Origin of the sequence: Nostoc sp. C117, assembly GCF_043099735.1 — a bacterium.
Classification (GTDB): domain Bacteria; phylum Cyanobacteriota; class Cyanobacteriia; order Cyanobacteriales; family Nostocaceae; genus Nostoc.
Genome location: NZ_CP170991.1, coordinates 1,132,912 through 1,248,254 on the forward strand (window position 1 = coordinate 1,132,912; position 115,343 = coordinate 1,248,254).

Genomic DNA, 115,343 nt, shown 5'->3' on the forward strand with positions numbered 1-115,343 from the left:
CCCAAGCGGGTCATGTCTAAGTAAATACAGCTATCGCCTTCTTGTCTCAGTCGATAACTCGTGCGCTGTAGTAAAGATGACTTACCCATTTGGCGACAGTTTAAGACGTAACAAAAATCACCTGCTTTCAAGCTGGCATAAAGTTTTTCGTCTGCTTGACGCGCAACATATGTGGGATCGTCGCCGTGGAGACTGCCCCCTACCTGGTATCTCATATCAAAGTGTGACTAGAAAACAAAGAGATTAACACAATGATTAGTAATTGATAGATAATTTGTTAAAAGTAAACATGCTCAATCTTACAGCATAATTTAATGATATTTCCTCACATTTCAGAAGCCAATCATGGCTTTTTTTTAGCATCTCTAAAGCTAAAATGCTTATTGATAACCGCTTTAATTCTAGACAAATGAGCAAATCTTCCATTGCTATATAACTTGGAACTTTATCACTGCGTTAACTAGATAATCTACTGATTTTTTGCTTAAATGTCTTAACTGTCTGTTATTTCTTTAAATCAAATTCTTAACTGTCTTAACTGTCCTTGCATTGTCATAAAAATTATGAAATGCTAAGAAGCATTAAGGAAACTCCAATTAATAAATTATCCTGCTTGAAGTTGTTGACTGTGGTCACTGAATCTCGACTCACTTCGACGCCGCTCAGTGCAAGTCGCTCGATTTGAGCGTTGGTCATTGATCGTAGCCGAAATCAGCCGAAGTGTTGACTCTGAATAGTGGGATATTTTTTATATTTCCAGCCACTCGCATCAAACTCAAGGATTTGTAAACTCTCGATTATTTATAAGGATGTAGTCCATAGCCCAAGAGTTTATTTTAAAAGTCCTCTTGTTCGTAGCAAAATGTTTCAGATGCCCTTAAAAATGGGTAATAAGCTGTTACGCATTTAATTTGTTTTATACCAATTTAACGTAAAGTTGCACATATCTTGATCCCCCTAAATCCCCCTTAAAAAGGGGGACTTTAATAGATGTTTTTCTGGTTCCCCCCTTCTTAAGGGGGGCTAGGGGGGATCGAATTATATGCAGCTTCATAAAAAATTGGTATTACCTGATGATTGTTAACCATTAACTCTCAACAGTCAACAGTCAACGACCATCAAGAGTGTTTATATACTTTAGACGCGCATCAGCTTATCATTCTGTAATTAAGGGGATTTGTAATTTTGTTAAACAATTGTTGATAGTTGTTTTTGAAAATAAACGCGGTAGAGTTCACAAGTTGGTAAAATGCGATCGCCTTCAAAGCGAATCAATCCCAAACCATCAAGTTTATAAGTCTCAATCGGATCGACAGAAGTACTTCCCTGTGGCGTCACTAGTTGAGCATAAGTCTTTGCTAGATTGGGTTTTTCTTGGAGTTGCACCCAGAGTCGCCATAAATGATGGCGGTAAATCCCACCATTGGCGATCGCTTCCTCTATCATTTCTTCTAAAGTTATTTTTCGGCAAGCAATATGATAGAGCGAAATCCGAATTAGTGCCGGATGACCTCCGACAAATGACATTAGCTGGCTGGATTCTTTCTTGCTATTCCACTTTAATCCGTGTCGTCTCGCTAAGTCTTCTATTTGTTGTTGGGTAAATTCGCTCAAACGGATAGGTAGTCCAATGTTAAACGGAGAGCGGTTGATATCGAGGGTGGCATACTCTTCTGTTGAGTAAACCACTACTAGCTTCAACTTCTGCCAATGGGGATTTTGTTGCGCTTCCTCACACCATGAACGCAATAATGCAAAAAATTCTTGAGCAATATGAGGATATTCAAAAAAGCGGTCAACTTCATTCAATACTAAAACGACTGGACTTTGACTTTGCTTGAGCAAATAGCTTTGGAAATAAAAGGTACAACTCAACTTACAGCCAATTTCTTCATCCCATATTTCATTCAATTTGGGGTTTATACCTAATTCTTTAGCAACATGCCAGCAAAAACTACGCAACAACTTATTTAAGTTAGTCAAAGAATCAGAATCTATTTGGTCGCAATTCAAATTCACTGTATGATACCCTTGCATCTGTGCAAAGGCTAGCAACCTCAGCACCAAAGAACTTTTACCCATCTGCCTGGGTGCTTTAATCCGAATTACGCAACCTGGTTGAGTTACCTCCCGGTAAACTACTTCCTCAATTGGGTGACGCTCGACATAAAGGAAAGAATCGAGAGGTACGGGGCCATCTGGGTACGGAAAAATACTTTCAAATTGCTCAGGCTGTTCGTTAATAAAAAATTTCGTAGGTAAAGATTGATATGCTAATACTCTTTGTCTATGTAAATTTAATGGCAATGATTGCGAAGTTTGAATCTTATCTGGTTCGTTTAAAGCGGTGTAATCTTCTGCGTGTAAGGTTAGGTTAAAAGCACTAAAGCAAAGTTTTAAGGTTTTTTGGTCTACACTTGTATCCAACGATAATAATCGGCTCAGTGTTTTAGTAGAGATGTTCATGCGATCGCCTAGCTTGTCTAGAGTAAAACGCTGACTGTTATTCTCCGCTATCTCCATAGCTAAAATCGCTGCCTGCAAACGCTTTAAACCGACAGAACTCAGCACAACTCCCCGACTTCGGGTGGTTTTTTGTGGTTTCATGTCGCTAGTTATCAACCTGTTTTGTTTATTAACTTTTATAACTATCTCTCAATTCTTACATTTTTTCAACCAGCTATTTAACTGTTACTTACCTGGTTTAAGCTTTATTTTACTTTTGAATAAGTGGGTATAGTTAAACGTAAAGTGGCTTTAGGTCTTGGAGTTAATGCTGAAGAGCTTTACCGACAATCACTAACTTCAGTTTATTTATACCTGCTGAGTTTTGTATTTTCTATTACATTTGCTTTGCTGTGCATAGCGTATATTGAAGCACAGCTAAATTAGCAGATACTGAATAGTCCAAGACGAAAGTTTATTGGCTCGTTGAAAAACTCAAGAACACCCCAAGGTGTAAAACACAGATGATTCCCCATCGACCTTAGTGGCTGTGATATTATGGGAAACTGCTGCATACATTTTGAAAAACAAAAAATTCCATCATGGCTCTGACGCAACTGCGAAAACAAGAAATTATTTCCAACTACCAAGTTCACGAAACCGATACTGGTTCGTCTGAGGTTCAAGTTGCGATGCTAACTGAGCGCATCAACCGCCTCAGCGAACATCTTCAAGCAAATAAAAAAGATCATTCGTCTCGGCGGGGACTATTGAAGCTAATTGGACACCGTAAGCGTCTTCTAGCCTATATCCAAAGCGAAAGCCGGGAAAAGTATCTAGCTTTAATAGCTCGTCTCGGTATTCGCGGATAGGAGCGATCGCTTATGTCTGCTGAAGAATCTGAACGCAATAGCTTGCCCTTTGAGCCAAACAAGAAACGCCAAAAACCCCCAAAGAATCAAACGAAATCGGTAGCCAAAGCACAGAAATCTGTCAACCAGTCTGATAAACAGCGGTCTTACACTAAGGAAGAGATGGCAATTCCCAAAGTAGTCAGCCAGCGGATGGTTCGACGGGTGGCTGGGTTCTGTGGCATACCAACAGCTTTGGGCATTTTGACGCTGATTGTCAGCTATTTGCTTGCCATCTACTCCGACATCAAATTACCTCCCATTGCTGTGTTATTGGTAAACATGGGATTATTTGGTTTGGGCGTCTTAGGGATAACTTATGGCGTTCTCTCTGCCTCTTGGGATGAAGAAAAAGGTGGAAGTCTGCTGGGTGTAGGTGAATTCAGCACCAATTGGGGAAGAATGGTTGGAGCTTGGCGCGAAACTCGGCAAAAAAACTCATAATCAACAGCGCTCAGGTCTCAGATGACTGCGATATTGGGTAAATTTTAGAGTAAATGTTGAAGTTAAAATTATACAACTTCAACATTGCTAGTTAAATTATATGATTATTTTTATACCCAATATTCAGCTATTTAGTAGTAAAATTCCTGAGCGTTGTATTTTGTACATTTCATTTATTTTATGTAAATAAATTTAGTCTTTCAGTATTCGTAATTAAGTAAATCAGCAAAAATAAAGTTACACGCCTTTACAGAAAAGTTTACTCAATTAATTAGGAACTTTCAGATGATTATAGTAATGAAAAGTGGTTCTCCAGAGGCGGAAATAAACCGCATTGATGAAGAACTAACTAGCTGGGGGCTAACTCCGGAAAAAATTGTTGGTCAACACAAAGTAGTTATTGGTCTAGTAGGTGAAACCGCCAGCTTAGATCCATTACAAATTCAAGAACTTAGTTCCTGGATTGAGCAGGTTTTACGGGTAGAGCAGCCTTACAAACGAGCTAGCCGACAATATCGCCACGGTGAGGCTTCGGAAGTGGTGGTTAACATACCCAATGGAACAGTAGTATTTGGCGAACACCAGCCTTTAGTAGTGGTTGCTGGTCCCTGCTCTGTAGAAAATGAAGAAATGATTATAGAAACGGCGCGGCGTGTCAAAGCCGCAGGAGCCAAGTTTTTGCGCGGAGGTGCATATAAACCCCGGACTTCACCTTACGCCTTCCAAGGACACGGTGAGAGTGCTTTGGAATTATTGGCAAAGGCGCGGGAAGTGAGCGGACTAGGTATTATTACAGAAGTAATGGATGCCGTTGACCTGGATAAAATTGCTGAAATTGCAGATGTAATCCAGGTGGGAGCAAGGAATATGCAGAATTTCTCTTTGCTGAAAAAAGTTGGAGCGCAATCAAAACCAGTTCTTTTAAAGCGGGGAATGGCGGCTACCATTGAAGACTGGTTGATGGCAGCCGAGTATATTTTGGCAGCTGGCAATCCCAATGTTATTTTGTGCGAACGGGGGATACGTACCTTTGACCGCCAGTATACACGAAATACCCTCGATTTATCAGTAGTGCCAGTTTTGCGAAAGTTGACTCACCTACCAATTGCGATCGATCCCAGCCACGGCGTAGGTTGGTCTGAGTTTGTCCCTGCAATGGCAATGGCAGCGATCGCAGCTGGCACAGATTCCCTCATGATAGAAGTTCACCCCAACCCTGCCAAAGCTTTATCTGATGGACCCCAATCTCTCACACCAGACCGTTTTGATAAATTGATGCAAGAATTAGCAGTAATTGGTAAGGCAGTGGGACGCTGGCAGCAACCAGCAGTGGCTCTGGTTTAAAATTTTAAAACATCCTCTAAGCTCGACTTTATCCAATTACGCGGCATAAACGGCAATGTCCCGCAAACGTTCAAACAAAGGGCGAGGTACTTTTACCATCTCAAAGGATTCATGGGACATTGAAAAAGTGCTAGACCACAAAAATCGCCGCACTAAAGCCAGTGCATCTGAGAATTTAGAAAGAGCTTTAGCGTAAACTAACTTGTCAATAATTTAGTTAAGATTGTTGCTTATTTTCAAGGATAAATTTACTTATTCATGACTGAATAGTTAGCTAATTTATCCTTATACCAATTCACAATTCGTAATTCGCAATTCGCAATTAAAAAACTTAGATGCAGCAAAGCTTTCACGCCTTACATCTGTATCAGATTTTTCGTGAAATGGTATTAACCCTCTTTTGTTACTCTGAGAAAAGAAAAATAAGAGCCAAATTTTCAACTGTAGATATAACGGGCATTTGAGCGTTTATTTTCTCACACAATGCCTGAAATCAAGGTTTTTGGTAAAAGTCTTATGCTGTAAGCATTCAAGATTATTCTCTCCCGAAAGTGATAAAAGAGGGATTAAATAAGAGTTCTTTTATTAGAGATAAGTTAATTTATACGATTGCAAAAGAATCGATTTATTTTGTTTATAATTTTGTCAACTTTTGCACTTATATAGATGACTTTGAAATCCTTAGGAGCTAACATGAACCACATACTCAAAAATAAACGCGCCCTCATTACTGGAGGCAGTCGCGGCATTGGGGCAGCGATCGTCAAACGTTTAGCAAGTGTTGGTGCTGATGTCGCTTTTACATATACCAGTTCACCCGATCGCGCTAACGAAATTGTGCAGGCAGCGCAAGCATTAGGTGTCCAGGCTCTTGCCATCCAAGCCGACAGTTCCGATGCCAGCGCGGTGGTTGCGGCTGTTGAAGACACTGTGAACAAATTGGGTGGCATTGATATTCTCGTCAACAATGCAGGCGTGCTGGCGATCGGCCCAATCGACGATTTCACGCTAGCGGACTTCGATCGAACCTTTGCCATTAACGTGCGTGCCGTGTTTGTGGCGACGCAAGCCGCAGTCAAGCACATGAAAGAGGGCGGACGCATCATCAACATCGGCAGCACCAACGCCGAACGGATGCCATTTGCTGGTGGCGGCGTATATGCCATGAGTAAATCAGCTCTGCAAGGGCTTGTGCAAGGGCTGTCGCGTGACCTTGGCCCACGCGGGATTACGATCAACAACGTGCAGCCGGGGCCGATCGCTACAGATATGAATCCTTCGGAGGGGGAGTTTGCCGAGATGCTCAAAAAGCAGATAGCGGTAGCCCGCTACGGCACGGTTGACGAGGTTGCAGGGCTGGTTGCTTATCTGGCCGGCCCCGAGTCTAGTTACATCACCGGCGCAAACCTGATGATTGACGGAGGGTTCAGCGCCTAATTTCCCTAGTAGTCTGCCAACCCAAAATTGCTAGGTTTGGACTGGGAAAAGGGGAAAGGGGGAAGGAATTAAAACCTTTTCCCTTTTCCCCTTACCCTTTACCCCACCAAGTTTCCTTGGCGAACTACATTACCCGAAGTCCGAATGCCAGCAGATGCAGGAGATTAGCGATGCCTACGGCGGGCTACGCCTACGCAGTCGGGAATTTTCATAGTACCACTGTACTGCTTTGAAGCAAGCCTAGCGTTTCCAAGAGTTGGCGGGAGCAAAAGTTTTCAGTCTACTGACTGACAGCTCATGATACTATCCTTATAAGTTTTTCTAATCTAATATCCAATCTATATGTGGTGGATGAGACACATGAAAAAAGCGTGGGGTAAAAAGTTTTTTCTATTTCTTGTTCTGCCTGTATTCTATTTTGGTTGGTTTTTAACTTATTTAGCTAACTATTACGAACACTTTAGAGCGATACCTGAAAACCTCTATGCCAATTCAACTAGCCATTATGGCTGCATCTACAATTTCCTTTTCTGCAATGAAGGTTATCACCAAGAACATGACTTGTGTCCTAATGTTCATTGGAGCCAAAGACCTCAACTCTATGAGAATTTACGCCAACAGCTAGATAGCGTTGTGAGAGTGATATTGAAATTTCCACCTCGTCTAGGCTTTATACATCATAGAAGAAAGATTGAAACTTCAGTCAGACAAACTGTGCAGTATTAGCACCCCCGCACGAATAAGTTGGTCAGGCTGATATTTATCAATTCATTCACAATTTTTCATGGAGACGGAACGCACTCTTAAGAGCGCGTGCTAAGTCTGACCAACTTATTTTTGCAAGGGCCTCTTAATAACTCAGCTTTTCAAATCAGGTGTCTTGAAATTATGGCATGGATAAATATTTTAATCGCTGGTCTTTTAGAGACAATATGGGCAGTCACTTTAAAATGGAGCAATGGCTTTACAAACTTGCTACCGACCGTAGCAACGATTGTTGTCACACTTCTAAGTTTTTTCTTTTTGTCACAGGCACTCAAAACAATTCCAATAGGAACTACCTATGCAGTTCTAGCTGGCATTGGAGCTATTGGTACTGTGATTGCAGATATTGTCCTGTTTGGTGAAACCTACGGGATAGTTCGCTCTGTTTGCATTGGTCTGATTGTTATTGGTGTTATTGGTTTAAGGATAGTGTAACGATGCTCTTAGTAAAAACACAGATTGGACTTAGTGAAGTATATGGCATTGGACTGTTTGCTGCCCAATTCATTGCTAAAGGGGATTTAGCAGATGCTGTACTGATGAATTATCTATGCCATTTGACCGTATTTCTTTAGAGATGATTTATCGTGGTTTATACCATTTCAGCGTTGCTTATGACAAAAATAACGCGGATGACCCAATTAAATACTTTGCTGCCCCAGAGAATCAAAACTTAGGCGTGGTTAAATATCTGCGAAAGCCAGTCTCCAAGCTTGATCTATCGCCTTTTCCCGCACCCTCTTGACAAGTGTGCAATTACCTTAACCTCTCACGAATGCTCTATAAATCAGGAATCGACTCAATTTATCTCATTTCTTTTGCTCTGATGTCAAGTGTATTTTTTATTTGCTTTTGGATACTTATCTTTGTTCTTTTGTCAAGTTGCTATTATAAATTAGATGAGCTTACCCTGTATGCAATAGGTCTGATTAAGGTTTACTGATTCTTAAACAAAGTACATCTATATAATTAACCTTTGCCATATTAAAGTAACGATCAAGTTATCAAATAAGTGTCAATGCAGTTTTTCAAGTTTATTGTTTAGGATGTATCAAAATGGCCGTAGAAAACAAAAAGCAGTATAAAGAGTTACGTAGTCTGAGTGGACTACATGGTTTGCACGGACTACACGGTTTGCACGGACTACACGGACTACAGACTCTAAAGGATGTGAATAGCGTTTCTGCACAGCAGCAAATGAAAGGATTACATGGATTGCATGGATTGCATGGGCTGTATGGCGTTCAAACGCTTGTCAAGCAGTAATACAAATAGACTGTCGAACTGCAAGTATGTTTGTTCCATATAGCAGACTAGCGAAGTAATACTTGAGAAACAGGCTTAGTAGCAAGTCAGGTAGATGGAGTATAAGAGTTATTTTGCTTCTAAACCTGTGGTTTTGAATGCGATCTAATACCTTGGCTGTGAACAGTAGCAACTGTATTTCTATTAGACTCAGAATGTCTCAGTTGATAAAAAGAGCAGTTCAGAAATTTAGGAATGTCAGAAGTTGTGCCTAAATTTCTGAACTTATTTAGATTTGATTTGTTTTTTGGATTGCGACAGTCTTATTGAAAGTAAAGTTGTGGACAATCTGACCACAGTTCCACAGAGATAATATTTTGCTTTTTTCAAGTTTAAGCAAACACAGCCTGAAATAATCTATGTTTACCCTAGATTTGCCGCGATTGAAACAACAGCTTGACGAAGCTAATGCTAAACGTGTTCTCTTTTTGCTGCCAGAAGGAGTCCTGGATCGATATGTTGATATCGAGAATTTCTTCAAATCTTGTGACATTGAGACTTTCATTCTGGGAGATGAGCATTGGGGAGGATGTGATATCCCAATCGAGGCTTTTGAAGATTTGAGTATCGATACAATTGTTAGCTTTGGTCATACAGAATACTTCCGCAAAGATCGAGAGCGGATTTTGTTCTTTCCCATGAACTTTGTGCATCGACTGACTGAAGCCAGTATGGGAAATCTGTTAGATCCGCTCGTCAATGGCAGATTTGAAAAGATGAGCATTGCTTGGTCTACAGAGTTTCAAGACTATGCACAGCCAATTTTGCAGTTTCTGGAGTCTAAAGTAAATGTCTCTGTGCCTCAATCGGATTATTTGGTGACAGCAGGACAAGTACTAGGATGTCATTACAGTAAGCTAACCCGCCAAGAGCAAGATGTAGACTGTTTCCTGGTTGTTTCTGATGCATTCCATTCTTCAGGGTTACTCTATGAGACAGTGAAACCTGTTTTCTGGTTCGATCCATACAATGCCCGATTGATAGATATCTCACCTTGGCGTGAACCTCTGATAGAAAAGCGGCGAAACTTAATGGAAACGGCAATGCGGAGTAGACGATTTGGCATTGTGATTGAAAAACGATATGGACAGCAGCGGGTTAATCTCGCCAGAAAGTTGAGGAGTTTACTGCTTGAGCAGGGCTATGAAGTTTCCTTGCTATATATGTCGGATGTCACTCCAGCAAAGCTACAGCGATATAGACCGTTCATTGATATTTTTGTGAATACCGCCTGTCCTCGGATCGAAAGTTTTGAAGAGTCTGGGGTTTATGTACTCAACTCTGAAGAAACACAAATTATCTGTGGAAAAGTTGCTTTTGATGAGGTTTATCCAGGGGCTAGAGGTGAACTAAACCACTTTAAGCTCAGGGTTTCTCCGCAGAGTGGAAATGTAGAATGTGGTTCGGTAGTGTAAGTTTGCAATTCGTTTAAAGTTGCTGGAGTGATGAGACCCACCTGGATTGAGGTTAATTTGGGCATTATTTCTCATAATGTGCAGCAGATTCGTCGTCGTGTTGGTGCTAACGTCAAATTAATGGCGGTGGTTAAAGCAAATGCCTATGGCTATGGTTTGTTACCGGTTAGTTTATACTTGGCGAATCAAGTTGATTATTTTGGAGTAGCACTAGTTGAGGAAGCGATCGCACTTCGCCAAGCTGGCATTCAAACTCCAATTCTCTCGTTCAACTGCTACATTGACCAATATATCGAAGCCGCTCAACATGATGTTGAAGTGGCTGTATCTACGGTAGAAGCTGTTGCTGCAATTGAGACAGCCTGTCGCTTCATAGATACAGGCTTGAAAGTGCATATTGAAGTGGATACAGGGATGGGAATGACAGGCATTGAGCCAGAACAAGTCCTATATTGTGTTGAATTGCTTCAACAAATCCCTCAATGCAAGGTAGTAGGCCTGTATTCGCAGTTGGCGTTAAGTGAATATGCCGAACCGGACGATAAGCAGCTCTCAAAGCAGGCAGATTGCTTCAAAACCCTAGCAGACTCTCTGTCTTCGATACCCCTTAAACACCTTTTGGCATCTCCTGGTGTAGCGTTGTGTCCCGAACTGCACTATAGCATGGTTCGATGTGGCTGCATTCTATTCAATGGTGCAAGTCAAGGGGGTAGTTGGGATCTGCATGATTCAATGACACTTAAATCACAGGTGACCATGCTTCGGCAGCACTTGCGTGATGCTTCACTAGGATACAAACCTCATACTCATCAGGCCATGCGAGTGGCTATTGTGCCAATCGGCTATGGTGATGGATACAACCGTGAAGTCTCTAGTAGTGGTGAAGTACTGATTCGAGGCAAACGCTATCCGATTGTAGGTGATATCTGTATGGATAAGCTGGCGGTAGAGATTGAGGACGATCCGATCGCAGTTGGGGATGAAGTTGTGTTGTTAGGATGTCAGGGACAAGAGGCTATTACATTACGGCAAATTGCTGAATCAACTTGCAACAATGAAGCGATCGCCACGATTGGATTTACTGATAGAATTCCCAGAATCTACTCTTGTTCCGTCTAGAAAGTTTTCAAAAGAGATTGACGCTTCAAAATTTTCCTTAATTGTGCAACTAAATCAGCAGCAAGTCTAGCCTCATCGTTATCCTGTACTTAGAGACCTTCAAGAAATAAATTTTACATTTTAATATTTAGAAAGAACTGGTAGAGATAATTATTGAGCAGAGCAAGGTAATACGTAAGTTACAGAAAATCATCTTAGAACTAAGTAGAACGAGGTGAAAAAACCAAACTCTGTAAAGATAAGTAAATATGTATAATGTTTCTACCAAGGTAATAGATTTATATTACCTTGACAGCTAGTGCAGGGCACAATCAGATGACATCCCAAAGAATCTATCAAGCTGCTCCGAAAAAGACCCAAACCCCGATAACACCCCAGTTTACATCAAGACCCTTTGCACCGATTACCAGACAGACAACACCAACTCCTCATCAGCAACCAGAACAGATCCAGGGGTTAGTTCAAAGAAATACCAACTTGTTAGAAATCCCTGGTTTAATGACACAGCCAGAAAAACGACAATCACTAAACAAACTAATCCAAACAAAGCCGACAATTGGACAACCAGGTGATAAGTACGAACCAGAAGGACAAACAACTGTACCGCAAATAGAAATCACAGAACCAGAAGGACAAACAACTGTACCGCAAATAGAAACCACATCACAGGAGCCGGATAACAAATTAACACGAAACAAAGTTCTCATAAATCAGAGGGAAGCTATCAAACTTTTGGAAAGCAAGCGCCAGCTGCTCGGAAGTGCGGCAGACGAAATTAAGCGAAGTATTTGGATGCCGGAAGGAATTAACCAAGGGCAATTTAACTTTTGTGGATCCAACGCTTTTTTGATGGCAATTGCTCTCAATGACCCTGTGAGCTATATGAATTACATTATTGACTTATATACAGCAAAGGCAAATTATGAAGCAGCTAGCTCATCTGGAAACGCGGTAGCTAATCAAACCGCGAAGTTAGGCAATATGTCAGTTGATGTTGACCAAGAGGTAGTAAGCACTGACGCAAGCGAGTTTGCAGATATTGATTCGAGCATGATTTCGCAAACAGATTGGATGTCTATGGGGTCGATTCATACCAAACAAACAGCCGATGCACCCGATTATTCCGGTGATAGTGAGGTAATGAAATTGATCGAAACCATGCAAATGAGAGGGATTCCGGCAGCATTAGCTTTGCAACCCACAAGCGATACAATGCAAAAAGCTACTATAGCCAGCAAAAAGTGGATTCGTCAAAAAGGTCAAACCGTTCAATCACTTGCCAAAACCCCCTTTCAAAGCATGTTAAAAGATATTCGCACAGTTGTTGAATGTAGTATGCCGTCTGAAATTATGGCGTGGTTTACCAACTATGGTGCAAGCAACATTGTGCAAAAAGCAGACCCTTTCAACCCTAGCAAAAGCCAAAACGACATTCAACAAGCTAATAGTTTTTTAAATGCTAGTCAAGGCAAAATGGTTATGCTCAATATCAATTCAGAAACGATTACGGGGAACCATTCTTCCATAACAGGCTTTAATCCTAGCGCATCACATTGGGTTTTGATGGAAACTCCGTTGGTAAAAAATACGGAAGTTACGCCTAATGTTTGGGAAGGAAAAGTCTATAGCTGGGGTAAGATCATGGATATAAAGATTGATGATGACAAAATTAGCAATTCTTTCTTTGGTTTTATTGCGGCTACAATAATTGGCAACTGATGAATACTTCCCCAAGGAGTTCTAATTCTCAAATCTGCTCCCCATTCTTGTTGAAGAGTTACTAGCCTTTTCAAACACCAATCAATTTCACAATACTTCGCCAATTTACGAGGGTTCAACGCCCGTAAAAATGCGATGAATACGTCCATACATCCGTGCATAAGTCAGCCAGACCTGAATCCTTACGATATGTTCTTCTCTTTCCAATAACTAAGTATGCAATGGTTCACACAACTATGAACGATGCTAAGTCATGGTATGACAATTCGGAAGTGAATGAATTCTTTCTAAATGCTTGTGGGGATGAGTTTAATCACATTGGCATCTACGAAGATCCAAACAATATTCAAACGGGTGGGCTGAGAGCCACACAGGAACTCTTATCTGGCATTGAGTTTAAAGTACCAGGAAGTTCAACGAGCAAACGAGTGCTTGACATTGGTTCAGGATATGGAGGAACAGCCCGCTACTTGGCCGATCTATTTGGCTGCTCTGTTGATTGTGTCAACATCAGTACACTGCAAAACAAAGTTAATCAACGCAAAAATGACGAACAGAAACTGAACCACCTGATCCAGATTTTTGAAGCAGATTTTGCTCAATTGCCCTTCGCTGATGCAACTTACGATGTTGTGATTGCACAAGACTGCCTACTAGATGCAGTCAGTAAAGAGCGAGTCTTTCGAGAGGTGCATCGGGTTCTCAAGCCTCAAGGATTATTTGTGATGAGCGATCTGACACGACGCGACGAATCAGAAGTGGTGCGTGCTGCCATCTTACAGAGGAAATGGGGTCTGGGAGAAATTGTCTCAACTCAGTCTTATTTGAGTTTAGGCTATACAGTAGGGTTTCAACTCATACGGTACAATGATTTTTCTGAAAACCTAGCGATCGGGTATGCAGATGACGTGGACGCTTGGGCAGATGCTTCTCGCCAAATGAAAACATTAAGCCAAGAACGCCGCCAGTTTGAGCAGCAAGTTTTCCAGAGTTGGTGTGATGCTGGAAAAGCTGGATACCTCTGTCTCAGCTATTTTCGGTTTAAAAAGATCGGGTAAGGAATGGTATTTCGACGCCTTTTGGAGAGTACTTGAATCATGTGTGGCATTTACTTGCGAATTGAGAGGCAGCAAGGTGACTATTCTCGACAGCAAAAATCTTTCGAGGAATTTTCTGCAATGCGACATCGTGGCCCCGATAGCAGCATATTTTGTGTCAAGGAATTGCAACTCGGACACGAGAGTTATGAGGTTCACTATGGCTTTCATCGTTTAGCAATCAACGATCGCTCTGACGCTGCCAATCAGCCATTCACCTATGAGGACGGTTCATTCGCAATGTGCAATGGCGAAATCTACAACTTTGCTCAACTGCAAGAAAAACAGCTTGCCTCTTATCCGTTTCGTTCTCGCTCGGATTGTGAAGTTCTGTTCCCCCTCTATGAGCAATATGGGGTGCAAATGGTAGATTACTTAGACGGCGTTTTTGCACTGGTGCTATATTCTGCCCAAGAAAAGTGCTTCTACATTGCTCGTGACTCTCTTGGAGAAAAACCGCTTTATATCGGAATTTCCGAGGATAGTTTAGTCATTGCCTCTGAGCTAAAAGCTGCCATCCACAACAAAGTTCAGCAGTTCCCACCCGGTACTTATGGTGTGATTCGCGGTCTTGGCTCGGTTAACTGCACTCAATTTTTTGAATATCCAACACTAGGTTCGCAACCGATTTCATTCACGGCCTCTGTGGAAGCACTGCAAGAAAAATTAGTCGATGCAGTCGCAAAACGCCTAATGAGTGACGTACCTGTTGGTGTTCTCCTATCTGGCGGAATTGATTCGAGCGGTGTAGCTGCAATTGCAGCTCAACTCTACCCAGGACAACTTAAAACCTTCAGCATTGGCGTTGCAGACTCAACCGATTTGCAGTATGCCAGACGGGTGGCAGATTACCTCGGCACTGAACATCATGAAGTCCAGGTTAGCATCCAAGATACTTTACAAGAAGCTGACGCGATTATTCGCGTGATTGAAACCTTTAATCCGGTTTTAGTGCCAAATCATATTCTGCTCTACTTCTTGGCAAAATATATTCGAGAGAAAACCGATGTGCGAGTTCTGCTAGATGGCATCGGACCTGACGAGGCTTTAGGTGGCTACCGATTCTTTGCAGAGGCTCCATCGGAGGCCGCATACGATGAAGAGATCCAGCACCAAGTAGAAGATTTATATAAGACAGAATTGTTAGGTGAACGGACGTTTGCTGCATTTGGACTAGAAACGCGATCGCCTTATTTGGACAAAGCTCTGCTAAGATTTCTGCTGGCGTTGCCCACGGAATATCGTATGTCTCGCTCTGCTTACACCAATTATGAAGTTAAGGAGAAGCTCTTGCTTCGCAAAGCACTTACAGGACGATTGCCGATCGAAATACTAGAGCGCGGCAAAGTTCCAATGCCGGAAGGAGTAGGGAAAGTTTATTTGGATACTTTTGAACAGGCAATTTGCGATCGGGTACAGGAGCAGGCATTTAAGCAAGAGCAGCAACAGTTTCCCTTACTGCATCGCACCGAGTATTACTATAAGCAAATTTTTTACAATCATTTCCCTTGGGCAACGCAGGTGGTTTGCGGAATTCAGCATACGCCTTGGCGATCTTATCAACCTAACGCTGTCGTTTATGAAAACACATAGATAGTCTCACTAATTTTAGGCTTTAAGTCCTGTGCTTTTGTTTATCTATTATTTTAGGGGCAGCAAATACTCCAAAGAGTGAAGTAAATCGTAGGGCTCTCGCTCTCTAATCGTGCTGAAACTACGATCTTGATGGATCAAGATAACAGGTGGTTTACCGCGCGTGAAGTTAAATGCCTCGGAGTAATTGTAGGCACCAATGCTGTGAAAGACAACTATATCGTCAACTTCTGGAAGTTTTCTGATTGAGCAATGACTCATCAAATCGTAGGACATACACAATGAACCAAAAAACTCGATCGGCTGGCTGAATTCTTCTCTTGAGCCGTCAGAGCTTGCTGCTGAAGTGATACTTACTGGATAAGCCACATAGTAAGTTGAAGGAACCAGGTTCAGACCACCATCTAGAATAATTACGGTTCGTTGCTGTTGCTGCTTGATGTTGATCGCCTTGGTGGCAAAGAGCATACTGTCAGTTACCAGGGCGCGACCTGGCTCCAAGATTAAGAGTGTTTCTGCCGGAAAGAGTTGTTCTACTGCTGTGCAGATGGCTCTAGCCAATTCTTCGATTTCAGGGACATACCAATCCTCTGCTGCGACTTCGAGGGGGCGATTATTTTTGACTGCAAAGCCGCCACCAATGTCAACATACCGCAAGATTCGTTGTTGGGGATCGAAATGACGTTGAATCAAGGTGTGCAGTTCTTTAAGTGCTGTGATGTAGCTATTTGGATCGCAAATACTTGTGTCGAGGTGAAAATGAAATCCCTCCAACTCAAGATACTGACTCGCTAAGACATGGGCGATCGCTGCATCTGCTGCTCCATTATCCACATCAAAGCCAAACTTGTAGCCAAATTCACGAATATGCCCAGTTGAAATACGTAATCCAATTTTTGCTTGAATTCCATAAGACTGTGCAATATCCGCCACTTGTAAGAGTTCATGCCAGTTATCAACATTGAGAATGACGTTTTCCGCGATCGCTAATGTCAGTTCATCTTTTGTTTTACCGGGACCATTAAAGACAATTTGCGAATAAGGCATCCCCAATTTATGGGCAGTGTGCAGTTCATCACCTGTAACTACTTCAGCCCAGGCTCCTTCTTGGTGAATAATTTGACAAACTGCTAGCAAAGGATTGGTTTTGTAGGAGTAAGCAATCTGGACATTTTGACGGTAGGTATGAAATGCATTGATAAAGCGGCGAACAGTTGTCCGCAAAATTTTTTCGTCTACCAGATAGAGGGGAGTGGCGTAGGTTGAAACGGCCGCTGAGATGTAATCCATATTCTTCGTGAGATGGTAGTTACTAGCCCTGGCAACTAGAAGTCGCGGCTACACAGACAAAACCCACCTCCGTGGGTTAAAACTCTTGATTTTGTATTAGTCCAGGTCGGTGGACAACGCTAGTGTAGTAGCGAATTCTATTCGCCCAATACTTTTTAAACATCTTCTTAGAGAACCATGTCTATGTTGTGGCTGGGGCGACTTCAGTTAGCGATCGATAAACTAACTTTTGAAAATATTGAATCAACCATTCCCGATCTAATAGTAAACGTCCATGAGACATTGCTCCAGACTGTAAGCCAGCTTGAACAGATTCCAGAAGCTTAACATCTTCCTGCCCAACTCGATTATCAAAATCAATAAACCTCTCAATAAAGGTTTCATCTGCATCTCCATCAAAAAAATATTCACAAAATGTATGGGTTTGTTGGGGGGTAACTGGATTAAAAGTGTAAACAGTCAGGTTGCCTTGCCCAGGCATCACTGTAAAAGTACAGTTTGGCCAAAGCAGAACAAATAGACTCTCTTTAACATCTCCATCAGTACAATAGGGACTAGCGTTACTTTGCATTCTTGAATGAAGTTGACGCATAGGCACTTTGCCGATCAAGGCATTGCCAACTGCACTTAGAGCATAGGCATCTGGATCTAAAATTTTTAGAAGGCTGGGGTGATTAAAAGTGCAGTGATAGCATTCCAAATAGTTTTCAGCAATGACTTTCCAGTTTACTGACATTTCAGATACAAATTTTTGTTGCGATCGCAGTTTTTCTATGTTCACACCAGACGATAACAACAGTTCTGGTAATATTCCCAAATGAGTTGCCAGTGGTTCAGCCTCTGAGTCCAAGTTGACAAAAATGAATGAACCCCAAGTATCTACTTTGACGGGTAACAAACCCAAGCTTGTGAGATCGAGTTCGGGGTTAAGGTCATAGCCTGGTACAACTTGCAGCACGCCATCTAGATCGTATCTCCAAGCATGATAAGGACACTGAAACATTCTCGTATTGCCAGCACCGAAAGCAACTTCACAGGCACGATGGCGACAAATATTTATAAAAGCCCGTAATTCATTGGCAGCATTTTGCACAATAAGGATAGGCACATCTCCACAGCGGTGAGTCAGATAATCTCCAGGCTGAGTAAGGCTCTGAATATTTCCAGCATATTGCCATGTACGTTGGAAGATGGCTGTTTGCTCTTGTTTCAAAAGAGTAGGTTCGCTATACCATACAGATGGTAAAGTCCATCCTTGTGTAAGTCGATCGCTCCAATCGTCTAAACTGTTTGAATTTGTATTACTAGAGTTACCAATTTTCATAATAGACGCGTCCGCAATTAATTAAACGAAGATTGTTAAGAATATTCTTCCAGACCTTTCCATCATCTCACCAGGGGTATGAAGCAAAAAAGCCTCAAAGCGATTGCCTAAATCTTTGTCAATAAGTACGACTTAATGCGATTAATCTGAGCTTTCTTGAGAATAGGATTTTACCCTTATAGATCGGGGTGTGAGTATCAACGCGGCTCAATACCGAAATTTCCCCCACTGTGATTGCAAGGCTTAGTTTGATATTTATCGGTCTTAAAAGTTATCAGTACAACTAGCTACATTGTTATAATCGTGCTGTTGTCTACCGGAGAGCGGCGAAGGCACTTTTTATAGGGTAATTGCACAGTTTTTAACTAGTCTTCATGCTATTATTAGCCGAAAACCAAAATTGGCGTAGACATTGTTATATATTATATAGATTAGCTATCTGAATATGTAAAATTAGGAAATAATGTTAAACGCCTTACAGCCCTTCTCAAAAAAAGAGGCGCTGTTCACATTCGGGTATCCTCCGGCAGATGTTGGCGCAGCAATTGCTGGTATTAAATAGAAGTTTTCCTTCACTAATCTATACTTTGATTAACGTGTAATTCAAATCCTTATGAGTTGCGAACATTTAGACAATATGAAAAAATCTCTTATACTTAGTATCAATATCCAAGCTCCTAACTTTAGTTATGGGGAAAGAAATTGCGAATTGAGAATGGGAAAAAGCGAATTGGAGATGACTTGTCGCCCAAAACCAGTATCATCTGAAATTTGATGCGAAGAATTATTATTGGGGTTATGGGGAGAGGAGAAAATGCGACAGCAAATGATTTACAAAATGCTTATATATTAGGTCAATTTATTGCCAAACAAGGATGGGTTCTACTCACTGGTGGTAGAAATGTAGGGGTAATGGATGCAGTAAGTAAAGGTGCAAAATCTGCTGATGGTTTAACTATTGGTATTCTTCCAGGTGAAAATCAGGATGGTATGTCCTCTTGGGTTGATATTGCTATTTTCACAGACATGGGTAATTCTAGAAACAATATTAACGTTCTCACCAGTGATGTGGTAATTGCTTGCGGAATGGGTGCAGGAACCGCTTCAGAAATTGCTCTAGCTTTGAAAGCAAATAAGCAAGTAATTTTGTTGAATAATGATGAAGAAAGTAAACTTTTCTTTAAAAAACTGTCGCCAGAAAATGTTTATATTGTGGAGAGTGTGGAGCAGGCGATCGCTACTGCCAAAACAATTTTATACTAATTGAGAATTAGTGAATCAGTAAAGTCTTCTCAAATTGGGAGGCTCTCGAATTGATTGGGTTTAAATTCCCATTTGTTGCGTTAGCTTCCCAAAATTTAAATTATATTCCGGATCAGACTGCTCCAAGGGAGTGTATGTATAAAAAAGAGAACTACATTCCCAGATGATTAACCAAATTACCGCTTTAGAATCCTGTTGGCATATTTCTCCTGAGTGGGGTCAGACCATGCCTCCAGTAGCAGTAAGAATGTTAGAAAAAGTTTTGTTGCCAATCCCAGACTTGTCAGGCTACTGCTGTGGTGTTTTGTGGGAAAAACAGGAATGGATTTATGCAATTGTTTGCCAGAATGAAACTCTCTACTTAGCTGAACAAGAATTTCATAGAACAAATCTACTAGAAAAGTCCACTGTTTTTACTCCAGCTTTTAAATTGGGGGATATAGTTGAGGTTGATTTTGGTGAACAGCCTACACGCCGTATTATTCAAGGAATTTTTAGCCTCAAAGATAATTGGCTTTATGGGGTAGAGTGGCGCTCTCCAATTTTAGAAGAAGCGTTTTCCCAAAGTAGAACAATATGGCTTGCTGATGTTGATTTAGTAAATGTTGGTGTATGACTATTGTAAAAAAAACCAATAGGTACAACAAGGGTAAACGTTGAGCTTTCACACGAAAACCATAGCCAAGAGCTAGCAGGGTTGTAAATTACTTTAAATGATGATGCCTTGGAGCTAAAAGTTGTGCAACCATCTCTGCACGAGACGAAACTTCAAGCTTACGAAACATTCGCTTTAAGGCTTGCTTTACAGAATTTTCAGTAATCCAAAGTTGATGACCAATTTCTGCGTTAGTTTTCCCTAAAGCAACCAATTCTGCAATCTGCAACTCACGAGACGTTAAGCGATCAGTTTTAAAAGCTTGGTGCTGCGACTTTCCTTGGTAAATTTCTTGTGAATCAACTGTTGTAGCCCAAACAGATAAGTGCAGGCAAATGGCGCTCAAATCGGTTAGATTTTGTGTATCAAAGGCAGGCATTGATTTTTCACGAGTACAACCCACTACGCCAACTAATTGATTGCGATTAATGATTGGCCCCGCCATCACATGCCAATGATCGGGGCGGGGACAGATAATTTTCCAAGCCTTTGGTGATGTCACTAATGCTTCATGGACAGGTGCATGGCGCTCCACCAGATAACGTGCTATGGGATTGTGTTCAATGGATAATGCAATTCTCAGAATTTTTTGAAGATTGCTATCGGCTAAGGGCAGTTGCTCAAAGAAAAAAATTCTCCATCGTTTGGCGGCAAAATACTCACCAATTCCTGGCACGACTTGTGATCGCAGATCATGCTCACTACGGGCTTGATTGATTGCTTCAAAAAGAAGCTTTAACGGACTTGTCATAAGTGAAATTGACTCAAGTGTACCCGTTCGAGGTCTAGAAGCATTGCAGTACTAAGCCTATATTACCTTTAATCTCAACAACACTTTGACATGAGTTTCAAGAAAGGAAATTGCTCATACGCCTTTGTATGAGGCAGTTGATCGCACATCCATAATCAGAATAAGCAAATTTAAGAGGTACAAATGCCACAAGAAGCAATTTTCAGTCCTTTCTTTGCAACAGTTTTTCTGACACTCATAGTTTGGGTGTATATGTACATCCGCCGTATCAGTTTCTTTACTGATATAAAGATCCGTCCAGAGGATCTTGCTGTACCCGGCGCACTAGCGCAGATATCACCACCAAATGTATCCAATCCATCAGATAACTTCAAGAACCTATTCGAGATTCCGGTACTTTTCTATGCACTCGTACTATATCTATTCATCACGAAACAGGTAGATACAATATATGTGAACGCTGCGTGGGTCTTTGTTGTGTTTCGTCTATTGCATAGTACTGTCCATTGCACATTCAATCTGATCATGCTTCGGTTCTACCTCTACCTATTTGCCACGCTTGCGCTGTGGTTCATTGCCATCCGCGCAGCCCTTATCCACTTTGGTAGGTAGATACTTAAAACAGAGTCAACGCTCGTCTGAAGAAAAACTAATTTTAATTTGAGAAATTAGTCGCTATCTAGTGGTATCTAGCAGTTCCTCTAAGTACTAAAGTCTGATATGACTGTAATTGTCCAAATAATGGAGTACGAATAAATACTGATGTTTTCAGAACGCGAAGGGCGTAATCCGAAAACCAATGAGCCAATGACAATTCCAGCAACTAGAGTGCCTGCGTTTTCTGCTAGAAAACAGTTTAAAGAAAAAGTAGCACCATAGATGAATTGCTTTACCACTAGCAATTCAATCACTGCAAAGCTGTAGCAATTGCTGTTCTCAAGGCAGGATATGGCAATGTTAGGGGCAATGTGAGTGTGGAATTGCGGATGTTGCAGATGGCGTAGACGCGCAAGCGGCAAGTCGAGTGACATCGCTTACGATTACTGCTTAGTGCTACGATTGCTGAGTCCAAATTTACTTACATATACAAAAAAAGTTGTTTGAGCTATTAGAATTCCAAGCGCTGTACCGGAGAATGCTGCCTGAGCTTGAAAAATTGCAAGCTGATCAAGGTTTCGGGGTTCAGGCCCGAATTCTAGATGGAATTGCCACCTTGCTGCTTGTGGATTGGTAAGAAAACTCAGAAATAGACTTAGAATATAGCCAAGAACCGTAAATAATAAAGCTGTAGGGATAGTCAGCTTTAAGTTTTGAAAGAGTAACGAGCGCATGGAGAAAATTGTTTAACTTTAAAGTTTTTACAACTATTCTGATAGTTACACAATTATGAATTAATTACGAATTACAAATTAGTAATTATTAGATAGTGCCTGGATTTTCGCCTGGGAAGCAGTTGCGGAAAAAGTAGCGCCATAGATGCATTGCTTTACTACTAGCAATTCAATCACTGCAAAGCTGTAGTGTTCCCTGTTCTCAAGACAGGATATGGCAATGTTAGGGGAAATGTTAGTGTTGAATTGCAGATGTTACACAAGTGCGATCGCTTACTATTGCGTCCACAGCATAAAATAGCAGCCCCAAGTTAACTAACAGTTTGGGTGATTAATCTAACGTTACTGATTTTATTAGCTACTTTTAATTAGTTGTCTGGGCATCATCAGTATATAGTGATTATTACTACAGATGGGGATTTAGCTTAGGCGTTCAATTCGCGCTACTTGATAGAAGTTCTTGAGTTCAACTCCCACCACTTGGGGAGCAACGCGATTTTCTCAAGTCGGACAAAAATGAGTGACGATGCTCCACCCCAAGACTAGGCGATGCGGATTGATTAAATATATCCCTCAGTGCGATATGCATCTGGGGGATATTTTCAACTTCCATCTCTACAATTATTGTCCTCCGAAAATCGGTGTCTCTCAATAAAAACCCTAAGTAAATTAAGAAGTTGCTGGCGATCGCACTGTGAGATTGCGACCCTCCCGATATAGTAATAATCTCTCCGTTACGGTATTCATGGCGTTTGGGGTTTGTTTCTTCCATAGCCCGATACTCGTCTAACGTGAGGCGAGTTGTTATTACATCACAGGGACTGGTTTGAGCAAAGACCACAATCAACCTCTTAAATAATTAGCTCTAAAATTATTATCTGCAACAAGAGAAAGAATTGCTAATGGACGGTGGAATGCCGCAGCCTCAAAGTGGGGTTATGATGTATGCAATCGCCTCGTTGCTGATGTGTTTTACGGCAATAGGGAATGGCACTAAGAAAAGCCCAAAGGATTGTGCCACCTAGTTCCCAGCCTCCAGGCTAGGAATGTATTCAAAAGAGGCTTTGCCTCTGGTAAAGCTACTGGAGGCGGAGTCTCCCAGAATGGTTTCCCAGCCTCTAGGCTGGGAACCAGTCAGGTCAAGGGCTATATCTTTTCTTAGTGCCATTCGCTACATTACTCAAGTAACCATACGATCGCCTTATTCTTAAGGAAACATTTGAATACGCGATCAAAAGATACACCTTGCTAAAAGAGCTTTTAAAACATGTCTGCTAGAAAGTCAAACGATTCCGGCAGAATTCGCCGTTGTCACATTTCTTTACAGGCTGTTCTAATTGGTTCCGTTGCTCTACAAATTTTAGTGGTAACAGGACTAACAGAGTATTTTTCGCTGTTTGCAGAGCAAATTCATACTCATACTAAAGCCACACTCTGGCTTTGCTTAGTAGCACTGCTTTTGTCAGCAGGCTTGGGGTTTTTAACTGCGCGTTGGCTGGCTGTGTCAATTCACCGCCTGAGCCAAGCTGTAGAAGCTCTAGCAGAAGGCAATCTGGACTATCGCATCGAGCAGCAACACAGCATCAAAGAAATAAATGCCTTGGCTGAGTCTTTTAACCAAATGGCACAGCAACTTCAAGCATCCTTTGCCAACTTATGCCAAAGTGAAGAAAAGTTTCGGCAACTGGCAGACAACATTCAAGAAGTCTTCTGGCTCGCAGATGTAGAAATAGAGCAAATGTTCTTTGTCAGCCCTGGTTATGAACAGATTTGGGGAAGAAGTTGCGAGAGTTTGTATGAGAATCCCCAATCGTTTATTGATGCCATTCATCCGAGCGATCGCCAGCGTGTAATTAATCACCTGCAAAGTCATACCAGCACACCATTTGAAATTGAGTATCGGATTATTCGGCCTGATGGCACAATGCGTTGGGTTTGCGATCGCGGATTTCCTGTTTTTGACGCAACCGGAAGAGTAATTCGTCGAGCTGGTGTATCTCAAGATATCACAGAAAGTAAACTGGCAAAAACGCGATTTCGTCATTTGGCAGCGAATGTGCCAGGAGTGATTTACCGTTATGTGCTTCATCCCGATGGCTCGGATGAGGTATTCTACATGAGTCCAGGGAGTCGAAGTCTTTGGGAAATTGAGGCGGCAGCAATTGAGCAGGATATTTCCTTAATTTGGAATTTGGTGCATCCAGATGACGCAGCAGCCATGCGAGCCTCGATTGTGGCATCTGCCCAGAGTTTACAACCTTGGCTGTGGGAATGGCGAATTATTACCCCCTCTGGTTTGCTGAAATGGTTGCAAGGTGCGGCTCACCCAGAACTGCAAGTTAATAAAGATGTGATTTGGGATGGCTTGCTACTGGATATCAGCGATCGCAAAAACGCTGAGAGTGTCTTGCAACAACAGGCACAACAAGCGCAAGCCCTAAATCGAGTCGTCCAAAGTATTCGTAACTCTCTGGATTTATCTACCATTTTTTCCACCACAATGGCTGAAGTGGCTCAGCTTTTGAGTATTCATCGCACTACAATTGTCCAGTATTTTCCTGATAACTCATGTTGGCGTGTGGTTGCCTATCATCGCATAGATGAATCACTGCCTGATATTAGGACTCATGTAAAAATAACTCGAACAATTAGGCAGAAATTTTAGGTTTGATAATATAGTTCCATTCACCATGAAAAGAGTTTCGCTCAATGGCAATGGTATCAAGTTCTTGATCTGTGACTTTAATTCCGCGTCATTAAGATGTCATGGGCTCCCATGAAATCTACCTTTGGAAAACTTCTCGGCGCGACGAGTATGTACTTTGTAACTGGAAAACCAGCGCACGTTTGTAATCTCCAATGGTCGCTGCACCAATTGCTTGACCTTGTTTTCGACTTCATCGTAGGTTACTTCGCGATCGCCTTTTTGTATGCCCAGTTGAGCAAATTCATACATAGCAAGATTTTTGCACTTTCCTGTCCGTCGAATTCACGTTAATTAATATGCGCTTTCTATAAGAGAAGCAGAAAAGAGTTCATTTTCTAGCCAAACTATTCCTTATGGTATTAATATCAGTGGTATATTTTCACCTCTAATATTCTTGGCTACTCCAGCATACTATTAGGAGTTTAAAACAAGCGATTAATTACCCTTATCTTGTATCTTTGAAAGTAGTCCTTAGCAATGAAGAAAACTTTATTTCATCTTACCTTTCCTGTGACAGACCTTGCACTGGCAAAAACATCCTATGTTGATTGTTTAGGTTGTATTCCAGGTCGAGAAAACCGTCAACTTTTAATTCTTAATCTCCACGGACATCAATTTGTTGCTTTCTTGACTAAAGGTTTAAACATTATCGTCATCCAGAAGTAATCTTTGGGTATTATGATTATACGAAAATAGAAGAACTGGTTTGACAAGGGTTAAAATAATTCGTAATTTGTAATCAAGTTCCTACGCCCCAAATATAATTCGTGATGAAAGTAGTAGGAAATTTATTTACAACTAATTCAAAATTACCAATTTTACAATTTGGTATGGTGTTTCTCCGAAAATAACAAATTACAAATTAGCTAAATATCCAATCGCATCAGCTAACTAATTCCAAATGTTAGGAAATAATGACTTGCAAGACCGATGGATTTCTCGCTATTTCAGATTAGCGATCGCCAATATGCTCGTAGACCTCTTGCAAAAGTGCTTTTTGCAAGAGGTGGGAAAAGGGAAAAGGTTAAAGGGGAAGGTGGGGTCCCAAGAAGGGGATAAGGGGCGGGGGAAAATACAAAACCTTTCCCCCTTTTCCCGACTTCTGCAAGAAGTCTAGTACCTTGAGCTACCCTGAGTTAGAGTCACGGAAGCAAAGATGGTGGAATACCGCAGTTTCTGAGTAAGGGTATGATGTACGTAATCGGCTGGTTGCTAAATTATCGTTTAAATCACAGTCGCTACTGCTACGAAGAGAGCAATTGCAGACGTAATTGATAATTGATTCAAAAAGTATGCTTATCGTGTTGGATCGTCGCTGACTTGAACAATCAGCTTGCCGAAGTTTTTCCCTTGTAGTAAGCCGATGAAGGCGTGTGGGGCGTTTTCCAGTTTCTGTACAACATCTTCCTTGTACTTGAGCTTACCTTCTTGCAACCACCCAGAAACATCTTTAACAAACTCTGCCTGCCGATGTTGGTAATCACCCACAAGAAATCCTTTGATTAACGCTCGTTTAACCAACAGCGGCATTAAATTAGGACCAGGAGGAGAATTTTCGGCATTATACTGGGAGACTAAACCAACCAATGGGATTCTTGCTCCTTGATTAATGTGCTGCAACACCGCTTCTAAAATAGGGCCAGCTGTATTGTCAAAGTAAACATCCACCCCGTTCGGACAAGCGGCTTCTAGGGCTGAACTCAGTTCTTGAGTTTTATGGTTAATACAGGCATCAAACCCTAATTCTTTCGTCACATAATTGCATTTTGCATCACTCCCAGCGACTCCTACCACCTGAGAGCCTTTGATTTTGGCAATTTGACCCACTACAGAACCGACTGCACCAGATGCGGCAGAAACAACAACCGTTTCACCACTTTTGGGTTGCCCAACATCAAGCAGAGCAAAATATGCCGTCATTCCGGGCATTCCCGTTACGCCTAACGCATAGGAAATGCGAGCTTGATTGGGGTCAAGCTTACGCAAAGTTTCGCCTTTCGATATGCTATAGGTTTGCCAGCCGTCATAACCAAGCACAAAATCTCCGGTTGAGAATTGGGGATGGTTAGATTTCATCACTTGGCTAACTGTGCCACCGACCATCACAGACCCCACCTCTACTGGAGCAGCATAAGACTCGCGATCGCTCATACGACCGCGCATATAAGGGTCAAGGGACAGGTAGATCGTCCGATTCAGAACTTCACCTTCCCCTGGTTCTGGAATTGGTGTTTCGACAAGGGCAAAGTCGCTCTCTTTCGGTTCTCCAAGCGGACGGCTTTTGAGTAAGATTTGTTGGTTAATTGAACTAGTCATTGGTTGTGCCTGCTTATTTACTCATTTTTTCTATCAAAACTACAAGTCGTCTTGAAAGCACCCTTATTACACTAGCTTGTCTAATGTAATGGGCAGATCGCGAATCCGTTTACCTGTAGCCTGATAGACCGCGTTGGCGATCGCATCTGCGGCTCCAATCGTGCCAATTTCACCAATACCCTTGGTGCTAATTGGGTTGAGTGCAAAGCTTCTTCCTCGACAAAAAAGGCATCAATGGGGGGAATATCGGCATTTGGGTAATATCCCAATAGTCCTGCCAGCTACACCCCAGTTTAGCCAGCACTGCCCTAATATCACTAACCGCCTGGGGCAACATTGACAATTGTTCGGCTCGATATGCGATCGCAGATGGTGTCGGCTCACTCTCCAGAATTATCGCCGCAGCCTCCAATGCCTGGGTATTGTTCATCGCACTAGCGAGATTCTTCAATGCCATACCCATGATTCGTAAGCATTCCTGGGCATTTTCTTTGGGTGGTTCCTGGGCTAGCGATCGCAAACAAAGCGTGGTTTGTAAAAAGTTGAAACGAGCTATCTGCCTTGAATCACAAAATTGTTTATTTGTATAGTGCAATAACTTTATTATTAACATAATTTTATGTTTTAATAGAATTTTACGTTACTCAATAGTAATCTCTACCACCAGATAGATAAAAATCTTTTAGTATCAAGCAAATATCTTTTAAAATACTATACATAACATATATTCATTTTCATAAAGTTCTTGAAAGTTCTTCTCTTATACATATTCAGATTAAAGTCGTTAAGGACTGTTACCAAAATAGAAATATTGCATAAAAGCTGGAGGAAATCTCGAAATCTGGTTGTTGGACAAAAATCAAATAGCTCAATTGTCTGTTTCTAAATAATATAAAAACAGTTATAAAATCCTGTTAGGACAGAACTTCGTGACTGTTGTGATCCAATAGTTGGTTTTTGGCATTTTGTAACATAAGTACCTAGATTTTCACAACACAATATTTAAGATTTTCTTGACATCAATCAGAGATGTCAGGTTGACGTAAATCATTGAACTTGTAAAAACAATGCACAAAACAAAATCTTCAAAGACTGACTCATCTACCTATTCCAATTCTTTAGCGCTAAATTCATCCCCACAATTAGCGCATAGACCATTTGGTAGCGAAATCCAAAAAGCATCAGTTGCAGCTAAAACACCAACTGATATAGAGAATGAAGGCTTTGCAGAACAACAGATAGAAGCAACTCAACTTGAAATACAAGCCAAGTCTGGCTCGATTACGCCTGAAGGACAGGAACGCTTAACAGTTTTGCAAGCCAAGATGGACGGACTGTTAAATTCTCGATTGTCACACGCCCGTCGTTTTGGTCATAATATTGCCAATATTCCACTGATAAAACCAGAGACACCAACACCAATACAAGCAAAACTGACAATTGGAGAGCCTGGAGATAAGTATGAGCAAGAGGCGGACGAAACTGGACGTCAGGTAGTACAGAAGATTCATCATCCACAAAGCGAAAAACTCCAGCGAGAGTCATTCTCTGAAGAGGAGAAGGAACTGCAAATGAAAGCAGAACATAACATACAGTGTGAAGCATTGCCCGAAGAAGAAGACGAATTGCAAATGAAGCCAGAGGGCAGTATACAGAGAGAGTTGTTGCCTGAAGAAAAAGAGGAATTGCAAATGAAGCCGATGGTGCAGCGTCTGGCAGACGGAGGTATGGCAGCATCGCCTGATTTGGAAACATCAATACTACAGGCAAGGGGTGGTGGACAGCTGATCGCAGACAACATCCGCGAATCGATGGAACAGGCGTTTGGTGTAGATTTTAGTGGTGTGAGTGTTCACACGGATAGTCAATCTGACCAGTTGAATCGGTCAATTCAGGCGCGTGCTTTCACGACGGGGCAGGATGTGTTCTTTCGACGGGGGCAATATAATCCTGGGAGTCGAGCTGGACAGGAGTTATTGGCGCATGAGTTGACCCATGTTGTGCAGCAGAATGGGGGGGCGGTGAGGCGATCGCTCTTTAGTTCCCCGCAGCAGTTGCCAACATCACTGATTCAGACAAAATCGACTATGGAGCAGCCGAATGACAAGTATAAAAGTCCGCGCGTGGCGCAGATCCAGAAAAGATCCAACGAGACATTATCGGCACAGTCAGACTCCACTAATGTTTCCTATGGTCAATCTGTGCAGTTAAATATACACCGATCTGCTCCAGTACTACAGCGCAAGCTGATGTTTACAGGTTCCAATGAAACTTTCACTGATATCCAACAATTTTTAATGGCCTATGGTGTCGGCAAGTACGCGCCTGGTGTCAAGCAATGCTTGGAGCAAATCAATAAGTTGATTGAAGAAGGAGAGCATACCAAGGACAATATCGACGTGCTCCTTAGTGAACTCGGTTATGTAGAAGTAGAAAATAACGAGAAAGTTAAATTCCTTGTGAATGCAGTTATTGATTCCATAGGTGATTTGGGAGTCACCGTGAAGGAAAACATTACTATTTCTGGCATCAAAAGCAAAAAAGAAAGTTCCCATCCCTTGTATGAAGTGAAAATTGAAGGGAAACAGTTCATGCTGAAGAAAGAGCAGAACGACAAAAGCGAATTTATGGGTATGCAGGAAATGAAAAAGCAGGGAATCAAGGTACCAGCTGCTATGAGCTTGATAACGGATCAGGGTGAATACATCCTCATGGAATATATCAAGGAACTTGGCGTAGGGTTAGGCACTATGAACAAATTTGATAAGGACATTATGAAGGGTTCGGCCGAATCACTTGGAAAAATGCACACGACCGATATCATGATCGGCAACGTGGATCGGCTGCCCTGGTGCGGCAACAATTACACTGGGCATTGGAATAATGTATTTACTGATTTATTAACCAAACGAGTCATCGGCATTGATTCGGAAAAGACTATGAATTTTCAGTCTGGTTTACTCAAAGATATAAGGAAAGAATTGAACGAAATAAAAGATAACCCGGAGATTTACGCTAACAAAATCTATGAGTTGCTCAGTACTAGTAGTAATAAAGATAAATTAGATTTGGGGGAGGAGGAAGCGCAGGTATTTATCACGTACTTTGCATCTGGCTTGAAGTCAGCGTTGCCTCCAAATATTGATGACTTTGTATCCCAGAAGGAAGTAGAAGATGAAAAAGCCTATGACGATCTTGAAAAACGATTAGCGGCTCTTAAAAGTAATTGATAGCCAGAGGACGAACTCGTACTTCTGATGTAGGGGAAAAATGGGAATTATTAGTTCCCATTTTTATATTGTCAACTATCTTTGAACCAGCTATTAGATAATTTACATGGTGGTAAGTATAACTAAACCTGTCTTTGCAATACTCCTCAAACGTGCGGTGCGTGGAACGGTACAGTCTGCGATGCTTATGCAGTTCCATAAGTGCTTTACCAGCTTCAAAAAACGCCCGCTCTACTTTCCTCTCCAAGTGTAAGCAATCCCTTTGCTCCTCGTGAGGTAGGCATCACTATTCATTCCACTTCACCAACACCCCATCCACAATCGCAATCCCCCACTGCGGAAACTTCACCAGCGACTTCTTGATTACAATCTGCTTTCGCCGGATCGTCACTCCAGCACTCTTACAAGAAGTTAAAACCCGGATTCTCCCCTGAATTTGCTGCTCGATTTAGTTTCTCCATTCTTACAGGTCGCATATTTGACCGCGCAACAATCGCCTCATGCGACCATTTTTCAGGATTTACGACAGGCGCGACGGAACTTTGACCTTCATGAGCTGCTTTGACTTCTACACCTGAAACTGAATTTTCAACCAACAACGTAGCAGAATAACCCTCATCTTCTTGCTTCTGAGTTTAATTAGCGATCGCGACGCCCAGATCAAACGCAAAAAGCTGTGGAGATAAATTGCTTCAACCATCAGGGAATACTAAATCTGGAAGTATTAAAGATTTAGCAATATGCTTAACACTATTGTCAGTATTCCTGGATATCGCATCAGCAAAAAACTCTACAACGGTTCTCGAACTCTGGTTTATCGCGGTTATCGAGAAACTGACTCATTACCTGTTGTGATTAAATTGCTCAAAAATCTTTATCCGAGTTTCAGCGAACTTTTATCGTTTCGTAATCAGTACACTATAGCTAAAAATCTCAACTCACCTCTAATCACAATGTCAAAATTCAAGCTTACATGGCACAGGCACAGCACAAGAATGCTTTGCAAATTGCACTGACTGTTCTTCAATCAATAGGAGTGGAACTGCCTCAACAAGTCAATCAAACTGATATCGAGTCTCAACTGGAACAAACAAAATATCTTTTGGCAGATAAACCAGCAATGGATTTACTAGAACTGCCAAAAATGACGGATGAGAATATTCTGGCAGCAATGCGAATTTTGTCGAGCATTATGTCAGCAGCTTACCAAGCAAATCCCCCATTGTTTCGAGTAATTGTATTTAAACAAGTTCAATTGTCAATCTTCTATGGTAATGCTCCCGAATCTACTTATGCTTATGCTAGCTATGGACTTATACTCTGCGGTGTTTTAGGAGAAATTGATACAGGATATGAATTTGGGGAAATGGCATTACTGTTACTTGAACGTTTAAATGCTTTCAAAGTTAAATCAAAAACTCTATTTGCAGTAAATTGTTTTATTCGACATTGGAAATCGCCTATTAAAGACACTTTAAATCCTCTTTTACAAGCCTATACGAGCGGTTTAGAAACTGGAGATATTGAATATGCTGTAATGTCTGCCTATGTTTTTGGCAGATATGCCTATTTAAGTGGCCATGGTTTAGAGGAATTAGCCCAAGCTATGGGAAACTATGGCGCAATTATGCACCAGTTTAAGCAAACTACCTCTTTGAATTTCAATAGTATCTATTATCAATCAGTTTTGAATTTGTTGGGAATGTCAGATAATCCTTGTTTTTTAATTGGCGAAGTTTATGATGAAGTCACAATGCTGCCTCTGCATCAAGCTGCCAATCAAACTAGTATTATTTGCCAGCTTCATTTTTGTAAACTACTTTTATGTTATCTCTTTAGTAATTATCAAGAAGCACTAATAAACGTTGCTGTTGTCGAAAAATATTTAACCAGTGTAACTGGATTAGTACTAATTCCAACCTTTTATTTTTATGAGTCTTTGACTAATTTAGCCTTATATAAAGACTGCTCAATAACTGAGCAAAAACTAATTATTGAGCGAGTAATAGAAACTCATAAAAAACTAAAAAAATGGGCAGAAAGTGCGCCACAGAATTATGCTCACAAATATAACTTAGTAGAAGCTGAAAGGTTTCGGATACTAGGACAAAAAATCGAAGCAATAGAATGGTACGATCGCGCCATATCTCTTGCCAAAGAAAACGGCTACATTCAAGAAGAAGCACTTGGCAACGAACTAGCAGCCAAATTCTACCTCGACTGGGGTAAAGAAAAAATCGCCCAAGTCTATATACAAGAAGCATACTACTGCTACGCCCGTTGGGGAGCTAAAGCCAAAGTTAATCACCTAGAAAAAACTTATTCCCAACTACTCCAACCCATTTTGCAACACCAACGAATCAATTTCAATCCTTTAGAAACTATTGCTTTTCGTGGTACAGCCTCATCTTCTAGTACTGGCAGCACTAGTATTGCTGATGTTCTAGATTTTACCTCTATTTTCAAAGCTGCTCAAGCTATTTCCAGTTCTCTAAAATCAGATCAACTCATTGCCAGCCTCACTCGCATTATTCTAGAAAACTCTGGCGCAAAAAAAGTTGTACTAATTCTTCCCCAAGAGGAGAACATTTGGGAAGTTAAAGCAATTACCTTTATCGAGCATGAGGAAATACAAACTATCCTCAATCCACAATTGCTAGACAATTGTCAAGATATTCCCGTAAAAATTATCAATTATGTCAAAAATACTCAACAAACAATTGTTATAGACAATTGCAAAACAGATATTCCTGGGGTAATTGGGAAATATATGTTGTCACATAAACCCCAGAGTGTGTTGTGTGTCCCGATTATTAATCAAGTGCATTTGGTAGGAATTCTCTACCTAGAAAATAGCTTAACTCAAGGGGTTTTTACTAGCGAACGCCTCAGTGTAATTAACCTTCTTTCATCTCAAGCTGCAATATCTTTAGAGAATGCTCGACTATATCAACAAGCAGGAATTGCATTACAAAACTTACAACAAGCACAATTACAAGTTGTCCAAAGTGAAAAAATGTCGGCACTAGGTAATCTTGTTGCAGGGGTAGCCCATGAAATGAATAATCCTTTGGGCTTTATTTCTGCCAGTCTCCAACAAGCTAAACCTACTATTGCAGATATTGTTGAACACTTAAAACTATATCAAGAAAGTCTACCGAATCCCAACGATAAAATCAAAGACCATGCTGAAGATATTGACTTGGATTATAGTTTATCAGACTTACCCAAGATAATTGATTCTATGACAATGGCGTGCGATCGCCTCCAAAACATCAGCACCAGTCTTCGCACTTTCTCTCGTGCTGACAAAGATTATAAAGTGCCGTTTAATATCCACGAAGGTATAGATAGTACGATTTTAATTCTCAAACATCGTCTGAAAGCCAATGAAGAACGTCCCGAAATTAAAGTGGTAACTGATTATGGAAATTTGCTCCAGGTTAAATGTTTTCCTGGGCAACTTAATCAGGTATTTATGAACATTCTAGCCAATGCTATTGATGCGATAGATGAATCAAATATGGGACGACTTTTTGAAGAAATTAAGCACAATCCAAACCGAATTACTATTAAAACTTCCTTAGAAAATAAGGGCGTGAAAATTGCGATCGCAGATAATGGCAATGGGATAAGTAAAGAAGTGAAAGAAAAGATTTTTGACCATTTATTTACTACAAAAGGTGTAGGTAAAGGTACAGGATTAGGATTAGCGATCGCTCGGCAAATTGTTGAAGAAACCCACGGCGGAAAATTGAGCGTTAACTCAGTTATGGGTAAGGGTACAGAATTTGTAATTGCAATTCCGATATGATTTTTGGCTCTTTTTGGTTGGCTAGGGAATCAATCCAACAAAAGATTTTTGACCATTTATTGTTTACTACAAAAGTTATCGGTAAAGCCACGGAACTAGGATTAGGCAAGACGAAAGCGGCTTGTCGTCAAAGATCACTCGTCAAGTGCATATCTACAATGACTTTCAGGAAATCTTCAGCCTAAATACTTATCTTTACTACTCTATGCTTACCCAATTTAAACAAATCCTTAACAACGAGTGGTCTTTGAAGTCTGTCCATATCGTTAAGAATCGCCCTACCTCACTTACCCACAAAACACTAATTAATATGGCATTGCGAGTAACGGGGGTGGTACTTGTGTCTGCTGGGGTAAGCTATGTCCATGTTATGTCCCGTTTAGAAGCCCAGACTCAAACGCAGCTAGAAAAGTACATCAGCGGACGGGGAGAGCAAGAAAGCAGCATCTTTCAACTCGCACAGGATAACCTCGCAATGCTTGGCGATCGCCTTTTGCTGGAATTCAAGCAACCTAATAATATTGATTTCCAGGCGGAATTTGAGCGGCAGTATTTTTCCTGGAACGATGGTACCATACGCAATTTTCCTCAAAATCGACCGATTAAAGACTTTGATTCGACTCGATATGCGGGATTATTCATTGGTCGAAATGTGCAAATAACTCAAGAATTAAAGCAGCGTGTGCTAAAGGCTCATCCAGTAATTAGTGCTTACGGGGCTGCTTGGTCTAATCGGTTTATCGATGCCTATTTTCTTACACCAGAAAATGTAGGATTTAACTACTGGAAAGGAGTGCCGTTCACGTTGGAAGTACCGCCTAATCTCTATAACCCGAAGGAGGAATATTTTTATATTGCCGATCCTAAACATAACCCGGCGCGATCGCCTAAGTGGACAGGTGTTTATCTCGATCCAAGTGTCAATATCTGGATGGTTTCGGCAATTGTACCTGTTTATGAGGGCGATCGCTTCCTGGGGGTTGTGGGACATGATGTAGTCTTAACTGATCTCATGCAGCATACGATCCAGGATCAATTACCAGGTACTTACAATCTAATTTTTCGCTCAGACGGTCGTCTAATTGTCCACCCCCAGCGCACTGCCCAAATTCAGCAAGCTCAAGGTCAACTCAAAATCGATACAATCAACGATCCTCATCTCAACCGTATTTTTCAGCTAGTGACAAACACTCAAGCAAAAACTCACGTCCTTGAAAATAGCCAAGACCGTGAATACTTAGCAGTGACCCGCTTACAAGGTCCAGATTGGTATTTTGTCACCGTCTATCCCAAATCACTGCTAGCGGGAGAAGCATGGGATACGGCTCAATTTATCTTAATGTCCGGTGCAGTGGCGCTACTGATTGAAGTGTTGTTGCTCTTCTCGGTGTTGCACCAACAAATTGCTAAACCCCTCCAGCAATTAACCGCCGCTAGTAACCAACTTGCTAACGGTGATTTTGCGATCGATCTCGATTCCATGCGACAGGATGAACTGGGAGGACTCGCCAGTTCTTTCAACAGCATGGCAAGTCAATTGAAGACTTCTTTCATCCAACTAGAACAGGTAAACAATGCTTTAGAGCTAAGGGTTGCAGAGCGGACAACAAGGTTACAAAAGACACTTGAAGAACTACGTCGTACTCAAGCCCAGATGATTCAGAGTGAAAAAATGTCAGCCTTGGGGCAACTGGTGGCAGGCGTGGCGCATGAGATCAATAATCCTGTCAGCTTCATTCACGGCAACCTCGCCTATGTACAAAATTATGCTCAAGATTTATTGAAATTTATTCAACTGTATCAGTATCACTATCCCAATCCAGTTGCTGAAATTCAAACTCAGGCTAAAGAATTGGATCTGGAATTTATTCGAGATGATCTGCCGAAGATGCTGTCTTCAATGGAAATTGGCACCAATCGCATTCGCGAAATTGTGCGATCGCTCCGCAATTTCTCGCGTTTAGATGAATCTGAATTTAAGACGGTTGATATTCATGAAGGTATTGATAGTACGTTATTGATTTTGCAATATCGTCTGAAAGATCAACACCAACGTCCAGCAATAAAAGTGCTAAAAAACTATGCTAAATTACCTCCGGCGATCTGCTACCCCGGACAACTCAATCAGGTATTTATGAATATTTTGTCTAATGCTATTGATGCATTAGAAGATGCAAATCAGCAACGCACACCTACAGACATTGATTTACATCCTAACACAATTTGGATTCATACTTGCTTGATACCTGAAAACCAAATCAAGATTTCCATTGCAGATAATGGTATTGGAGTTCCAAACACAATTATAACAAGGTTATTTGACCCCTTTTTCACAACTAAAAATGTAGGTAAAGGATCTGGATTAGGTTTAACTATCAGCTATCAAATTGTTACTGAACTACATCAAGGTAAACTTGATTGTAATTCCATACAAGGATTGGGCGCAGAATTTGTCGTCACCCTACCTTTAAAAGCTAGATGAAGCATCTGCTCAACTGTGTCAATAAATCGCTTCACTTCAAGAATAGATGTCTGCGGATACTGGTTATTGGGTTTGCCCTATAGACTTAGCTCCAATTGTGTGGAATCAATTAATCAATATCAGGATTAATAGACATCTCCGAAAACTATCAAAGATTTGCTGTAGCTAGCTTATAAGTGAGGATGGGAGGAAGTTGCAGATTATGCGTCTCTGTTTTTAGAAAGTAATTGGTCGCTTCACGGTATCAATCTGCATAAGAGTGAATGGCACTAAGAAAAGGGAAAATGCAATCCTTACGCTGCATACCCATCAGCTTAACTTAGTGCCATTCCCTCCTGAATCCTCGCTTTGAAAAGACCTAACTACACTGGCGATATTTGATGTGATAAACCAACCCACGGTGGGCAAGGTCAAAGGAGTCAACAGTAGCCATCCCTTGACCATGAGCCGTCATCGCAGCATTTACCCGCATATTTACACTGTCGCCACAGCGTGACCAGACATCAGCCACAGTCACTAATTGATCTCGAACGTTGTAATCTTTTTCACCTCTAAATGTCCTAGAAAAAACAGGGCCACCCTGACCAGCAAAAAAGTACTCTGCTCTAAGTCTGGCAATTGTGGCGGGAGCTACATAGCCCCGATAATCAGCATCGTAGAGGGAAATTTGAAAGCCTTGGGGTACTTTAATCGGAATGCTCAAGTTACAGCTTTTGCGGCTTTGTGCTACGTCATTCCCTATCGCTATAAATTTATCGAATAGAATACTTAGCTCTTGACCATCAGGACTGACGCTCACACTAGCAGATTTTTCCGGGCAGCCATTACCACCATATTCAGCACTTAAAATTTCAACTTTGTCCTCAGCAAAGGCTGGTCCCACAGAAGCCGTTATCAGTGTAGCTGCAGCCAGAGAGGCTTTTACAAAGTTGATAGAGGTTTTTTTGAAGCTTTGATTATGCATCACTCACCTGTGTTGAGTATTTTCAATAGTGTTGAAGACAAATTTGATGCGAAGAATTTCAGAAATCTCAATCATTAAAAATTTTCGCCATTGGGAAATACTACGCGGATACTGTTAATTTTTCTCCTATGTACTAAGCTTTCTTGTTTAATCCAGCAGTTCCAAGTCAGTATACTGATGTCGTCTGGAGTTATATCTGTAAAGAAGAGGTAGCCTGACGCTTTGTTCCCGTTGAGCTATTACGTGTAATTGCTGGCTATATATATTGATATGGCGCGATCGCTTTTTTGGCATTGAGGCGACAATCGTGTAATTTGGGTTTAGATGGTAGAGAGTAGAGCATAAACTCTTGAGTAGGTGAAAAGCAATTATTGACCCTCAGACTGCAAGTATCTTCAGGCAAAATCCTACTTTCGCTTCAAAAATGCTCAAACTTATATACAGCGAGGCTTTTCAGACCATCTTACTGCTTTTTACTTGTATCTCGGCTCAATACCAAAAGGGGAATTAAGGAATTTAATCTTGAATGCTGCTTTACCTTAAAAAGCTTGTTGTTGCGGCAAACAACTCCTTTAAGTCACGCGTATTTGAAAGAATGCATCCGTGATAGACCCAGTTAATTGCACATTTGTCAAGAGGGTGTAGGACAAGGGGATAAATCCAGCTTGGAGACTAGCTTTCGTAGAGTTTTTACCACTCCTAAATCTTGATTCTCTTTTGCAGCAAATTTGATGCTCCCTTTGGCAACGCGTAATTCCTAACTATTTAATAACTGTCTCGTAACATTTTATTAATCCAGTCTTTAAACTCTTGATTTATCTTGAGCTAAGACTGGAAAAAGCAGCACGAAGATTATGAAACTGACTAATCATTTCTCTGATAAAAGCAATCACTTTGCTTTCAAGCTGCTAATTTTGGTGATTCTAAGCAGTACCTTTGTAACCGCAATTTTATTGGTTTCAGGTCCAGTGAAGCTCGTGCCCCAAATTTTGTTGGGGCTGATGTTTGCCCACAGTGTTGAATTGATACATGAATTAGGCCACCATGTCCTCTTCTTCAATGAACGCATAAATCGCTGGTTAGGAGTCGTACTAGGGTTTCCCATGCTAGTTTCTTTTTCCCGCTATAAGGCTCTGCATGGATTTCATCACCGGGCATTGGGTACTCCAGAGGATAAAGAGTCCTTTAACTACAGTTACGAAAGTCTTACATCGCTTCCAGGGTTTCTTTTTCATCTTTCTATGCTCGGTCACTACTCCAACTCTTTGAACCTAATGCGAGCATCTGTTTTTGGTGAAATCAGAGAAGAAAATGTGCCGTCTAGTGTTTTACAGCGTATCCGCAATGAGTTCCGCTTGATGGCTGCCCTTCTCCTCATCATGCTTGTGTTATCCATTTGGTTGCAGACATCGATTTTCGTGGATATCTGGCTTATTCCCTTGCTACTGAGTGCCAGCATTGCACATGCCTTGATTGAGTTGCCCGAACATTTAGGCTGTGACAGTAAGACGACGAACCTATTTCAGAATACCCGCACGATTCGGACGAGCAAGCTCATGAACTGGTACGTCAACGGCAACAATTTCCATGTTGAACACCATATCAATCCGTCTTGGCCTATTGATAGGCTTTCTGAACTTCACAATCAGGTTGCATTGCAAATCGAGCATCTGGAGCCTTCATACTGGGCATTCTACAGAAAGTTCTTGTCGAACCTTTATCATCGAAGCGTTAGACAGAAAAATCAAGTTGACCTGAGTACTACCGAATTTGTAAAAAAATAGCGCACAAGAACGGAAAATACTGAGAGCTTTATGTCAGTTTTGTCAAAGATTTGTTTTTGAAAAAATCAAGAGGAACTATGTCTTTAAGTCAGATTTGTAATGTTTATGAATTTCAAAAACAACTCAATGAGCATTATTCCAATCTTCTGTCAGACCCAACAAATATTGAGCGTATTCCAGACGATCCGAAATTGCTTCAAAAAATTAGAGATATGGAAGATGCGTGGGATAGTTACGAGATCGAACGAGTATCTCAAGAGCCTCTACCAGACAGCGCTTCTGAATTTATCGATTGGTATAACAACTTGCAAATCATTCATCGCAATGATGTGAGTTATTTATTTGACTATTTGGCACATGAGGCAAATGCGACTGAAATTGCCTTTTATGTGTGTTTGGAAGAAGAAGTAGATGGCCATTTCGATGATGTCATCGCAATGTCACAACTTGGTTTACGGGGAAAACCAAAATTAATAATAGCTGAGAATTATTGGGATGAAATGGGGCGTGGAAATTTAGATGATATGCATACCCAAATGTTTTCAGTTTCGGCAGATTTCTTAAAAGGTCTTGTTAAAGAACGTGGAATTGACTTACCTACTCAAATTCCTTATGAGGCCTTGAAAAATGGAAATATGCTAATGATGTATGGTTTGCGTAGGCGTTTCATTGGTAGGTTAATTGGTGCAATTGGAATACTAGAAGATACTGCTCCATACCGATTCGCTGCTACGGTAGAGGGAATGAAACGTTGTAATCTGCCAGATTATGTGATTCGCTATCACGAAGCGCATAGTGATGTTGATTCCGATCATGGAGCAGAGTTGTTGCAAGATGTGATCTTACCTCTGATTGGGGAAAATAAAGTTCTCATGAAAGAAATAACCTTAGGAATGCTGATCAGGTACAGGATTGCGTTAGACTACTACGCTTCGATTGATAAGTGGATGAAAACGTCGGGATCGTAATCATTAGACATAGAAGTGAAAAAGAATGTAGAGATGTAGTAGTACTACTACGTCTCTATAAAAATTTTGGATAACACAGTATTTAATTTCTAGAGTATTTCATTTCTAGAGTCTATTTAAATTTAAATAAGTAGACGCGAATGATTATTCCTAAGAAATTAAATAATATAACAAATTCTCAATAGGAATCTCGGATGGAATATGTAAAGAGAAATCAAGCGAAACCATCGAATTTGACCATAGGGCGCTGGCAAGCTTCAACCTTAGCTGTGTCTTTTGTGGTAGGAGCAAGTATTTTAGTTCTTCCCACACTAGCCTTTGAAATCGCAGGACCAATAGGCTCCATTTGGGCCTGGATTTCAATGACCGCTATGACAATTCCACTGATTTTAATTTTTATCGACCTGGGCATCCGTGATTTTCAGTTAGGTGGTATTGGTGACTATTGTAAAGCTTCACTAGGTCAGTGGTCGGAACTTGGAGTTCACCTCACACTTTTGAGTGCACTGCTTTTTGGAATTCCTGCAATTGTATGGATCACAGCGGGCTTCCTTCAAAAAGTGATAGGTATAGGCAATGAGTGGCTTCCGATTTTAGCTCACTCAATCCTGATAGTCCTCTCTTTGAATAATATGAGACCTATCCGAAGAAGCACCCATATTGCTTTTCTTTCATTTTTTGTTTTGGTTTCCATAGTTTTTCTTGTGATTATCTTAAATTTAGGGGCGCTGGAAGTAGGATTGAAAGAATTTCTGGATACTATTTTTCAAAATAATCCCTGGAAATCTTTTAACAACGGGGATGCCTCCGTCATCTGGGAAAAGTCGTTGAAAGCATCTGTTTTAGTGTTCTTCGGTTATGTAGGTTGGGAGAGTTTAACTCTCTGTTTAAAGGATCTTGAAGACCGAGAAAAGAACATCCCCTTTGTTTATTGGGCTAGTTTTGGCTCAGTTGCTATACTCTATTTTGCATTAGCCCTCACTGTTAGTGGTGCAGCTCTAAGTGGTCTTAACCTTTCAGGTGAAGAAGGGATACTGAAGCTTATTTCTTGGAACCCCTTACGTTTGACTTTAAGTTTAGTGATGCTGGTAGTGTTACTTGCCAATGTCAACGCTTGGCTACTTGGAGGTAGTCGACAGCTGCATCAATTCTTTTGCTCTGGCCTCGTACCTGGTAGTGCTTGGTCTCGGTCTCTTGCTACCCTGGATCGGGGTGGCGTTCCACGACACGCTGTATTTTTGTACTCTGTCCTTGGGACGCTTTTACTATTGGGACTCGATCTCGGATGGATATCGGTTTCAGGATTGATCCTCTTCGTGAATCAAAACTGGATTGTTCTGTATGGTGGAGTCCTCTTACATTATTTTCGACGAGCTAAATCTATTCGTGAGTATGTAATTGCTTTTGCTGCTACAATGTCTTTCCTGATCCTTGTTTCAGTTTTCTCTTGGTGGCTCCTTGTAACACTTACATATTTTTTAGTGAGTGCTGGAGTGAGTAAATTTCGGATCGTGTAATCGGGTTAGAGAACTTTTGCTTGCTTAGAGCCTTATCGACGTTTACTGATATAAAATACCTCAATCTATCAAGGTAAAACGGCGCTCTCAATTATTTCCTTGCAAATTCATGTGGATTTAAGAAAGTGCAAAAATTACAGGAAAACGTAGTAAGGTGAACGAGTTGACATACGAAACACGGCTTCTTTCTACTGCACAAATGCAAACCTCTCTTTGTCACCTTCTCAATATTGAACTACCGATCATTCAAGCTCCTATTGGCAGCGCAACATGTCCGGCATTAGTTGCTGCGGTTTCCAACGCAGGTGGACTAGGTATGTTTGCTATGAGTTGGCGACACACGGATGAGATTCAACGGATGATCCGCGAAACACATTTACTCACCGACCATCCATTTGGAATCAATTTAGTATTGGCATGGCAACAGTTAGAACGGCTAGAAGTTTGCTTAAAAGAAGGTGTCAAAATTATTTCCTTCTCTTGGGGCGATCCTACGCCTTACGTAGATATTGCCCATTCTGCTGGTGCTATAGTTATTCAGACCGTTTCGAGTGTAGCCGAGGCAAAACAAGCGATCGCCGCAGGTGTTGATATCATTGTTGCTCAAGGTTGGGAAGCCGGAGGACACGTTCAGGGACAGGTCACAACATTTTCCTTACTCCCAAAAGTTGTTGATACCGTTCATCCCACACCTGTTGTTGCCGCAGGTGGAATTGCAGATGGACGCGGGATTGTCGCTGCCCTGGCGCTTGGTGCGTCCGGTGTATGGATAGGAACCCGCTTTTTAGCAAGTGTTGAAGCTGCCGTACATCGACTCTATAAAGAAAAGTTGCTACAAGCTACTGAAAGCGATACGTTCTACTCATGCCTGTTCAATATTGGTTGGAAAGATGCACCGCACCGTGTTATCCGAAATAGCACAGTCATCCAATGGGAATCTGCCGACTGTCCACCTATTCCCCAACGTCCTGGTGAAGGAGAAGTTGTGGCTGAAAAAGCAGATGGCACTCCTATTATTCGCTACAGCGATGTCATGCCATTACCAACAATGACGGGTAATTTAGAATCACTGGCGCTATACACAGGACAAAGTGTAGGCTTGGTATCTCAGATCCAACCTGCCGGGGAAATTGTGCGACAACTTGCATTTGAAGCTAGGAGTGTATCAATATCTCTGCGAATTTACGAGGGTTCAACACCTGTAGAAACGGGATGAATACGTCCGGTAGTCCCTGCAAACTTGTGCGAGTTGTTGTCATCAACCATTTTTTGGAATAGGAACTACCTTTTTTCTCCCGTCAAGTCAAGTTGTAAGTTGGGATTAAATTTACATTAATTATAATCAAATAAATTCAGCCAAAGGGTTCGATTGAAATTTTTGCAACACAACTACAAAAATTAAATACGATAATAAAAGTTCAAAAATTGCAAGGAGCACTTCTCATGCCTATAGACGTCTGTTTAGCTGGTGTCACAGGATGGGTGGGACAATGCTTAGTTTCAGCGATCTCTACTGAGAAAGACCTGAATCTCGTAGGCGGAGTCTCAAGAACCTATGCTGGCAAGAGATTAAATGAGGTGCTGATGCAGACCCCACTAAATCTAACCATCAGTGGTTCTGTCAAAGAAGCTTTAAAAAATAAATGCGATGTTTTAGTTGATTACACTAAACCAAATGTAGTTAAAAGCAACGTTCTAGAAGCTATCCAAAACGGCATACATGTAGTCATTGGTACTTCAGGACTTACAGATGAAGACTTCGCGCAAATAAACGAACAAGCAATAAAGTATCAAGTAGGAGTTTTAGCTGCTGGTAATTTCGCAATCACGGCGGTACTTCTGCAACGTTTTGCCGAGATGGCAGCTAAGTACATTCCCTATTGGGAAATTTTGGATTATGCCAACGAAAAGAAGGTGGATGCACCAAGTGGAACAGCTCGAGAACTCGCCTCCCGACTTGGACAAGTTCAAAAGCCAATTCTGTACAATTCTATAGAAGAAACTCAAGGATCAAAAGAAAGTAGGGGTGCAACACTCAATGGAACCCAGGTCCACTCCTTACGTTTGCCTGGTTATACGCTGTCAGTGGAAGTCATCTTTGGTCTTTTAGACGAAAAGCTGATAATTCGCCATGAAGCTGGAAGCAGTGCTGAACCCTATGTGAAAGGAACGTTACTAGCTATTCGTCAAGTGAGTTCCTTTATAGGATTGAAGCGAGGTCTTGATAGCATTATGGAATTCTAGCGTCCTCTAACACTACATCCTTTATACCGTATGGTTCAGTTAAGGCTGAAAGTCATATAAATTAGACATTGTTCCCAAGAATGGAAGTTGAGTGTGGTGCATCTCAAGGATTTCTGGTTAGTGTCTTTTGATATACAAAGTGGTCACGTGCTTAAATGTGACTGTGACTTAAAGTAAAAGCTTGCCGTTGCGGCAAACAATTCCTTTAAGTCACAATCACAATAACCACCATCACCTGATACTTTGTCTTTTTTTCGTTGCGCCATTAGTAAGAACTTTAGTGCGAAAAAAAATCATAGACTAAAGTTATTACTACAAACATGTATTACCATGAAAATTAATGTGAGTGTTACTAACTTTTAAAAGCAGCTTCAATGATTCTGTTTTTGCGATTGTATGGGTTCATCTAGAAACTTTCTTCGTCTTTTTTTGAGTACTCGTCGTAGTCGGTCTGCACTCAAATTTATTTGACGTTCAGATGCTAGTTTTTCTGCGAGTTCTTTAGAATTATAAGTCTGTGGCTCTTGAGCTAAGCAATTTTCTAGATAAACTAAATCTGATTCAGAATATCGGGGTTTTCCCCCTCGACCAGGAGCATCCCATAAGCCTGCTAAACCCATCTTTTCCCAGCGATGAAGGGTTTGACGTACTGTTGAAATTGCCCAGTTCAAGCCTTTGGCAATTTGCTCATTTTTTAAGCCGCGAGCATTTAACAGTAAAACTTGGGCACGATCCTTGGTACGTTGAGGAGCATCTTTGGCTTTTCTTAACTCTTCTAAGGTCAACTTTTGTTCTTCAGTGAGAAAAATTTTCAATCGACATCCCATAAACGATAACCTTTTACACAGTAAATTTTTGGCATTTTTATATCTAAACTACGCTTGTATTTCTGCATTTACTAAGTAATACATTGCTCCTCTGGTTAACGAGTATTAAGGATGGTGAAGTCTAGTCTTATGGCTGCTAGGCGTTAAATATTCGCTGGAGAATACTATTAAAGTTTGTAATTTATCATTGGTAATGAGTTTTCGTAAAAAAATCAGCAGATCAAAAATGACAGCCTTAGCCTGTATAGGTCAATACTTTTCGGTTAAACCCAATAATCTCTTTTTTGGTCTGGGGAAAGGTTAAAGGGCAATGGGGAAAGTGAAATTACAAACCCTTTCCCTTTCCCCTTTCCCCCTTAACCGAAAAGTATTGCCTGTATAGGTATGTTTGTTACATAGCCAAGGGTAGTGGATTATTGCTATGAGGGCAATAATTTGCTGGTGCTGTCCTGATTAGTGTCTAATGTTGATAATAAAAAACTGTATCATCAAACTTCTTTAAATCTTCGTATTTATACGGTGATTTATCGAAACTTTAAAAAATGATTTTTCCCCTGTTCAGACTTGGATGAGCGGAAAAAGATATATAAGCCCAGTTTTTTTTATTCAAGTGGTCTGAATAAGTTGAACTACATCGGCTCTAAAAAAATATCTCTTTTCTCCACTTTACATAAATTTTACATTTTAAGTAGCAAGATTATTATTTTAGACAAAATATATTTAATATCCATTAGGGAAATGTAAATTTCTTTTCTTACTTTTCTTACCTTTCTTACTTTTCTCACCTTTCTTACTTAGTTATATGAGAGAAAAGTATCTCCTTCTGCTAGGTCTACCGTAAGACCCTGTAGAAATTGATTTGTGAATTCTAGTATTTCTTTAGGATTCATAACTGGAGAACTTTGCAAGTAAGTAAGGTACAAAATGCAAGTTCAAAATCAGAATAAAGGTTTCTAACTCCTGCTGACCCTTACAGACTCAGTACCAATCGGGTATTCTACCTCATACCTCAAAATGGTTATCTTTGTATTTTATGCAAAAAACAGTGCTGTAATTAGCAAAAATAAACGATACTATAGAATTAGTATTTGATTTTGGATAATTCTTAATTTTTTTCATATTTTATAGCGAAACAATATGATGTACATGATATTTTTAAATTAGAAGAAAGGCGGAGAGATAGCAAAATTAAATACTCAGTAATTGTAGATAAATCAATTAATATTTAGTATATTTTTTGAGTAAAAAATTATGCCGAAAAATAGCAATAATTAATACAAGTTAAAATTTTCAAAAACTACTATTGATTACAACTTTTAAAAAAAATTATAGAGACAATGGGGGCAGAAGAAAAAACTGATAATTTGCGCTCGGAGACGGATAATGGTAGCGATCGCAGAAAACGTTCAACATCGGCTAACTATACAAACTGTAGAAATTGCCCCGAATACAACGGCGATTCGCTCTCTTGATTGGGATCGCGATCGCTTCGATATCGAATTCGGACTGCAAAATGGTACAACCTACAATTCATATCTAATTAGGGGCGAACAGACAGTTTTGATTGATACTTCTCACCAGAAGTTTCGTCATCTATATTTAGAGACTCTCAAAGGTCTTGTTAACCCCAAAACCATAGATTACATAATTGTCAGTCACACAGAGCCAGACCATAGCGGCTTAGTGGAAGATGTTCTCCAGTTAGCTCCTAGAGCCACTGTTTTAGCCTCAAAAGTGGCGTTGCAATTTTTGGAAGGCTTGGTACACGATCCTTTTTCTAAGCGGGTTGTCAAAACCGGCGATCGCATAGATATTGGCAAAGGACACGAAATGGAATTCGTGAGTGCGCCTAACCTACACTGGCCGGATACCATCTTTAGCTTTGACCGCAAAACCCAAATTCTCTACACCTGTGATGCCTTTGGGATGCACTTCTGTGACGATCGCACCTTCGATGAAGATTTAGAAGCGATCGAAGCTGACTTTAGATTTTACTACGACTGCTTGATGGGTCCTAACGCTCGTTCCCTGCTGAATGCGATGAAGCGGATGGGCGATTTAGGGAAGATTAATATTATCGCCAACGGTCACGGCCCTTTACTATACCACCATCTCGACGTTTTAACCGGCTGCTACGAAAATTGGAGCCAAAAACAAGCTAAAGCAGAAACCACAGTTGGCTTGTTTTTTGTCTCAGATTATGGGCATGGTGAGCGCCTTGGTCACGCCATCGCTGAAGGAATACTGAAAACAGGGGTTGGGGTGGAAGTCCTGGATCTGAGTACTGCTGAGAGCCAAGAAATCCAAGAACTAGCAGGTAGAGCAGCTGCCATCGTTATTGGGATGCCGCCAACTAGCGCCGCCGCTGCTCAAGCTGGTATCAGTTCACTACTAGCTGTCGCCAAAAACAAACAAGTAGTTGGGCTATTTGAATGTTATGGCGGAGATGATGAACCCATTGATACACTCCGGAGAAAATTTATTGACTCTGGTATCAAAGAAGCTTTCCCCGCCATTCGGATTAAAGAAGTTCCCAATGCATCCACATTCCAATTGTGTGAAGAAGCGGGTAAAGACTTGGGACAATTGCTGGTGCGCGATCGCAACATCAAGCAAATCAAGTCCCTCGATGTCAACATGGAAAAGGCATTGGGTCGGATTAGCAGCGGACTGTATATAGTCACCACCAAAAAAGGTGATGTCAGCAGTGCCATGCTAGCTTCCTGGGTAACCCAAGCGAGTTTGCAACCATTAGGATTCACCATCGCCGTTGCCAAAGACCGCGCCATTGATTCCTTAATGCAAATAGGCGATCGCTTCGTCCTCAACGTCCTGGAAGAAGGCAATTATCAAGAACTTAAAAAGCACTTTCTCAAGCGCTTGCATCCCGGTGGCGATCGATTTGCCGGAGTGAAAACTCAAACCGCCAAAAACGGTTCTCCCATTCTGACTGACGCTTTAGCATACATGGAATGTGAAGTACAGAGCAGTATGGAGTGCAGCGATCACTGGATTTTATACTGCACCGTCCAAGAAGGTCGCGTTTCCAAAGCCGATGCATTGACAGCTGTTCGCCATCGTAAAGTCGGAAATTACTACTAGGGATTGGGTACTGGGTACTGGGACAACTCTTCCCTAATGCCCAATCCCCAATCCCCAATCCCCAATCCCCAATCCCCAGTCCCTATTCACCAACACCTATGATCAATTCCAAGCCACGCGACGTACAAGTTTTACCAATTGCTACAAATACTAAGGCTTTGAGGGCACGTAGTTGGTCACGTCTGCGGTTTGAAATTGAATATGCACTTGAAAGAGGTACTACCTCTAATTGCTATTTAATTGAAGCTGATAAAACTGCACTGATCGATCCACCACCAGAAAGCTTTACCGAAATTTATTTAGAGGCATTACGCCAGAATTTAGACTTGAGCCGTTTGGATTATGTGGTTTTAGGTCATTTTAATCCCAATCGAGTTGCAACTCTCAAAGCAATTTTAGAACTGGCACCACAAGTTACTTTTGTTTGTTCTCTTCCTGGTGCTAACAATTTGCGTGCTGCTTTCCTAGACCGCGATTTGCAAGTGTTGGTAATGCGGGGGAAAGAAACTCTGGATTTGGGCAAAAGTCATGTTTTGAAATTTGTCCCTATTCCCAGTCCGCGTTGGCCAGAAGGACTTTGTACCTACGACCAACAAACCCAAATTCTCTACACAGATAAGTTATTTGCAACTCATATCTGTGGCGATGAAGCCTTTGATGATAATCCAGAGGCGCTGAAAGAAGACCAGCGTTACTACTTTAACTGTCTGATGGCTCCCCAAGCTCCTCACGTGCAAGCAGCTTTGGAGAAAATATCAGATTTGCAGGTGAGAATGTATGCTGTCGGTAACGGGCCTTTAGTACGCACTGGCTTAATTGAACTGACTAAAGCTTATGGAGAATGGAGCCGTTCTCACAACGATCGCGAAATTTCTGTTGCTTTACTTTATGCATCAGCTTACGGGAATACAGCGACTTTAGCACAAGCGATCGCTCTCGGATTAACTAAAGGTGGAGTTGCAGTCAAATCCATCAATTGCGAATTTGCTACCCCCGATGAAATTCGCGTCAATCTAGAACAGTCAGATGGTTTTATCATTGGTTCTCCCACCATCGGCGGTCATGCACCAACACCCATTCATACTGCTTTAGGTATTGTCTTATCGAGCAGTGACAACAGCAAACTGGCTGGGGTATTTGGTTCTTATGGCTGGAGTGGCGAAGCATTCGATTTAATTGAAGGTAAACTCCGGGATGCTGGATATCGCTTCGGCTTTGATACCCTGAAAGTAAAGTTTAAACCTGATGATGTCACTCTCAAGTTCTGTGAAGAACTAGGTACAGACTTTGCTCAAGCGTTGAAAAAGGCTAAGAAGGTACGCGTACCTCAGCAAGCCGCGACTCCTTTGGAACAAGCTGTTGGTCGCATTGTTGGTTCAGTATGCGTAGTTACAGCCAAACAAGGAGAAGTGTCTACTGGGATGTTAGGCGCTTGGGTTTCTCAAGCTACCTTTAATCCACCTGGACTGACTGTGGCGATCGCTAAAGATCGAGCGATCGAATCTTTAATGTATCCTGGTGGTAAATTTGCCTTGAATATTCTACCTGAAGGTAATCATCAAGATTACATGAAGCATTTCCGGAAATCTTTCGCGCCTGGGGAAGATCGATTTGCCAACTTTAGTACAGCAGTTGCAGATAACGGCTGTACAGTTATGACCGACGCTTTGGCATATTTGGAATGTTCGGTCAACCAACGCATGGAATGTGGCGACCATTGGGTTGTGTATGCAACTGTGGATGAAGGTAAATTACTCAAGCCTGATGCCGTTACCGCCATCAACCATCGTAAAACAGGCACTCATTATTAGACAATGAGAAGTTTAGCCTGACGAAATTGCCTTAGCTTTCACAAACATCAGCCAAGGCTTTTGATTAGAAAAATTTTCTTTTTTACTCTGGGATAGGCATCTTGCCTGTCTCAGTTTTTTTTGTAGCTAATCAAGAATATCTAAGCAATTCAAAATTGTCGCTACATATACTTTTCATTTTGTCAATATCAAATAAATTATCTATCTCAAGACAGATGTTTAAGATTTTACAGTCTTAGATTATACCCATGTTCTAATATTACAAAAGCAACACTTGTTTTCAAAGTCACTTTAACAATACTCTGATTTTTAAGATGAGGAATCACTGGCTATGAACTACCAAGGGCAGCGATGTAGTAAGCTGTCGGTGCTGTATTGCCTGGATTACGCCCATAAAGGCATTGACCAAAAATTTGTTTCTGCACTGGGGCGAAATTCTCACTGATTGAACACCAGAGTTATTAAGGAGTCAAAGCCAAGTGAATCCCAGTGACAACAATATTGATAAACCATCTTTAGAAATTAACGCTTCTCGCCAGTTCACAGCTTGGCTTTTTGAGCAAAATCTCAGTCTATCCTTTACTACCTATCAAGCGGGAAAGTTATTCTTCATTGGCTTGCAACCAAACGGCAAATTATCTGTATTTGAACGCACCTTTGAGCGGTGTATGGGGTTGTATGCCAATGAAAACAGCCTCTACATGAGTTCCCTATACCAACTCTGGCGATTTGAAAACATTGTCCAACCGGGACAAAACCATCAAGGCTACGATGCTCTTTATTTGCCTCAGATGAGTTATGTAACGGGAGATTTGGATATTCACGACATCGCTTTGAGTCAAGAAAAAAATTCAATACCACAAAAGTTAGTATTTATCAATACATTATTTAGTTGTTTGGGAACAGTTAGCGAAACCCACAGTTTCGTGCCTCTATGGCAACCAAACTTTATCAGCAAACTAGCAGCGGAAGATAGATGTCATCTGAATGGATTGGCAATACAGGCAGGAAAACCCAAATACGTCACAGCTGTAAGCCAGTCAGATGTAGCAGAAGGCTGGCGGGAGCATCGGCGAAATGGGGGCTGTGTCATTGATATTGAGAGCAATGAAATCCTGTTGCGGGGATTGTCCATGCCCCACTCCCCCCGCTGGCATCAAAACAAACTCTGGTTGCTCAACTCAGGTACGGGAGAGTTTGGTTTTGCCGACATAGAACGAGGAGTGTTTGAACCAGTAGCTTTTTGTCCGGGATACCTGCGTGGTTGTGCTTTTCATGGCGACTTTGCAGTGCTGGGAATTTCTCAACCCAGACATAACAAGACTTTCAGCGGCTTGCTTTTAGATGAGAAATTGCAACAAAAAAACGTCGAACCTCGCTGTGGGTTACTGGTGATTGACCTGAGGAGCGGCGATATTGTTCATTCCCTGCGAATAGAAGGGGTGGTGCTGGAATTATACGACGTGGTGGGGCTTTTAGGTGTACGTCGTCCAATGGCGATCGGGTTTCGCAGCGACGAAATTCGGCGGGTAGTGACAGTGGGATGAGAAACAATTCAAAATTTCAAATTTCAAAATTAACAGGAACTAATAAAAATGGCATCTAATCCAGCAATTTTCAACCTATCTGATATCAACGGCAGCAACGGCTTTGTAATCAACGGCATTGATTCAGGTGATTCTTCAGGCAAATCTGTGAGCGATGCTGGAGACATCAATGGTGACGGCATCGACGACTTGATTATCGGTGTAGGTTATGCTTATCCCAACGGAGGAGGTGGGAAAAGCTACGTGGTATTTGGCAGCACCAGTGGCTTTGGTTCGTCCCTCGACCTCTCATCTCTGGACGGCAGCAATGGCTTTACCATCAATGGCATTGTTGTGGGTTACAGATCGGGCTACTCTGTCAGCAGTGCCGGAGACATCAATGGTGACGGCATTGACGACCTGATTATTGGGGACCCTCAAGCCTCCCCCAACGGAATGGATGTAGCTGGGAAGAGCTATGTAGTTTTTGGCAACAGCAGTGGCTTTGCATCGTCCTTCAACCTCTCATCCTTGGACGGCAGCAACGGCTTCGTGCTTAACGGCATCGATACCAATGATTATTCAGGCTGCTCGGTCAGCAGTGCCGGCGATATTAACGGTGACGGCATCAATGACCTGATTATTGGGGCATACCGTGCGTACATGAACGGCGAGAGCTACGTAGTGTTTGGCAAGAGCAACGGCTCTGGTTCGGTTCTTAACCTATCTGACCTGAATGGGACTAACGGCTTTGTACTCAGAGGTATTGATGTAGCTGACCAGTCAGGTAAATCCGTTAGCAGTGCTGGAGACATCAACGGTGACGGTATCGACGACCTGATTATTGGGTCACCTAATGCCGGACTGGATCGAGCTGGGAAGAGTTATGTAGTGTTTGGCAAAAGCAGTGGCTTTGGTTCGATCTTTAACCTCTCTGACCTAAATGGCAGCAACGGCTTTGTGCTCAACGGCGATACAGGTGATGCTTCAGGCATATCCGTCAGCAGTGCTGGAGACATTAATGGTGACGGTATCGATGACCTGATTATTGGAGCATACCATGCTTACACCAGCAACGGGTACTCTACTGGGGAAAGCTACGTCGTATTTGGCAGCAGCAGTGGCTTTACGGCCAGCCTTAACCTCTCCAACCTCAACGGCAGTAACGGCTTTGTTATCAAAGGTATTGATGCAAGAGACCACTCAGGCATCTCCGTCAGCAATGCAGGAGATTTTAACGGTGACGGCATCGATGACCTGATTATCGGGGCATACGGTGCTAACCCTAACAGCCAGAAATCTGCTGGTCAGAGCTATCTAGTGTTTGGTAGTAGCAGTGGCTTTGGATCTGGTCTTAATCTCTCAGACCTCAACGGCAGCAACGGCTTTACAATCAATGGTATCAATACATATGACAAGTCAGGCAGATCGGTTAGCAGTGCTGGAGACATCAATGGCGATGGCTTCGACGACCTGATTATTGGGGCATATGGTGCAAGTGCTAACGGACAGTCATCTGCCGGACAAAGCTACGTCATCTTTGGCTTTGCGACTAATAAGGTGGCTAATCAACCTCCAGTGGCAGTTGCCGATACGGCTACCACCAACGAAAACACCACTGTTAACATTGCGATCTTAGCCAACGACACCGACCCAGACAGTAACCTCTTAACGATAACAAGTGTCAACGATCGTGGAATTAGTGTTGGCAGGCCTATTCAACTGAGTTCTGGTGCTTTACTCACTCTTAATCCTGATGACACCTTCACCTACGACCCCAATGGTAAATTTGAAAGTTTAGGTGCAGGTGAAATCGGCAACGACAGCTTCACATACAGTATCAGTGATGGTAGCTTGATTAGTACAACTAGCGTCAATCTGACCATAAATGGAGTGAATGACGCACCCAGCTTGATTTCTGGTATAAACCTATCTGACCTCAACGGCAGTAATGGTTTCGTGCTCAAAGGTATTGAAGGTGACTATGCAGGTACCTCTGTAAGCGATGCCGGAGACATCAATGGTGATGGCTTCGACGACGTAATTATTGCGTCAAGTACTTCTAGCTACGTGGTGTTTGGCAACAGCAGTGGTTTTGCAGCCAGTCTCGATCTCTCATCCCTAGACGGCAGCAACGGCTTTGCAATCAACGGCATTGATTCAGTTAAGATTTTCGGTATCTCCGTTAGCAGTGCCGGAGACATCAACGGTGACGAGGTAGATGACCTGATTATTGGGGCATCCTTTGCCTCCCCTAACAGCAAAGAATATGCTGGGGAAAGTTACGTGGTGTTTGGTAGCACTAGTGCCTTTGCGTCTAGCCTCAACGTCTCCACCCTCAACGGTAGCAACGGCTTTGTAATCAACGGCATTGATGCAGGTGACGAATCAGGCTGGTCTGTCAGCAGTGCGGGGGACATCAACGGCGACGGCTTCGATGATCTGATTATCGGGAAGTCATTATTTGGTAACTCCAACAGCAACTCTAATGCTGGGCAAAGCTACGTGGTGTTTGGTAGCAGCACTGGCTTTGCAGCCAGGCTCAACCTCTCTACCCTCAACGGCAGCAACGGCTTTGTGATTAACGGCATTAATGCAGGTGACCGCTTAGGTTACTCTGTCAGCAGTGCCGGAGACATTAATGGTGATGGCTTCGACGACCTAATTATTGGGGCAGACGGTGCTGACCCCGACGGCAAGGAAAGTGCTGGGCAAAGCTACGTGGTGTTTGGTCACAACGGTAGCTTTGCATCGGTCTTGAACCCCTCGTCTTTGAACGGCAGCAACGGCTTTGTAATCAATGGTATTAATGCAGAGGACCAATCAGGCTGGTCTGTCAGCAGTGGGGGGGACATCAACGGCGATGGCATTGACGACTTGATTATTGGGACACGGAACCTTGCGGCACAAGTTGCTTACCCCACCAACGAAGTGAATATAGTTGGGCAAAGCTACGTGGTGTTTGGTCAGAGCGGTGGCTTTGGAGCCAGTCTCAACCTCTCCGACCTTAACGGTAGCAACGGCTTTGCGATCAATGGCATGATTACTGCTGAAATACCAGCCTACTCTGTTAGCAGTGCAGGAGACTTCAACGGTGACGGCATTGATGACGTAATTATCCGGGCATTGTCTACCATTCCTTCTGATTTCAGAGACAGCTTACTTACTATCGGCAGCTATGTGTTGTTTGGCAAGAGTAGTGGCTTCGGAGCCAGTCTCAACCTCTCGTCTTTGGATGGTAGCAATGGCATCGTGATTAACGGCCTCGCTGGTGGTGAATTAGGCAAATCCGTTAGCGGTGCAGGAGACATTAACGGTGATGGCTTTGACGACGTGATTATAGGGGCACCAGCTTACTCCCGCTCCGATATTCTACCTGGAAAAAGCTACGTTATCTATGGTTTTCCGACTAGCGCAACCACGGGCGAAGATACTGCCGTTAAAATCCTTGCTAGCAGCATCCTCAGCAGATATTCGGACGTTGAAGGCGATACTTTAAGCATTAGTGACTTTACTAACCCTACCAACGGCACACTGAGATTCAATAATAATGGCACTGTTAGCAACGCCAGCGATGACTACTTCATCTACACCCCCAACGCCAACTACAACGGCACTGACAGCTTCACCTACACTGTCAATGACGGCAATGGCGGCACCATTTCTGGTACTTTTAACCTAAAGGTGAAGCCAGTCAATGACGCACCAGTTGCAGTCAATGATACTGTTACAACTGCCAAATATACTGCTGTGAGTATCCAAGCAAGTACCTTGCTGGCTAATGATACAGATGTTGATAGCACCAATCTCAGAATCACTGGCATCAGTGCAGCAACTAACGGTACTGCGGTACTGAAAAATAACGGCACTCCCAATAACACAGCTGATGACTTCATTGTGTTTACCCCAAATACCGGGTTTAGTGGTGCAGCTAGCTTTGAATACACCATTAGCGACGGTGAATTAACTAGTACTGCTAAGGTAACTGTACAAGTAGGCGATCGCCTACTTGGTGGTAACGGCAACAACTACCTCAACGGCACCCCTGGGGATGATTACCTCAACGGTGGCAATGGCAAAGACTCTCTCAATGGCGGCAGTGGTAATGATACCCTCATTGGCAGTAATGGTAATGACATTCTTTCTGGTGGTAACGGCAAAGATATTCTCTGTGGCGGTAATGGGAATGATAGGTTATCTGGTGGTTTTGGTAACGATACCCTTACTGGTGGCAATGGCAAAGATAAATTTGTCTTGGCTGCAACCCAAGGTACTGATACAATTACTGACTTCTGCAAAGCCACCGACTTGATTGGATTGTCTGGGGGTTTGAGCTTTAGTCAGTTAAGTTTCTCCGGTCACAAAATCATCGTCACTGCTACTGATGAAATTTTGGCAACACTGACTGGAATTAATACCACAACACTAACTGCTGCTAATTTCACGAGCGTTTAGTGTTAACACAATCTACATATTAGAGACGCACAGCTAGGTGTGCGTCCCTACTCACATACCTCATTCAAATCAAAATCGCTATATACCTAAAATATTTTTGATAATTAAGAAATATAAAGTTATGTTACTCTTAGTAAAGAGTCAGGAGTCAATGGCAACAGACATCTGACAAGTAGCTGATTTATTAAACATTCCCACAGAACTCACACAATGACTCTATCGATTAGTCCCGATCTAACTTCTGCTGAGCAGATGCTGTCATCTTTAGCGACTGAGCAGCAGGAAACTGTAACAGAAGCCGAAATGATGCAAGCAGTACGTACTTTGCTAATTGGCTTAGGAGAAGATCCAGACCGTGAAGGACTCAAAGATACGCCCAAAAGAGTGATGAAAGCCTTGCAGTTTCTCACAAAAGGATATCATGAGTCTTTGGATGAACTGCTAAATGGAGCAGTCTTTACAGAAAATGCCAATGAAATGGTTTTAGTTCGGGACATTGATATTTTCAGTTCCTGCGAACACCATATTTTACCAATTATTGGTCGTGCCCATGTTGCTTACATTCCTAATGGCAAAGTTATAGGACTATCGAAGATTGCCCGTATTTGCGAAATGTATGCACGACGTTTACAAGTACAAGAACGTCTGACAGTGCAAATTGCTGATGCATTACAAGGATTACTCAAACCCCAAGGAGTAGCAGTGGTAATTGAAGCAACCCACATGTGTATGGTGATGCGGGGTGTGCAGAAACCAGGTTCTTGGACTGTTACTAGTGCAATGCGTGGTGTTTTTGCAGAAGATGTGCGGACTCGCCAGGAATTTATGAATTTAATCCGACACAATTCTAATTTTCATTAAATAGGCTGGGCTTGAATAATTCCTAATTCGTAATACTTCGGCTACTTCGGCTCTGCGGTAGTTGAGCGTAGTCGAAACTCAGTACAAGTCTGCTCATTACAAGTTCGTAATTTGTAATTGAATTCTTAACCACGAATTATTAATTAGTTAATGCAAGCTGATTTTGCACTCGCAAACCAAAGTAAGTCAGAACAAGTTCCGTTGAGCCACTATTGACAACTTCATGTACTTCTCCCGGTTCGATCGCCACGCAGTTTCCTGGAAGCAGGGGATATTCTTTACCATTGATGTGAATTATCCCCAAACCAGCTTCTACAAAGAATACTTCACACATATCCTGATGGGCGTGTGCTGGTGCAGTTTGTCCGGGAGCAAAACGTGCTTGAGAAAAGTTAGTCAGGTGAGGTAAATCGCCGAGGCGTAACATCACCTTTTTCTTGATTTCGGGATTGTGAGAAACTGACTCTTCTGGTAGGTTGTTGAGGGAAGTGGTAATCATTCGGGTCTCAAATCGTTAGATAATTCCACAATACCCCTAGTTCCATCAATCCGTACTCGTTGACCATCTTGCAATAGCCATGTGGCACCGCGAACATCCATGACGGCAGGAATTCCGTATTCACGGGCAACGATCGCCCCGTGGGAAAGCCTTCCACCAGCTTCGGCAATCAATCCGCCAGCTCTTAATAACAAAGGTGCCCAGCCGGAATCTGTGTAAGGTACTACTAAAATTGTATCTCGGTCAATGTCTGGTACATCTTCTAAGTTTCGCAACACTTTCACTCTGCCTTCGGCTTGCCCGTGGCTGGCTCCAATGCCTTGTAAAATTTGGTCAGAGTACAGCAAAGAAGGCGCTAAGGGGTGAGGGGGTGTATTGCCGTAGACGACAAAGGGTACTTGAGTAATCTCGCTATCTTGGAGAAATTGCGATCGCCTAAATTCCAATAACTCAACCAACTCTTCGATTAAGTTGGAATCTGTTCCCGCAACTAGACGCCGGACTTCATCAAAGTCTAGAAAAAAGATATCGCCTGTTTTCCTCAGTAAACCAGACTTTAACCAAATCTTCTCTAAAGCGACAAAACTCCAACGCAGTTCAGCCAAAAGTCGTGAATAAACTTCGGTGACTCGTCCTTTAATATCTACCCGCCGTTGAACAAAACCACGTTTGCCTGTATCAGAAAAGATGCTATTGTTCGTGTCTTTCGCACTTGGTTGCAGTTCGTTCCCCTGAATTAACTGGACAAACATCTGCTGGATCATCTGAGGATTCTCCCGCCAAGTAGGAACGGAAATATCAGTTCCCACTTGACTCAAATAGCCGTAATCTTGAAGCAACTCGTCAAAATCTTGCAGGATTTTCTTGCCTTCGGGGGTTTGCTTTAACTCCTCAAATATCTGTCTTGGCTCAAATTTAGATAATATCTGCTTGGCATCTGCGGCGATTGCACTGAGCGATCGCAATGCTGCTACTTCTGGGGTAACGCTATGATCGATTTGCTTATCCTTTACCCGAAAAATCGCCTGTCTCAAGGCAGCACTCAAGGGAGCTAAAATACTGTAATACGTTCCTTGATGGATCAATTCCAAGATCGTGTCAATTCTTGCCAATAACTTGGGTGGCTCCAAATTATCTATATCTTCCTGCGCCAATTGCGATAACCCAGGAATGAAGCGTTTGTGATAATCTCGTTTGAAGTCTTTTTCTAAATTTAATTCCCGCTTCAGCAACCTCCCTAATCCTGGTAAATTTTCCCAAGTTGACTTCCAAGACGGCTTACTCAGTTTAGCTCCTCTGATTAAAAACTCCAGACTTTCTGGCGGCAGTCCCATGCGGATAAAAATATCTCCTAAGAGGGATGCGTTAAAGTAAGCTCTGGAATAATGCAGAGTTGCTGTTTGGCTAAAATCTAACCCGACAGCAGCATCGCCCAAAACTAAAGTAAAAATTTCTCCCCAAACTCCACAAGTTAAGGGACGATTGATCGACCATGTTAAGGGGTGAATTACTCCAGGAATCACTTCGGCGGCGATTTTGCGTGTCCAGATGGGTAGTAAAGTAGTGATTGGTCGAGATTGCAATACCCACAGTGTTTGACCGTCGTAACTCCACTCCATATCTTGAGGAGTGCCGTTGTAACGTTTTTCTAGTCGGTAAACCAAGTATGCAACTTGCTTGATTAATGCTTGTGGTACTCTTCCTTCACCCTCCAATTGCACAGAAGAAGAGTTTTCTGTCTCAAGAACAAAAGCGCGATATTGTTCTGGTGTGACTTTTCCCGAAACGACTTGTGTAGCACTGCCTGGAAGGGCTTCAATGATGATGGCATCACCTTGCTGGGCGATGGGATCGCGGCTGAAAGCAACACCAGAATATACACTTTGGACTTGTTGTTGAATCAGTACACCCATTGCTGTGTCATTTAAACCGCGATCGCGTCGATATTGCACAGCAGATGGATGATTATAAGAAGCTTGAACTTGGGCGATCGCTTCTTGTAATGCCTGAGGGCTGGTAACATTTAAAACTGTTTGATACTGTCCAGCCGCCGAAGCGTGTTCTGAGTCTTCGCCAATGGCAGAAGAACGCACCACCAACGGAGATAATTCTGATGGTTGGAGAAATTCGGTCAACAGTTCTGGATCGTCGATTGGCGCAAGTACCCATCCCTTGGGCACTGGGTAACCCCAGCGCTTAATTTGAGATAATGTAGCTGCCTTTTCGCCGACGATGCTAGCATCTAACTCTTCGTCTAAGGAAACCATCGCGCGATCGCCACGTAAAAACTCCAACATCGCTTGCGATTCTGTTTGTGCTTCTTGGGCTGATAAGTTCATGTCATCAGGAATTTTTTTGTAAATCCAGCCCATTAAACTAGCTAAAGCCACAGCAGCAACCATTCTAGGGATATCGCTGAGGTGCAGAAGTGCAACAAACAGAGGAAAGAGAACTAAAACCCCAAATTTTACTACCTGTCTGGAGTGCAGAATTAAAAAGCTAATACCTGCAAAGAAAGACACAAGTATTGCCACCAGTGGATCGTGTACGACAAATCCCCAGACGACATTTGTCGTACCTGCCCCTCTGCCTATCCAGTATCTACCGATGACCAAAGCAATCAGGGCAATTAATTCCCAAGAAGATCCATCTGGGAAGAAAACACGGCAGAGTAAGACTGCTGCAACTCCTTTAAAAGCTTCTGACAAAACTGCCAGAATTCCTACCAGTGTACCGCCGTGGTAAAAAGCAGCTGATACACTAATATTCCCTGTACCAACTTGTGATAACTGCTTGCGTTTAAGCGCGTAAGTTATCCATGCAATCAGGGGTAATCCGCCCAAGAGGGGGCAGGCGATTAAGATAACTAAGACACCCCAAAGTTCAAACATTATGGATTTTGGATTTTAGATTTAAATTTGCCATCTAAAATCTCAAATCTCAACTCTAAAATTTTTCTGAAATTTTGATGGTTATTAGGGCGCTTTTATTTACTAGTTGCTTGAGGGACACTTGGCTAACACGGAAACCGTTTAAGACAAGTGTCCTTCTAGACTACTAATGGTTTTAGTTTAGCGCATAGGCGGCTTGTAGCGCCCAGATGATGAGAGCAGCGATCGATCCCAGAAGCAACACGGTAGAGATAGTGACTACTTTTGGGGAATCTGCACCCTCAAATTTCATAATTCCTCGATTTAAGTCGGACACAGTTTTGTAATCCTCCTCTGTTAGGGCATGAAACAGTTGTCCGTCTTGATTGTAGTCCTTCTTTTTATGGATAACGTTAAATCCCTAATATTATTTTGTTTAAGCTTGGCAATTTTTCAATCACCACAATTACTGTTTTTTCCAAAGGAATGAGTTTTATTTATACAAAATGGGAATTGTAAATTGGGCATTGGGCATCGGGCATTAGTTTTTGACAAAGGACAAATGATGAAAGTATTGCTGTTATTAATTGTGGTGGTGGTTGTGGGATTATTTTTGGTGTTGGAAGTAGGATTGCGATCGCTCTTTGGCTTTGGTAATCCCCTGATTTATGTTGGTGATGACCAAATTGGTTATTTATTGGCTCCTAACCAGCGTACCCGACGCTTTGGTAATCGCATTGAAATTAATGAGTATTCTATGAGAGGTAGTCCAATAACTCAGACGCGGCCTTCTTCAACGCTGCGAGTCTTATTGTTAGGTGATTCGATTGCGAATGGTGGTTGGTGGACAGATCAAGATAAGACAATATCCAGTTTGATGATGCATTCTCTGGCATCATTGACTAACCGTAATTATCAGCAAGCCCAAGTGCTAAATGCTTCAGCCAACTCTTGGGGACCCAGAAATGAATTAGCTTATTTAGAGAAGTTTAGCGATTTTAACGCCCAGGTAACAGTATTACTAATTAATACCGATGATTTGTTTGCTACTGCTCCGACTTCTTTACCAGTGGGACGCGATCGCAATTATCCAGATAGTAAACCAGCCTTAGCATTAGAGGAAGTGTGGCAGCGTTATATCGTCAAGCAAAAGCCAATTCCGGAATTGAAAGCAGTGCAAAATGAACCAGGCGATCGCGTGGGGATTAATCTGGAGGCGATCGGTAAAATTCAAGCGCTAACTCGCCAAAGCAACAGCCAATTTTTGCTAGTGATGACTCCGTTACTACGAGAAATTGGCGAACCTGGCCCCCGCGATTATGAAATTAAAGCACGTCAGCGTTTGAGTGACTTTACGAAAGCGGAGCAAATTAACTATATTGATTTTTTACCAATATTTAATTCAAATACTGAGCCTAGAGGTTTGTTTCACGACCATATTCACCTTAACTTGCAAGGCAATAAATTTGTCAGTGAAGTTATGGAGCGATCGCTTTTGGAAATTTTGAGTCAGTCTCATTCACAGATTATTTAAGTTTCTCGAATCCAAAGTGCTAGTCCTCCGCCACGGCCACGAGCCGCAATGAAATCTTCTGTTACCAAAAAGAAGGCAAAAAAGGGTAGTTTAGCGATCGACTGGTTATAGAAATCTTCTGTTTGAATTTTCGGTGAGCGAATTGGCCTATTGTACACAATACGACCAAACAAACTGATAACTATTTGGTTAAAGTCAAATGCCAATAAATTTTTCTTCCCGATGTATTGTACTGGTCCAGTAAGATTTAATAATACAGGGGCTAATTCAACTTGATTAGCAATTTCGCCTTTAGCTGAATCGTGTTCTAAATTGGCATTATAAGAAATATGAATTGGTACAAATTTGGGCACATACAAACCCTTTCCTAATATAATTCCTCCTCGTTTTCTAACTTTTTTTGTACCAGTAGCAAAGCAAAGTCGCCATCTTCCCAGAAGAGACTCAAAGGGATAAGTCAGCCGTTGTTGCTTGGCAGCTTTTTCTGCTTGTAATAACGCATTAACTAATATTTCCGGACTAGGGCGTGTGTCTTTTTGTCCTCGATACGCAGCCGCAGCTTGTGATAGGACGGTTACAAAGTCAGGTGTAGCTGTAGATGTCAAATCAGCCATCATGAGGGCTTAACTATTTTTTTGCTTTTCTGATAGATTGTAGCGTTCATCTGTCACAGAAATATGGTTGAGCGATCGCTTTATTAGGGATTGAAACTCGATGAATTATGACCTACGCTGGGGATCAACAAAGTTACAGTTGAAATTTCATTAACTCCCTATTAGGCAATACAGTTGGAATAAGACCAAAACACTTGTAGAGACGGCGATTCATCGCGTCTCTTGGCTTAATGCAATATCACTCAAATTGCACAAGCGATCGCCGAGATACAATAATAAAGCCAACAGAATCAAGCTTGAGGAGTGGCTGACGAATTCCCTCTAAAATAGCTGCACTTAAAGCAGTTTCTATCTTCAGTTCTTCAGCTAGTGCTTGATCCCAACTTTGCTGATTTAGACGTAAGCGCAATTGTTCTAATCTATTGTCTAATTTCTTCTCGGCAACCTTAGCAGATTTTTCGCACAACTCAATAAAATCGGGACGATTCGATAATAATTCTAAAGAAGCGTTACGTACTTCATAGCAAAAATTTTGCCATTTGCTAGGCTCAACAAAATCATCAATAATTCCTAAGCGCTCTTTTGCTAGATTATAATCTCGTCCTTGATTATTGTTTTTATCTTTATATGGACGTTGTAAGATATTCAACAGGGCTTTATCTTCAACAACAGATATTGGCTCATTACAACCATCAATATAGATAGTTTCTATAATTGGTGGAAATAAAGCATCAACACGCCGCTGCAAGATTTTGAATTGAGCATTATCGAGTTTGCGATCGATTAAAACTTGTTTGGCAACTTTTAAATTTGTCTCCACTATATAATTACATTGGAAACCGAACCACTCCTTCCCATCTTTATCATTCCAAGATGCATCAGTACGCCACATAGCAAAGGCTTGACCTCGGTCATCCCAGTCTATATAGTTCAAGAGTGATTCTACAAATCCTTCGCCAACTCGAAAGATTTTAATCCCAGAATTTTGATTTGCTATCCTGCGGTTATAAGTACCAAATCGGTCTAAATAACTGTCAGCAAACCGGGTTTTTAATTCATTTATAGGAACCAATGTACGCATCGTCGGTTGATAACGGCGCATTTCTGATGAATCTGGGTTATTAACAATCTTGAATCCCAGTGCGTCACAAATCCAGCCTTCAATGGCTCGCTTAATTTCTAAATGGCAAGCATCATAATTATCTAAATCTTGAAAATACTGGGTTGCATTTTCATCGCTAGAGTCAATTTCATCTAAGGCATTTTGTTCGCTAATTTTGGCTATCTCGGCTTCAACTTGCTCTTGAATTGGCGAAATCTTCTCCAACAGTCCAGCAGCACTTGATTGGAATAAAATTGCTTCTAATTCTGCAAGTTTGTCATCGACATAAAACTGTAAACTGGCAATTGATTGTTGAAAAATCCCAAACCCATCTTTCAAAACTTTGTACCAAGCATTATGGGGGCTATCTTCCAAATAAGGGCCAATTAAAGCACAGGATTGTACGCCAATTTTGCTGCCAATGCGGTCAAGTCTGCCAATTCTCTGTTCTAATTGATTGGGTGACCAAGGAAGATCGAAATGAATTAACCAGTCAGCAAACTGAAGATTACGTCCTTCTTCTCCAGAGCGATCGCATACTAGAATAAAGCAGTTTGGCTTATTTTTGAATCTATTTAAGCCTTCTTCAACTTTTTCTGGTGATTCTCCAAATTGATGGCTGACTACTGCCTCTGTACCAAAGGTATCAGATAAATACCGGACAATTTCTGCACAAGTCTGGGCAAAACTGGTAAATATAATAAATTTGGGAAAAATATCGTCGGCAATTGGTCTGCGAATTCTCTGTTGTATCCTGGTGATAAATTCGTTTTTATTTCTCCGGACGTTTGGCGGAATTTTGAAGTAGATACCTAGCTGATTCAGTAACACTGTCCTCAGATTTTCCTTGCGTTCTCCGTCTTCTACAGGCTGACGAATAACTTTTTGTAAGGATTGTAAAATCTCTTCTTCCCCGGAAAATTTGGGAGTTGTAGTTAAGATGCGAATATCATTTTCTGTAAACTCCTGGATGAGTTTAGCATGGGGTTTACCAGTTAAACGGGCTGTAATTACCTGTTCTAAAATGCCCAACCAGGTCCCAGAAGCAAGGAATAATAACAGAAAAATTGATTGATATTGCTTTTCTTGAGGAGCAACAGTACGCCATTGATTGATGAGTTCATGAATATCAAGCGATCGCTCATCTAAATCATATTCTTCTTTAGGTGTAAAATTGCGATCGAAGATCACATCTTCCACCGCAGCACGACGGTTGCGAAGCATTCGCCGATGTAGTCGATAGGTATCGCTAATGTGGGTGCGAATTGCTTGGACGATTTGATTTTTCTGAGGAGAATCTCCTTGTAAACAATTTTCTAAATTGTCTGCCAACTTCAGTAAATACCGATCCTCAGTAAAGAGGTTTCGTAATTCCTGCAAATGATTTTTGAGGACAGCCGGCTTTGCATCTTCTCTAAAAGCCAGAAGAACTTTCCCTATTTGCTGACGACTGGCAACTTTGGCACGAAAACCTGCTAAATCATTCAGTTTATAGGTTGTTGGGTCGAGCAAGTGCAACATTGCCAAAAAATCTTGCTCGTGATTAACAACAGGAGTAGCGGATAATAAAAGTAAGCGATCGCTTTTATGGGCAAGCTGTTTACAAATCTCAAAACGCTCCTGCACTGCTGCATCTTTAGATGTCGCCATTGCGGCGATGTGATGAGCTTCATCTAATATTAAACAGCCTATCCTAGCCTTCAGGTTGATTTTATGAACATCTTCAACCGCTAGCACCACCACCCGTTTCGGAAAATGAGAAATATAAAACTTATTTTCTAACTCAGTGCGCCATTGTTGCAGTAAATATTTGGGAACTATGACTATCGAACCTTTTTTCGGTTCATCGAGGAGGAATTGACGGAGAATTGCACCCGCTTCGATGGTTTTTCCTAGTCCCACCTCGTCTGCTAATATATAGCGTTGAATTGGATCTTCCAGTACCCGCCGGACAACTTCAACTTGGTGAGGATAAAGATCGATATTTGCCGAAATCAGTCCTGTCATTCCCCGACTCACAGCGCGTTGCTGAATCAAAGATTTGACAAAACCCAGTCTTTTATCATGAAAGTAAGGTGTTTCATGACCCTTCATTGCCAGAGTTTCAATCGGGTCTGTGTTCGGTAAATTACAACGGACGTAAATTTCTTCTTCAGTAACAATTGCCGTTTTCTTGTCTGGTAAATCAATTTGATACTTTTCTGTTTCTTCGTCCCAGATGAAAATTCTGCCAATTATCCATTTATCCTGGGTTTCTAACCTGATATAGCATCGCGCTTGGGGTTCAAGCTTAACTTGAGATAGCGAACTTAAAGGTAAAGTTTTTTGCAGACGTTGCCCTATTGAGCAGAAATACTCAACGTTTGCATTGGTCTGAGATATTTCTGTAACTTTTCCTATACCCAAAGAGTTATTCTGGGACTGTACTAGTAAACCAAGCTTAATCATAGATCCAGTCCCCTAAACAGACTAAAAGTACTTTCCAGACTAGTTTGCTAACTCATATCTGGCAATTTTTTAGATTAACATTATAGATAATAAACTGCTATTACAGTTTTTCGGCATAGCAATCTGTAAGTTACATCAGAACTCGCACCAGTCACCACAACCGCCTCAGAATCAATTCTGAGGCTGATAACTAAATTTTTCGGCGTTGCTGAATATGCGATGATTGGGGCTGACACGGGGACGCAGTGATTATCTATACGATCCAAATTCTCAAATCATTCCGCAATTATGCAATGCCAAAAGATATTAAGCAAGATTGTCTTGGGACAATTGACTGACAACTCGTTGGAGTTCTTGTGTCATCCAATCATTACCTGTTTGCTGGTAAACCTGAATTAGTGATTGATAAAACCACAAAGTCTTCTCCTTACCATTACTAAACTCAGTCCAAATGGTATCTCCTTGTTGTTGCCAATCTGCTAATAGCGATCTGGCATTATGCAGTTTATCTGCTAAAGATACCAGCCTGACAGATGGTGATGTATGGCGCAGGTTTTCTAAATATCGCTGTTTCCGTTCTAGCCAAGGAGGTTTAGGAGGCGTGTCCCACTCTGTACAACCATCAATAATTGCCACAACCGTTTCCCCATAAAGTTGACGGACTTGTTCGCGGGTAGGGATGCCGCCTTGGTCTTCTATACTATCGTGCAACAGAGCTGCGATCGCTTCTTCTTCACTTCCACCAGCTTCTAAAACCAAAGCGGCTACACTCAGTAAATGTGAAATGTAAGGAACACCGCTAATTTTACGTGTTTGTTCAGCATGAAGACGAGTTGCATAGACTAAAGCTGATGCAAATTTTTCTGTGAGTTTAACTGTATTCATAACAAAAATCAATTTTGATGGTAAAGTTGGAATTCTTCGGCTACATCAGCAGCAATATTTTGTCTTAAATCAAAGGCAAAAATCACCTCGCATTTAGGTCGCCATGCACGCAAACGCATAATGACGTTATTATCTCGATTATTTGCATCTTGATATCTGATAAATACTTGATAGTAAGCATCTTTTGGTGAGCGTTGAGCAAGAATACTTAGCAAAGTTTGTTGTTGTTCTGTTTGTTTAATTTCACGTTTAATCAATCGTTGTAATTGCTGATAATTAATTTCTTTAAATGTTTCATGGCGGATAGTATTTTGAATATAACGGTCATGATAATCACGGCCAAATCTGAGTAAAATGAGTTGTGAAGGTAAATACATTTACAAGGCTTTGAGACCAGTCCTTGCAGATTCTGTTTCAACGAAGAAATCAGCGTTTGATATAGTTACTGATAGTTTAGAGCGAAAAAATACATGATCTTGCCCGACGCAAACACAATTTTTAATTAATACTAAGTTATTTCGGTAAGACAAAAGTTCCAATTCGCAGTCTTACCAGACCACAAACTAACAAAACTATTTGATTATAAATATCAGTATTTAATCTAAATCTTTGTGATGCAACTGGGAAAATTTTTACAACACGTATTAAATACTCAACAAATATACGCTTACTTGATAGAGCTTTATTTTCTTCTTTTTGTTGTTCATTTAATTGTTGTTTTCTTTTCTTCTTATGAGGATTAGTAATATTATTCCCACCTTGATACGCTTTATCTCCCTCAAATTCTTGTTTTTCATCAGATTTTGTTTGTTGCTCTCGGAATAATTTTATGTCTGCCATTAGTCCAGGATAACCTACTTTAATATCAATTATATCTTTCCCTTCTGGTAAGGAAACTATTTGATTTTTTACAGCATGCTGTTTTTTCTTCCCAGAAAAGAACTTTTTTTGCTCTTCGTTGTCAGATGGTCTATCAATCCGCTGTTCTAGACTATCGACCAGTAACTTAAAACTCGTTAATATTTCTTGTACAATCATTAAATCTCCTTCTTTATCTTCGACTTGTTCTATTAAACTAGAAGGTATAATTTTACGTAATATTTTTCTCGCTTTTATGAAAAGTATCATTAGATAAAGTTTTTGATATACCAAACATTATTCCTAAAACTTCAAATGTGGGTATTTGTCTCAGATCAAACAAACACAAACATACTTGTTCTGAGATGGATAATAATTCTTTGCGTCCACCTCCACGACGATGTATTCTAACTTTCCTCTGTTCAAATTTGAGTTGTTCTTCTTCATGACTTTTTTTAGCATAGTTTACAAGGTCAGTAAATTGCTCATAATTAATCCCCAAAAGTTGCTTTGCTCTTCGTGGATACTTTTGTATATCATCAAAGATACTAATCATTTAATTAGATGCTGGTAGAGGGTCAATTTTACTTTCTACCATTTTTTTGTACCCAAATCATATTCCGGACGTGTCTATTGGAATTGCTAAAAGTGTTCTCCTCAAGGATTCTTACCCAACTGCACCTGTAAGTAATTTATATCTGTGGGGACGTAAACAGGATTTAGCTTTTGAACTACCTATAGGAAACAATGCCAAAACTAGACATCACGTTCGCTTGTGGCAATCAAACAACCTCAATGCTGATAGTAGACCCCTATGGCTAGGTTCAGCAACATTTGACCAAAGCGTGGAACTTAGCCACCGCACAGGGCAGATTACTCACCATATTGATGCAGACATTGATGAAGAAAGAGATAACGTAATTAAAAGTATTGATTTGACACACCAGATTGCCCAATTATATCAAGTCACAGGTATAGAGGCCACATGGGTTGGTCGTAATGGAGGAGGTGACAGATATTATACAGATGGCGAACTAACTATTTGTGTACTTTCAATGAATAATATTGCTCAAACAAAACCATCAACTTATTCACCATCACCAGAGCCAGTTAAGTTCAAAAATCAACTATGGTCATGGCTGCGACACTATTTTAAATAGCTCAACTCAAGAAAACAGGATAATTTGATGCAAACTCAACAATTTGTTAAACTGATTTCTCAAGAAAGATAATTTAAATTTATAGATCTCTGTTAAGGGAAATAAAATAAAATTTTAGCTAGAGAGTGAAATATCTGAACACATTAAAATTGACTTGACTATATGGGCACAAACAAGAGAGAAAAACGAGACTTGTGTTAATCAGGCTTACAGTTACTCTTAACAATAAAAATTATGCGCCATCTCAGGCACTAAATTTGTAAAATTAAAACAGAAGAATAAGTGATAGTAATGGCAAATCCCAAAGATAAAGAGAATGGATGGTCGCAGTTAACTCGCGGTGCCCCATTGGCAGTAATTGTAGCGGTGGTACTCTATATTTTATACCAACTTTTACCAGTTTTAGAACTTTTAGTTGTTGCAGCATTGATTGCTTTAATTTTACGAACCCTATTAAGGTTTTTGCAAAAGTTAGTCAAATCACAGGATATTGCTGTTTTGCTACTAATTGGATTAATCATTGGATTTGTTGTGGTATTAGCTACTGTAGTCCTACCTAGTGTGACATTTGAATCTCAAAAATTAATCAAAACATTACCAACTTATCTCAATAGATTGACAGGAGATGTTGAGCAACTACGCCAGAAATTTGCTTTTATTCCTGACATATCCCAAGCACTAATACAATTACGGAATTTGACCGACCAGTTACTAGGGGGAGTACCAGTTTTCTTAGGTGAAGCTTTGAGTTTAACCGTAGAGTTGGTAGCAACGTTAATTTTAGCGCTTTACATGGCTTACGATCCTAATTCCTTAGTGAAAGGGATTTTAAGATTAGTACCAAGGCGACATCATCATCGGTTTAAAGGAATCCTTAAGGCTTGCGAGACAAGATTGCGAGGCTGGATTTTTGGGACAGGAATAGCGATGATATTTCTGGGTGCCGGAGCAACATTTGGACTTTTGATTTTGGGGATTCCGTCAGCCCTACCATTTGGGATTATTGCAGGTTTATTTGAAATAATTCCTTACTTTGGTTCGGTCATTGGTGCTTTTTTACCAGCATTAGTAGCATTGAGTATTTCACCGCTAAAACTAGTATTTGTGTTGATACTTTTCTTTGTAATGAATCAAATAGATGCCCATGTTGTTCAGCCTTTGGTGATGGGTCAACAAGTAAATATCCATCCAGTGATGGTGATTGTGACATTTTTGGTAATGGGTAAGCTATTTGGATTTATTGGTGTGCTACTTGCAGTGCCTGCGGCAGCAGTGATAATTACGCTTATTGATGAGTTTACTCCGTCAGAAAAGCTGATAGAGTCAGTCGGAGTTGAAACTGGAATAGATGTTCAATCAAACGATTAAATCGCTATTTTGGTGAAATTGATGCAGCATTGATTGAACGAATTCGAGTATTATCTATTGAGCAATTGTCTATTTTAGGAGAAGCGAGCTTGGTTAAATTAGCAAGCCGGATAACAACATGACCCAGATATTCATTCCATAGAGAATGGTAGTATTTGGGGGTATAAATCGAGGCATTTAAAATGGCAATAGAAGTGTTTCCATCATCATTTTATTGCGACTGTGGACATAAATTGTATTTCTTTGAGAATACCGTTAGGGAGATGGAAAAAATCAGCAGAACAAAACTTGTCACTTTAAGCGACGGACAAGATAACGAACACATAATTGTTCTTTTTTAAGGGCAAGGCAATAGAGATTAAACCTCTTGCAAAAGTGCTTTTACCCAATCATACACTACAGACTTGCATCCACTTCCAAAGTTAACCCAAAGGAGCCACTGCCTCATATATGCATTCCATATACTTCTTTATCGTTGACCATAACTACCCAGCGTTGCGTTTGAAGTTCCAGAATTAACCGAGCAGAAAATTAGCGATCGCATCAGTCGAGTCTATTCCAACTCACTGGAGGAGACAGTCAAAAATCTGTTGAAAATGCCCGAATCCAAAGAATCACAATCGCAAGATACAACCAAAACAGAACTAGACCTATTGAAATATTTCTTAGTTTTTATTAGTAAATAAGATGCATTCGCCCTGCACTTTTACAAGAGTTCCACCTATTGTTGCAATCCAAACTGATGCTCTTTGCGCCAAGCTTGGGGAGGTAAACCGTGATGTTGGCGAAACTGGCGGGAGAAATGGGACACATCCTGATAGCCCAATGCTTTCGCTATCTTCTCGACTGTCTGATCGTTATTTTGGAGTAAAAAACGCGCTCCCGCCATTCGGCGTTTGACAATCCAACAGTTTACAGTCTCTCCTGTCTGCCTTGCTACTCGGTTAGTTAAGTAAGCAGGTGAGTAACCAACAGCAAGAGCCACATCACACAAAGTAATTCCTTGATGATAATGGGTTTCGATAAAGTCGAAAACTTCTTTTAATTGGGGAATGCAGGGAAAGATTGACTTGGAAGCATGTTTATCAGGGGCTTCTCTATCAGAGGCTACCGCAACACCTTCAGCGATCGCTGTAGTATTATCTGCAAATACTGATTTTGCAGCTTTTTCAAATTGAATATTGCACCAGTATTGGAGATTAGCTTGCTTTTGCAAGCGGGTAGCGATCGCTCTGAGCAATTCATCTAGTGTCGAGGGTTTGGTAAGATAGTCATCTGCTCCCAATTCCATAGCTTTGCGAACATCTGCTCTGGTGCTACTGCCAGTCAGAAAAATGAAAGGAATAATTGCTGTCACAGGATCTTGCCGTAACGTAGTTAAAACGCCATAACCATCCATATCGGGCATCGTGATATCACAAATCACTAAGTCGGGTGTATCCTTGTATGCTTGTTGGATACCAATACGACCGTTTTGAGCGCCTATCATATCAAACCCTTTAGCTTCAAGACCCTTTAAATAAAGATTGCGAGTAACGCTATCATCTTCAATAACCAGAATTTTCTTTGACGATTCGTACATCATTTTCTATTACTATAATTTTTTACAAAAGCTAATTACTACACTCTTTGATGAGTATCTAAATAGCGATGAAATTAATTGCCTCGTTCTGAGAGTTATGATTTTTAGGTTTTGAATGAATAACTATTCTTCATTTCCAAATTCATAACTCAGAACAAGTAAACTCTGATTTCATTAATGGCAGCATTACAGTAAACTTAGTGCCAACACCAACTTGACTTTCTACATAAACTTGACCATGATGTAAATCTACAAGAGTTTTAAGAATAGATAGTCCTAGTCCAGTACCAGGGATACGATCAATGTTACTACCACGGTAAAATGGCTCAAATATCTGTTGTTGGTCTAGTACTGAAATACCGATTCCCCTATCTTTTACTTGGAAAATTAATTTTTCATTTTCGCAAGATAGTTCAAAAATGATTCCACTATTTGGGGGGGAATACTTAATTGCATTATCAAGCAAATTCTTCAAAATAGGCTCTAACAATTTTTTATCTGTATAGGCTGTTAGAGAGTTATCTTGAGTTACAAAATTGATTGGGTTTTGGCTAACACTCATCTGCATTTGTGCAACTAAATTCTGACAAAACTGAACTAACTCAAGCGGTTTTGGTTCAAAGTTTAACTTTGCTGCTTCTGCCTTTGAGAAGAATAAAATATCATCCAACATCACACTCAGTTGTTCGGTAGCTTTTTGAATGTGATCGAGTAATGGTTGGATTTTCTTCTGTGTAGGTTTGTCTACTTCTTCTTTCAATAAACTATTAGAAAATGAAACAATATTCAGCGGAGTTCGGAATTGATGGCAAACCATAGAAAGAAAACGCGCTCTAAGTTCGCTAAGTTGTTTAGCTTGTTCTAAAGCTTGGTTAAGACCTAATTCTGCATATTTGTAATCGGTGATATCGATGCCTGCAATCAGTTCAACTGGTTTTCCCCCAAAATCCAGCACTCCATCCAGTATGACAACCGCACAGGCTAGCCAGCGCTCCGTACCATTTTTTGTCAAAAGATTTATCTCTTGGTATTCAAAGTTACCGGCTTCTCCCTGGTTGCGTACCTGCCTAAGTTTTTTGCTTTTAATCAGTCGGTGCAGTCCAAAGCCTGTTAGCAGTTCCTCTTTTGTGTAGCCAGTGAGTTTCTCCACTGCTGGATTTATGTAGCAAAGCCGCGTGCCTTGAATTAGAAAAGTGCTGGCATCTGTCGTTTCTGCTAAAGTCCGAAATCTTGTTGCGTTCAGCCGTAATGCTTCTTCAGTCTGCTTCGATTCAGTAATATCCCAAATACTCCACACTCTACCAATAATTTTGCCCTTGAGCCACTGAGGTTTAGAGTAGTGTGCAAAAACTCTCCCATCCTTTAACTCTAGAATGTCGTAGCTGTCAAAATCAGATTGGCTAGACACTTCCCAAATCAGCCGACTAAAGGCTTGTGGATCTTTAAGTTGGTTCTCAAAAAAGGCTTTGCATCGAGGACATTTCTTAGATAATATTAGTGACTCTGGGATCTGCCACATATCCACAAATTTCTGATTCAAGCTCAGAATATCTCCCTCAAAGTTAACTGCAACAATACCAATCGCAGTAGATTCGAGAGTAGAACGAAGCAAAGAAAGAGATGTTTGTAGTTCAACTTCTTTTGCCTTGAGTTGAGAAAATTCGTGTTGTAAATTGTCTTTGGCATCCTTTAATTCATCAGTCCACTTCTGTACGCTCAATTCTACTATTTCATCAGTTTTCTCACGAGCAAAGACACAGCCAAATTCCATATCTTGGTGTTTGACATGGTTTATGCATATTTCTACCAGAAATATCCGACCTCCTTTTGTCTGATAGCGAGATTTAAAAGTAAGGGAACCCCGTGAGCTAATGTCTGACCAATTGTGTAGAGAAAAGTCTACATCTATATCATGCAGAGTCATGGAAAGCAATTCCTCACGGGAATACTCAGTCATCAGACAAGTGGCATCGTTGACGTAAAGAAATTGCGCGTTTGCTCCTAAACAGAAGGCAGCATCTACAGCATGATTTATTAGGAAATGGGCAAACTTCATTTCTATTTCTGGTTGTAGTGCCCATTGATTGTTTGATCTAGCTAGTGTATATTCCCCAGAATTCATATTTCTACTTTCCCTGGTAATCAATCAGCACCATAGGTATTGATGAGTTAACAGTCATAACTTACTAAAATCTTTGGTGCATTGTTTGGCTGTTAAAAAATAAAATTAGCTAATAAATTAACAAATCTTCTTAACTTACTTAACAAAAATTATCATAGCAGTAAAATATAAATTATTGAACCAAATTTTCCTAAAAAAAACCTAAATGTTTAAAAAACTTGGCTATTGACTTAAACAGCTTTTTATAGCAACACAAAATTCAGACAAATCCAATCTAGATTAGCCAATAAACCTTATAGATTAAGAGTTCAAAACTCTTAATCTATAAGGATAAAAAATATTTCAAATTTCAATTAGCCCTGCACAAAAACTAACTAAATGGTTCACCAACCTAAAATTACTAGGTTTCGACTGGGAAAAGTTAAAGGATAAGGATTTTTATCCTTTAACTTTTCGCTCGCCAAGAACTTTAGCGAACTACTAGTACACTGTGGCAGAAGTTTGCCTACCTTTAACCAGTTGCTTGAGTAAAGACAATTCATGAATTGTACCTATCTGTCTGGTTAATTAAGATGGTAGTTGGATTTACCCTGTGCTGTAATAGTGTAGAGTCGTTTGATTTTCAACATAAACGCGATGTGCAGTGCTAGACCTGGCTTAAATGAACAAATTCACTCATCAATTTATTTGCTTAATTTATCTTAACTTACTCTCTCATGTATCTAACTATATAAGAATATGCTTAAACATCTGTCGTAAGAAGTACAATTGTAACGAAATTATACGTCTATCTTTAAGTATAAGTTCGTGTTTCTCTTAGCATATAAAGAAACACGAACTTATACTAAGTATGCTGGACTGAATTGTATGTCAAAAAAAATATATTTTATCAAGTATTCACGCACTGAACACTTAGTCATCTGTCAAAGGAAATATAAAAAGTTAATAAATAATGTCTTTTTCGTTACAAATAATTGACCCAAAGAGTTTTTGGTGACAATATTAAAGACCGCGAAATCGGCTCATGCTTGAATTCGGATAAAAACTTGTGTAAGTTCTAAAACAAAAGAATTGACAACCAGATCAAAAGATTTTCTATTGCAAATTTGGTAATATAGCGCTTCTGCGATGCCTAGGTTGGGCTACCCCTAGGCAAAATCTCAATCTTTCAGGGTGACTAAATTGCAAATGTCACAGTCACGCTCAAAGCAAAAGAATTGACACCCACATCAAAAGATTGTTCATTGCAAATTAGGTTTTCATCATAATAATCACCACAAGCTAAGAACCTCCGCAAGCGGTTCAGTAAGTAGTTCGGTGCTATTAAAGCTAGCTATATTAACCTTTGTAAATATTCTGAGAAGTGTTTGAATTCAGGTTAGTTGCTACTTTATATACCTTTACATGATTTAGTTTTTCCCCGCCAACCTACTTAATTACTGTAGTCATCACTATAGAAGCGAAAAATTTGACACCCCTATCAAAAGATTTTTGATTGCACAACGGTCTTCGTCTGCTTTATTCTGAATCACATGAAGCACAGATCCGACTGTTGTATACTTTTGGTAAAAATTTTTTGGTACTGCGCTCACGAGCATCAATCAGCAGCGATCAACCATTTCTACTATCGCCCAAGCTAGGTCATAGCTGTAGTAAACAACAGAGTTGTTTGTATTAAATATTTCTCGCGCTGCGATTGTAAATTAAAAAGCCTTTGTGTAACTTTCTGTAATTACGTGAAACCAAATGAGTCAAAACTATACTGGTTCAAACTCTCCTCTCATCATCACTGAGCCATACAAGGAACTTCCCGCAAACAGATATGTAGAATCTGTGTCTGACTCCCGTCAGCTTGATGAATCGGAGAAAAATGGGGAAATTCAGCCTTTTTTAAATGATGAAACAACTCCAACGCTCTCAGTTGCCGATGCGATCGCTCAAATGTTGGTAAATTTGGGAGTAAGCTACGCTTTTGGTGTCGCCGGTGGTGCAATGGCCAGCCTTTGGGGTGCGCTATCCAATAGCACTATAGAAGTATTGAACTTCCGCCATGAAGCTGGAGCCGCATTTGCAGCCACCGAAGCTTACTTTGCTAATAATCGCCCCACTGTAGTTTTTACCACAGCAGGGCCGGGGATCACTAACGCCATCACCGGATTATTTGCGGCTCGCGGAGAAGGTGCAAAAGTGATTTTGTTGTCGGCTTGCACTTCTGCACCGCAGCGTGGACGTTGGGCTATTCAAGAAACCAGCACTTATACCTTGCCAAGTGGAGGGATTTTTACCTCAGGAGCGCTATTTAACTATGCAATCACTATTGAATCTGCCGCTCAACTACCGCAGATTTTTCGTAAATTGGCTCTGGCTATGGCACAACCAGGCGGATTTGTTGCCCATTTGAGCATTCCCACCGCAGTGCAAACAAGTTTAGCTGAGGATATAGCCTTACCCCAACTAGATGTTTCTCCATTTCCGATGACTGCTTCTTTTGAAGCGATCGCTAAATCTGTAGAGTTATTATCATCTGGTCCCTTTGCTATCTGGGTCGGTTTCGGTGCCCGTGATGCAGCAGCCGAAATCCTTGAACTCGCTGAAAAAACTGGAGCAGCCGTCATCTGTTCACCCCGTGGTAAAGGTATCTTCCCTGAAGATCATCCCCAGTTTGTGGGAGTCACAGGTTTAGGCGGTCACACTTCCGTCTTAACTTATATGGAAGAACAACCTCCACTACGCACACTCGTATTAGGAACCCGTCTTGGTGAACCGACTTCTTTCTGGAGTTCGGCGCTAGTTCCAAAAGGAGGTTTTGTCCATGTCGATATTGACCCAGAAGTTCCAGGTGTAGCCTATCCCCACGTTGAAACTTTCGGGGTTCGGTCTGATATCAAAGCTTTTGTGAAAGAGTTGTTGCAGCAATTACCAGATGCTCCTCATTTCACAATGTCGTTACCTCGTCCAGAACATAAACCAATTGAACCCGCACCAGACGTAGACTATCCAGTGCGGCCAGAAGTATTGATGGCAGCAATTCAAAAGATCGTTGTTGAGGGTAGCGATGCGATAGTTATGGCAGAGTGTGGTAACTCTTTTACTTGGTCAACTCATCTACTGCAATTTGCCGAAGCCAATCGTTACCGAGTCAGTACCGGAGTTGGCGCAATGGGTCACGCCGTCACAGGAGTGTTGGGTGCAGCGCTGGCAAATAATAGCAAAGCTGTGGGTATTGTCGGCGATGGAGCAATGCTGATGAATAACGAAATCAGTACAGCCGTGAAATACAAAATTCCGGCAATCTGGATTGTACTCAACGATGCGCGTTACAACATGTGCCATCAAGGGATGAAAATCTTGGGATTAAAGGGTGCAGATGCAACACTTCCACCAACAAACTTCGCCATGATTGCTCGTGGGATGGGAGCAGAAGCGATCGTAGTCGTCAGAGAGTCGGATATTGAACCAGCATTAGAACAAGCGATCGCATCAAATGTTCCCTTTCTGATCGATGTCGTGATTGATGCCGATCGACCAGCGCCTTCTGGTGGACGTAATAAGAGTTTGGCAGCACAAGGAGTTAAATCAAGTCCGGCGAAAAGTGCAACCAAGCAAGTTTCATTTCCAATGGTTTGATTTTGTTTGCAACGCTCGAATTTTTTCTAACTAACCGCAAAGGATAGACATAAGTAATCTCATGACGGGAAGAGACTAAAACACAAGACCATCACAATCTTTCAAAAATTCACGACACTGATGCAAAAACCCTTTACAACTCTCTTACCTTCGCGTTCTTTGCGCCTTTTGCGGTTCGTTCTCTTATTCCAGCAACTACATTCACCAAACTTGGAACTTCAAATATTTACTTTCTAACTTCACTCAATCTTAATATTCCAGTTTGCTTTTGTGCCTATATCTTTACATTTTGTAATGTGCATTACTTTTTCTAAACAACCCCAACCAATATCGAGAGGTCAAGATGCTGCTATTTGAAACTGTTAGAGAAATGGGTCACGAACAAGTTCTCTTCTGTCATGGTAAAAATCCTGAAATTAAGGCAATTATTGCCATCCATGATACGACCTTAGGCCCAGCAATGGGAGCTACAAGACTCATGCCTTATGTTAATGAAGAAGCTGCTTTAAAAGATGCACTTCGTCTAAGTCGGGGAATGACATATAAAGCCGCCTGTGCAAATATTCCGGCTGGTGGTGGTAAAGCAGTCATCATTGCTAATCCTGAAAATAAAACAGATAATCTGTTGAGAGCTTACGGACGTTTTGTTGATAGCTTGAATGGGCGTTTTATTACCGGACAAGATGTTAATATTACCCCTGACGATGTGCGAACAATTAGTCAAGAAACTAAATATGTTGTCGGGGTATCAGAAAAATCTGGTGGTCCTGCTCCCATAACATCACTAGGAGTTTTTCTAGGAATTAAAGCTGCTGTAGAATCTCGTTGGCAGAGTCAAAGACTTGATGGCATGAAAGTTGCAGTTCAAGGCTTAGGAAATGTCGGTAAAAATCTCTGTCGGCATTTGCATGAGCATGATGTCCAGCTTTTCGTTAGCGATGTAGATCCAGCAAAAACGGAAGAGATAAAACGACTTTTTGGGGCAACTGTTGTTGAACCAAGCGAAATTTATGCTCTTGATGTAGATATTTTTTCTCCTTGCGCTTTAGGAGGAATTCTTAATAGTCACACAATTCCTTTTCTGCAAGCTTCGATTATTGCTGGTGCAGCTAATAATCAATTGGATAATGAGCAACTCCATAGTCAAATGCTTGCCAAAAAAGGAATTCTTTACAGTCCTGATTATGTAATTAATGCCGGAGGGCTAATTAATGTTTACAACGAAATGATTGGTTATGACGAAGAAAAAGCTTTCAAACAAGTGCATAACATTTATGACACGCTATTAGCAATTTTTGATATTGCTAAAGCCCAGGGAGTTACTACTAACGATGCTGCCAGACGATTAGCAGAAGACAGAATCAACAATATTAAGCAGAACAAAACTACAGCGATCGCAGCTTGATTGTTATTATCTTAAGGAGTGAAAAGTGGAAAAAAATACCTTTGCTACATCAGCTTACATTGCTACTTCACCAGAGAGCGCCTTTGACTATCTTTGTAGTTTAAAAAATTTGGATGAATGGACGCTTTACAGCCGGATGAAAGAGCAAATTGATGAAGATACCTGGCTCGGAACTGCATCCGGTTATCATAAAAATCTTTATTATCATGTTAAAAAACTAGAAAATCCCCTTTTCTACGGTATTGAGTGGCACTGTGGATTAGAGTATCAGAAATATTTTCAGGTTTACCCTGTTTTGCTGTTTCCTACAGACTACATTGAGCCGGGAACAGATGAAAAAGGTGTGTACTTTCATTGGTTGAGCTTTGTCGATCCCAAACGGCAGACTCAGATGATTATGCAGGGAATTCATACAGTACACACTTCTGAATGTCGTTCTCTCAAAGGTAATTTGGAACGCAAGACTGGTCTGACCGCAGCCGCTAAAGGAAGCCACTTTATCGATACTGACACTATCTATGTTGATGCTCCAATTGAAATTGGCATTGAATACTTAAAGGATTTAAAAAATATAGATGAGTGGGCGCATTTACTGCGACCAAATGGCGAGATAGGTGTTGAATCAGGTGAATTCAAAGATGAATATGACCAGAAGGTAAAAGTTTCTGTACGGCTGCATAGTCTAAGTAAATACTACTTACTTGAACAAGAATATTTTTATCCAGACTATGAATATTATCAGCGTTCTGTAGCCTTACTTATCCCAACTGCCTATGCTTTTGCAGATCCAGAAGCTTCTGGTTTTATCCTGCATCGAATCACATTCTGGAAAGCAGATGGAACTGTCACCCACGGCAAACTTCAAATTGAAGATTTTGGCGCTGAGAGCATGAACATCAAACGTTTACTGGAAGCCAAAGCTGGCAACCTTAAATCATTTGATCGGGGAATGAGCTATCTACCAAAAACTCAAGAATCATTAGTGGCTAGTAACTAGTTAAAGGGCTAATAAGCAACATTGCAACACATGAAACTGAAACAACTAACTATTACTTTCCTCGCTTTTTGTGTTGCCGCTTTTTCGGGAATGAAAGCTGCGTCAGCTGCATCATTTTCGGTAATCGCCGACGGTCTAAATAATGCCGGTGGTCTGAGCTTTGGTCCTGATGGTAATCTCTATGTTACAGAGGCGGGAATCGGGGGAAATGGCGCTTGTGTTCCACCAGCAAGTGGTCAAGGTGATTCTTTATGCTACGGCACAAGTGGTGCAGTTACCAAAATTGAGAATGGTAAAACCGAGCGCATACTTACAGGACTACCTTCTATAGCATTACCAGATGGCACTGGAGCTGCTGGGCCTCGTGACATCAAATTTGATGCTACAGGTAAACCTTATGTTCTCATTGGGTATGGGGCTAATCCAGCCTTTCGCGATCGCAATTTAGGTTACACTGACCTCGGTAAAATCATTGCTCCCGACTTTAATACCAATTCCTGGAAGAGTGTTGCTGATATAGCTAACTATGAACTCGCCAACAATCCTGATGGTGGTGATGTCGGTAGCAATCCCTTGGGTTTGCTCATAGATGGTAATAAATTAGTTGTAGTTGATGCAGGTGCAAACGATTTACTAAGTGTTAATACTAATGGTATTAACTTGCAAGCTATTACTACCTTTCCCCAAGACATATTAACTAATCCCATCTTTCCACCTTCTGATACCCCATCTAATGAGCCTGCACAGGTGCCATCTCAAAATGAAACGCCACGATCGCAGTTTGCAACTCAACCAGTACCCTCAAGTGTGGCAAAAGGGGCTGATGGTGGTTATTATGTCAGCCAGTTTACTGGTTTTCCCTTCCCAGAAGGAGGGGCAAAAATCTATCGAGTCGGTGCTGATCGCAAGTTAACAGTATATGCAGATGGTTTTACCCAACTCACAGACTTGGAATTTGATCCTGAGGGCAATTTGTATGCTTTGCAGTACGCCAATCAGTCAGCCTGGAAGGGTAATTTTGATGGTTCTGTCATCAAAATCGCTCCCGATGGGACACGTACAACTCTTCTGAGTGGCAATGGATTAGAGTCGCCTAGCGCCCTAACTATTGGTGCTGATGGTGCAGTATACGTCACAAACCGAGGCGATCGCCCTGGAGGTGGACAAGTTCTCAGAATTGAAAATATCAAGTCTATTCCTGAACCTGATTCTGCTTTCGGCGTATTAGCGATCGGTATTTTGGGCGTTGCTTGGTTGCACAAAAAGCATAGACGCGATTCATCGCGTCTCTACAAGATAAAAATTTCGCCAAACAAATTATTTAATTCTCAATCTCCAAAGGTATGAAACTCAAGTCATTTGCCCTTACATCTGTTACATTTTGTTTTGCTGCTATTTGTGGAACACCAGATGTAAAAGCTGCAACGCTAACGACAGTTGTCGATGGAATCAGTAATGCACGGGGTGTTAGCTTTGGCCCTGACGGGAGTCTCTACGTAGCCGAGCCAGGTATCGGAGGTAACGGAAATTGTCAACCATCTCCGAGTACTCTGTTTCAGCCGATCTGTGCTGGTAATACTAGTTCACTGGTCAAAGTTTCACCAAACGGTATCAAACAGCGTCTACTTAATAACTTTCAGTCTCTTGCAGAACAACCTACTGGCAACCAAGGCGCTGGTATTGAAGACATACAATTCGATTCTCAAGGGAATGCTTATCTTCTGACAGGATTTGCTGGTTATCCAGGAAATCGCGATCTAGCAACACTTAACCTTGGTTCTAAATCCCCGCTTCCAGAAAAGCAACTTGCAACTTTCCCCCCATCAACACCCGATAAAGTTTTGAATACACCGCTACTAGGACAACTGTACAAAGTTGACTTGAATACGGGATCTCTCAACAGTATTTTTGACTTTGCCAAGTATGAAATCACTAAAAATCCAGACAGTGGTGATGTCGTCACCAATCCCTACGATCTAACTATTAATGGTGATAATGCTTATGTTGTTGATGGGGGTGGGAACACTGCTTACAAAATTAAACTTGATGGAAGTGAGTCAGAGGCGATCGCAATTCCTAAAACCATCATTAGTAAGTCAGATTTGCCACCAGGATTACAACTACCTCCTGGGCTATTAGATGAGCTTCCAGGCGACAAAATAGCAATTCAAGCAGTACCCACAGGTGGAACAATTGGCCCCGATGGAGCTTTATACGTTGGTGAATATACGGGTTTTCCTTATCCAGCAGGTAAGTCGAAGATTTTCCGCATTGGCAAAGACATGAAACCAGAAGTTTTTCTAGATGGGTTTACGCACATCACCGACCTAACCTTTGATAAGAAAGGTGATTTGCTGGTTTTACAATTCAGCGATACCTCTCAGTTAGGGGGTGACATCACAAATCTACCTGGTTCTCTGATTCAAGTTGCTCCTGACGGCACTCGCACAACACTTGTTGCAGCAGGTCAAGGGCTAGATTCGGCTGATGGAATTGATATTGGCCCTGACGGCAAGATTTATATTACCAATCGCGGTGTCGGCCCAGGACTAGGGGAGGTTGTTCGAGTGGATGGTGTTGTTACAGAAACAGTCCCCGAACCTGGTTCAGTAATCGGCTTATTAGCACTTGCTGGTATAGGCGCAACTGCGGCTAACGCCAAGCGCAAACGCCAAGAAAAGTTGCTAGCGAAAGCAGAGACTGTCTAAATCCTCAAAACCTTGGCTTTGTCAGGGAATGCTTACAGAATAGGCTGCTGCCTCACAGAGAAAGTTGCATTTCAGACAAGAGGCAGCAGCCCAAATTTTAGAGTTCCCAAACTAAGACTGAGAACGAAATTAGTCTAGTAGTCTACCAACCCAAAAATGCTAAGTGAGGACTGGGGAAAGGGGAAAGGGAAAAGGGTAAGAGATTTAAACCCTTTCCCCTTTCCCCCTTACCCTTTACCCCGCAAAGTTCACTTGGCGAACTACTAGGAACGAGTACAACTCATACAACCAGGACTTAAAACTTATGGGATTAGTCAAAAATTTCTCAATCGGCATTCTTGGTACTGGATTTATGGTGTTGGCAGCAGCAGCCCAAGCCAAAGCCATAACATTAACTTACGACAGAAGTATAGGTAGTCCTGGCTTTGCTCCTGGGCAGCTTTTTGTTCCCCAAGGCATAACGGTAGATAAGTCCGGGAACACCCTTATAAGTAATGGTCGCGGTCTTAACCCGGACGGTACTTTTAACCCAAACATTGGTAACAAGGTTGAAGTATTTAATCCTCAAGGTAATTATATTGGAGCGATCGGCGAGGGCGGCAAAGGCCCTGGACAATTCGATGAACCATCGGCTTTAGAAATCGATCCACAGACTGGAAATCTCTATGTAGGTGACGTTTTCAACAACCGCGTTAATGTCTTCGATCCTCAAGGTAAGTTTATTAAATCCTTTGGTGAGTTTGGCGGTCTCATACCGGGTAGAGCTTTCTTTGGCCCATCTGGTGTGACATTCGATAAAACTGGCAATGTGTATATTGGTGATTTTAGCGGCGACAAGATCAATAAATACACTAAAGACGGCAAACTAATTGGCAGTATTGGCACCTCTGGGACTCAACCTGGTCAGTTTCAAGGACCAGCAGGTTTAAGAATTTCCCCGGTTAGTGGAAATTTTTATGTTAGTGACCAGTTTAACAACCGCGTTCAAGTACTCGATCCTGAAGGTAATCCTCTGTTCACATTTGGCAAACAAGGTAGTGGAGATGGAGAATTTAATCAGCCCATCGGCTTAGAAGTGGACGAGTTTGAGAATATTTATGTGGCAGATTCTATCAACAGCCGCATCCAAGTATTTGATAAAAACGGTAACTTCCTGACAGCTTATGGTAAAGCTGCCGCAGCAACACCTCCTCAACTAGGTCAGCCTCCCTTTGGCGACCCCCTTGACCTCACACCAGGCACATTTAACTGGACGGGTGGTACAAGCTACAAAGATGGCAAGCTTTATGTGGGCGATTTCTTTCAAGGTCGTGTTCAAGTGTTAAACGTAGAGGGCAGAAGGCAAGTGCCGGAACCTAGTTCAGCATTGGGTTTAGTATTGCTTGGATTTGCGGCTAGTACTGTCACATTGAGAAAACGTGGGCAGCAAAAGCCAGTCTTCAGTTTAGAAAAGGAACTACAAAAACAGTGTTAGTAGTCTGCCAACCCAAAAATGCGCTTGTGAGGTCTGGGGAAAGGGGAAAGGGTAAGGTTGGTTTATTTCCGCCGTGCTGTGCTAGTAGTCTGTCAAGTTGAAATTGATCGGTAAGCAAGTTCGTAGTAAGGACTTTAGTCCTTATTTTCTAAGCACTAAAGTGCTTACTACAAACCTTCAGGACATTAACGGTTGATGCACATTCTGATTTATTCATACAACTATCATCCAGAACCAATTGGTATTGCACCTTTGATGACTGAACTAGCAGAAGGGCTGGTGAAGCGAGGGCATGAAGTGCGGGTAATCACAGGTATGCCTAACTATCCTCAGCGTCAGATTTACGATCGCTATCGGGGTAAGTTATACGTTACCGAACAGAAAAATGGTGTCACCATTCAACGTAGTTACCTGCGGATTAAGTCTAAACCTAACCTTGTAGATCGGCTACTGTTAGAGTTGAGCTTTGTTTTTACAAGTTTGCCACAAGCTCTCAAAGGTGAGCGACCTGATTTAATTCTCTTAACAGTGCCGCCGTTACTAGTTTGTTTACCTGCAACCTTAATAAGTTGGTTATACAACTGCCCAGTCGTGCTAAATGTGCAAGATATCCTCCCAGAAGCTGCTGTGCGTATTGGGTTAATTAAAAATAAGTTGATGATTCTGGCTCTGGAAGCTTTAGAGAAATTTGCCTATCGAACTGCACATACTATTAGCGTCATTGCCGATGGCTTTGTAGATAATTTAATCAATAAAGATGTACCTGTTAATAAAATTGCTTGCATTCCAAATTGGGTAAATCTAAATTTTATTCGCCCTTTACCAAAGCAGAATAACTCTTGGAGAGCTACCCATCAACTTGATGATAAATTTGTAGTGCTTTATTCAGGTAATATTGCTCTCACCCAAGGTTTGGAGACAGTCATAAAAGCAGCAGTTCGCTTGCATCATCTAAAAGAAATTGTCTTTGTCATCGCTGGCGAATCCCAAGCCCTCGAAAGCTTGCAAAAACATTGTCTTGCTTGTGGTGCAGATAACGTTTTGCTTTTACCATTACAACCACGAGAAAAACTACCGCAAATGTTAGCAGCTGCTGATATTGGATTGATCGTCCAAAAGTGCAATGTGATTTCCTTCAATATGCCTTCTAAAATACCACTATTGTTAGCCAGTGGTCGCCCAATTGTGGCTTCAGTTCCCGCAGTTGGGACTGCTGCGAAAGCTATTCGAGAAAGTGGCGGCGGTATTATCGTTAAGCCAGAGTCAGCAGACGCTTTAGCTACTGCGGTATTGGATTTATATAATCAGCCAGAATTAGCAGCAAAATTAGGGCGTGAAGGAAGAAAGTTTGCGGTAGAAAATTATTCCTTTGAGCAAGCACTAGATCGGTATGAAGAGTTATTTTCTAATATGATTGCCAAAAGATCAACAACTTTGGATATATTGCCCGAATTGAGTTCTCAGGAATCACTTGTTGACATTTGAAAATTGGAAGAAAAATGCTTTTGGAATCCTCTTATTCAGATCATCTCAAAAAAACTGACCAACGCTTGATCGCCTTACTGAGCGATCGCATATCATTATTAGCAGCTTCAGAACAACCTTCTTTAGATGAACAACGTTAAACGTTTATTTTCCCAAAATCCTCATTTATGTGTAGATATTATGCTAGCTACAGAGGAAAGGTGTGATGCCATTAGTTTTTTAGCTGATACTTATAGTCGGTTGGCGAGACTAGTTGCGAGGAAAGATAGAGATGCATTAATTCAGGAATTTGAAACTGCTCAAAGCTTTTTTCAAGATAAAATCAATACTTTTATACAACCTTTAAACTCAACTGCTAAAGCAGGTATCTAACAAGATTTTCAACCATAGATACACACAAACATTAGTATTTAAAGAGCAAAAATATGGTAATTGACATCAAGCAAAAAAGTCGATTAATTCATCAACGTGTTGCGGTTACTTTCAAGTACGAGGTTTATTTCACCCAAAATTTATTTGATTTGAAAAACCCGACGCTAGCGCAAGTGATTGCTGCGGATGAGGAGACAAAACCAAAGAAATTAGTTGCAGTGCTAGATGCAGGAATATTGCAGTATCAACCGGAATTGGTGAAGCAATTAGTTGCGTATACCAAGTTTTATGCAGAGGTACTAGCGATCGCAGCTGAACCAATGATAATTTCGGGAGGAGAAGCTGCCAAAAACGATCGCACTTTACTGGAGCAAATCCAGCAACAGATTGAAACCGCTGGATTATGTCGCCATTCTTATGTGTTAGCGATCGGGGGCGGGGCGGTGTTGGATTTAGTAGGATACGCTGCTGCAACTGCTCACCGGGGAATCCGTCTAATTCGGATTCCGACCACGGTGTTAGCGCAAAATGATTCTGGGGTTGGCGTCAAAAACGGCATCAATGCCTTTGGTAAAAAGAACTTTCTCGGCACATTTGCGCCACCTTATGCAGTTATAAATGATTCTGCCTTTTTGACAACCCTAGACGATCGCGATTGGCGTTCTGGAATCGCAGAAGCAGTCAAAGTGGCGCTGATTAAGGATGCTAGCTTTTTTGATTTTATCCATTCTCACACCGCAGCTTTGAGGCGGCGAGATATGGATACTATGCAACAGGTTATCTATCGTTGCGCCCAGTTGCATTTAGAACATATTGCCAATGGCGGCGATCCTTTTGAAATGGGTTCGTCTCGTCCCCTGGATTTTGGACATTGGGCGGCTCATAAACTGGAGCATTTAACAAATTATCGCTTGCGTCATGGCGAAGCAGTTGCGATCGGTATTGCTTTGGATAGTACTTATTCTTATTTAGCAGGATTGCTGGATTGTTCGGAGTGGCAACGGATATTAAATACTTTATCGGCGTTGGGTTTCACGTTGTATGTGCCTGAACTTGCCCAGAAGTTATCACAATTGGAAGATCCTGATTGTTTGTTTCGGGGTTTAACTGAATTCCGCGAACATTTGGGGGGAGAGTTGACTTTGACGCTATTACAAGGGATTGGAAAAAGAATTGAGGTTCATGAGGTGAATTTGTTGTTGTATCGGCAAGCAATATCGCTGTTGCAGGAAGTGAGGGGGGAATTTTAAACGCAGAGGAGCGCGGAGGAATGCAGAGTTTTTATGAGGTTATTTACTACTTTTGGGGGAGGCGGAGATTTTTAAATTGGGTTGTTAGTAAATGGACTAGAAAAGCAGTATAAAAAGCGAATAAATTGACACCCAATCGAAAAATTATTCAATGTATTATCTGCTTGATATCTAGTATTCTTAAATAAGAAGCAAAAAGTTTTTAACTGCATTTTTTAACAAGAATACGTTCGCTTAGATTGCTAGAAACTTATCTAATACCAATTTTTTATGAACCTGCATATAATTCGATCCCCCCTAGCCCCCCTTAAGAAGGGGGGAACCAGAAAAACATCTATTAAAGTCCCCTTTTTTAAGCGGGATTTAGGGGGATAAAGATATGTGCAACTTGACGTTAAATTGGTATAAGTTTGTTCTAGATTGAAAAATAAATACTAATAATGATTAATAGTTGACTAATAAATATTCAAGAGAAAATACTCATGATTTTTGATTCACGTTCCTATACAACCCTTGGTGGTATAAGTGTTTCTCGCTCCATCACCGAAGTTAAGATGGACACTGCTCTCGAAGATATTCTCTTCCATTTAAATTCTCAGCGTGGAGGCTTGCTAAGGAGCAGTTACGAATATCCGGGCAGATACAAAAGATGGGCGATCGGATTTGTCAATCCACCATTAGAGTTGACTACACAGGATAATGCTTTCACTTTGATATCATTGAATGAACGCGGTCAAGTACTTTTGCCATTCCTTTTAGAGAGACTATCCCAGTCAGAACAGCTTGAGAACGTCACCCAAGAAGATAACAATATTGTAGGCTTTATTAAAGCTACAAAAAAATTATTTACTGAAGAAGAACGTAGTAAACAACCTTCATCATTTACAGTTGTCCGCGAAGTCCTAGATACTTTCTCTAGTCAAGAAGACGAGCATTTAGGTTTGTATGGTGCGTTTGGTTATGACTTAGTTTTTCAGTTTGAACCAATTACCCAACATCTAGAACGTCCTACAGATCAGCGCGATTTGGTGCTTTATCTGCCAGATGAATTGATTGTGGTTGACTACTATCAGCAACGTGCATTTTGTCTACAATATGATTTTGAAACAGCGCACGGTACAACAAAAAATCTGCCTAGAACAGGTGAGTCTGTAGATTATCGCGGCAAACATCTTCTACCGAATCAAACTGCTGACCATAAAGTAGGCGAATATGCGAAAAAAGTTGAGGTTGCACTTGATTATTTCCGCAGAGGCGATTTGTTTGAAGTTGTTCCTAGTCAAAACTTTTTTGAAGGCTATGAAGACGAACCCAGCAAATTATTTAACACTTTAAAAGAAATTAATCCCAGTCCTTATGGGTTTATTTTTAATTTAGGTGGAGAATATCTGATTGGTGCATCTCCAGAAATGTTTGTGCGGGTTGAGAGTAGGCGGGTAGAAACTTGTCCAATTAGTGGCACTATTAGCCGGGGACAAGATGCTCTTGATGATGCGGTGCAAATTCGTCAGTTACTCAACTCTCACAAAGATGAAGCTGAGTTGACCATGTGTACTGATGTCGATCGCAATGACAAATCCCGAATCTGCGAACCTGGTTCAGTACGAGTCATTGGTCGTCGCCAGATTGAATTATACAGCCACCTGATCCATACAGTAGATCATGTTGAAGGTACACTGCGATCGCAATTTGATGCTTTAGATGCCTTTCTTTCGCATACATGGGCAGTTACAGTCACCGGCGCACCCAAAAGGGCTGCAATAGACTTTATTGAACAGCACGAAAAGAGCGCTCGACGTTGGTATGGTGGAGCAGTCGGCTATTTAAATTTCAACGGGAATTTAAATACTGGCTTAATTCTGCGGACAATTCGATTAAAAGATTGCATCGCCGAAGTGCGAGTTGGGGCTACTGTCCTTTATGACTCCATACCACAAGCTGAAGAACAAGAAACAATTACCAAAGCAGCCGCCTTATTTGAAACGATTCGGCGTGTGAAGCAAACGAGTCAGAAAATTGATCGGTCCAGTTCTCTAAAATTAACTAAACTCCTGTCACGTGCGGCAGTTGGCAAACGTATCTTATTAATAGACTACGAAGACTCATTTGTTCATACCCTAGCCAATTACATTCGCCAAACTGGTGCAAGCGTCACCACACTCCGTCATGGCTTCTCGGAATCGTTATTCGATACAGAACGCCCTGACTTAGTTGTATTATCTCCTGGGCCTGGTAGACCAAGTGATTTTGGAGTTTCACAGACTGTTGGTGCCCTTCTGCATCGCCAAATTCCTATTTTCGGAGTTTGTCTAGGATTGCAAGGCATTGTTGAAGCTTTTGATGGACAATTGGGAGTTCTCAACTATCCTCAACATGGGAAATCTTCACGGATTTTCGTCACCGATGCCAATTCTGTCACCTTCAAAAACTTACCGGAATCTTTTGCAGTCGGTAGATATCACTCATTGTTTGCTCTACCGCAAAGTTTGCCAAAAGAACTCAAAGTAACAGCGATTTCTGATGACGACGTAATTATGGGCATTGAACATCAAACACTTCCCATCGCCGCCGTTCAGTTTCATCCAGAATCAATCATGACTTTAGGCAAAGAAGTCGGTCTGGAAATAATTAAAAATGTCGTGCGTGCATATACGCAAACTGTAGAATCATTGGTTATTGGGCATAGAGTATAGGGCATTGGGAAGAGACAAGGGAGAGGGGGAAGACAAGGAAGAAACTTACTCAATAATTCTCCTTTGTCCCCCTTGTCCCCTTGTCCCCCTTGTCCCCCTTGTCCCTCTTGTCCCCCTTGTCCCCCTTGTCTTCCCATCTCCCCTAAGCTGTTTATGACTAACCAATTTGCCCCTCCTCACCATATTCTTGAAGAAATTGTGTTGCGTAAAAGGCAAGAAGTTGCACAGATGCAGCAAGAATTGCCTTTAGGCTCATTGCGACAACAGTTAAATGCAGCCCCGACTGTGCGAAATTTCTTGACTGCTTTGCAAGAAAACTCCAACCAACCGAGCTTAATTGCTGAAGTAAAAAAAGCATCACCTAGCCGTGGGGTTATCCGTGCAGATTTTGATCCAGTAGCGATCGCTCAAGCTTATGAACGAGGCGGTGCAGCTTGTTTATCAGTCCTGACTGATTATAAGTTCTTCCAAGGCGGTTTTGATAACCTGCGAAGGGTGCGTCAACAAGTAGCATTACCTTTACTGTGCAAGGAGTTCATTATTGACCACTATCAAATTTATTTAGCACGGACAGCAGGTGCAGATGCAGTATTGTTGATTGCAGCTATTTTATCAGATCGAGAACTCCAAGACTTTTTGCGGATGATTCATGATTTAGGCATGACTGCACTGGTGGAAGTCCATACCTTGGCTGAACTGGATCGAGTGCTAAAGCTTGACAACCTAAGTTTAGTAGGAATTAACAATCGCAATTTAGCAGATTTTACCCTTGATTTAGGAACAACCCAGCAACTCTTAGCAGAGCGTCAACAACAATTACAAAGTTTGGATATCACCGTCGTCAGCGAATCTGGACTGTATACACCTGCTGATTTATCTCTTGTCGCTGAGGCTGGTGCCCGTGCGGTTTTGATCGGAGAATCTTTAGTTAAACAAAGCAATGTAGAAGAAGCTGTGCGTGAGATTTTGAGCCTTTGTTAAATCTGTTACCTAATTACTAAAATCTGCAATCTAAAAAAATGAAGCTTTGATACTCATTAATGGAATTCAAAGACTCATTAATGGAGTTCAAAGACTCATTAACAAAAAATTTAGTATGGGCATCGCTAATTGCTAAGTCTTAATTATTTCAAAACTATTAACCAATCATTAACTATTTTTCAGCATGATTTCTATCTCCGATTCTTTTCAAACTTTACGCGATCGCCAACAGTGTGCTTTAATCCCTTTTATCACCGCGGGCGATCCTAACTTAGAAACTACTGCCGAAGCCTTACGCATTTTAGATCGCAACGGTGCTGACTTCATCGAGTTAGGCATTCCCTACTCCGATCCTCTCGCAGATGGACCTGTAATTCAAGCGGCAGCAACCCGCGCTTTGCAAAAAGGCACGAAATTAGAGCAAGTGCTAGAGATGTTGCATATGGTGATTCCTAGCCTCAAAGCGCCGATAATTCTATTTACTTACTACAATCCCATTTTGCACCGGGGTATTAAGACGTTTTTGGCGCAAATTGCCGTTGCTGGGGTGCAGGGATTGGTAGTGCCAGACTTACCCTTAGAAGAAGCAGAAGAATTAATCCAAACTGCTGCATCTTTCGGAATTGAAGTAATTTTACTCGTAGCTCCTACCAGTTCTCAAGATAGAATTGTGGCGATCGCTCGTCAATCTCAGGGTTTTATCTACCTGGTTAGCGTTACAGGTGTTACAGGTATCCGCGCTCAAATCCAAAACCGCGTAGAGCATTTAATTACCGAGTTGCGAAGCGTCACCAATAAACCCATCGGCGTTGGTTTTGGCATCTCAGAACCAAAACAAGCACATCAAGTAATGGAATGGGGAGCAGACGCAGTGATTGTTGGTAGCGCCTTTGTCAAACGTTTAGCTGAAGGTAGCCCAACAGAAGGATTGCAAGCCGTGGAAGAATTTTGTCGAGAACTTAAAGCAGCAATTACCCCAGTATCCCTGCAACAAGTTGGTTCCGCAAAGTAAAAAGGTACATCATAGTCCCCTCTCGAAGAGCCTACGGTGTAAACACAAGTCTGAAATAGCTGATTAGCCAAGGTTTTACCCCACCCTAACCCTCCCCTTGCAAAGGGGAGGGAACTAGATTTCTTTTTCTCCCCAATGCATCGGGGGGATTAAGGGGGGTAAATCCTAGATGAAGAAGAGGGTGGGGTTCCTTTACCTCACTCAACCGAGAACCGCTATATTCAGTTCTCAAAAATATATTTCAACTTAAAAGGATTTTAACCAGTGGTAAGCATACAAGACATCAAGACTGCAATCGTTCAACCAGATTCATTGGGTAGATTTGGCAGATTTGGCGGTAAATACGTCCCAGAAACCTTAATGCCTGCATTGAGTGAATTGGAAGCGGCTTTTCAAAAATATCGCAATGAGCCGAGTTTCCAAGCAGAACTGCAAAACTTACTGCGTGATTATGTAGGACGACCCAGCCCATTATATTTTGCTGAACGCCTGACAACAAATTACGCTAGACCAGATGGCACAGGGCCACAAATTTATTTAAAGCGCGAAGATTTAAATCATACAGGCGCTCACAAAATTAATAATGCTTTAGCTCAGGTGTTGCTAGCCAAGCGCATGGGCAAGCAACGGATTATCGCCGAGACAGGTGCAGGTCAGCATGGCGTAGCAACTGCAACTGTGTGCGCCCGGTTTGGTTTGAAATGTGTGATTTACATGGGCGTCCACGATATGGAACGCCAAGCCCTGAATGTATTTCGCATGAAGTTGATGGGGGCAGAAGTTCGGCCAGTGGAAGCGGGTACGGGAACTCTCAAAGATGCAACTTCTGAAGCAATTCGTGATTGGGTGACGAATGTAGAAACAACTCATTACATCTTGGGTTCTGTTGCTGGGCCTCATCCCTACCCGATGATTGTACGTGACTTTCACGCGGTAATTGGTGTAGAAACTCGCACTCAATGCCAAGAAAAATGGGGAGGACTACCAGATATTTTACTGGCTTGCGTGGGTGGAGGTTCCAACGCGATCGGCTTATTCAATGAGTTTGTGCATGAACCTTCGGTGCGTCTAATCGGAGTCGAGGCCGCGGGTGAAGGTGTAAATACAGAAAAACACGCTGCTACCTTGACAAAAGGAAAAATAGGTGTATTGCACGGGGCAATGAGCTATTTACTGCAAGATGATGATGGTCAAGTCATCGAAGCCCATTCAATTAGCGCCGGATTGGATTACCCCGGCGTTGGCCCTGAGCATAGTTATTTAAAGGATCTTGGTCGCGCCGAATATTACAGTGTGACTGATAAACAGGCCTTAGATGCATTTCAAAGACTTTCGCAACTAGAAGGGATTATTCCAGCCTTAGAAACTGCTCATGCGATCGCATATCTAGAAACCCTTTGTCCCAAATTAACAGGCAATCTCCGCATCGTCATCAATTGTTCTGGTAGAGGTGACAAGGATGTGCAAACTGTCGCAAAACTCCTGATTCCCTAGTGGTTTATGTCATTAATTTAGACGAGTTTGTAGTAAGCACTAAAGTGCTTAAAAATTCAGGACTAAAGTCCTGACTACAAACTTATTCTTCATTCAGAGCTAGTCCAATGACAAATACCCAATATGATAGCTTTAACTCAAATTCCACCTGAGAACATCTCCATCCCTTCTGAGTTCTACAACTGGCCAGCTTTATTGCAACAGTTGTTAAATCGGCAATCGTTGACGGTTTCCCAAGCTACGGATTTGATGCAAGGTTGGCTCACAGATGCAATTCCCCATGTTCTATCAGGAGCGATTTTAGCCGCAATTCAAGCTAAAGGCGTGTCTGCACAAGAATTAGTAGGCATGGCCAGTGTCTTACAATCCCAATCCCCAGTACCCAGTACCCAATTCCCAGTCCCCCTAATTGACACGTGTGGAACTGGTGGAGATGGCGCTTCAACCTTTAATATCTCTACTGCTGTCGCCTTTGTTACCGCCGCCGCCGGAATAAAAGTTGCCAAACATGGCAATCGTTCGGCATCTAGCAAAGCTGGTTCGGCTGATGTGTTGGAAGCTTTGGGTATAAATCTCAACGCCACTCCTGAGAAAGTGCAAGCGGCAGTGGGTGAGGTCGGAATCACCTTTTTATTTGCTCCCGGTTGGCATCCTGCACTTAAAGCGATCGCTACTTTGCGAAAAACTTTGAAGGTGCGGACTGTTTTTAACTTGCTTGGCCCGCTAGTAAATCCGATGCGGCCGACAGGGCAAATTATTGGTGTGAACGACCCGCTTTTACTAGAGGAGATTGTTCAAGCTTTATCCCAATTAGGATGTCAGCAAGCGATCGCCCTCCACGGACGGGAACGTTTAGATGAAGCTGGTTTAGCAGATGTCACTGATTTGGCTGTACTCCAAGATAAAAAAGTGCGTTCTCTAACGCTCAATCCTCAAGAACTGGGTTTGAGTTTTGCACCGACTGCGGCGTTACGCGGTGGAGATGTCCCAGAAAATGCCCAAATCTTGAAGGCAGTTTTGCAAGGTCAAGGCACTGAAGCGCAACAAGATGTAGTCGCTTTAAATACAGCCTTAGCCCTCCAAGTTGGTGAAGCCATTCATGGGGAAACTGATGTTTTAGCAGGTTGTGTTAAAGGTATTGCCCTTGCCAAGGAAATTCTGCAAAGCGGTGCAGCTTGGACAAAACTAGAACAACTTGCAAAATTTTTGCGCTAATTGCTAAACAGCCCTAGCCAATGGAATTCGCGGCTACACAGGCAAAGTCCGCAGAGGCGGACTAAGAAAAATTGCGGCTTTGAAACCCACGGAGGCGGTCACTGAGCTTGTCGTTCGCGCAGCGTCTCGTAGAGAAGTGTGGGTTTTGCTTGTATAGATGAGGTTTCTAACCGCCCTTTTAACTATGCATCCCAACGAACGGACTGTATTACAACACCCAAAAACTAACTATACACAAGGAAAAACAGATGATTATCATACTTAAGAGCGGTACACCTGTTGAAGAAATTACTCGGATTAGCCAAGAACTGAGTGACACTTGGGGAGTCACTGTAGAAAAAAGCATTGGCACTCATAAAGTTGTGCTGGGATTAATTGGTGATACCACTAGCATCGATAAATTACAAGTTCAGGAATTTAGCCCTTGGATTGAGCAAGTATTACGGGTGCAACAACCTTTCAAGCGGGTTAGTCGAGAATTCCGAGATGGACAAGCCAGCGAGGTTGTTGTACCTACACCTAACGGTCATGTGTATTTCGGCGAGCATCATCCGATCGTAGTGGTAGCTGGGCCTTGTTCTGTTGAAAATGAAGCGATGATTGTCGAAACGGCAAAGTGGGTGAAGGCAACAGGAGCAAAGTTTCTGCGTGGCGGAGCTTACAAACCTCGCACTTCACCTTATGCGTTTCAAGGTTATGGTGAAAGCGCTTTAGATTTATTAGCAGCAGCGCGGGAAGCTACGGGTTTGGGCATCGTCACAGAACTGATGGATGCTGCCGATTTATCAGCAGTGGCGAGAGTCGCTGACATAATCCAAATCGGAGCTAGGAATATGCACAACTTCTCGCTGCTGAAAAAGGTAGGCGCTCAAGATAAACCCGTGCTGCTGAAGCGGGGGATGTCTGCCACAATTGACGAGTGGCTGATGGCAGCAGAATATATTTTGGCATCTGGAAATCCGAATGTGATTCTTTGTGAACGGGGAATCAGAACCTTTGATGGTAAATATGCCCGGAATACTTTAGATTTGTCAGTGCTTCCGGTGTTGCGATCGCTTACCCATTTACCAATTATGATTGATCCCAGTCATGGTACGGGTAGGTCTGAATATGTTCCATCGATGGCAATGGCTGCGATCGCCGCTGGTACAGATGCCTTGATGATTGAAGTTCACCCCAATCCCGCAAAAGCTTTATCCGATGGGCCTCAATCTCTCACCCCTGATAAATTTGACCGCTTAGTTCAAGAAATGTCAATTCTGGGCAAAGTAGTCGATCGGTGGTCTACACCTGCATTTGATCGCATTGGCGAAAGCCACATCCTACCTGCAAGTATGCTAAAACCTTAAGCCAGAGATATTTATAGCTTTTTGGGCTACTGTCTCCAAAGGTATTTCTTCTAGTTTAACGTGAGTTCGATGAACCTCTTCCTCCCAAGCTTCCTTTCCGTTTCGGAGAGGAAGGAGCAAGGAAAAATTAAGCTTTTTGCTCCCCTCTCCGACACGGAGAGGGGTTGGGGGAGAGGTCAAAAAAGACTTGTCGAATTCACGTTAGTTTATTGATAAGGGACTTCCAGAAAATAAATTATCCCATTTTCATAGTGGCAGATTCTTTCTCCTCTGCCTCCTCTGCATACACAACGATGGAATATTTTTTTAGTTGGAAATCCCTAATTGAGAGAGAATCCTAACTGCGCTACTTCTTGAACTGTTAGCTGAATTATCTTGCAGCCGTACTCACTGAAATTGCGGTGACGGGTTTTGGCGATGGCCATTTTTAACTTTCCATCCCTCATAACTTTGGTTTTTAATCAAAAATTAGCTCCCAAATTCCCTGTCATTTCTTTTGTGACAGTTTCAGGTGCGGAATCAGGGTTATAAATAACGTCTCAACCCTGCAACCTTGCCTTCTGTACGGGCGACAAAGCACCATTGGAGGATCGGTCTTATACCAATTTAACGTGAAGTTGCACATATCTTGATCCCCCTAAATCTCCCTTAAAAAGGGGGACTTTAATAGATGTTTTTCTGGTTCCCCCCTTAAAAAGGGGGGCTAGGGGGGATCGAATTATATGCAGCTTCATAAAAAATTGGTATTAACTGTCAGGACACAATAAAAGTGTAATTTTTTTGGTGCATCTTATTTTGTTTCTTCCATCCATTATGGACGCGCTGGCTTCCATAAACAGCTTTTGTCACTCTCGGCAGAGGAAAACTGGAAATAAGGAATATTGCAGTTTTGAAAAATTGAACTAGTAGTTCGCCAAGGAAACTTGGCGGGGTAAAGGGTAAGGAGAAAAGAGAAAAGGTTTTAATTCCTTCCCCGAACCCCAGTCCCCTTTTCCCAGTCCAAACCTAGCAATTTTGGGTTGGCAGACTACTAGTTAGATGATTAACAAGCATTTGAAGTTTCAACAATCCCTCAGATAATTTAGGAATTGTAAATACTTGTAGCCAAGGTACAATTTAGGTTAAATATTACAAATAATTGATGTATCAAACGAAGGTTATTAAGAATACTATTCCAGCTATTTCCTTTATCCCATCATGGGATGAAAAATTAGATTCAGATTGTGGTGGTAATTTCAGCAGTTGTTCTGAGTGGAGACTAACCCAGGACTTACGCAACTGGCACAGGGCGATCGCAAATTAGTAGTACAAATACATTACATCAGAGGAATCGGAGTACTTAACTGTATATACGTGAATCCTAAAACGCTCAATTTGTGGGTAATAGATTATCGAATTTTGAATCCAGAGTTCCAGTTTGCTACAAAGCTTTGTCAAGGCTGGATTTGCGAGAGCCGGAAATACAGGAAATTAAGGAGACTTTGAAATGAAAGCTTTACAGACAAAGAAGTTTGTTGGTCAAAAATCGATTTCAGATGCTGCCATACCAGTACAATCTCAAATTAAGTCGCGTCCTTTTATAGTGAATTCTGCCCCACAAAGTCAGGAGTTGACCCAGAAACCAGAGGAAGCAAAGAAGCAAGGATTCAACTTTGCCCAGATCCCCATATTTCCTGGGATGAGACCAGCAATGCCTGAAATGCTTCAGCCCAAGCAAGCTAAGGAGACACTCAAGGATCTGCCTGAAGTAAACCTAGCTCCCAGTAGCGGCGGTCAACCTATGCCGAAATTGGTACAGCAGAAGATGGAAACTTCTTTTGGTACAAGCTTGGCTAATGTCCGTATTCACGAAGGGTCACAAAATCCCAAAAAGATAGGTGCATTAGCTTATACCCAGGGAGAAAATATCCACTTTAGCCCAGGTCAGTATCAACCCACCACCGAGTCAGGTCAAAAATTACTAGGACACGAAATAGCTCATGTAGAACAACAACGAGCTGGGCGAGTCACCGCACCTCAATCTAAGGGAGTTGCCATTAATGCCAACCCTCAATTAGAAACCGAAGCCGATGTGCTGGGTGCAAAGGCAGCGCGCGGAGAATCAGCACAAGTAACGGAGGCTAGGAGTTTTGGATTACAACGTATGCCTGCTCAAGGTCATGTTATGCAGTGTATGCGTGATGGAAAGCAGTCAGCAGAGTCGTCTGAGCAGGAAGAGGACGCTGAAACTGAGATAGGTGCAGTTCTGGAACAAGCTTATACTGGTATCTTAAATCAAGACCTCGCTAATGCTCCTCCAGAAGAATTAGCTGAAATAGCGAGGGAGAGAGACAATTTGCTTGCACCTGTAGCTGCTGAACAAATCCTAATTTCATCTCAGCCACAAGAGCAAGCAGAATCATCTTCTTCAGCACAAAATTCAACTAGCGAACAAGCAAAGGCTGCTTCTAATTCTCAAAGTGAGGGAGAAAAACCTCAGATGTCTGAGGAAAAAGACCAAATAGTAGAGGGGATTGACCAGGGAATAAAAGAATCTCAGGCTGCACTACCTCAAGTCAAAGAGTTAACAGCTAATGTGCCTAAGCTTGAAGAACAGTTACAGTCAGAGTCCAAAGCCGGAACATCTAGGGTGACTCCGAGGCAACGGCAGAAGCCACAAATATCTTCCATACCGCAACCAATGCTAGAACGGTTGCGAGGAATGGATGATACGGCAAGAGAGCGAGCGCTTGGAAAATTAGAGGAGCAGTATGGAGAGTCTATCAAAGCCTCAGTAATAAAGGAGTTGAGTAAGCCACCAATACGTTCGATACCGCAACCGATGCTAGAACAGTTACTAGGGATGGATAATAGGGCAAGAGAGCGGGCATTCAGACAATTGGAGGAGCGATATGATAGAGAGTCTATCGAAAATTTAGTAATGCAGGAGTTGAGGCAACGGGAACAGCAGCAACGACGCCAGGAAACTGAGATGCTGCTACAATCACCAGAATCACCCCCCCTGAACCCAGCGCAAGACACTCGAAGAGTCAGGCAACAACAGGATTCACTACCAATAGAATCTGTTAGACCGAGAGAGCTACAACAACAATGGCCAACACGAGTGAGTTCGAGACCGGAGAGGACTCCAATGGAAACGCTGCCTGACGCGGACGTGATTGAACCTATCTTACCACCGCAGAACACCGTAACTGAGATTGGAAATCAGCAAGTAGTGGAGCAACAACAGGATTCAGTGTCAATAGAACCTGTTAGATCGCCAGTGCCAGAACAAAGGGAGCAGTTACCACAAAGAGTAAGACGGCCACGAGAAAGGAGAAGAGTGAGGGAACCACTAATGCTTCCAATGGAAACGCCCCCTGACGTGGACGTGATTGAATCTGTCTTACCACCGCAGAACACCGTAACTGAGATTGAAAGTCAGGAAGTTGAAGAAAATATACCAGAAGAGAGAATTCAGGAACAAACGCCAAAAGAAGAAGCAACATGGTTCCAAAAAACAACGCGAAGCATCGGTAAATCCATTGAAACTACCAAAGACTCAAGAAAGCAACTGGCAGCAGGGATCAAGCAACACGAGACTTATGCAGATTTAACCAAAATTCTCGGACAGGATTCACCCAAAACAGATCTCGATCAAATTTATCGGCAGAATCTTCCCGCCAATGCAAAAAGCCCAATGACGCTTCTAAAACCTCTTCCTGCTGGTACTCCTGAAGAATTTTCCAATGATGCAGCGGCAATTGGTATGACTAGGGATATAGCCAAAGCTACTGGTGCTTTACTCACCCTTCCAGAGAATCTAAAGAAACTGAAGGATGGATATAGAGATAACAAGAAGCCACTTAGGAAAAGAATTGCAGATGTATCTGGGGGTGCAGGTGAAATCATTTCTGCTATTACATACAATGGAATAGTAATATCCCAAGCATACAGGGGTATCCAACACCATGTTAATAAAGCGCCTGGGCAGAACACTAATTTTGCATCGGGACTGATCGCAGCTATCAAACAAGGGGGTAAACTAGGACCAATATCCAGTATCACACAAGGGGGTTTGGTAGGAGGTACGTCGATACCCTTTGATGTTGGTAAGGCAGGGGCTGGCATTTTCACAACTATACCAAAGGTGATGACTACCGTTGAGGCTGGTTATAATGCTTATCAAAAAGATAATTTTGGCGGTTACGAATATTGGCTTAGTGGTTTAAAAAACCTTGCAGATTTATCAAAATCGGTAGGAGGTGCAATTAAAGATGTTGCTAGTTTCGCAAACAATATTAGTGTGGTCGGGGCAGAAGGAACGCAAATTGTTGCAGGCGGAGGATTTGCTCCTAGTGCTGGTATGGTATTAGGTGGTCTAGAGATTGTACAAGGATCTGACGATTTCAGGAAAGCTTACAAAAATTATAGAAATCCAAGTCGAAGACCTGAAGATATCCCCCTTAATAAATTTAAGAAGGAGCAGAAAGATAAAATGATCCGTGCGGGTATAGATGCTACTCTTGGTGCTATAACACTAGGTGGTGGGATTGTAGGGTTCACTGCTGGCCCACAAGGATTATTAGCTGCTACTATTATGGGTGCAAGTGTTGGAGCTTTTCAAATTGGAGAATGGGGAATAAGAAAACTCAAGCAAAAAGTGCTGGGGAACAGGCAAATTCCAGAAGTCGATCTTGAGCAAGGATATGAGCTTGGAGCTACTAGAACACCAATTCAATAGACATCTCCGAAAACTATCAAAGCTTTGCTGTGGCTAGCTTACACGATGCAAATGCAATCATCAAAAACTAGCTAGTCAATACCCCTGTCGACATACAAAGTACGGTATGGGTCAGTATGAGACACGATAGAACCAATTTGAATAGTTGGCGGTTCGGTAGATGGTTTCTGGGGAGCAGCAATTAATTCTGTCTCTTGGGTAGTCAATTCCGCCCAATAGTCCTGTTTAATCACCTCATACTCTTGCGCCACTGCACAAAAGTCTTGCCAAGTAATCCAGGTTTTGACAGCACCCCCCGAATGTCACTAACCTCTGGGGTAGCATTTCCAGTTGTTCGGCTCGGTAAGCGATCGCACCTGGTGAGATATACGCCATATCTCTGCATACCGGACAACACAGTTAGTCACAACCCAAATACCTAAGTCACCTGAAGTTCTTGTCCAAGGTACTTCTTGGCATCGCAATGCTCAAGGCAAAATCGAATTAATCGCCAATAAATCTTCTGTGAATTTACAACCATCATTAACTTGTGCTGCTGTTGATAAAAGCTAAGAAAAACTCACAATAACATTACACAGTTACCTCAATAGCAAAATTTACTGTGGGAAAACTAGACACAAGGTAGACAATTACAAACTATTGTTTAGAAGATGCTTTCAGGAGCGCAATCGTTTACATATACATACTCTGTTGAGTTGAGTTGATTGGTAAGGCTCAGAGGGCAAAAAATGGCTAATTATCCTGCTAATACCAATTTTTATGAAGCTGCATATAATTCGATCCCCCCTAGCCCCCCTTCTTAAGGGGGAACCAGAAAAACATCTATTAAAGTCCCCCAATTTATCGGGGGATTTAGGGGGATCAAGATATGTGCAACTTCACGTTAAATTGGTATAAGGGTGAAATGAGCAATGGATATAGATTACTGGATTAATATCAGCCGTATTGCCACATTATGACTGAACCTGAGATTAAAAATAGGCATAGTCAGTCGCAACTTTTGGAGACGCTGCGCGTAGCTTGCTTCCCCGTAGGGGTACGTTCCAAGTCAAAAGTTACGCATTCAAAAGTCAAAAATTTACCAAGCCCATCAATAAGTTAAGGGGCTTGTACCTTTTTAGTTCTAGTAAAAAATAATACAAATTGTCATAAGACCTTAAGATAACATATAACTGTCTAGCAAACAACAGCCTAGCGGCTGAACTCTCTTGCCAACTTGGTAAGATAAAATGCGTGAATCGCTGGTTATTACTTAACCTGTACCTTATCTTAAGCTACTTTAGTTACTTGCTGACTTACTCACTTACTAGTGTAAATGACATTTATGTTGCACAATGTATTATATTTGCTAGGTTGAAACAATGCAAACATAAACGGTTTTACAACAAATTGGGTAATAAAATTCCAAGTTTGTTCTATAAATTATTTTAAATAGAAATAATGATTAGGCGACTAGAAGGTTATCAGCACAAAGAAGTACTTCGAGAAGATAGTAATACGGTTCTTTATCGTGGAATTAAAGAACTAGATGGAACGCCTGTACTAATAAAATATATTAAAATAGAGTATCCAACTCTCGAAGATATTGCTCGGTTAAAATATGAATATAAAATTCTTCAGTCGCTAGATATTGCAGGAGTTGTTAAATGTTATGTGTTAGAAGATAGTCATCAGTTCTGGGCAATAATTTTGGAAGATTTTGGAGGAAAACCACTTTCAAAATACCTGAGTCAAAGAACGCTGGATTTAAGTGATTTTCTACACATTGGGATTCAGCTTGCTGAAACACTAGTAAAACTTCATCAATACAAGGTTACTCACAATAATTTAAAAACTACTAATGTGCTGTTCAATCCGCAAAATGGGCAGGTTAAAATTGACGACTTTAGCCTTGCTACCTATTTGTATGGAGAAAAGCAAACAATTAGTAATCAGAATATTTTTGAAGATGCGCTTGCTTATATATCGCCTGAGCGAACAGGGCGGATGAACCGCTTAGTTGATTACCGTAGCGATTTTTATTCTTTGGGCATTGTTTTCTATGAAATACTGACACGACAATTGCCTTTTCAAAGTACTGACCCCCTAGAACTCGTTCATTGCCATATTGCTAGAACTCCAATTTCTCCTTGTATCATTGCCAAAAATCTGGGCTTAGGAGAAATCCCACAGTCAGTTTCTGATATTGTAATGAAACTTTTGGCAAAGACAGCAGAAGAGCGTTATCAAAATGCGTTAGGACTGAAAGCAGATTTGGAAATGTGTTTAAAATTGCTACAAGAAACTGGAGAAATTACACCCTTTCAAGTGGGGCAATTAGATTTATACAGCCAATTCTCCATTCCGCAAAAACTTTATGGTCGTGAATTCGAGATCAAAATTTTGATGGCTGCCTTTGAGCGTGTCAGTCAAGGCACAACAGAAATGATGCTGGTAAGTGGCTACTCTGGGGTTGGTAAATCATCTCTAGTCTATGAAGTTCATAAGCCAATCATAGGTAAGCATGGGTATTTTATCTTTGGCAAGTTTGACCAGTTTAAGCGCAACATTCCTTATGCTGCTCTGATTCAAGCATTTCAAGAATTAATGCGGCAGTTGCTCACTGAAAGTAGCGAACGGATTAGTATTTGGCGGGCAAAACTGTTAAAAGCGTTAGGTGTCAATGGTCAGGTGATTATTGATGTGATTCCTGAAGTTGAGCGAATTATCGAACCCCAACCCGCAGTACCACAATTAGGAGCATCGGAATCTCAAAACCGATTTAACCGCGTCTTTAGACAGTTCATTTATGTGTTTTGTAAACTGGAACATCCTTTAGTACTGTTTTTGGACGATTTACAGTGGGCGGATTCAGCATCATTGAAATTAATTCAATTGTTGATAACTGACCCAAATAGTAAATATCTGTTGTTGATAGGTGCATACCGAGATAACGAGGTGAGTGCGACTCATTCATTAATGCTGACGCTCTCTGATCTCCAGCAAGCGGGGATAGTGATAAACAACATTGTGCTTCAGCCGTTACATCTGGTTGATGTTAGTCAGTTAATTGCTGATACATTTCAAAGCAATCAAGATACATCACTCTTGATGCGCCACTCCGTGTCTACGCACTCTCTAGCGGCATTAGTCTTTAATAAAACTCAAGGCAATCCTTTCTTTTTATCGCAACTACTCAAATCGCTTTATCAAGATAAATTACTATTTTTTAACTTTAATCAAGCCCGTTGGCAGTGGGACATTGAAAAGCTGCTAGATATCGACATTACAGATAATGTTGTTGAACTAATGGTTAGACGAATTCAAAAGCTATTACCAGCGACTCAAAATGTTCTGAAGTTAGGTGCTTGTGTCGGCGACAAATTTACTTTGGAAGTTCTTAGTATTGTCAATGGAAAGTCTTTATCACAGACGGCATTGGAATTATGGGAAGCACTGCAAGTTGGGCTGATTTTGCCATTAAATCAATCCTATAAAATTCCCCTAGTTATTGACCTAGAGAAATTTAGTAAGAGATATGAGGATGAAAATACTTCACTCTTAGCTGTTTCTAGCCCTCCAACGATCGCTTATAAATTTTTGCATGACCGCGTACAACAAGCAGCATATTCGCTTATCGCCAAAACTGAACGCAGCCAAACGCATTTGAGGATTGGAGAATTGTTACTTGAGCATACGCCAGAAGTCGAACTTGAAGAGAATATCTTTGAGATTGTTAATCAATTAAATATTGGCAGGAAATTACTATCTCAACAGAAGCAGAAAAATGAACTAGCAGTACTAAATTTGATGGCAGGTCAAAAAGCTAAGAAAGCTACAGCTTATGACCCGGCGCTCAAGTATTTCAAGGTAGGATTGGGATTACTTTCAGAAACGAGTTGGCAGACAAATTATGATTTAACGCTGGCACTGTATATAGAAGCAACCTCAGCCGAGTTTCTCAATAATAATTTTGAACAAACGGCAAGCCTCGCAGATATTGTTTTAAGCAATGCCAAAAATATTCTAGATAAAGTTAAGGTATATGAAATTAAAATTCAATATAGCGTTTCGCAAAACAAATTGAAGGAAGCGATCGCTATTATTTTACAAGTACTAGAAATGCTGGGAATTACTCTAATTCAAGAGCCTCCTCATGCCTTAACTAAACAGTATGAAAATTCATTGACGGTTGAGAATTTAAGTAGTCTACCACCGATGAATAACAATTATAAACTGGCAGCAATGCGAATTCTGATGACAGCAGGCCCTCCCACTTATTTTGCAGATGCTCAGTTATTCACCTCAATTATTTTCACGATGGTGGATCTGTGCATTCAATATGGAAGTTCGCCAATGGCTGCTTATGGCTATGCTTGTTATGGTTCGATTTTGGCAGGTCAGTTAGAAGAAATCGATGCAGCGTATCAATCTTGTCTGTTAGCTTTACAACTTCTTGATCGATACAATGCCAAAGAACTCAAAGCTGAGATTTGCGAAATTTTTAATGGTCATGTTCGACATTTTAAAGACCCTCTCACTGCCGTATTAGAACCAATGCTAGAGGGAATTCAAAGTGGTTTGGAAGTTGGCAAAGTTCAATATGCCTCATATATTGCTGCTTTTTATTCAACCGCTTTATTTTATACGGGTGAGAACCTAGAAAGCGTTGCTCAAAAGCTCGAACATCGCTTAGAGTTACTCAATAGTTTGAGAAATCAAGTTTGCATTGATTATGCCAAAATCTGGCAGCAGATGGTAGCAAATTTAGTCGGTGACTCCACACATAAATTTGAATTGGTTAGCGATCGCTTTAACGAAACAGAAATTTTACAGACATTAATTGCCGCTGATAACCAAACAGCTTTATCTGCCCTTTACCTTGCTAAAACGAACCTGCTGTATTTATATAAAGAGTACGCTCAGGCAATCCAAAATGCCAGGATTGCAGAACGTTATATCGGTAGCGTTATGGGGACAATAAATGTCTCCGAACATAGTTTTTATTATATGCTGGCTTTGCTTGGTCACTATCCCCATACAACTCTTGAAGAACAACATCAGTACTTGCAAATAGTGGGATTGCGCCAACAGCAAATGGAAAAATTAGCGAATTCTGCACCTATGAATTTTCTGCATAAGTACGAGTTAGTTGAAGCAGAAAGAGCAAAAGTTTTAGGGCAACACTATCGAGCAATGGAGTATTATGATCGGGCAATTCAAAATGCACGAGAGCATGGTTACTTTCAAGAAGAAGCTCTAGCTGCGGAATTGGCGGCAGAATTTTATTTTGTATGTAAAAGAGAACGCCTTGCCAGAGATTATTTAACAGATGCTTACTACGCTTATCTGCGCTGGGGCGCAATAGCAAAAGTTCAAGATTTAAAAGAACGCTACCCCCAAGTTTTCTCTGGAGATAATAAAACGCTAACAAATATAGGTATTACAACCAGCGATACAACTGGGATTGATTTAGCAACGTTAGATTTAGCTACTGTTATCAAAGCTTCCCAAGCACTTTCTGATGAAATTATTCAGAGTAAATTGCTTGACAAATTAATGAACAGCATGATGGAAAATGCAGGAGCAAGAACCGGGATGCTTCTCTTACAGCAATCAGACCAATGGGTTCTAGCAGTTGAGGGATTTGTAGATAAAGACAACGCTATTTTTTTGCCAGCTAAATTAATAGAAACAAGTCCAATGCCTGTAGCATTGATTAATTATGTTGCGAGAAGTCAATCTACTCTGGTATTGGATGACGCAACTGAGGAAAAACTTTTTATTGATGATGCTTATATTCAGAACAATCGGCCTAAATCTGTGCTTTGTTTGCCGATCATTTATCAAAGTAAACTTAAAGGTATTCTTTACTTGGAAAACAACCTCGCTAAAGGTGCATTTACTCAAAGCCATGTGAAAGTACTGAGTTTATTAGCTTCTCAAGCTGCAATTTCTCTGGAAAACGCAGAATTCTACCAAGAATTGCAAACATATTCGCAAAAGCTAGAAAGCAAAAATGCCGAGTTGAATCAAATTAATTTATCACTAGCGGCTGAAATTAGCGATCGCCAGCGCCAAGAAATTGAACGCCAGCTAGCCCAAGAAGCACTGTTTCAAGAAAAAGAGCTAGCCCAAGTGACATTGCAATCAATTGGAGATGCAGTTATCACTACGGATTCACGGGGTCTAGTACAATATCTTAATCCCATCGCTCAAAATCTGACAGGCTGGAGCCAATTAGAAGCACAAGGATTGCCGATCTGTGAAGTATTTCAGATTGTTAACGAAAGTACTCGCGAACCAGTGATAAATCCATTGGAAAAAGCTCTGTATGAAGGAAAAATCATTGGTCTTGCCAACCATACAATCTTAATTGCGCGTAATGGGGATGAGTTTGCCATTGATGATTCTGCTGCTCCAATTCGTGCTAGCAACGGTCAGATAATTGGGGCAGTTATGGTATTTCATGATGTGTCTCGTAACCGCAGCTTATCTCTGCAACTTTCCTGGCAAGCTAGCCATGATGCTTTAACTGGACTGTTAAATCGACGCGAGTTTGAACACCAGCTAGAGGAAGCTATTAACGATGCCAAGATGCATAACAAGGAATATGCCCTCTGCTATCTAGATTTAGACCAATTCAAAATCGTCAACGATACCTCTGGTCATCTTGCTGGCGATGAACTCTTGCGTCAAGTGACGGCATTATTTCAAAGCCAGATACGTAAGACAGATACTTTAGCCCGCATAGGTGGGGATGAATTTGGCTTACTTCTCTATCAATGCCCACTAGAACAGGCGCAACGAGTTTGCAATTCCATACGTCAGAAGGTTCAGGAGCTTCGATTTGTCTGGCAGGAAAAACTTTTTACAATTGGCACTAGTATTGGATTAGTTATGATTAATACTGATAGTGAAAGTGTTACTCATGTATTAAGTCTTGCCGATGCCGCTTGCTATGCAGCTAAAAATCGGGGACGTAATCGGGTACATGTTTATCAAGTAGACGATATTGATCTACTACAACAGAAAGGCGAAATGGAATGGGTAACGCGTATTGCTCATGCTTTGGAAGAAAATCGATTTTGTCTGTATTACCAAACAATTATCTCAGTTTCGCAAACTGAGATCAAAGAACAACATTATGAAGTCCTTTTGCGTTTGCAAGATGAGACTGGGGCTTTAGTATTACCTATGGCATTTATTCCTGCCGCAGAACGTTATAATCTGATGCATTTAATTGACCGTTGGGTAATTCGGACTTTATTCGCTATTCAAGGGCAACACTATCGTGATACCTGGAACGATTATCAATCAAGGAATCAGCCATGTAATTGTATTTATGCGATTAATCTTTCAGGTGCAAGTATCAATGATGAACAATTTATTGAATTCTTACATGAGCAATTTGCTTTGCATCAAATCCCACCCCAAATGATCTGCTTTGAAATTACTGAAACTGTTGCCATTAGTAACTTAGCTAAAGCTTCTTTATTTATCAGTGAATTAAGAAGCCTTGGCTGTCGCTTTGCATTAGATGACTTCGGTAGTGGAATGTCATCTTTTACTTATTTGAAAAACCTGCCTATAGATTTTCTCAAAATTGATGGCAGTTTTATTCGGCAGATTTTGGATAATTCTATTGATTTAGCAATGGTTGAAGCAATTAATCATGTTGGGCATATTATGGGGCTTAAAACTATTGCAGAGTTTGTTGAAAATGATGCCATTTTAGAGAAAATTAAAGCTCTTGGGGTGGATTATGCTCAAGGTTACAGCATCACCAAGCCTTGTCCTTTTTTATGACTTTGTTGACTAGAACAAAAATTATGGGATACTGTTTTATATTTGAAACGGTACACTCTCCCGATCAATTGGACTCGAATGCACCAGTGAAATTTTTTGTTTCAAAGCTTAGTAGCGGTTACGTACACCACCACCTGAGTATTCTCCCCGATTAGAGATTTCCAACTAAAAAAATATTCCATCGTTGTGCATGCAGAGGAGGTAGAGGAAGTAGAAGAAGTAGAAGATATGAAAATGTCGACTCTACCACCACCTGAAGTCACTAAACTATTTGGAAACCGAATGTCAGCAGATGCGGGAGATATGCGATGCGATCGCTGACGGGATGACAAGGAGGCTAGAGGGCTGATTGAATAGGGGTTATAGCACGTAGACCCTGTTGAAAATAGAGTAGTTTACCAGGCTTGAGATGCACAAGTGCGATCGCCAAATCTGACCAAAACTCCATAGCACCTACCCATAAATACCCATATAATCCAATCTTTTTGTTCAATTAAACTAATTACAAATACATTTTGTGAACGCCACTGTGTTCTATCAATGGCGAATATCAGTCTTTTTTCTCCTGTTTTGAGACTATTTTTTACCCATCGTTTGATCAGAGGAAACCATAAATATGGAATTGACAACTGGGGTAGTAATAAAAATCTCAGGACTTACGCAACTGGCACAATGCGATCGCTTCACCTTCTCAAATCCCGCGGAAGGTTTAGATATCATCACTGATTTTGCCTCTACCCCTGATACGATCGCAGTTTCTGCCGCTGGTTTTGGTGGTGGCCTAACTTTAAGTACCCTTTCAAGTCTTAAGTTCTTTGTGGGTGCTTCTGCAACAACCGCCACTCAAATAAATTGGCGGTTGCAATCAGTACAAATGTGATGGTGACTTAGAGGCTGTTTATAAAGTAAATCTTAAAGATGCTTAGCCAAGCATAATTGCAAAGGTATGATACTTCAAATAAGGTGTATCTACTTAGAAAACGATGGCTCGAAAAGCTTATTCTACTGACCTTAGTGACTTAAGAATGGGAAATATTGGCATCATTGATTCCACCAGCAAAATCTGGTGGTCATCCCCGAACAACTAATATGAGAGAAGTATGTAATGCCATTTATTATCACTTAAAAACGGGTTGCCAATGGGATATGCAACAGGCGTGACTTTCCCCCAAGCGCAACTGTTTACAGCTATTACCGAAAATGGCAAAAACCTGGGATTTGGGAAGAATTAAATCATATATTGCGCGATCGCTTAAGAGAGAAAATGAGTCGTTTGGCACAGCCTTGTGCGATAGCAGCAGATAGTCAGTCGGTAAAAACGACTGAAAAAAGGGGGATGTGTACAGCTTTGATAGTGGCAAACTAATTAAAGGAAGAAAAGGCCAAACAATAGTTGATAGCCTTGGTCTGTTACTCAAAGTCATCGTGAGCCAAGGAAATGCTGGAGAGAGGGTTCTTGCGGCCTATGCCTTGATGGAACTTGCTGAGGAACGTCCAGAATTATTGGAAAAAGTTGAAGTTATGTGGGTTGACTCTGGCTACGATGGTGACAAGTTTGGTTTGGCAGTTTGGTTAATGATTCAAGCTCAAGTTGAGGTAATGCACCGGAAAGAAAAACAATTTGAAGTTTTACCCAAGCGTTGGGTAGTAGAAAGAACATTTGCCTGGTTTAACCAGTATCGTCGCCTAAGCAAAGATTATGAATATCTTCCTAAAATGAGTGAGGCTGCCATATATGCTGTTATGACTCGCATTATGCTGCGTCTTTAACCTCCTAAAGATTTACTTTATAAATGGTCTCTAAGTAAATATTAGTACTTAATATACTTAATATTGATTATAAAACGAATTGACGATCGCAATACTGGAAAATGAAACGTTCAAATCGCCTTGCTTGGATGGGAGCGATCGCACTTTTAGCGATGGTTTTACTGAGTTTGATAACAGCTCCCAATAATACTAAAATTAACGCTGGTTCTACCTATAACCGCGCCCCAGATGGATATGGTGCTTGGTATGCTTACATGCAACAGCAAGGAGTTTCCATCAAACGCTGGCAAAAGCCTTTTAGTGAAATTCAGTCAGACAACAACTCAGTTACCTTCTTACAGATAAGCACCTATGCCAAAGATACGAGGCTCGATAGTGAAGAACGTGAATGGGTAGAAAAAGGCAATACTTTAATAATTTTAGGTGCGGGGGCGCGGGTTACAGAAGCAGACTTTAGCACTCTGCAAAAATCCCCTCAAGGCGATATCAAAATTAATACGCGCAGACGAAATAAAAAAGTTACCGAAAAGGAAGTTGATTTAGGCGATCGCTTTGGTGCCGTTGTCTGGCAAGAAAAATATGATAAAGGAAAGGTAATTTTTTCTACCACTCCTTATTTAGCCGCCAACGCCTACCAAGATAATTTAAGTAATTTTAAGTACCTAGCTGATTTAGTCAAGAAAAACGGCAACACAGTACTTGTCGATGAATACATCCACGGCTATAAAGATGCGGATGTCAGAAAAAAAGAAAAAGAGGGAGATTTATTTAGTTTATTGGCAAAAACTCCTTTATTTCCTATATTTATCCAAGTAGCTATACTTCTATTGGTATTAATTTGGGCGCAGAATCGCCGTTTTGGCAAACCAGTAACTTTAGATACACAAGTTACAGACAACAGCGAGGCATACATCCAAGCCTTAGCCGGAGTGTTGCAGAAAGCTGATAGCACCGACTTTGCTGTGGAGATGGTAGGTAAACAAGAACAACTGCAACTCCAAAAAGCTTTGGGATTAGGGCAAATACCGTTAGAACACCAAGCTTTAATTAATGTCTGGGTAGAAAAAACAGGTAGAAATCCAGCGGAACTAGATGCAGTTTTAAAGCTACAATCTCGCAAACAACCCATGAGTGAACGAGACCTGTTAAGCTGGTTGGGGAAATGGCGAAACATTAGAATAATTCGTAATTCGTAATTCGTAATTCGTAATTGACAAATAACAAATAACAAATGAATATTATGAACGAAACCCATCATATCTTAATTCGTCTTGGTGAAGGTCTTAATCAAGTAATTGTCGGACAATCCAGCCTTATACAAAAACTCCTAGTGGCGCTGCTAGCGGGTGGACATATAATTTTAGAAGGAGTGCCGGGAACTGGTAAAACTCTGTTAGTAAAAGTTTTAGCGCAGTTAATTCAAGGAGACTTTCGCCGAATTCAATTAACACCAGATGTCTTACCGTCAGATATCACTGGTACAAATATTTTTGATTTAAATAGCCGCAATTTCACTTTGAAAAAAGGGCCAATATTTACCGAAGTGCTGCTAGCAGACGAAATTAACCGTACTCCTCCAAAGACACAAGCGGCGCTGCTGGAAGCAATGGAAGAGATGCAGGTAACGCTGGATGGTGAAAGTTTGCCGTTACCGGATTTATTTTGGGTGATTGCAACTCAAAATCCTCTAGAATTTGAGGGGACTTATCCGTTACCAGAAGCGCAATTGGACAGGTTTTTATTTAAGCTGGTGGTAGATTACCCCGATCAAGCTGCGGAAAAGCAAATGTTGCTTAATCGTCAAGCGGGGTTTGCAGCACGACGTTTGGATATTAGTCGTTTGAAACCAGTGGCGACAGTAGCCGACATTTTGCAAGCACGACAAGCAGTTAAAGAAGTTAAAGTATCAGAAGCGATCGTTGATTATTTATTGGCGTTGGTGAGAACATCGCGTCAATATCCCGATTTAACTTTGGGTGCATCACCTCGCGCCGCTGGTGCTTGGTTGCAGACATCTCAAGCTTTAGCCTGGTTAGCTGGAAGGGATTTTGTGACACCAGATGATATCAAAGCAGTTGCATCGCCTCTGCTACGTCATCGACTAATTTTGAAACCAGAAGCGATGCTGGATGGTTTACAAATGGATGCGGTAATTGCGTCAGTAATTAATCAGGTATCGGTTCCAAGGTAAACAAGGGAACTTCGAGCGATCGCCAGAATCATTAGACCTCTTGCAAAAGTGCTTTTTGCAAGAGGTGGGAAAAGGGACTCATGTTAAAGGGGAAGGGGAAAATACAAAACCTTTCCCCCTTTCCCCCCGCCCCTTATCCCCTTCTTGGGACCCCACCTTCCCCTTTTCCCGACTTCTGCAAGAAGTCTATTGTCCAGAGAAAGATTTAATCAGCACATCATCAATTTCTTGCTTTTTCAGCCACGTTAGCAGAAAATGACCATGTGTTCAAAAAACAGGCAAAAATCTGGTAAAAATGCTGTTAGCAGATTATTCAGTAGCCAGAATGACCTGTTAATAAGCCCCAAGCAAGCATTCAAAACGATTAGTTAAAGCCGGGACTGGTATTTAAGTCATTTGATACAGATGTTGGCATTGTCAAACTTCTGTTAGCACTTTGTGCCTATGTATATAGATACAAAAGCGATCGCCTAACTACTCTAATGAGGGACTGATCTAGATGAAATCTAAAATTGACACTTTTGTTCGTACATACACTAGAAAAGCTCAAAAGTGGAGACAAAATCTTCAACAGAGAAAAAAAAGTTTAAAATTTCTCCGTCAAATAATCATCATGTTATGTATTGGTAGCATGATTATTGCCATGACTATGGTGAAAGCTCCGGCAATGGATACCACCTTAGTCAGAAAGAACGTTCTCGATCTGACTCCACAAGAAAAAGCAGATTTTGTTAATGCCATCAAGACATTAAAACAAACAATCCCTCAAGGCAGCACCATCAGTCTCTATGACCAAATTGTGGCAGTCCATGTAGGAGCGATGGGATTCTCATCAATGCATACGGGAGGGATGAATACAAATCAGCAAAATACGATCCCACATCCCACAGGACCAGCAGCCGGAACTGATGCTGCTCATGGAAATGCCGGATTTCTCCCCTGGCATCGTGAGTATTTACGACGATTTGAAAAAGCTTTACAGTCAGTTAACCCAAAGATAACTATCCCTTATTGGGATTGGACAGATTCTAGAGCGATCGATGTTATCTTTAAACCCGACTTTTTAGGAACAAATGGCACAGGAACAACAATTAACGTTCCAGGTGCAGGTACTTTTTTGGGCGGTTCTGTTCAATTTGGTAATTTTTCTCAAGCTGATGGCTGGGTTTTGAACAAGAACTTACATATTGACCAAGTGACAAACCAAACTCTAGGAACGCCACTCATCCGCTTTCTTAAAGTACCTCCTGCCAATAACTACCCCCTACCTCAAACACAAATAAATAATTTGCTCAATATCAATGACTATCTTCAGTTCCGCCCTGCCATAGAAGGAGATATCAGCGTCGATTCAAATGGTAATGAAATCCCTGGAGTATTCACTCATAACTATCTTCATGGATTAGTCGGTGGGGTTCTTGTTGATTTGACTCAGTTTCCGCCCCCTTTGCTACAAAGATTAGGTACCATGAGCAACGTTCCTGGTTCTCCCAACGATCCCATTTTCTGGCTGCATCATGCCAATGTCGATCGCCTTTGGGCCCAATGGGAAGAGAGTCATCGCCCTAAAAAAGCTTTTTATCCAAAAGCGAATCAACCTTATGGACACAATCTCAACGATCCCATGTGGCCTTGGGATGGAGGACAGTCCAAACCAGGAAAAATAGGCCCTGGGGATATACTATCTCTGCTACCAAGTTTTGCACCCAATGACATTGTTACGCCTAAAGACACTCTCAACCTGAGAAAGTATGGCTATACCTACGACACTCTTAGACATGTGCGAAAACGTGCAATATGGTCGTTTGACTGGTTTAACTGGTTGATCGAGAATAAATTCTAAGTTGGGCATGGGGCATTGCAAAAGACTTAGCGACTTCCAAATAAAAAATATCCCACTGTTCACAGTCAACAGTCAACAGTCAACAACTTCAAGTGGGATAATTTATTTCTTGGAGTTTCTTAAGTTTTTTAAATAATTTTTGTACAATACAACAAAAGGACTTAAGTCCTTCCCTTAATTGTTATACTCCATACGGAGACTTTTAGTTTCTATATTTTCACCAGGAAAACTTTTAATTCAAACCTTTACCTTTTGGCCTCTTTTTCTTAACCAAAAATTATTGATTTCTCGTCAATGATGACAAGCAAGCGTTGCAAAAGAACCTTAAATTCACTTGCAGTTACAAATCTCAAGAGCGCTAGTTTTCTAGTGAGTCATGTATCAGTAATTACAAATTACTTATTTTAGATTTATCAGGTTAGTAGCTATGACCCAGGTTCCGAAGCAAAAGCGCAAGCGCGGTCTTATTCTCACACTTGAAGGATTGCAAAAGCTTCAATCTGGTAAAATCGCCCTTGAAGAAAGAGAGAATTACGGCAATAGATATACCCTGGAAGATTTAAGTGAACGTGTAAAAGTAAATACTGTTACAGTTTCTAAGGTATTATCTCGTGGGGAAGGAGTTGACAAAAAAACACTGGAACTTTTTTTTCAAGCCTTCAATTTAGAGTTAGATAAATCTGACTTTACAAATTCAGACAAATCTAGACATTTAGATTGGGGAGAAGCAATTAGTGGATCGGTTTTTTATGGACGCACAGAAGAAATAGCCACATTAGAGCAATGGATTTTAAGAGACCGCTGTCAGATAGTGGCAATTTTAGGTATGGGGGGGATTGGGAAAACTTCCCTTTCTGTCAAGCTTGTAGAACAAATTAAGGAGAATTTCGAGTACGTTATTTGGCGATCGCTACAAGATGCTCCTCCACTCAATACTCTCTTAGCTAGCTTAATCCAATTTCTTTCTGATGAACGGGAAACAGAAGCAATTCTACCAGAAAGCACAGCTCAAAGACTAACACGACTGCTACATTATCTCCGACAGCATCGGTGTTTATTAATACTAGATAATATGGAGTCGATTTTACGCAGTGGTAGTCGGGTTGGA

81 protein-coding genes and 9 pseudogenes (2 of these 90 only partly in view) are annotated in these 115,343 nt (G+C 41.4%); 64 read left to right on the forward strand and 26 right to left on the reverse strand.

Going from position 1 to position 115,343, the window contains the following annotated elements:
* Positions 1 to 215, reverse strand: partial view of an AAA-like domain-containing protein gene (locus ACFG4S_RS06205; protein ID WP_392533963.1) — the 5' end (the start) only. The gene continues 3,412 nt to the left of window position 1, outside the view; 215 of the gene's 3,627 nt are visible here — the first part of the coding sequence; its start codon is at positions 213 to 215; its stop codon lies off the left edge, out of view.
* Between the two features lie 973 nt (positions 216 to 1,188).
* Positions 1,189 to 2,607 carry an AAA-like domain-containing protein gene (locus ACFG4S_RS06210; RefSeq protein ID WP_392533964.1) on the reverse strand — a complete coding sequence of 473 codons (1,419 nt, stop codon included), beginning with the start codon at positions 2,605 to 2,607 and terminating at the stop codon, positions 1,189 to 1,191.
* 440 nt (positions 2,608 to 3,047) lie between these two features.
* Here ACFG4S_RS06210 and rpsO point away from each other — a divergent pair, with 440 nt between their 5' ends.
* From rpsO to asnB, 14 genes and pseudogenes are all read left to right on the forward strand, one after another.
* Positions 3,048 to 3,317 (forward strand): 30S ribosomal protein S15, encoded by a 270-nt coding sequence (gene rpsO, locus ACFG4S_RS06215; RefSeq protein WP_392533965.1) that lies wholly within the window; start codon positions 3,048 to 3,050, stop codon positions 3,315 to 3,317.
* Positions 3,318 to 3,329: 12 nt separating this feature from the next.
* On the forward strand, positions 3,330 to 3,800 hold the full coding sequence (locus ACFG4S_RS06220; RefSeq protein ID WP_392533966.1) for a PAM68 family protein: 471 nt from the start codon (positions 3,330 to 3,332) through the stop codon (positions 3,798 to 3,800).
* Positions 3,801 to 4,085: 285 nt separating this feature from the next.
* Positions 4,086 to 5,144: a 3-deoxy-7-phosphoheptulonate synthase gene (gene aroF, locus ACFG4S_RS06225; RefSeq protein WP_392533967.1), complete on the forward strand. Its 1,059-nt coding sequence runs from the start codon at positions 4,086 to 4,088 to the stop codon at positions 5,142 to 5,144.
* Between the two features lie 55 nt (positions 5,145 to 5,199).
* Positions 5,200 to 5,340 (forward strand): hypothetical protein, encoded by a 141-nt coding sequence (locus tag ACFG4S_RS06230; protein WP_392533968.1) that lies wholly within the window; start codon positions 5,200 to 5,202, stop codon positions 5,338 to 5,340.
* A 497-nt stretch (positions 5,341 to 5,837) separates the two neighbouring features.
* Positions 5,838 to 6,581, forward strand: a complete 744-nt coding sequence (locus ACFG4S_RS06235) for a 3-oxoacyl-ACP reductase family protein (RefSeq protein ID WP_392533969.1) — start codon at positions 5,838 to 5,840, stop codon at positions 6,579 to 6,581.
* A 360-nt stretch (positions 6,582 to 6,941) separates the two neighbouring features.
* Positions 6,942 to 7,307 (forward strand): fatty acid desaturase, encoded by a 366-nt coding sequence (locus ACFG4S_RS06240; RefSeq protein WP_392533970.1) that lies wholly within the window; start codon positions 6,942 to 6,944, stop codon positions 7,305 to 7,307.
* 162 nt (positions 7,308 to 7,469) lie between these two features.
* Positions 7,470 to 7,781: a DMT family transporter gene (locus ACFG4S_RS06245; protein WP_392533971.1), complete on the forward strand. Its 312-nt coding sequence runs from the start codon at positions 7,470 to 7,472 to the stop codon at positions 7,779 to 7,781.
* Positions 7,782 to 7,816: 35 nt separating this feature from the next.
* Positions 7,817 to 8,079, forward strand: a pseudogene (locus ACFG4S_RS06250) (IS4 family transposase); the annotation flags it as partial.
* A 323-nt stretch (positions 8,080 to 8,402) separates the two neighbouring features.
* Positions 8,403 to 8,612 carry a hypothetical protein gene (locus ACFG4S_RS06255; protein WP_392533972.1) on the forward strand — a complete coding sequence of 70 codons (210 nt, stop codon included), beginning with the start codon at positions 8,403 to 8,405 and terminating at the stop codon, positions 8,610 to 8,612.
* Positions 8,613 to 9,010: 398 nt separating this feature from the next.
* A complete protein-coding gene (locus ACFG4S_RS06260) occupies positions 9,011 to 10,066 on the forward strand; it encodes a diphthamide synthesis protein (RefSeq protein ID WP_392533973.1) in 1,056 nt (351 codons plus the stop codon).
* A 30-nt stretch (positions 10,067 to 10,096) separates the two neighbouring features.
* The gene (gene alr / locus ACFG4S_RS06265) at positions 10,097 to 11,185 is read left to right on the forward strand and encodes an alanine racemase (protein WP_392535923.1); all 1,089 of its coding nucleotides are present in this window, start codon (positions 10,097 to 10,099) and stop codon (positions 11,183 to 11,185) included.
* Positions 11,186 to 11,500: 315 nt separating this feature from the next.
* Positions 11,501 to 12,904 (forward strand): hypothetical protein, encoded by a 1,404-nt coding sequence (locus tag ACFG4S_RS06270; RefSeq protein ID WP_392533974.1) that lies wholly within the window; start codon positions 11,501 to 11,503, stop codon positions 12,902 to 12,904.
* A gap of 221 nt (positions 12,905 to 13,125) precedes the next feature.
* Complete coding sequence (locus ACFG4S_RS06275) at positions 13,126 to 13,962, forward strand: SAM-dependent methyltransferase (protein WP_392533975.1); 837 nt, start codon at positions 13,126 to 13,128, stop codon at positions 13,960 to 13,962.
* Positions 13,963 to 14,001: 39 nt separating this feature from the next.
* Positions 14,002 to 15,594 carry an asparagine synthase (glutamine-hydrolyzing) gene (gene asnB / locus ACFG4S_RS06280; RefSeq protein ID WP_392533976.1) on the forward strand — a complete coding sequence of 531 codons (1,593 nt, stop codon included), beginning with the start codon at positions 14,002 to 14,004 and terminating at the stop codon, positions 15,592 to 15,594.
* A gap of 48 nt (positions 15,595 to 15,642) precedes the next feature.
* Here asnB and ACFG4S_RS06285 read toward each other — a convergent pair whose 3' ends face one another.
* Together ACFG4S_RS06285 and ACFG4S_RS06290 are read right to left on the reverse strand one after the other, a co-directional pair.
* Positions 15,643 to 16,884 (reverse strand): alanine racemase, encoded by a 1,242-nt coding sequence (locus ACFG4S_RS06285; protein WP_392533977.1) that lies wholly within the window; start codon positions 16,882 to 16,884, stop codon positions 15,643 to 15,645.
* Positions 16,885 to 17,065: 181 nt separating this feature from the next.
* Positions 17,066 to 18,208, reverse strand: a complete 1,143-nt coding sequence (locus ACFG4S_RS06290; RefSeq protein ID WP_392533978.1) for an aromatic ring-hydroxylating dioxygenase subunit alpha — start codon at positions 18,206 to 18,208, stop codon at positions 17,066 to 17,068.
* Positions 18,209 to 18,982: 774 nt separating this feature from the next.
* On the opposite strand from ACFG4S_RS06290, the gene ACFG4S_RS06295 reads away from it, so the two are divergent.
* Positions 18,983 to 19,471 (forward strand): TIGR00725 family protein, encoded by a 489-nt coding sequence (locus tag ACFG4S_RS06295; protein ID WP_392533979.1) that lies wholly within the window; start codon positions 18,983 to 18,985, stop codon positions 19,469 to 19,471.
* 163 nt (positions 19,472 to 19,634) lie between these two features.
* A complete protein-coding gene (locus ACFG4S_RS06300; RefSeq protein ID WP_392533980.1) occupies positions 19,635 to 20,087 on the forward strand; it encodes a DUF1392 family protein in 453 nt (150 codons plus the stop codon).
* Positions 20,088 to 20,175: 88 nt separating this feature from the next.
* Here the strand turns inward: ACFG4S_RS06300 and ACFG4S_RS06305 are convergent, their stop codons facing one another.
* Positions 20,176 to 20,877 carry a LuxR C-terminal-related transcriptional regulator gene (locus ACFG4S_RS06305; protein WP_392533981.1) on the reverse strand — a complete coding sequence of 234 codons (702 nt, stop codon included), beginning with the start codon at positions 20,875 to 20,877 and terminating at the stop codon, positions 20,176 to 20,178.
* A gap of 183 nt (positions 20,878 to 21,060) precedes the next feature.
* On the opposite strand from ACFG4S_RS06305, the gene ACFG4S_RS06310 reads away from it, so the two are divergent.
* Entirely contained in the window at positions 21,061 to 21,489 is a 429-nt protein-coding gene (locus ACFG4S_RS06310) for an MAPEG family protein (RefSeq protein ID WP_392533982.1), read from the forward strand.
* Positions 21,490 to 21,651: 162 nt separating this feature from the next.
* Positions 21,652 to 21,756 (forward strand): annotated as a pseudogene (locus tag ACFG4S_RS06315) (HU family DNA-binding protein); the annotation flags it as partial.
* Positions 21,757 to 22,674: 918 nt separating this feature from the next.
* Here ACFG4S_RS06315 and ACFG4S_RS06320 read toward each other — a convergent pair.
* Positions 22,675 to 23,049 carry a Uma2 family endonuclease gene (locus ACFG4S_RS06320; protein ID WP_392533983.1) on the reverse strand — a complete coding sequence of 125 codons (375 nt, stop codon included), beginning with the start codon at positions 23,047 to 23,049 and terminating at the stop codon, positions 22,675 to 22,677.
* A gap of 180 nt (positions 23,050 to 23,229) precedes the next feature.
* Entirely contained in the window at positions 23,230 to 23,376 is a 147-nt protein-coding gene (locus tag ACFG4S_RS06325) for a hypothetical protein (protein ID WP_392533984.1), read from the reverse strand.
* Between the two features lie 99 nt (positions 23,377 to 23,475).
* Here ACFG4S_RS06325 and ACFG4S_RS06330 point away from each other — a divergent pair, with 99 nt between their 5' ends.
* Positions 23,476 to 24,873 carry a PAS domain-containing protein gene (locus ACFG4S_RS06330; RefSeq protein ID WP_392533985.1) on the forward strand — a complete coding sequence of 466 codons (1,398 nt, stop codon included), beginning with the start codon at positions 23,476 to 23,478 and terminating at the stop codon, positions 24,871 to 24,873.
* Here ACFG4S_RS06330 and ACFG4S_RS06335 read toward each other — a convergent pair.
* Positions 24,857 to 24,958, reverse strand: a pseudogene (locus tag ACFG4S_RS06335) (hypothetical protein); the annotation flags it as partial. The gene ACFG4S_RS06330 and the pseudogene ACFG4S_RS06335 overlap by 17 nt on opposite strands.
* 434 nt (positions 24,959 to 25,392) lie before the next feature.
* Here ACFG4S_RS06335 and ACFG4S_RS06340 point away from each other — a divergent pair.
* A pseudogene (locus ACFG4S_RS06340) lies at positions 25,393 to 25,551 on the forward strand (glyoxalase); the annotation flags it as partial.
* A 660-nt stretch (positions 25,552 to 26,211) separates the two neighbouring features.
* Here ACFG4S_RS06340 and ACFG4S_RS06345 read toward each other — a convergent pair.
* Positions 26,212 to 27,231, reverse strand: coding sequence for an NADP-dependent oxidoreductase (locus ACFG4S_RS06345; RefSeq protein WP_392533986.1), 1,020 nt, complete (start codon positions 27,229 to 27,231; stop codon positions 26,212 to 26,214).
* Between the two features lie 253 nt (positions 27,232 to 27,484).
* Positions 27,485 to 27,769: pseudogene (locus tag ACFG4S_RS06350) on the reverse strand (hypothetical protein); the annotation flags it as partial.
* Between the two features lie 529 nt (positions 27,770 to 28,298).
* On the opposite strand from ACFG4S_RS06350, the gene ACFG4S_RS06355 reads away from it, so the two are divergent.
* The 4 genes and pseudogenes from ACFG4S_RS06355 (at position 28,299) to ACFG4S_RS06370 (ending at position 36,757) form a co-directional block, all read left to right on the forward strand.
* Positions 28,299 to 30,461, forward strand: coding sequence for a DUF4157 domain-containing protein (locus ACFG4S_RS06355; protein WP_392533987.1), 2,163 nt, complete (start codon positions 28,299 to 28,301; stop codon positions 30,459 to 30,461).
* A gap of 740 nt (positions 30,462 to 31,201) precedes the next feature.
* Positions 31,202 to 31,420 (forward strand): annotated as a pseudogene (locus ACFG4S_RS06360) (hypothetical protein); the annotation flags it as partial.
* 14 nt (positions 31,421 to 31,434) lie between these two features.
* On the forward strand, positions 31,435 to 34,275 hold the full coding sequence (locus tag ACFG4S_RS06365; protein ID WP_392533988.1) for an ATP-binding protein: 2,841 nt from the start codon (positions 31,435 to 31,437) through the stop codon (positions 34,273 to 34,275).
* Between the two features lie 121 nt (positions 34,276 to 34,396).
* Complete coding sequence (locus tag ACFG4S_RS06370; protein WP_392533989.1) at positions 34,397 to 36,757, forward strand: ATP-binding protein; 2,361 nt, start codon at positions 34,397 to 34,399, stop codon at positions 36,755 to 36,757.
* A 358-nt stretch (positions 36,758 to 37,115) separates the two neighbouring features.
* Here ACFG4S_RS06370 and ACFG4S_RS06375 read toward each other — a convergent pair whose 3' ends face one another.
* Positions 37,116 to 37,721 (reverse strand): DUF4360 domain-containing protein, encoded by a 606-nt coding sequence (locus ACFG4S_RS06375; protein WP_392533990.1) that lies wholly within the window; start codon positions 37,719 to 37,721, stop codon positions 37,116 to 37,118.
* 854 nt (positions 37,722 to 38,575) lie between these two features.
* On the opposite strand from ACFG4S_RS06375, the gene ACFG4S_RS06380 reads away from it, so the two are divergent.
* From ACFG4S_RS06380 to dapB, 5 genes are all read left to right on the forward strand, one after another.
* On the forward strand, positions 38,576 to 39,505 hold the full coding sequence (locus ACFG4S_RS06380) for a fatty acid desaturase family protein (RefSeq protein ID WP_392533991.1): 930 nt from the start codon (positions 38,576 to 38,578) through the stop codon (positions 39,503 to 39,505).
* Positions 39,506 to 39,582: 77 nt separating this feature from the next.
* On the forward strand, positions 39,583 to 40,473 hold the full coding sequence (locus ACFG4S_RS06385; protein ID WP_392533992.1) for an iron-containing redox enzyme family protein: 891 nt from the start codon (positions 39,583 to 39,585) through the stop codon (positions 40,471 to 40,473).
* A gap of 194 nt (positions 40,474 to 40,667) precedes the next feature.
* A complete protein-coding gene (locus ACFG4S_RS06390) occupies positions 40,668 to 41,990 on the forward strand; it encodes an APC family permease (protein ID WP_392533993.1) in 1,323 nt (440 codons plus the stop codon).
* Between the two features lie 154 nt (positions 41,991 to 42,144).
* Positions 42,145 to 43,206 (forward strand): NAD(P)H-dependent flavin oxidoreductase, encoded by a 1,062-nt coding sequence (locus ACFG4S_RS06395; RefSeq protein ID WP_392533994.1) that lies wholly within the window; start codon positions 42,145 to 42,147, stop codon positions 43,204 to 43,206.
* Between the two features lie 227 nt (positions 43,207 to 43,433).
* Positions 43,434 to 44,234 carry a 4-hydroxy-tetrahydrodipicolinate reductase gene (dapB, locus tag ACFG4S_RS06400; RefSeq protein ID WP_392533995.1) on the forward strand — a complete coding sequence of 267 codons (801 nt, stop codon included), beginning with the start codon at positions 43,434 to 43,436 and terminating at the stop codon, positions 44,232 to 44,234.
* 371 nt (positions 44,235 to 44,605) lie between these two features.
* Here the strand turns inward: dapB and ACFG4S_RS06405 are convergent, their stop codons facing one another.
* Positions 44,606 to 45,061, reverse strand: a complete 456-nt coding sequence (locus tag ACFG4S_RS06405; RefSeq protein ID WP_392533996.1) for a transposase — start codon at positions 45,059 to 45,061, stop codon at positions 44,606 to 44,608.
* Between the two features lie 1,383 nt (positions 45,062 to 46,444).
* Between ACFG4S_RS06405 and ACFG4S_RS06410 the strand changes: the two genes are divergently transcribed.
* The 6 genes and pseudogenes from ACFG4S_RS06410 to folE all read left to right on the forward strand — a co-directional run bounded on the left by ACFG4S_RS06410 (position 46,445) and on the right by folE (position 56,816).
* Positions 46,445 to 48,163 carry a diflavin flavoprotein gene (locus ACFG4S_RS06410; protein WP_392533997.1) on the forward strand — a complete coding sequence of 573 codons (1,719 nt, stop codon included), beginning with the start codon at positions 46,445 to 46,447 and terminating at the stop codon, positions 48,161 to 48,163.
* A 98-nt stretch (positions 48,164 to 48,261) separates the two neighbouring features.
* Positions 48,262 to 49,974, forward strand: a complete 1,713-nt coding sequence (locus ACFG4S_RS06415; RefSeq protein WP_392533998.1) for a diflavin flavoprotein — start codon at positions 48,262 to 48,264, stop codon at positions 49,972 to 49,974.
* Between the two features lie 479 nt (positions 49,975 to 50,453).
* Positions 50,454 to 51,521 (forward strand): TIGR03032 family protein, encoded by a 1,068-nt coding sequence (locus ACFG4S_RS06420; protein ID WP_392533999.1) that lies wholly within the window; start codon positions 50,454 to 50,456, stop codon positions 51,519 to 51,521.
* Positions 51,522 to 51,569: 48 nt separating this feature from the next.
* Positions 51,570 to 51,725 (forward strand): annotated as a pseudogene (locus ACFG4S_RS06425) (hypothetical protein); the annotation flags it as partial.
* A gap of 129 nt (positions 51,726 to 51,854) precedes the next feature.
* Positions 51,855 to 55,955 (forward strand): beta strand repeat-containing protein, encoded by a 4,101-nt coding sequence (locus tag ACFG4S_RS06430; RefSeq protein ID WP_392535924.1) that lies wholly within the window; start codon positions 51,855 to 51,857, stop codon positions 55,953 to 55,955.
* A 210-nt stretch (positions 55,956 to 56,165) separates the two neighbouring features.
* A complete protein-coding gene (folE, locus tag ACFG4S_RS06435; protein ID WP_392534000.1) occupies positions 56,166 to 56,816 on the forward strand; it encodes a GTP cyclohydrolase I FolE in 651 nt (216 codons plus the stop codon).
* 139 nt (positions 56,817 to 56,955) lie between these two features.
* Here the strand turns inward: folE and ACFG4S_RS06440 are convergent, their stop codons facing one another.
* The 3 genes from ACFG4S_RS06440 to ACFG4S_RS06450 all read right to left on the reverse strand — a co-directional run bounded on the left by ACFG4S_RS06440 (position 56,956) and on the right by ACFG4S_RS06450 (position 60,522).
* On the reverse strand, positions 56,956 to 57,315 hold the full coding sequence (locus tag ACFG4S_RS06440; protein WP_392534001.1) for a cupin domain-containing protein: 360 nt from the start codon (positions 57,313 to 57,315) through the stop codon (positions 56,956 to 56,958).
* Complete coding sequence (locus ACFG4S_RS06445) at positions 57,312 to 60,206, reverse strand: glycerol-3-phosphate acyltransferase (protein WP_392534002.1); 2,895 nt, start codon at positions 60,204 to 60,206, stop codon at positions 57,312 to 57,314. The genes ACFG4S_RS06440 and ACFG4S_RS06445 overlap by 4 nt, the downstream gene beginning before the upstream one ends.
* 175 nt (positions 60,207 to 60,381) lie before the next feature.
* Positions 60,382 to 60,522: a hypothetical protein gene (locus ACFG4S_RS06450; protein ID WP_041565237.1), complete on the reverse strand. Its 141-nt coding sequence runs from the start codon at positions 60,520 to 60,522 to the stop codon at positions 60,382 to 60,384.
* Between the two features lie 228 nt (positions 60,523 to 60,750).
* Here ACFG4S_RS06450 and ACFG4S_RS06455 point away from each other — a divergent pair, with 228 nt between their 5' ends.
* Positions 60,751 to 61,719 (forward strand): SGNH/GDSL hydrolase family protein, encoded by a 969-nt coding sequence (locus ACFG4S_RS06455; RefSeq protein WP_392535925.1) that lies wholly within the window; start codon positions 60,751 to 60,753, stop codon positions 61,717 to 61,719.
* Here the strand turns inward: ACFG4S_RS06455 and ACFG4S_RS06460 are convergent.
* From ACFG4S_RS06460 to ACFG4S_RS06485, 6 genes are all read right to left on the reverse strand, one after another.
* A complete protein-coding gene (locus ACFG4S_RS06460) occupies positions 61,716 to 62,336 on the reverse strand; it encodes a hypothetical protein (protein ID WP_392534003.1) in 621 nt (206 codons plus the stop codon). The two genes, ACFG4S_RS06455 and ACFG4S_RS06460, sit on opposite strands and share 4 nt — an antisense overlap.
* Positions 62,337 to 62,571: 235 nt before the next feature.
* Positions 62,572 to 65,883, reverse strand: a complete 3,312-nt coding sequence (gene dpdE, locus ACFG4S_RS06465) for a protein DpdE (protein ID WP_392534004.1) — start codon at positions 65,881 to 65,883, stop codon at positions 62,572 to 62,574.
* A 306-nt stretch (positions 65,884 to 66,189) separates the two neighbouring features.
* Positions 66,190 to 66,768 carry an HD domain-containing protein gene (locus ACFG4S_RS06470; RefSeq protein ID WP_392534005.1) on the reverse strand — a complete coding sequence of 193 codons (579 nt, stop codon included), beginning with the start codon at positions 66,766 to 66,768 and terminating at the stop codon, positions 66,190 to 66,192.
* A gap of 8 nt (positions 66,769 to 66,776) precedes the next feature.
* Positions 66,777 to 67,145 (reverse strand): TIGR03985 family CRISPR-associated protein, encoded by a 369-nt coding sequence (locus ACFG4S_RS06475; RefSeq protein ID WP_392534006.1) that lies wholly within the window; start codon positions 67,143 to 67,145, stop codon positions 66,777 to 66,779.
* Between the two features lie 136 nt (positions 67,146 to 67,281).
* On the reverse strand, positions 67,282 to 67,896 hold the full coding sequence (locus ACFG4S_RS06480) for a transposase family protein (protein ID WP_392534007.1): 615 nt from the start codon (positions 67,894 to 67,896) through the stop codon (positions 67,282 to 67,284).
* Positions 67,859 to 68,182 (reverse strand): transposase family protein, encoded by a 324-nt coding sequence (locus tag ACFG4S_RS06485; protein WP_392534008.1) that lies wholly within the window; start codon positions 68,180 to 68,182, stop codon positions 67,859 to 67,861. The genes ACFG4S_RS06480 and ACFG4S_RS06485 overlap by 38 nt, the downstream gene beginning before the upstream one ends.
* 70 nt (positions 68,183 to 68,252) lie before the next feature.
* On the opposite strand from ACFG4S_RS06485, the gene ACFG4S_RS06490 reads away from it, so the two are divergent.
* The 3 genes from ACFG4S_RS06490 (at position 68,253) to ACFG4S_RS06500 (ending at position 70,276) form a co-directional block, all read left to right on the forward strand.
* Positions 68,253 to 68,786 (forward strand): LssY C-terminal domain-containing protein, encoded by a 534-nt coding sequence (locus ACFG4S_RS06490; RefSeq protein WP_392534009.1) that lies wholly within the window; start codon positions 68,253 to 68,255, stop codon positions 68,784 to 68,786.
* A gap of 291 nt (positions 68,787 to 69,077) precedes the next feature.
* On the forward strand, positions 69,078 to 70,154 hold the full coding sequence (locus ACFG4S_RS06495; RefSeq protein WP_392534010.1) for an AI-2E family transporter: 1,077 nt from the start codon (positions 69,078 to 69,080) through the stop codon (positions 70,152 to 70,154).
* Between the two features lie 29 nt (positions 70,155 to 70,183).
* On the forward strand, positions 70,184 to 70,276 hold the full coding sequence (locus ACFG4S_RS06500; protein WP_392534011.1) for a hypothetical protein: 93 nt from the start codon (positions 70,184 to 70,186) through the stop codon (positions 70,274 to 70,276).
* A gap of 599 nt (positions 70,277 to 70,875) precedes the next feature.
* Here ACFG4S_RS06500 and ACFG4S_RS06505 read toward each other — a convergent pair.
* Both ACFG4S_RS06505 and ACFG4S_RS06510 read right to left on the reverse strand, forming a co-directional pair.
* The gene (locus tag ACFG4S_RS06505) at positions 70,876 to 71,739 is read right to left on the reverse strand and encodes a response regulator (RefSeq protein ID WP_392534012.1); all 864 of its coding nucleotides are present in this window, start codon (positions 71,737 to 71,739) and stop codon (positions 70,876 to 70,878) included.
* 139 nt (positions 71,740 to 71,878) lie between these two features.
* Positions 71,879 to 73,858 (reverse strand): scytonemin biosynthesis sensor histidine kinase, encoded by a 1,980-nt coding sequence (locus tag ACFG4S_RS06510; RefSeq protein WP_392534013.1) that lies wholly within the window; start codon positions 73,856 to 73,858, stop codon positions 71,879 to 71,881.
* Positions 73,859 to 75,604: 1,746 nt separating this feature from the next.
* On the opposite strand from ACFG4S_RS06510, the gene scyA reads away from it, so the two are divergent.
* The 17 genes from scyA (at position 75,605) to ACFG4S_RS06595 (ending at position 100,643) form a co-directional block, all read left to right on the forward strand.
* The gene (gene scyA / locus ACFG4S_RS06515; protein WP_392534014.1) at positions 75,605 to 77,485 is read left to right on the forward strand and encodes a scytonemin biosynthesis protein ScyA; all 1,881 of its coding nucleotides are present in this window, start codon (positions 75,605 to 75,607) and stop codon (positions 77,483 to 77,485) included.
* A 343-nt stretch (positions 77,486 to 77,828) separates the two neighbouring features.
* Entirely contained in the window at positions 77,829 to 78,890 is a 1,062-nt protein-coding gene (scyB, locus tag ACFG4S_RS06520) for a tryptophan dehydrogenase ScyB (RefSeq protein ID WP_392534015.1), read from the forward strand.
* A 25-nt stretch (positions 78,891 to 78,915) separates the two neighbouring features.
* Positions 78,916 to 79,887 (forward strand): scytonemin biosynthesis cyclase/decarboxylase ScyC, encoded by a 972-nt coding sequence (gene scyC, locus ACFG4S_RS06525; RefSeq protein ID WP_392534016.1) that lies wholly within the window; start codon positions 78,916 to 78,918, stop codon positions 79,885 to 79,887.
* Between the two features lie 30 nt (positions 79,888 to 79,917).
* Positions 79,918 to 81,234 (forward strand): ScyD/ScyE family protein, encoded by a 1,317-nt coding sequence (locus ACFG4S_RS06530; RefSeq protein WP_392534017.1) that lies wholly within the window; start codon positions 79,918 to 79,920, stop codon positions 81,232 to 81,234.
* Positions 81,231 to 82,595 carry a ScyD/ScyE family protein gene (locus tag ACFG4S_RS06535; protein ID WP_392534018.1) on the forward strand — a complete coding sequence of 455 codons (1,365 nt, stop codon included), beginning with the start codon at positions 81,231 to 81,233 and terminating at the stop codon, positions 82,593 to 82,595. Before ACFG4S_RS06530 ends, ACFG4S_RS06535 begins: the two co-directional genes overlap by 4 nt.
* A gap of 304 nt (positions 82,596 to 82,899) precedes the next feature.
* Positions 82,900 to 84,069 (forward strand): scytonemin biosynthesis PEP-CTERM protein ScyF, encoded by a 1,170-nt coding sequence (gene scyF, locus ACFG4S_RS06540; protein WP_392534019.1) that lies wholly within the window; start codon positions 82,900 to 82,902, stop codon positions 84,067 to 84,069.
* Between the two features lie 195 nt (positions 84,070 to 84,264).
* Entirely contained in the window at positions 84,265 to 85,554 is a 1,290-nt protein-coding gene (locus ACFG4S_RS06545) for a glycosyltransferase family 4 protein (protein WP_392534020.1), read from the forward strand.
* Between the two features lie 126 nt (positions 85,555 to 85,680).
* Positions 85,681 to 85,926 (forward strand): hypothetical protein, encoded by a 246-nt coding sequence (locus ACFG4S_RS06550; RefSeq protein WP_392534021.1) that lies wholly within the window; start codon positions 85,681 to 85,683, stop codon positions 85,924 to 85,926.
* 53 nt (positions 85,927 to 85,979) lie between these two features.
* Positions 85,980 to 87,176: a 3-dehydroquinate synthase gene (locus tag ACFG4S_RS06555; protein WP_392534022.1), complete on the forward strand. Its 1,197-nt coding sequence runs from the start codon at positions 85,980 to 85,982 to the stop codon at positions 87,174 to 87,176.
* 482 nt (positions 87,177 to 87,658) lie between these two features.
* Complete coding sequence (locus ACFG4S_RS06560; protein ID WP_392534023.1) at positions 87,659 to 89,869, forward strand: anthranilate synthase; 2,211 nt, start codon at positions 87,659 to 87,661, stop codon at positions 89,867 to 89,869.
* A gap of 153 nt (positions 89,870 to 90,022) precedes the next feature.
* On the forward strand, positions 90,023 to 90,850 hold the full coding sequence (trpC, locus tag ACFG4S_RS06565; protein WP_392534024.1) for an indole-3-glycerol phosphate synthase TrpC: 828 nt from the start codon (positions 90,023 to 90,025) through the stop codon (positions 90,848 to 90,850).
* Between the two features lie 184 nt (positions 90,851 to 91,034).
* A complete protein-coding gene (gene trpA / locus ACFG4S_RS06570) occupies positions 91,035 to 91,862 on the forward strand; it encodes a tryptophan synthase subunit alpha (RefSeq protein ID WP_392534025.1) in 828 nt (275 codons plus the stop codon).
* A gap of 264 nt (positions 91,863 to 92,126) precedes the next feature.
* The gene (gene trpB, locus ACFG4S_RS06575; protein WP_392534026.1) at positions 92,127 to 93,356 is read left to right on the forward strand and encodes a tryptophan synthase subunit beta; all 1,230 of its coding nucleotides are present in this window, start codon (positions 92,127 to 92,129) and stop codon (positions 93,354 to 93,356) included.
* Between the two features lie 123 nt (positions 93,357 to 93,479).
* Positions 93,480 to 94,571, forward strand: a complete 1,092-nt coding sequence (trpD, locus tag ACFG4S_RS06580) for an anthranilate phosphoribosyltransferase (protein ID WP_392534027.1) — start codon at positions 93,480 to 93,482, stop codon at positions 94,569 to 94,571.
* Between the two features lie 248 nt (positions 94,572 to 94,819).
* Positions 94,820 to 95,920 carry a 3-deoxy-7-phosphoheptulonate synthase gene (gene aroF, locus ACFG4S_RS06585; RefSeq protein ID WP_392534028.1) on the forward strand — a complete coding sequence of 367 codons (1,101 nt, stop codon included), beginning with the start codon at positions 94,820 to 94,822 and terminating at the stop codon, positions 95,918 to 95,920.
* Between the two features lie 1,141 nt (positions 95,921 to 97,061).
* Entirely contained in the window at positions 97,062 to 97,223 is a 162-nt protein-coding gene (locus tag ACFG4S_RS06590) for a hypothetical protein (RefSeq protein ID WP_392534029.1), read from the forward strand.
* Positions 97,224 to 97,406: 183 nt separating this feature from the next.
* A complete protein-coding gene (locus tag ACFG4S_RS06595) occupies positions 97,407 to 100,643 on the forward strand; it encodes a DUF4157 domain-containing protein (protein ID WP_392534030.1) in 3,237 nt (1,078 codons plus the stop codon).
* Positions 100,644 to 100,714: 71 nt separating this feature from the next.
* Here the strand turns inward: ACFG4S_RS06595 and ACFG4S_RS06600 are convergent, their stop codons facing one another.
* Together ACFG4S_RS06600 and ACFG4S_RS06605 are read right to left on the reverse strand one after the other, a co-directional pair.
* Positions 100,715 to 100,894, reverse strand: coding sequence for a hypothetical protein (locus ACFG4S_RS06600; protein ID WP_392534031.1), 180 nt, complete (start codon positions 100,892 to 100,894; stop codon positions 100,715 to 100,717).
* Entirely contained in the window at positions 100,878 to 101,018 is a 141-nt protein-coding gene (locus tag ACFG4S_RS06605; RefSeq protein ID WP_392536159.1) for a hypothetical protein, read from the reverse strand. The genes ACFG4S_RS06600 and ACFG4S_RS06605 overlap by 17 nt, the downstream gene beginning before the upstream one ends.
* Here ACFG4S_RS06605 and ACFG4S_RS06610 point away from each other — a divergent pair.
* Together ACFG4S_RS06610 and ACFG4S_RS06615 are read left to right on the forward strand one after the other, a co-directional pair.
* Positions 100,989 to 101,195 (forward strand): annotated as a pseudogene (locus ACFG4S_RS06610) (hypothetical protein); the annotation flags it as partial. The gene ACFG4S_RS06605 and the pseudogene ACFG4S_RS06610 overlap by 30 nt on opposite strands.
* Before the next feature lie 888 nt (positions 101,196 to 102,083).
* The gene (locus tag ACFG4S_RS06615; protein WP_392534032.1) at positions 102,084 to 108,431 is read left to right on the forward strand and encodes an EAL domain-containing protein; all 6,348 of its coding nucleotides are present in this window, start codon (positions 102,084 to 102,086) and stop codon (positions 108,429 to 108,431) included.
* A gap of 337 nt (positions 108,432 to 108,768) precedes the next feature.
* Here ACFG4S_RS06615 and ACFG4S_RS06620 read toward each other — a convergent pair whose 3' ends face one another.
* Entirely contained in the window at positions 108,769 to 108,924 is a 156-nt protein-coding gene (locus ACFG4S_RS06620; RefSeq protein WP_392534033.1) for a hypothetical protein, read from the reverse strand.
* A gap of 123 nt (positions 108,925 to 109,047) precedes the next feature.
* On the opposite strand from ACFG4S_RS06620, the gene ACFG4S_RS06625 reads away from it, so the two are divergent.
* The 6 genes and pseudogenes from ACFG4S_RS06625 to ACFG4S_RS06650 form a co-directional block, all read left to right on the forward strand.
* Entirely contained in the window at positions 109,048 to 109,311 is a 264-nt protein-coding gene (locus ACFG4S_RS06625) for a hypothetical protein (RefSeq protein WP_392534034.1), read from the forward strand.
* A gap of 103 nt (positions 109,312 to 109,414) precedes the next feature.
* Positions 109,415 to 110,201 (forward strand): annotated as a pseudogene (locus tag ACFG4S_RS06630) (IS5 family transposase).
* 101 nt (positions 110,202 to 110,302) lie between these two features.
* Positions 110,303 to 111,397, forward strand: coding sequence for a DUF4350 domain-containing protein (locus ACFG4S_RS06635; RefSeq protein WP_392534035.1), 1,095 nt, complete (start codon positions 110,303 to 110,305; stop codon positions 111,395 to 111,397).
* A gap of 44 nt (positions 111,398 to 111,441) precedes the next feature.
* The gene (locus tag ACFG4S_RS06640; RefSeq protein ID WP_392534036.1) at positions 111,442 to 112,392 is read left to right on the forward strand and encodes an AAA family ATPase; all 951 of its coding nucleotides are present in this window, start codon (positions 111,442 to 111,444) and stop codon (positions 112,390 to 112,392) included.
* A gap of 499 nt (positions 112,393 to 112,891) precedes the next feature.
* Entirely contained in the window at positions 112,892 to 114,235 is a 1,344-nt protein-coding gene (locus ACFG4S_RS06645) for a tyrosinase family protein (protein WP_392534037.1), read from the forward strand.
* A gap of 427 nt (positions 114,236 to 114,662) precedes the next feature.
* On the forward strand, positions 114,663 to 115,343 hold the 5' end (the start) of the coding sequence (locus tag ACFG4S_RS06650) for an NB-ARC domain-containing protein (RefSeq protein ID WP_392534038.1). 2,847 nt of this gene lie beyond the right edge of the window; 681 of the gene's 3,528 nt are visible here — the first part of the coding sequence; its start codon is at positions 114,663 to 114,665; its stop codon lies off the right edge, out of view.

Coding starts and splice junctions, on each gene's coding strand:
- ACFG4S_RS06640 (WP_392534036.1), top strand. CDS start 111,442: ATGAACGAAACCCATCATATCTTAATTCGTCTTGGTGAAGGTCTTAAT.
- ACFG4S_RS06285 (WP_392533977.1), bottom strand. CDS start 16,884: ATGGATTACATCTCAGCGGCCGTTTCAACCTACGCCACTCCCCTCTAT.
- ACFG4S_RS06440 (WP_392534001.1), bottom strand. CDS start 57,315: ATGATTACCACTTCCCTCAACAACCTACCAGAAGAGTCAGTTTCTCAC.
- ACFG4S_RS06380 (WP_392533991.1), top strand. CDS start 38,576: ATGAAACTGACTAATCATTTCTCTGATAAAAGCAATCACTTTGCTTTC.
- ACFG4S_RS06615 (WP_392534032.1), top strand. CDS start 102,084: ATGATTAGGCGACTAGAAGGTTATCAGCACAAAGAAGTACTTCGAGAA.
- ACFG4S_RS06475 (WP_392534006.1), bottom strand. CDS start 67,145: ATGTATTTACCTTCACAACTCATTTTACTCAGATTTGGCCGTGATTAT.
- ACFG4S_RS06635 (WP_392534035.1), top strand. CDS start 110,303: ATGAAACGTTCAAATCGCCTTGCTTGGATGGGAGCGATCGCACTTTTA.
- ACFG4S_RS06295 (WP_392533979.1), top strand. CDS start 18,983: ATGCGAAGAATTATTATTGGGGTTATGGGGAGAGGAGAAAATGCGACA.
- ACFG4S_RS06460 (WP_392534003.1), bottom strand. CDS start 62,336: ATGATGGCTGATTTGACATCTACAGCTACACCTGACTTTGTAACCGTC.
- alr (WP_392535923.1), top strand. CDS start 10,097: ATGAGACCCACCTGGATTGAGGTTAATTTGGGCATTATTTCTCATAAT.
- ACFG4S_RS06210 (WP_392533964.1), bottom strand. CDS start 2,607: ATGAAACCACAAAAAACCACCCGAAGTCGGGGAGTTGTGCTGAGTTCT.
- scyF (WP_392534019.1), top strand. CDS start 82,900: ATGGGATTAGTCAAAAATTTCTCAATCGGCATTCTTGGTACTGGATTT.
- ACFG4S_RS06550 (WP_392534021.1), top strand. CDS start 85,681: ATGAACAACGTTAAACGTTTATTTTCCCAAAATCCTCATTTATGTGTA.
- ACFG4S_RS06470 (WP_392534005.1), bottom strand. CDS start 66,768: ATGAATACAGTTAAACTCACAGAAAAATTTGCATCAGCTTTAGTCTAT.
- ACFG4S_RS06355 (WP_392533987.1), top strand. CDS start 28,299: ATGCACAAAACAAAATCTTCAAAGACTGACTCATCTACCTATTCCAAT.
- asnB (WP_392533976.1), top strand. CDS start 14,002: ATGTGTGGCATTTACTTGCGAATTGAGAGGCAGCAAGGTGACTATTCT.
- ACFG4S_RS06310 (WP_392533982.1), top strand. CDS start 21,061: ATGCCACAAGAAGCAATTTTCAGTCCTTTCTTTGCAACAGTTTTTCTG.
- ACFG4S_RS06260 (WP_392533973.1), top strand. CDS start 9,011: ATGTTTACCCTAGATTTGCCGCGATTGAAACAACAGCTTGACGAAGCT.
- ACFG4S_RS06385 (WP_392533992.1), top strand. CDS start 39,583: ATGTCTTTAAGTCAGATTTGTAATGTTTATGAATTTCAAAAACAACTC.
- ACFG4S_RS06455 (WP_392535925.1), top strand. CDS start 60,751: ATGAAAGTATTGCTGTTATTAATTGTGGTGGTGGTTGTGGGATTATTT.
- ACFG4S_RS06625 (WP_392534034.1), top strand. CDS start 109,048: ATGGAATTGACAACTGGGGTAGTAATAAAAATCTCAGGACTTACGCAA.
- ACFG4S_RS06375 (WP_392533990.1), bottom strand. CDS start 37,721: ATGCATAATCAAAGCTTCAAAAAAACCTCTATCAACTTTGTAAAAGCC.
- ACFG4S_RS06605 (WP_392536159.1), bottom strand. CDS start 101,018: ATGGCGTATATCTCACCAGGTGCGATCGCTTACCGAGCCGAACAACTG.
- scyA (WP_392534014.1), top strand. CDS start 75,605: ATGAGTCAAAACTATACTGGTTCAAACTCTCCTCTCATCATCACTGAG.
- ACFG4S_RS06590 (WP_392534029.1), top strand. CDS start 97,062: ATGTATCAAACGAAGGTTATTAAGAATACTATTCCAGCTATTTCCTTT.
- ACFG4S_RS06510 (WP_392534013.1), bottom strand. CDS start 73,858: ATGAATTCTGGGGAATATACACTAGCTAGATCAAACAATCAATGGGCA.
- rpsO (WP_392533965.1), top strand. CDS start 3,048: ATGGCTCTGACGCAACTGCGAAAACAAGAAATTATTTCCAACTACCAA.
- trpA (WP_392534025.1), top strand. CDS start 91,035: ATGATTTCTATCTCCGATTCTTTTCAAACTTTACGCGATCGCCAACAG.
- ACFG4S_RS06405 (WP_392533996.1), bottom strand. CDS start 45,061: ATGGGATGTCGATTGAAAATTTTTCTCACTGAAGAACAAAAGTTGACC.
- ACFG4S_RS06325 (WP_392533984.1), bottom strand. CDS start 23,376: ATGGCACTAAGAAAAGATATAGCCCTTGACCTGACTGGTTCCCAGCCT.
- dpdE (WP_392534004.1), bottom strand. CDS start 65,883: ATGATTAAGCTTGGTTTACTAGTACAGTCCCAGAATAACTCTTTGGGT.
- dapB (WP_392533995.1), top strand. CDS start 43,434: ATGCCTATAGACGTCTGTTTAGCTGGTGTCACAGGATGGGTGGGACAA.
- ACFG4S_RS06300 (WP_392533980.1), top strand. CDS start 19,635: ATGATTAACCAAATTACCGCTTTAGAATCCTGTTGGCATATTTCTCCT.
- ACFG4S_RS06645 (WP_392534037.1), top strand. CDS start 112,892: ATGAAATCTAAAATTGACACTTTTGTTCGTACATACACTAGAAAAGCT.
- ACFG4S_RS06560 (WP_392534023.1), top strand. CDS start 87,659: ATGATTTTTGATTCACGTTCCTATACAACCCTTGGTGGTATAAGTGTT.
- ACFG4S_RS06505 (WP_392534012.1), bottom strand. CDS start 71,739: ATGATGTACGAATCGTCAAAGAAAATTCTGGTTATTGAAGATGATAGC.
- ACFG4S_RS06390 (WP_392533993.1), top strand. CDS start 40,668: ATGGAATATGTAAAGAGAAATCAAGCGAAACCATCGAATTTGACCATA.
- ACFG4S_RS06235 (WP_392533969.1), top strand. CDS start 5,838: ATGAACCACATACTCAAAAATAAACGCGCCCTCATTACTGGAGGCAGT.
- folE (WP_392534000.1), top strand. CDS start 56,166: ATGACTCTATCGATTAGTCCCGATCTAACTTCTGCTGAGCAGATGCTG.
- ACFG4S_RS06595 (WP_392534030.1), top strand. CDS start 97,407: ATGAAAGCTTTACAGACAAAGAAGTTTGTTGGTCAAAAATCGATTTCA.
- ACFG4S_RS06220 (WP_392533966.1), top strand. CDS start 3,330: ATGTCTGCTGAAGAATCTGAACGCAATAGCTTGCCCTTTGAGCCAAAC.
- ACFG4S_RS06255 (WP_392533972.1), top strand. CDS start 8,403: ATGGCCGTAGAAAACAAAAAGCAGTATAAAGAGTTACGTAGTCTGAGT.
- ACFG4S_RS06445 (WP_392534002.1), bottom strand. CDS start 60,206: ATGTTTGAACTTTGGGGTGTCTTAGTTATCTTAATCGCCTGCCCCCTC.
- ACFG4S_RS06345 (WP_392533986.1), bottom strand. CDS start 27,231: ATGACTAGTTCAATTAACCAACAAATCTTACTCAAAAGCCGTCCGCTT.
- ACFG4S_RS06555 (WP_392534022.1), top strand. CDS start 85,980: ATGGTAATTGACATCAAGCAAAAAAGTCGATTAATTCATCAACGTGTT.
- ACFG4S_RS06410 (WP_392533997.1), top strand. CDS start 46,445: ATGGTAGCGATCGCAGAAAACGTTCAACATCGGCTAACTATACAAACT.
- aroF (WP_392533967.1), top strand. CDS start 4,086: ATGATTATAGTAATGAAAAGTGGTTCTCCAGAGGCGGAAATAAACCGC.
- ACFG4S_RS06290 (WP_392533978.1), bottom strand. CDS start 18,208: ATGAAAATTGGTAACTCTAGTAATACAAATTCAAACAGTTTAGACGAT.
- ACFG4S_RS06330 (WP_392533985.1), top strand. CDS start 23,476: ATGTCTGCTAGAAAGTCAAACGATTCCGGCAGAATTCGCCGTTGTCAC.
- scyB (WP_392534015.1), top strand. CDS start 77,829: ATGCTGCTATTTGAAACTGTTAGAGAAATGGGTCACGAACAAGTTCTC.
- ACFG4S_RS06415 (WP_392533998.1), top strand. CDS start 48,262: ATGATCAATTCCAAGCCACGCGACGTACAAGTTTTACCAATTGCTACA.
- ACFG4S_RS06270 (WP_392533974.1), top strand. CDS start 11,501: ATGACATCCCAAAGAATCTATCAAGCTGCTCCGAAAAAGACCCAAACC.
- ACFG4S_RS06545 (WP_392534020.1), top strand. CDS start 84,265: ATGCACATTCTGATTTATTCATACAACTATCATCCAGAACCAATTGGT.
- ACFG4S_RS06485 (WP_392534008.1), bottom strand. CDS start 68,182: ATGATTAGTATCTTTGATGATATACAAAAGTATCCACGAAGAGCAAAG.
- ACFG4S_RS06365 (WP_392533988.1), top strand. CDS start 31,435: ATGGCACAGGCACAGCACAAGAATGCTTTGCAAATTGCACTGACTGTT.
- ACFG4S_RS06535 (WP_392534018.1), top strand. CDS start 81,231: ATGAAACTCAAGTCATTTGCCCTTACATCTGTTACATTTTGTTTTGCT.
- ACFG4S_RS06275 (WP_392533975.1), top strand. CDS start 13,126: ATGGTTCACACAACTATGAACGATGCTAAGTCATGGTATGACAATTCG.
- trpC (WP_392534024.1), top strand. CDS start 90,023: ATGACTAACCAATTTGCCCCTCCTCACCATATTCTTGAAGAAATTGTG.
- ACFG4S_RS06240 (WP_392533970.1), top strand. CDS start 6,942: ATGAAAAAAGCGTGGGGTAAAAAGTTTTTTCTATTTCTTGTTCTGCCT.
- trpD (WP_392534027.1), top strand. CDS start 93,480: ATGATAGCTTTAACTCAAATTCCACCTGAGAACATCTCCATCCCTTCT.
- ACFG4S_RS06245 (WP_392533971.1), top strand. CDS start 7,470: ATGGCATGGATAAATATTTTAATCGCTGGTCTTTTAGAGACAATATGG.
- ACFG4S_RS06495 (WP_392534010.1), top strand. CDS start 69,078: ATGGCAAATCCCAAAGATAAAGAGAATGGATGGTCGCAGTTAACTCGC.
- ACFG4S_RS06230 (WP_392533968.1), top strand. CDS start 5,200: ATGTCCCGCAAACGTTCAAACAAAGGGCGAGGTACTTTTACCATCTCA.
- ACFG4S_RS06480 (WP_392534007.1), bottom strand. CDS start 67,896: ATGATACTTTTCATAAAAGCGAGAAAAATATTACGTAAAATTATACCT.
- ACFG4S_RS06305 (WP_392533981.1), bottom strand. CDS start 20,877: ATGACAAGTCCGTTAAAGCTTCTTTTTGAAGCAATCAATCAAGCCCGT.
- aroF (WP_392534028.1), top strand. CDS start 94,820: ATGATTATCATACTTAAGAGCGGTACACCTGTTGAAGAAATTACTCGG.
- ACFG4S_RS06530 (WP_392534017.1), top strand. CDS start 79,918: ATGAAACTGAAACAACTAACTATTACTTTCCTCGCTTTTTGTGTTGCC.